We start from the raw sequence: 114,740 nt of genomic DNA on the forward strand, positions 1-114,740 counted from the left end.
CCAAGATTGTTCACAAATCACTCAGGGACTTGACTTCGAGACACTCACCCTGTCCGCCTGTAGATAGCTTTCCTCCATTTCCTACGATTCCTATGATTCCTTTATTTCCAATAGAATCTGGATTTCCTTTTGTTCCTATATTCCCAAGGATATTATCAAATCATAGGCAAATTTGGGGCCAACTTTTCTATTCCTTAACAATTTCCTATGTCTCCTATGATTCCTTCGTTCTCTACGATTCCTTGAATTCCTACAATTCCTTAGAATTAAATAGCTGTTCTGAGTCAAATGCTGATATGAGCACCCGTATCGCAGTGTCCTGTCAAATGGGTGGAAGCGGGAAGACAACAACATCGATAAATCTTGCCGGAGCACTTGGCAACTACAACAAGGATTTTGAGGTCTTACTGGTGGATACAGATCCCCAAGGAACGGCAACAGAAGGCACTGGGTTTACCGATGTATACCATTCCGAAGATGTTTCACTCTACGATGTGCTGACCGACATCGATGAACAACAGAAGGTGAACGATCTTATCCTCAGTCATGAGGAGTTTGACGTACTTCCCTCCCATGAACTGATGTTTGGAGTCGAACGTGAACTCCAATCTTCTCCAAAGACAGAAGAGCGTCTCGACGGAGTTCTCGATGCTCTCGAGAGGAGCTATGACTACGTGATTCTGGACACACCACCGCATTTGGGGCCACTGACGAACAACGCATTGGTAACTGCAGACGGATTGGTCGTACCAGCGAAACCAGTTCGCCGGAGTATCCGAGCACTCGAAACGCTGTTTGAACAAGTCGGAATTATCGAGAAACACTTCTCCAGCATTGACCGGCTTGGAATGTTGGTAAATGACATTCAGTACCCTGTAGACGGTGATACTCAAGAAATGCTAGATTGGTTCACTCGCTTTGAGGACGGTCTCGGCGTGTACCAAATCCGAAATCGTGTCGCTATCAAACGAGCCTGGAACAACGGTGTGAGCATTTTCGGCCATGAGGAAGAGTGTGATATGGAAGAGGTGTACGATGAATTTGCGACAGATATCGTTGCGGGAACTCGCCAGGAGATGATTATCGATGAGTGATGAAGAACTGGAAGAACGTGGTTCTCGACTAGAACAAGCGATGTTTGGCAGTCAAACGGAGGACCAATCAAAGGCATCGGAATCAAAGGAACCGAAGGGAGTAGAGGAAATAGAGGAAACGGAGGAAGCAAAGGAGACAGAGAGAGATGAATCGAGGTCAAAAGACGATAGTACCCTCGTCGAGGAAACCCACGATCTTCACATGTATCTCCCTGAGTCACGTTATCAAGAATTGATGAGTTTCTATAAGATCTTAGACGGAGAGTACTACCGAGAGCATGGGAAAGACCTTGAGAAGAATCGCGGATACTTCGATGCAGTGATCGCGACAGCACTAACACACGAAGACGAAATTCGTGAACGGCTTCTCGATGAGTGAGTAAGCTCACGAGTTTTGAATCATCTGCGTTCAACCACACCGCACTTCCGCAGTTTGGGTTATTAAACAGACACCGAGCACCTCAGTTTGGATGTGAGTCACCACAGCAGTTTTCCTGAGTTAGTCTTTGATACCACGAACGTCAATATTCACCCATTGGAGATTCCGATCCTCGAATGCATCTTTTACCTTCCGTGGGTTGACGTCATCACTAAATTCGTGCTCATTCCACTGGCCACCACCGACACCCTTGTTATGGTCAATCGTATTCACAAAGCCGAACATGACCAATTTGGACAGGTGGTTGAACATCCCACGCTGAGTGAGCGGCTCCTTTCCAGTCTCTGCATTGTAGGTTCGAACAACGCGCGCGTATGCAGCGTGGATCGTTCGCGTCCGAGCTGGTGTGAGGCCCGCTTCGTCAAGATGAGCGAGAGCCTTCAGAATATAGAGCTTCTCGTCATCTTGATCAACGATGGACTCTACGATATTTCCATACTCGAGATCCTTGTCGGCTTGTCGAATGTGCTTTTCCTCGATCTGTTGTGATCCATTTTCTTCAGCTATTTCCGCTGAGCGTCGAAGGAGCCGAATCGCTCTTCGTGCACTCCCTGACGCCTCCTTATACGCCAGGGCTGAACACAGGTTGATCGTCTCTTGGGTGTACGCGGTGTCGTAAAGAGCCAGATCCGCGCGAGTGCTAAGAATTTGACCCAATTCGCCAGCATCGTAGGCTGGGAACTTGATTTCTGTCTCACACAGACTATCTTTCACCTTCGGTGAGAGGTTCTTTCGGAATGTGTAATCGTTGCTAATGCCAATCACACCAACTCGAACGTTTTCAACGTAGCCGATGTCTCGAGAACGGGGGAGTTCATACAGAAGGGTGTCATCGTCTCCGATTTTATCGACTTCGTCCAAGATAACGAGGACAGTGCCGTCAAGTTTGTCGAGTTCCTCGTACATGATATCATAGACGTCCTGTGGAGCATAGCCCGTCCCCGTGATGCGGTTACCGGTATCCCGAAGACGATTCACGATTCCGACAGCAACTTGGTATGACGAGGTTTTGTGATCACCGGTGGTGAAGTTCTCACAGTTGATCCAAATGACGGTGAGCGACACTTGCTCGGATTCGGGAAGACGCTTGTTCTTCTGTTCGATGTCCTGTTCGAGATTTTGTCGGAGATACTTCGTTGCAGCTGTCTTCCCGACACCAGTATCCCCGTAGAGAAAGGCATTCTGTGGAGGACGTCCTTTATATATGGGTTTGAAAACACTCGTGTACTGCTCAAGAACATTATCTCGGCAAATGATTTGTTGTGGCGTGTAATCCTCCTCGAGTACATCTGCGTTCTGTATTAGCTCGACGTCGTCAGCGAAGATTGAATCAATATCGTCCATGTCAGTATGTAGTGATATGCCCAACGTCATTAATCTTTTCCCGAGTTTCCCGAGTTTCCTGAGTCACGGCGATTATATAACACTCACACAGCGGTTTTCCTGAGTTCGTGGTCTTCATCAGTATCGAAGCAAGGATATTCATGTTGTTTACTTATAAATGAATGTCATTTTGGTGTCTTTTAACTCAGGAAATCTGCTGTCAGACGTACCAACGTCTGTTCTTTTGGCGGGGAAAAGGTACCAGCAAATACTACTACTATACATAGTTTTATAATAGATAGTAGTAGTACCGCTAGATCAAGATGAAACGGAGGCAACCGTGTCTCGTGGTTAACTCCGGAAAAGTGGTGTGTAAGGAACAACAACTGCCGAGTCCACCCTTTCTTCGTGTGGATAACTCAGGAAAACCGCTGTGTGAGAGGGGGGGGTTAAAGACCTCCTTGATTGGAAACCAGGAATACAATGATATAAAACAGATAGCTTTCTCTGTGACTGTTTAAACGATATAATGGTATACGATTGGCGTAGACTGGAAGATGAGATTATGGTCGATAGAGAGTCTTCAGAATGCGTGGTTTCGGACGATTTAGTAAGCGGGAACTGCTTCAGATTAGCTCTCAAACGACCCATCTTATTAAATAAGCAACTGTTTCGGGGATCTCCATAGAACGCCGCCAGTGTTGCCACTGAGAGCGACTGCTGTTCTACCGGACTGAGCTGCCTTCTCCCCGATTCCCGTCGCCTTCTTTAGTAGCGTGAGCGTGTTGTCAGCCGTTACCATCGGCGAGTGTTCGTATTCGTCGGTCAGAGCAACCTGAACGAGGTGGTTGACCGCTCGCTAGATCGATGTGATGAGTAAGACGGTGTGCGTGGGATTTCGTCGCTTCTTCGATCCGCCTTTTTGAGAATCGTTTGTGCACCTTCTATCCGGGTATTCAGCATTCGAGGGTCTCAGCGACGGCCTGATAGTCGTAGGTCGTAACCTCAAACCGGTTGCCATACGGATCGTGGAAGTAGATCGAAAATGATAGATCATGATCAACGATGTCTTCTTGGCTCACTTGGTTCCCGCCATCGGTGATCAACATCTCCTCAATCCGGTCAACAAATTTCAAGAATCCCACCCCATCAACACGAAACGCAATATGCTGCTCAACATCGGCTTCCTGTAATCTAGACGACTGTCCCTCGAACACTGCTAGCATGGTTCTGCCACTATCGCTAGAGATCATCAACGGACCTCCTTCATCAGCCCATTTCTTATACTCACGACAGATCTCAAGCCCTAGAACCTGCTTATACCATTGAGCTGCTTCGTATCGGTCGGGAACGAATAGTGTGACATGATCGATCTGTTCGACCTGAAAATTACCTGTACTCATCGTTATTTCACCGCCGTGGGTTCGATCTCTATTAAGAGTTCAGGAAACGCCAACCGCTCCACCCCCAGCAGTGTACAAGCAGGCTGACATTCGACCGGCGCTAAGCGATCCATAATCACATCCCAGTGCTCAAAACAGAGATCAACATCCGTGGCGTAACAATCGAGTCGCACCACGTCCGTAAGGTCGAAGTTCGCCTCTGTCAGCACTCGTTCTATGTTGTCCAGTGCTTGAATGATTTGGGCACGCATGTCATCAGGGTGAACTCGGTTGCCTTCGGCATCAATGGACGTCTGCCCCGAACAATACAGAACTCGCTCTCCATGACTGATCTCAATTGCTTGAGAGTACCCCATTTCATCTTGCCAATCCCATGGATTGATGAGTTGTCGTTCCATATGATTACCCTCGCTCCTCAAAGAGAACGCACCCGACGGACAGACTGATCGTTCCAAGGTTGGTTTTGAACGACATCAGGTTCTCACCTCCTGACGAGGCGTCAAGGAGTGAATATGCTGTACGGTAGTTTGCCGGTAGTTCGGTCGCATCTGTGATTCCATCACACTACTAGGGTAGAACCCGAATGTATATATACGCTAGTTGACATTGATGTAAGCGGGTGACATCGATGTCCACCGAGACAGATCAGCAACGCCAGCAAACCGACGAGGAGTCAGGGCAATGCTCGCTCATTCGCCCACTGATGCAGATCGGCTCGGAGTGGCGACTGGCCGTTTTGTACGTACTCCAAGATGGAGAGACTCGGTTCACCGAATTGAAGCGCTCGACTGGAGCAAACCCGCGCACCCTCTCCCGAGTACTTGATGACCTCGGTGAGATGGGCTTTGTGGATCGTCGGTTGGAAGAAGACGCCCCAGTAGCAACATACTATAGTCTGACCCCGAAGGGGACTTCACTCAGTCCTTTGTTCGACGATATCGAGGCCTGGGCCGACGAATGGTTAGATACACAGATGGACGAAGAGTAGCTCTGAGCCTCTCGGAGCTGGAGCCAGCGATTCGTTTACCGTTCTATATTCCACATCTATCTATGAATAGATAATTTAATTGAACATTTATGGTGATTTAATCAATCACGGGAGAAAAGTTCCTATCAATCCAAGCGATTATGTTTGACCTAGTTGCCTACTGCACTATATGAATATCCGGTCGAGTCAACATCGAAGATCAACCCAACCGCTATCACAGCCACAATGTGTGAGGAGAGCAAGAATAGAGACTAAGCTGAAAGATAGTCCCTTCTTAGACACCATTCGCACTGATTGGGCTATGCATTGAGTGCTTCAGTCTAAACTTTGACCAGCGGAAAAATGAGACTACACCGGAAATAGCGAACCTAAAATGCATGATTTCAGCCAATCTGGCCCTCTGCAAGCGCTTCAAATTGGAGTTTAGACATCGATTCAGATTACTATTCTAACAATTACCTGATCCAAGGGGTGTTCGAACCAGACCTTAGCAATGGTCTGAACATCCTCTTCGAGAGCACCAAGCGAACTTCGGTCATACAGCGATGTCGTGTTGTACGCTGGCCACTCTCGGTACGAGCTCGTTGCAATCGTTCGAAAGACAGTACGTCGCGAAGTCGGCGTCGAAGCCATTGGTTGGATGCTTCTGTTTCGAGCGCAAGAGCCTATCTATACTGATCAGTTCAGGGGAATGATTTAGCATTCGGTCGCCTCAAAATACTCTTCACGGGAGATCGTATATCTGTGAACATCAGCAACGGTGTCCGACAGCGGAAGCCAATTACGGAGAAGACCTTCGTATTGGCCGCCATACCGTTCGACGTATTTGCTGATCGCCCGTCGAGACTTCTCGTTCCCATCGATATGGGCGGCAACGATGAGCTCAAGATCGAGCTGGTCGAACGCCACGGAAAAGAGTGCATCGGCCCGTTCACCGGAATATCCGCGACCCCAAAATTGCTTGTCGAGAAAAATGCCAAGATTGGCAAACCGCTTTTCCCAATCTGGATACAGCCCTGTCGTTCCGGCGATGTCCCCTGCCCCATCTTCCTCGTCCTTCGGTCGGATCACGTATTTTGCACCCTCGACATCGTCCCACAGTCGTTCAGCCTTGTCTACATAATCATATGTCTCTTTCATCGTCTCGTGGGGCGCCGAATCCCAATACTCGAACATCTCCTCCGTATCGTCTCCATCGGAGTAGAGTTCGTGAAGGACGAATACATCGACGGAATCGTGCGAAATTCGTTCAAGGTTGAGTCGGTCCGTCTCGAGGCGTTCAGGGAACATAGAGTTTCTCCTCTGTCGGAAGCAATAAATGTTGTATGTAGCAGCTTCAGCTTTGTTGCAGACTATCCCGATTGAATGATCCGATCAATAAGCACTTTCTCTGTATCGGCTATTCCTGTGAAGTCCTGTTGAAACGAAGTGACGAGACAAGCGCTACTTCCATATGCATTGTATGTCGCAGTCGCAACTTCTGCGTAGCCGGACACCCCACTCTGTCCAATGTCTTTTACAATACACCCCACTTCGTCCAGTGTCTGACGCTTGCAAGACATTGGACAAGGTGGGGTGTCACTACGACAGTTGATCTCCGAACCGTTTTTGGATTGATTCGGTTTTTCCCACAATGTCTACTGTCTCCTCAAGTGCTTCCAAAAGGAGTTCTGGACTCGTATCGAGACTGTATTCGTAATACCGACCACCTGCTTCTCCCTTGTTCCGTTCTGTACGGCTCGCGATTCCAAGCATAGCTAACTCACCAAGATGGTCACGCATTCGGCGTGGAACAAGTGGATCAACCGCAGCACGCTCGCAGACCATTTCGTATTGGGGTTGCACATCACGAGCGCGGGTTGGGGTTTTCCCCTCTTCATTCAGTATCAAGAGTGCGTAGAGAACGAGCTGACCTTGGTGAGTAAGTCCATTGACGCCTTCAACAACACGGCTTTTCTCAAGCGAATCACGTGCTTCATCGACGTGTGCTTCAGTGAGTTGTTCAGCCTGATGTTCAACACCAATATCACCAGTTTCCATCAAAAGGTCAAGGCTCTGCCGAGCGTCACCAGCATCTTTTGCACCATATGCTGCACATTTCGCGATGACAGCATCAGGAACAACACCATCATGGAACGCGATGTCTGCGCGTTGCCGAAGAATGTCACGTAATTCAGCTGCTTCGTACGCTGGAAATTGGAGTTCCTTTTCACAGAGACTCGATTGAACCTTTGAAGAGAGTCCTTCGCGGAATTTGAAATCGTTTGAGATTCCGATGATACCGACCTTTGCCTCTGTGAGGTTTCCATTTGCCCTTGCACGAGGAATTTGATAGAGAATGGAATCATCATTGATATGGTCGACCTCATCAAGAACAATGATTACTGTACTGCCAACCTTATCGAGTTCCTCCCAGAGCATTTCGTAAATTTGGCGCTTTGAGTACCCAGTCGTGACATGCTCTTCTGAGGAACGAAGTTCGTTAATCAATTGAATTGCTACTTGGTAGCTCGTGGAGAGATCTTCACAATTTGTCCGAATTGTTGTAATATCGACATCATGTTCTTCTGCGTCCGATTGAAGTTCTGAAAGGAGATATCCTGTACAGGCTGTCTTACCCACGCCTGCTTTTCCATAGAGAAAGATGTTCGATGGCTGATCGCCATTGATCACGGGCTGGAGTGCAGAAATATATTGCTGCAGTTCCTCATCACGACCTACGATTTTCTCAGGTTGATAATCCTCGCGTAGGATATCCCGGTCACGATAGATGTTTGTATCTGGCTCGAACAGCCCCATTGAACCAAGTCTCGTGAGATAGGGTAATAAAACCACCGCGTCTACTGTGTCTCGTGTGTCCGGTGTCCTAATTCTCGTAGTGCCCCCACACCCCACCATGTCCAATGTCTCGACGAAAAGCCACTCGATGTTTGAGCGGGAACATTAAACAATGGGAAAGTTTATACCTGCCCGTATCTAATTAGTCCGAACGATATACGTTGGAAGGAAATGAAAGGATGAGTCTAGTGATTCTTGGAGAATTGCAATGGTTACTCATTCTTCTCCCGTGAAGACACTGGACATGGTGGGGTGTGGGGGTGATGTTTTGGCGAGATTAGGAGCAGGATTACTGCGTCTTCAGCGGATGTTTGCATGGCTGGTTGTCTCGCCATCGGTTTTTTCGATGAGCCCAGCTGCTTGGGCGGGTTTCGTCACTTAGAGGGCGAGGCCATCGCCGGAGTGCTTGATTTTGTTAGGCTGTATGGGTTAGTATTAGATACTAACCCAAGAATATTTGCCTTGATAGATGCGCTCTCGGCTCGGCGTTGCTGATGAGAAGCGTTAGGGCCGCGAATCCTCTCACGTATATTCAGTTTCACTTCCGCTCTGGTTGGATCACTACTTTATCCGTTGGGTTCTAAGCAAAGAATGCAGTCAGCGTACCCCAACAAATGATGCGGGGTCTCGTGTCATTCCAACCCATCCTCCCCACATCAAATGCTCATTCCCCTTTACAATGAGCCAGGTAGTGTTACGAGTGCACTCTATCCGAGGGTTTACTAATCGCGTCCTCAAATTTGGTAGTACAAATGGTCTCAAATGAGACGTCGCCACTCACCCCACTTGCGCAAGAAGCGCTCGATGCACTCGCGAGGGCACTTCCGGATGAGAGAGAGCTCACCTACGAGCAAGCCTATGTCGTTCTGGCTGAGGAAGAAGATCTTGAGCGACCTGCTGCCGAGGATATCATCGAACGACTGTACAACAAGGGCCATGTTTACGAAGTGGAGGGAAAACTCCGACTCACTGATTACGGATCTGAATAGCGAGGTCTGCCTCGATAGTGAGGCCACACAAAGCGTTATTCGACCTTCTCGTCGTACTCTCCCCAGAGCGTATCTAGGTCTCTCCATGTCTCTTCAGCGATGTGGCGCAATAGCTGCGCTTTGTTTTCGAATCGCTGTAGTTGATCCTTTGTCCTCATAGCCGATAATTCGGTTTCCATGGGTCATAAGCTAGGGGATGGTATCGATCGCGAGCAGCAGTCGTAATCGAACCCGTCATGGGTGAAGGTGGCATCATTGTCCCGCCAGAGGGCTATCTTCGCCGTGTTCAAGACATTGCCCATGACCATGGTGCGCTCCTCATCGTCGACGAAGTCCAAACTGGCTACGGTCGAACGGGAACGATGTTTGCAACGGAGCAGTTTGATGTCAACCCTGATATCCTTACACAAGCGAAGGGAATCGCCAATGGTCTACCGCTTGGGGCGTTCACCGCACCGGCTGAAATAGCGGATCGCTTCGAGGCGGGCGACCACTTGTCGACGTTCGGCGGCAACCCGGTTTGCTGTGCTGCAGCATTGGCGAACATCGACGAACTCCAGAACGGTATCCTCGAGAATGCAACGGAACAGGGGAACTGGCTTGGTGACCAACTCGCGGATATTGAAGCAGAACACGATGTGGTTGGCGAAGCACGCGGCCTCGGCTTGATGCACGGCGTCGAACTAGTCACGGCGGATACGGCACCTGCGAGGAAGGCGGCAATAGCGGTCAAAAACCATGCACGTGACGAACACGGCGTGCTCCTCGGTATCGGCGGATATTACAAAAACGTCATCCGATTTCAACCGCCGCTGACGATCACACGAGCAAACCTCAAACGGGCGGTCGATGCGTTATCCGACGCTATCGAATCGATCGAAGAATAATATGGCCCATTCAAGCCATGACGTCATCGTCGTTGGTGGCGGTGTCATCGGCTGTGCCGTCGCTCGGGAACTCGCTACTGACCATGACATCCTCGTCGTTGAACGAGGACAGATCGCTACGGAGGCAACGGCACTCGCCGCAGGTGAGATAACGATGACGCCGTTGTATACCGACAATCCGTCTATCGCCGACTACGCGAACGAATTCTTCAGTAAGTACGACGGAACCGGACAGTTCGAATTCACTGAACGGCCGAGTCTCGAACTTGTTCCACCCGATCGCAAGTATGAAGCACGTAAGCGCATCGAACGACTTGCTGCAGATAGCCTCACTGTTTCGTTTCTGAAACCGGATGTTGTCGAAGCGAATTACCCCCGATTCAACCTTGAGGAGTTCGTGGGTGTCATCAAATACCAGGATACCGGATTTGTTGATCCTTACACGCTCGCAATGACGCTAAAAAACGATGCCGAGTCCCAAGGCGCAACCATTCTGACGGATACTACAGTGACAGACATTCGTATCGCTGACGAACACGTGAATGGAGTCAATACTTCCGAAGGGACGTTCGACGCGCCGCACGTCGTTGTCGCTACAGGGTGGCGAACCGAACAGTTCCTCCGTGACTACGCCCAACTCCCTATTCGGCCATACCGAACCCAATGCATAGTGCTCGATCCTATCAAAGCTGTCAGTAACGAATTCCCAATGGGATGGATTCCCGGTGAACACGTCTACTTTCGTCCCGAACGCACCGGCAGCTTGCTGGTCGGCGGCTGGTCATTTACTGAGGACAATCCGGATAGTGCAAGCGAGAAGGAAGACGAAGTATTTCGCGACCATGTCGCTAACCTTGTACCAGGGTTCCTCAGGGGATTTGAACGAGCTCGGTTTGTCAATGGGTGGGCCGGTGTCGATGGAGCCACACCGGATACTCGTCCAATAATCGACGCGCCAAGAGACGCTCCCGATGGCCTCGTAGTAGCAGCTGGCTTTCACGGTCGCGGGGTGATGACTGCTCCTGTCGCTGCGACGGTCGTACGGACTCTCATCGCTGGAGAACAGTGTCCATTCCCGCGAGACCCATTCGTTCTCAGCCGATTGAATCACGATCGCCAGACTTCGAGTTCCACAGTATCAGTGCTGGTGATTGAATTTCCCTAGGCTATTCAACGTAGAGCCAAGTGTGTAGCAGTAAATCTTAGGTTTGAACAATATCCTAATTAGAGTGTGTCATTTGTGGTGGTAGACGATGCGTTTTGAGTCGCGGTAAGGATATGCCATCTGTGTTGGTTACTTCTAGCTCTCACGTTCGTTTTGTGGAGTAAATTCGTGGTGAGCGGTCCAATACAACGAGTGGTCTGTCACTGGCGGTTTGGGTGTACTCGAGAACAGTCATGGGCGAATCAGAGTGGCTGGCCGTACAGTGGTAGTGGCTTGGTGAATGTCGTCCTGTGCAGTCGTCGTCACCGGTGGCGCTGTCAGCACCAGCTGTGGTGCTCGACTCGTCAATGGCTGGGTCTCTCTTACCGTGCGAATCGTCCGTGGTAGGTCGGTCGTCGTTATCCGAACGCAGTCGCCCGGCGAGAGGTGTTTACTAAGATATTATTGTCCACCAATTTATATAAGATCAATAGCTATAAATTAATTTTATTATACCTGAGATGGTTGATTTGCATCAAGATAGGGAACCACATCTACAATGGATTTCGTCCTGTGAGCATCGTACGCAGCTTCAGTTAGCGCCACAACAATTTGACCAAATGATCCTGGTACCGTTGGTGGATGTTCACCTCGGACTGCTTCGATAAAATCCTGCAGTTTCTTCTTAAGCAGCGTTTGGAAGTCAGTTTTACCGTCGATGCTAATTTCTTCAGTCAACTTGTCACGTTCGGAAACTGTCAATATGTTCTGCTCATAGGTTAGACGCCCTTTTGTTCCCCATATGTTGAGTCCCTCATAGGTATCTGGATCTTGCACACCATCTGCAGTGATGGTAACGCTAGCCGTTACTGGTTGACCATTACGCTTGAGTTGGAGTGCTAACGAACTATTTACATCAACACTATGTTCTTTATAGTCCATCATAGCCGCGACAGAAACAGGTGTTGTTCCTGTCGTCCAGAGGAGAGTATCGAGAAGATGGGAACCAGAGTCATACAGTTGACCACCTCCGGAGAGGGATGGGTCAGTTCGCCATGCATCAGGGAATTTTCGGATCCAGTTCTGTCCCATATAACAAGAAACTGTATGAACTTCACCAAGTCGCCCGCTATCGATTATCTCTTTGATCTTGGAATAGGCCGGATGATAATGTCGTTGATAGCCCACAACAAGCACTCTATCGTGTCGTTGAGCAGTACTAACAAGATTATGTGCGTCTTCGACATCCGTCACTAAAGGCTTTTCAAGAAAGACATGGAGGTCATTCTCCAAGCAGGCCATCGCCTGTTTGTAATGAAGCGTATGGGGAGTGACAATATTGACTGCATCTAGTTGCGAGGCGTGCTCTCTAAGCATCGTCTCATAGTTTTCATATGATGGTGCATTGAATTGTTCCTCAAACTGGGCACGGCATTGAGGGGAAATATCTGCACCAGCAATAATTTCAACTCCATCCATCGAATCGTAGGTGTCTAATTCGTACATACAGAGCTGCCCAAGCCCGATTGCAGCAAGTTTGACTATCATGCAGTTTCACCTCCCAAGTTGGTGATCGTCGGGAGTTGTGTACTGTGGCGCTTGCAGTTGAGAAGAGCTTCTCCGGTTTCCGTGGCAAATAGATGAATGCTCTCTTCTGGGAATTTGAGTGATACTTTTGAACCCTCGTTGGTCTTATATTCCCCTGAAACTGCTGCCGTCACTTCTTGTCCTCCAACCGTGAGATGAAGGAAATTTTGATCACCCATTGGTTCAACCACTTGGATGGTACCGACGAAGCTGTTGAGATCGTCTGTTTCCATGATTTCGATATCCTCTGGGCGAATACCAAGTGTGACATGGCGATGATCTGTAACTGCTTCACGGATGCGATCAGAAATGGCATAATTAACTTCGTTTCCGATCAACTCATCCTCACTTACTTCAAGAGGGAACAAATTCATCGATGGTTCACCAATGAAGTTTGCTACGAACAGGTTTTCTGGCTCGTAGTAGCATTCGAGTGGCGTTCCTATCTGCTGTAGCTGACCACCATCCAGAACAGCGATGCGATCTCCCATCGTCATTGCTTCAGTCTGATCGTGGGTGACGTACACGGTTGTCACCCCGAGTTCTGACTGCAATTGTTGGATTTCAGTGCGCATCGTTGTTCGGAGTTTGGCATCTAAATTCGAAAGCGGTTCGTCCATCAAGAACACTTTAGGTTCGCGGACGATTGCACGACCGAGTGCTACTCGTTGCTGTTGTCCACCTGATAGCTCCTTCGGTTTATCGTCCAACAGATCCTCAATGTCGAGTAGATCAGCGGTTTCTAGTACCCGTTTGGTTCGTTCCTCTTTTGAGAGTTTTGTCGTCATCTTTAACCCAAATTCAATATTTTGTTCTGCGGTCATATTCGGATACAATGCATAATTTTGGAACACCATCGCAATGTTGCGCTCTTCGGGAGTTTGGTCAGTGACATTTTCTCCATCGAAATGGATTTGACCTTTTGTCACAGGTTCGAGCCCCGCCATACATCGGAGTGTGGTTGATTTGCCACATCCAGAAGGGCCAACTAAGACGAGGAATTCTCCATCGGCGAGTTTGATATTTAGATCATCCACTGCAAGGACCCCATTATTGCTAGTATCTTGGTACTTCTTTGCCAGGTGATCAATTTCTATTGTTGACATTTTTTAGTTATCGTGTTTTCTGATTTTGTGATCGATCTTCGAGCTGTTAGTTCGCGTAAGGGTGACCGGTGTGGAATTCATCCTTTGACTGCTCCCTCCACGAGACCCTTAACGAAGTAGCGCTGTAATCCGAGGAACATGATAAGAAGTGGTAACATCGCAATAACACTTGCTGCAGAGATAACTCTCCAGTCTGTCGAGTATTGACCTTGGAAGGAAAATAGGCCGATGGAGACTGTATAGAGCTCTGACTTTCCAAGAACGGTAAATGCCATTACGAACTCTGCCCACGAAAAGACGAAGTTGAAGATGGCCACCACTGCAATACCTGGACCCATTGATGGTAGGAGGATGTAGATCAGTGTTTGTAACCTGTTGCAACCATCGACACGTGCTGCCTCATCGAGTCCGGATGGAATCGTATCGAAGTAGCTCTTTAAAAGCCATATCGAAAATGGCACTTGCAGACCGATGTACAACAGGATGAGTCCAATGTGTTTATTGAGCAGGTTCAACTCCGCCATCATATTGTAGAGTGGAATTACGATGACAACCGGTGAGATCATCTGGAACAAGAGAATCGAAAAGAGAGCGTGTTTTTTCCCTCTGAAATCGAACCGGGAAAATGCGTACGCTGCAGGCACTGCGATGAGGATGATACCAACTACCTCCAACACGGCAATTTTCAGTGAGTTAAAGATCCAGGTCACCATCGACGAATCTTGTAGCACCTGCCGATACGGCTCGAACGTGATTTGCTGCGGAATCAGCTGCACTGGGTAGGTGAGCACTTCACCAGGAAGGCGGATGCTCATCGAGATAACCCAGAAAACCGGGAACAAGAAGAAAACCATCCCGAAAGCGAACACAAGATAGGTGATTGTAGTGTAAGTCGATAGCTCTTCGACAGCCGAGCGTATCCGAGTTTCTGTACTCATTTCAGAACTCCTCCTCGTCAATGAGAAATCGCATATAGATAATCGTCATCACGACGTTTACCAGTAACATCATAACTGCTACTGCAGCAGCTTGCCCCAGATTAAATCGATTGAACCCTTCAAAATACATGAAGAGGGCAAGCACTTCGGTTGCGTGTCCAGGACCACCATTTGTGAGGCTCATTATCATGTCGAAGGTATTGAGTGTATAGATGGTGATTAGGACGAGATTGATGAACACGACCGGCTTTATTTGTGGTAGGGTGACGTACCGGAAGCGCTGTAGCGCTCTTGCCCCGTCCACTCTTGCTGCGTCGTACAAATGTTGGGGCACTTGTTGAAGACCAGCATATAGCATAATCATCGAAAATGCTGTCCCTCGCCACGTATTGGCAGCAATCGTTGAGAGGAGTGCCATCTGTGGGTCGGACAGAAATGAGACGACATGAAATCCGGATTGTACCAGAAAGTAGTTCACGATTCCATAATTCGTCTCAATGAGCATGATCTTCCAGAGAATACCAATGACAATACCTGGGATGACCCATGCAGATAACACTGCAACACGAGTCGATACACTTCCATAGAGATGCTTTTTAACGCCATAGTCAATCGCGAGGGCGAGTATCATTCCCAAAATAATCTGGAGAATGACGCTAATAGCAACAAAAATGACTGTCACCTTAGCCATCGTCCAAAAAGACGGTGACGAAATAACTTGCTGAAAAGATTCTAACCCGACGTATTGGTAGTCGGGTGCAACAAGGTTCATATTCGTAAAGCTCATCCGAATCGCTTCGAGAAGCGGGTAAAGTCGGAAGGTCAGCAGGAACAATATCGCTGGGAGAATCCACGTAATTGGCGTATTTAGAATCGGCTCTAAGCGTTCTGTAACGGCTGCTAGTACGCCATGAGCACGTTCCGGGAGCTGTTTTGTTTGTACTGACATGAATTAGACCACTCTCCAAGAGAAGTTTTCACGGCAGTTGCTATCGGATCGTCGCCATAATCCTGAATATTCTTTCAACATTGTTATGGCTATTGCTCTGTCTTAGCTGTTGTATTGCGAGCTGACGTTGCTAATCATCGTGTCCACTGCCTTTTCGGGAGAAGCTTGTCCAGTAATGACCTTCCCTGCAGCAGTCTGCCATTCCGAAGAGATCGTGAGATAGATCGGGTAGCCTGGTCGGGCACGACCATTTTCGAGCAGCTTTTTATATACTTGCATGTATGGATCTTCCGAGAAGAACTTAGTTTCCTCGTAGACCGACTTTCGAGTCGGTAAATTACCCGATGCTTTACAGTACGTCGCCATATTTTCCTTCTTTGCGTACATCCCAGCGAAATCTGCAGCGGCTTTTCGTTTTTGTTCATCCGAGGCGAACACACCCTCAGTCCATCCGCCTGTCCCCGTGGAATCCATATCTGCTTTCATCTGTGGGATTTTTGCAACCTTCCAGTTTTCCCACGTTTTTTTATCCGATTTCTGCTTCATTACCGCTATCTGCCAATTTCCTCCAAGGAACATCGCAGTTTCTTCGTTCAGTGCTGCTTGCCGGAGTAGGGCATAGTCATTGATATTCGCAATGCGCTTCGGAGTCACTCCTGAGTCGATAGTTCGTTTGAAAAATTTGAAAACATTGAGGAGTGCTTTCTTATTTTTACCATTACCCAAGACAGGTTTCCCTTGGTCATTCACAAGATCTCCTCCCTGTGCCCAGAACATGGCTAAGTTATCGAAGGTAGTGGCCTCCCATTTTCCTCCGTTGTACATGTATCCGTTCATATTCTCCTTTTCTTTGATGGTTTTGCCCACATCGATGAGTTCATCCCATGTTTCTGGTGGCTTCCCGTCATTGTGCTTGTCCATCAAGTCTTGTCGATAGTACAATGCTCGACAATCGGTGTTTTTCCAAACAGCTTTCCACTCTCCGTCCTGAACCATTACATCTTTCACAAAGGGATACCAGTCGTCAGGATCTTCAATAGCCTCGGTCACTGGCTGGAGATCTTTGTAGAAGTTAGGCACCCAAAAGGAATCTACTTGTGACATTGACGGTGCGCTTCCTCTCGCGACTACTTGGAGCAACTTTGTTTTCATTTGCTCAAGGTTTGTCTGGTACTCGATCTGCATGCCCGCATCTGAGTGATTCTTCGCCCAGGTACGGAAAAATTTTTCAACGACTTTTCCAACTTTTTTGTTTTCTGTAGCAGTGTGAGACTGATCAGGAAGCATCCAGTAGGTAAGGGAAGTTTTGGCGTCATTCGATCCAATCTGATCTTTCGCCACTAACTTCCCTGATGATTCATCGGATCCACCACCGAGACAACCGGCGAGACCGCCTAAGAATGCACTCACCCCTGTTGAGGCGCCTAGTTTTAATACAGTTCTACGGTTGAAATCAATGCTTGTGGCTTGTTTGCGCATGGCGTGAACCTAGTATCCAAATCTACATTATACTATATTAGTTTTTTCCCGAGTTAATGACTCACCTAGTGAATGGATCATTAAGCCACTCCAAGAGTTAACTAGTTCCATATTCACTGTAGTAGTAATCGATTTATTCTCCGGATTGTTATTCCTCGATACCAATGCAGCAGACAACAACCCTGCAAGCACTCCAGAATGCAGGTTTTACACAATATGAAGCGGAAGTTTATATTGAAATTTTAAAACGTGGATCAGCCCCTGCTATTGAACTTGCTAACGCGAGTAACGTGCCGAAATCTCGTGTCTACGATGTTCTCAGAGAACTTGAGTCCGACGGTCACATTGAAATTTACAAGCAAGATAACTTGCGGGCACGCGTATTAGACCCCGATGCAGTCATTACGGATCTCCGGCAACGAGCCGAGTCATTTGTAGACACAGCTGATGAACTTGATGATCTGTGGGATGCGCCCGAACTTACCGAGAACAATTTGACTGTTGTCAAACGACTTGAGACAGTGATTGAACGCGCTAAGCACTATATTCGAACTGCAGAAAACGAGGTCAGGTTAGCCGTCTTGCCGAAACAGTATCACGAACTCCGTCCTGTGCTACACGAAGCTCATGACCGGGACATTTTTATCAAACTCTCTCTTTCCCCATCGGGAGATGGTTCTCTTCCCACTGAACGCGAATTTGACTTTGAGAATACTACGTCGGAGGTGTGCTTTCGTGAATTTCTCGCTCCGTTTGTTATCATCGTAGATCATTCGAAAGTTTGTTTTGCACCACAACGTGGTAATGGAACTGAATTTGGAATCATAGCAGATAATCGATCACTTACGTATGTGTTCCATTGGTACTATCAGACAACATTATGGGATTCTTTCGAAACAGTCTATTCCGTCCATAACAACTCGATTCCGATTACATATGTAAATATCCGACAATGTGTCGCGGATATTGCACCACTTTTCCACGAGGGAGCGACAATTCAACTCTCTGCACAAGGGTTTGACACAACAACGGGGAAAAAAAGGCACATCTCCGGACGAATTACTGATATGGTTTTCTCAGGTCCTATTACTGATAATGCTTATCCGTCTCTTTGTGAAGTTTCTGGTCAGGTTTCGATATTTGTTGATGATGGTAATGACACTTACAGTATTGGTGGGTGGCTTCCACAAGTCGAGGATATTGAACTACAGCGGTTGACTATCAAATCGATTGAATTTCCTGAACAAGCTGAATAGTTGTGGAACCATCATCATATTTATTTATATATGGGGATGTAATTTTATAACATCTACTATAGAGAACGCTATATTAGATTGCGTTTATAGGAAATATTATATTGATTCACCATAACTATCATCCTGTACATCATGAGAAAAAATCGAAGCCTTACTTCACGAAGAGAGTTCATAAAGCAGAGTGTAGCTGGAACGGGCATTGCGACCTATTTTGCTTTTCCAATGGTTGCAGGTAATGTTCGTGCGGGAGGTTCAGCTGCAAAACTAGGCCGTTTGAAGTCTGTAAGTCGATCAGAGAATATTAACCGTGCTATAGCTGCATACGATGCCCTTCAGCAGTACTTTTACAAGAAAAATTCTAAACTCTTTTTGGAGGAGTATCCAAACCAAAGCGACAATCCATACAGCTATGTTTGGCCATTCACACAAGCGATGGCTGGTACCATTGATTTATTCGGGATTCGGAATGGGAGAATCGGTGCAGAGTACGCTGATGATGTGCAAGATCGTCTAGACGCATTAGAACTCTATTGGAACCCAAACAAAGATCCAAAAGGATATGATTCGTATGTCCGACCGCCATACGGAGGTGGTGGTGACATCTTTTATGACGATAACGAGTGGATCGGTCTCGAGCTAATTCAGTTATACCGAATGACGGGTGACCAACAATTTCTTGGACGAGCACGTCAAATTTTTGACTTAGTAGTCCATGGATGGGATGACGATCCCTCGCATCCCAAGCCTGGGGGCGTGTTCTGGACGCAAGCTCCATGGAGTGATGACCGCAACACCGTCTCGAACGCACCTGGAGCAGAACTTGGATTGCATCTCTATCAATTAACGGATGACAATGAGCGGAAACAGTATTATTTGAGTTGGTCTAAACGCATGTATGATTGGGTGAATGAATATTTACAAGCTCCAAATGAACTTTATTGGGATCACGTCAATATAGACGGCACAATTACAAAGTGGATTTTCACTTATAATCAGGGAACGATGATTGGTGTAAACGTTCTCCTGTACGAAATTACCGAGGAGGAATCTTACCTTACTGAAGCCGAAAAGATTGCCGATCGCGCACTAGAATACTTCGGCAAAGAAAACCGTCTTTTTGAAGAAGACATGGCATTTAGCGCGATTTTCTTCAAAAACCTACTCCTGTTACAGAAAGTTAAAAATAACCCTAAATATCTCAAGGCTATGCAGAAATATGCTAATGAAATTTGGCAAAATGCCCGGGATCCAGAGACAAACCTCATTAATCGGGACGATGGTCCGACCCATTTACTTCAACAATCTGCTTTCGTGCAGATTAATGCATCACTTGCCTGGGTCAGACCAGACTATGTTAACCTAGCATAAGCTTCATTTTCACCTTTTATTTACTTGTTGTCTCTTGAGTGCTTGATGTGAACTACCCCGCCCTGTTCGGCCTTCGGCCTGCGTTGCTTCTTGAGGACGGGGCATTAGCGCCTGAAATTCGGGTAAATTACTAAATCAACGGCTTACGGTCGAGCGATTGCCCGGCTCAGCAGAGCGACTCGATGAAGATCGGATTCGTGAGTGCTACCATATCTCCATTTTGCTTACGAACCTCGACTCGTACGAAGTCGGTGGCTTTCGCATTCGTGTTGTAGGTCGTTTTCTGTTGTTTGCCCTCTATCGGCACTATTTTCATAATGCTTTCTTGCGTGTGGAACGTCGCTTCGGCGCCAGAGGCTCCGGTCACTTCAAGCGTTATTTCGACCGGCGTTTCCAGACCAGTTTCGAGGGTCTCACCAATCGACACCTCGCCGACGTTAGATTCGGCTGTCAATGTAACCGTTACATCGTCTGATTCAGTAATATAGGCGTTGCCGTCAGCAAGTGCTGCTATGATCCCGTCAGGCCCAAGTCGGTCTGCCCGCACGACTGTCTGTGGTAGGCCTACTACGTCACCTGGGTCGTGTGCGTCGCTCCCACCGACAGCAGGGAGCGCTTGACCTTCACGAAGCATTCGATCCCAGGTTTGAACAGCAGCTTCGTCCTCCCAAGACCATGGTCCGTTCCACACCTCGATTACATCCATGAGGTCATAGTCAAACCGCCAGTCACAGCCTTTGTATGGGCAGAATGGATGGCTAGCGACAGTGATGCCGCCGACATCATGGACATCTTCAATGAATCGATCGAGGACGCCATCTTCCGGTTGATAGCGCCAGTCAATCCATTGGCCGGGATCCAAGCCGATTGCGTTGTAATGACCCGCCCGTGTCGTAACTTCCTCGCCGTCGATGATGAGTGGTCGCCTATCTGAACGGGTGTATTTTCCCCACACCAAACTCGTAGTCGTCGTACTGTGCTCGGTGGAAACGATGAAATCAAGCCCATTGTCTATCGCACCTTCGATAATGTCTTCTGGTGTATAGTCGCCATCAGAATGGACTTTGTGAAGGTGAAGGTCGCCGCGGAACCACCCGGCGGTATCGGTGAGTGGGTCGTTCGATGCAGGTGTTGGCTCGAACGTCGGCCCCGGCTCGCCTTCCCGAAAGGTGATTTCAATCGTATAGTCGATCCCCCCGCACCGACGCGATAGGGTCCGAGAATGACGTTCCAAGTGCCAGCTTTAATCTCACCGGGATAGTAGCCAGGTGTTGCCTCCGAGCGCGAGAGCATGAATTCGGTGCGCTCGCCGCCCGACCATCCACGGAACCCATCCGCATTGCCAAGCTCGTACCCGCTCGAATCAAAGATACCGATGTCAAGCAGGTTCTTCTGTGACTTGTTGTAATCATAACTGATGTGAAGTTCGGTCACATTGTCAGACACGTCGAATGGAACGTACACCCAGTTTGGAGTATCAGGTTCGATGTGTCCTTTAATCCTCTTCTTGCGCTCGTCCGGTTTCGATGCAGTTACCTCTTCGACGGTTACCGTTGCCAAGCTCAGTGCTCCGAGACCACCCATTGTTTGTAACATTGTTCGGCGCGTTTGCGAATTCTTACGTCCCATATTGCACTAAATTTCTCCATTTCCAATATAATAATATTATATAATATATCTTCGTAGATAAATATATAGATTCTATGACTATGAGTAGAGCTGATACTGAAGTTAGTATTATATACTAACATTGAGCGTACTCCGTTTCCGATTCATTGATCCTCTGCGACGAGCAGGCCAAGCTAGTTGAATGGGATGTCAACTCTGGTTTCACTGTTCATCGGTACCGAGAATTTTCTCGACCGGAACCCCCTCGATATACGCTAGCTGATGGGCAAGCTTCTGATTGTATACTCCTCCGTCGCGGCCATGGTGAACGCGAAAGTGACAGTTCGGACAGAGCGCGATCACGGTTTCGGGCGAATCTGGGCCACCGCCAGCGACTTCGTGGACATGATGGGCGTGGAGATACGGCTCGCCTGTCCGGCTGGTGAATGGAGCTGGATCACTGCAGCCTTCACAGATTCCATTAGCCCGCCGTTTCACGTACCGTCGAACTGCGTCCGATCGATCATACTCGATGGTCGTCCGCTGTCTACTCTACGAAACGGAGTCGGTTGCAGCGGGCTCGCCCGCGCGCTTACCTAATAGTTGAGCAACGCGCTTGCATTCGCTAGCGAAGTCGAGGAGGTTTACTTTTATTACATCGCAACTTTATTGGTTTACTCTACAAATATCACAGTGTATCCTGCTGCCATCTTGCTATTTAACAAAGCGGAGTAGACTTAGACCGCACTGATCGTCTTGAACGGCCCGTTCTTTAAGATCGAGTGATTATTAATCAGATTCTTTCCACTCGCCGTATTCGACATTGTCGAATTCGCCTTTTGCCTGCCGCTCGCGTGGCCAGAATGTAATTGCAACCAAAATGGTGTATAACAGGCCTACAACACTGAGTACAACGAGTCCTGGTATCTTTCCTATCGCGGCTGTTTTGAATAATGATCGGGAGGAGAAAGCCGTGAGTTTGAACAGCCAAGCGGCGAGCATGAGCACGAAAAACGGGAGATAGATCCGACGGAGTCGTCGTGCAAGTGCTTCCAAATAGGGCGTCTTGATCGTCGGATTTCGATAATCATCACTGAGCTCACGCCGCCAGGCGGGGTGCTCAACGCCTTGTGAGGGATCGAGTGTATTTGCAAAGAGGTTCTCCTGGAGCATCCGTGCTCGCGACCGATATACGTCATAGGCCTGATAGCGCCGGGCTTCGATTCCTAAGAATATAGCGATCACCACCATCCCAGTGAGGAGAATCACGTGCTTGCCTTCGGTTGAGAAGGCATAGATGAGGATCGCCGAGATAATCGTTACCGCCCAGTTGATTGTCTCATCCAGTCGCTGGCGCCATGTCGTGACTACACTCATCTCTCCGCGATAGAAGTGCGCCATGACCGATCCGAGACCCGTACTCTTCGAAACCATCTCGCGGCCGATTTCGCGTTCTTCGCGCGCCTCTGGATCAAATTCATCCCAATCCCTGTCATTGTCTTCCATGGCTACTGGAAAGTTCACCACGCATTCGTAAAATCACATTGTTTGTATCCCGTATTGTTGATGTATATTTCTCGATAAAATCGAACAGACCCATCGTTTTCTAGCTACGCAATTCACAGGCTCGCCTATAGCTTTCTCCCGGACAGTCAAATTATAACAAGTTCGTTGCGACTGATTCCGACTCGAATGGATCTACGTCGAGAACATCGTTAGTATAGGCCAGGGGATCGTTGGCCATCGAATCGTGTAAATGTCCGATACCGATAAACACTGGAGGACGGCAAGCCCGTTCAATACCTCATACGTCGTTCGATGTGGCCACCCAGTTCCTACGCAATCTCACTCGTCATGGAGGGTTCGAGTGGTTCCATGATCTCGAGTATATACGCTGCACATACACCTCTCTCGAAACTCTTCTCTTATATGGGTGTCCGAAAACCGTAACAGAAGCCTTGGGAGAGATTTGAACTCTCGACCGGCTCCTTACAAAGGAGCTGCTCTGCCAGCCTGAGCTACCAAGGCACGACTGTTATTACTTCGCCCGCGACAAAGTCCTTCTCCTTTCTCTTGCTATCGTAATTGATACCATGTCCCTCTCCCACCGGTGTATCACGCAACTAGTTACTACACAAGGATTTTGGTCAAATACAAACGACTTTCAAATAATGTTCCAGCGTCCGTTACAGCGCATTCTCTTTGAACTCACCTGTGGAATCTATACTGGCGCTCTTGCGATAGTAGGCGTTGCGCTCGTCACAAGTACCGGCTACTTCTCACACATTTCACTCGCCACAGCATGCCTTGACTTCTTGTTTGGTGTTGCGCTTGCAATAACTCGCGATGATCTCGCTGAACTGCTTGTTCGTACTCGCCTCTATCTTGTATTCTCGTTTGGACCATTCTTCGTTTATCTAATCAGTGATGTTGTCACCGTATTTAGTACCAGTTCAGATTCGACTGTGCTACAGAATTGGATCGCTGAAGATTTACTTCTCACAATTGCCGGATTCTTCCTCTATATCACAGCGATGAACCACTATGCTGTGATCCTCCGCCGTCATGAGGAGGCCCTCATAGAGTGGTTTGGGCGGCCAAATACCTCGTATATCCGTTTAATTCGACTACTATCGATCGTGGGGGGCCTCATCTTTCTTGTGAGCGGATTCATACTCCACATCTCAATAGGACCAATCCAGGGTCTGTTCCCCTCGATTGGGGGTGCTCTCCTTGGCAATGCATTAATCATAGGAAAATCCAAGCACTACACCTTGTTTGAGAGCGGACTCCTCGTAAAGCGGCGTGGTACACTTAACAACCGGTTTATTTCACGCCATCAGCTACGTTCGGTTAAATGCGATGCAGACGTTCTCACCCTTTACCGGGGACTCCCATGGCCAGTCCCATTCCGGTGTACACTAACATCAATTCCGAACGCCAAATCAGTGATCCACTCCCTTCAGAAGCACATAAATGGCGATTAAAGTTGAACCCTTCTCTGAGGGAGAATTGGATGAACAGGCAAATTTTCCTCCACTTTCGGAACTTTGTGTACCTCATATAGAGCGATACCTCGCGGTTCGGTATTCGTACCACCAACATCGAATCCTGATCCAATGGCGGAACTGGAGACCTTAGCGCGTGTTCACTACACGCCAGTAGCTCAAACCACGATATGCCGATACAACTGCCAAGACAATTAATGCATCAAGCACCACGGACACCCCTGATTCGAATGCTGTTCCAAGAGCAACCAAGCACGCAACTCCAGCGATACCAAACAACATCGGGGCGATGAATTGCTCTCCCTGCCAGAGAACGACGCTTCCACCGCTAATGGTAACTCCACCGAGGAGCAGAAATCCTGTTTAATGTGCGAGCAGGCCATATCTAATAGCTGCCACACCGCCAATGAGAATTCCCAAGAGGGTGAACCGCAAGTGAGTCTCTCGTGAAACTATACGATAATAATTCTTTACCTCGATATTAAATTGATATGGTGTTCTGATGGTCGTCTTCCACGAGAAGGCCAGAGTAAAAACGACATCAGATACATCTAATATCTAGCAAACAGAAAATTTGAGTACGAATGTCAGTGGTCCCAGACGACTGGAATGACACAGAGTCATTCAATGGAATGCTTTACGAGATTGGATGATTTGTCCTCGCAGTTCTCGTCTTCAGCATCGCTCCCTTCTTGTTCTCCTTTCACTATACAAAATCGTTCACACCCACGCTGATCATCGTCTCGATTGGAAGTGGAATCGCACTCGGAACTAGTCTGGTCTACGTCTCGCATACAAGTGATTTCGTTCGAAACAGCTGGGAGAATGACAGACTTCGATTTGGCGGATTCTCACTGTCTGTCTTCTCGGACAGCCTTTGCTCTGGTTAGACCCCTTGTGGACGATTGCTGTCGTCATTGCAACATTCATTACTGCAATCCCGATTCGAGTTTTCGTCTATCTCCGAACTCAATCGGCCACTCGATATAGCGGATGAGGTAGTAGACATGTTGGAGATATCCCATCAATTCGGTCGTCGAATCCTGGCCAACACCTACTTCCTAAAGTAGTTGGTACAGGAGGTCATTGTGAGATCAAATGAGTACTGGCCTCTCTCAATGTCCTGACTGCGGATGGACCGGTAATACCAGTGATTGCGTGATCGATGGAGCCGAACGAAAATGTCCTGTCTGCCACTACGTCTTTCAGCGTAATTCGTGAATCGGGGAATCTATTTACTCTTTCACTGGAATCCACCAGATCACCACCCGCGGACTCAACTTCCCCTGTTCTACTCTTCTACTGTTATGCAATTCCTCAAGCTGTCGATGGATTGATGGCCGCTTGATCTCAAGTGTATCCGCCACCCACTAAGCGGTCAAAGCAAGAAACTCCGACAAAAAGCAGGAAACAAAGAGGATGCCCATTACTCGATATTCGGCGCACTGACGCTTCTTTCTCCTCCTCCCGTCTTGAAATCCAACGAAGGTACTAACTGACCAATTATGAGTGCAAAAGACTATAATTTGGCTTCTATTCGTAATAGAATCGAGTTCAAGGTTCAATCACGGCTCGAAACCGAACCTCGCTTTCCATCATACGTTCATATGCTTCAGCGGCCTCCGTTAGGTCGAATACCTCCACCTCGGGCGTAATATCACGAAGTGCACTGAATTCCAACGTATCCTGTGAATCGCGGGCATGACCAGAAGCCCAGCCACGGACCGCCCCACGATTTCCAACCAATGATGTCCCAGAGACATCAATAGGGTCGCCGGGGACACCAACGACGACGACTTCACCGTCGGTTCCTAAACCAGGGATGATCGAAGAGATTGCTGTCGCACTCGGTGCTGTAGCAAGGATCACCATTGCGCCACCAAGATCAGAGAGTACTTCCGCAGCATCTTCTGCATTCGCGTCGATAAAATGATCAGCACCTAAATCGAATGCATACTCTTTTTTGTCTGTTCCGCGCGAGATTGCAACCGTCTCGAATCCTGCTTGACGAGCATACTGTACGCCAAGATGACCGAGACCACCAATACCTTGTATGGCGACTACATCACCTGGCCGAGCATCAGTGTGCCGAAGAGCGTTGTAGGTCGTGATTCCAGCACACAGCAACGGTGCAGCATCAACTGGTTCAAGTTCGCCCGGTACTCGAGCAAGTGTCTCCGCGTTAATAGTAGCATATTCAGCGTACCCACCGTCGACCGTAATACCATGGACGTCCTCATTTTCACATTGTTGGAACTCACCGCGACGGCAAGCATCACAGACGAAACAGTGACCGCCGTGCCAACCGGCACCGACACGGTCTCTTTCGGTCCACAGCTCTACAGCTGAACCAACGGAGTCTACACGCCCAACGATCTCATGCCCGGGAATTCGGGGGTATGAAAGACCTGGGTAGCCACCCTCTTTCGTGTATGAGTCGCTATGGCAGACACCACAGGCTTCGATCTCGATGCGAACCTCTGTGGCATCCGGATTGGGAACTGGTCGGTCGACAAGTTCGAATGGTGCGCCAGGTTCAGCTACCTCTATTGCGCGCATAGTGTCAGGCATAGCTATCCTAGCTATCGGGCGCACTGTCAATAAAGATAGCTTCACTGGAAAGGGATATTTTCCTCACTACTATGTGAGAAACATCTCTGTCCCAACGTTGGAAAAAGATACTACCTAATCGGTAAAATGATATCACAGCAGAATGGTTTCCGGGCTTACCAGCCGCAGCAAATGACTAGGAGCTCTCGAAGTGTACCTACAGCAAGCAGGCGGCACTAACTAATCACTCACGGACTCAATCCCCCACGTTCCAACTCTCCTCGTTCAAGCAACTTTTCAACCGTCGATGTACAGTTGTTCGCTCACCCTCAAGCGTCTCTGCCACAGAGGGGTGACCGCCGGAAACTTTGACTCACGGATCGCTACAAGAATATTATTGCCGGACCGTTACCATTGGACACGTACTCCACAATGCACATGTGGGCTTCTTTTGCTACCGCAAATTCTGAGCCTCTCGGCTAGAGTGACGCTACTCTGCTAGGTATTCGCGCTATGTATTGCTGAGTCCCAGAACATGGTAAACTGGAAAAGATAGATGTAGCGTTTGGTTGTCTATTTTCGACTGAGAGTCGCTCCCGCAACAACTCCGCCAGCAACACCGAGAGCGGTCCACATAGCGAGATCACCTGTCGCTATGCCAATGGCAGCTCCGACTCCAATTCCTACTCCTGTCCATACGCCCATGTTACCACCTCGAACTCTACTTTTTGCTGATGTTGCCATATCCATACTAAGGATAGCTATGAATATAATCATTCCTTGTTTAATAACCAAAGTAACGTTCATCACATAGGTGATAATCTGAACCACCGCAGCCCTTGAAACTGCCGAGACGGCACAGAAACGCGCACAGACCGAACAGTTCGGCTTCCGCGTCGAAGCTCGTGACCAATGGGAGCTACGACAACCCCGCTAAAGACCACTACGTCGTCCAGCGTGACGACGTGACGGGCAACACAATGGTGTGCACCTGCCCGCACCAGTGTCGAAGATTTCGCAGACAATGTCCAGACTGTAACTCTTAAAGGTAGTTTTCAAGAGCACCATGGAGTGACTAACTTACTGAAGAACACCTTTAAACGTACAAAAGTAATTTTTCCTGAACTACCTAACCGAGAAATATGCGAACTGATATTTCTATTATTATTGATGTGAACTTAGGTACCGGGCAACGGGTATTTGTTACTGCAGTCTAGTTGTGGCGTATGCCCGCCACAGTCGTCGAAGTTGAACTCAGTGGTGATGAATTCGCGCTCTCTCATACCCTATCTAGTATCGAGGGAATTGAATTCGAAATCGAACGCGTTGTCGCCCATGAAGACGATCGTGTCATGCCATTTGTGTGGGTGAGTGGAGGAGACATTGACCGCGATGAGTTCGAAGCAGTCCTTGCTGATGACCCAAGCCTCGATCGGCTCGAATTACTAGCTGATGTGGATGACGAGTGGTTGTATCAAATGGAATGGATCTCCGAGATTGAGACGCTCGTGCAAATTCTCGTTACGGAAGAGGCAACGATTCTCGCCGCGACTGGCAATAAAAACAGCTGGAATCTCCGTACCCTCTTTCCGGATCGGGATGCACTCTCTCGAACCCACGACTACTGCCAAGAGAAGGGACTCACGTTCGAAATTTTAAACATCTACCAGCTTGACGAAGGCCGCCAGGGTCGCTTTGGAATCACGGAAGATCAGCAAGAAGCACTCACACGGGCGTACGATGCTGGATATTACAGTATTCCCCGTAAGGCAACTGCCGAGGAGGTTGCTGATGAACTCGGAGTCTCTCACCAGGCTCTCTCCGAGCGCTTGCGACGTGGTCATGAGAGTCTAGTCAAAAATGCGTTGATCATCGGTCGTGGTGTTGATGAAAGAGAGAAAAAATAGCAGAGCAATCTGTTTTCATCCACAGCTAGACGGAACATACCCAATGAAGAGCGACTACGTAGGAGTAGCTACCAGGTAGGACTCTTAACGCTGGTGGAGGACGATACGTTTGCAGGCTCTGGGACGCGATGTTCGACGACGCCGCAATCATCATCTTCCCAAAGTGTCGAGGTTTGGTGACGAGCGCAACACTTGACTGCCGTTTCTCTGGAGCCCTGTACGCTATCAGCCATTACATGTCTCGTACAGTCCACGCTCTGAATTGCTCAGTCCGTGGTGCCTATGTATCGATCTTGGGGTGGGTTTGTGGAGGTGGTTGTAAGCTCTGCTCGAGGTGGTCACACCGATGAGCGACCCCACTCTTATCCGAGTTGGTCTCCTTATTGTAAGGGATGGCAGATGACAGATAGAGCCGAGACGAGCAAGCGGATAACGAAGAGCGACGCCAGCGAGAGCGGGAACTAGAGGAGGCCCGTGATCGCGCCGATGAAGCCGAACCGATGCCCAACGACCCGGTGAGCAGCTTGGTGACCTTGATGAAGCGCTCGAAACCCATGATTATCCGACCACGACGAACGAATTAGTCGAGGCCTATGGCGACTATGAGATCGAAACTCAGGGCGGGTGGAACTCCCTCGAGGAAGTGCTTGTTTCAACCGATAACCAAACGTATAAATCCGCCGATGACGTTCGAAACCGGATACAGGGACTAATACGTCGCTAATACATACGATCCAACCCGTGATTCGGCGACTGCTTTTATGGAGGATGCGAGCAAATATTAATGTTATGAAAGGAATACGAATCGGAAGCATCTTCGGGATTCCTATCCAACTCAACTGGACCTTCCTTCTCGTCCTCCCGCTGTTCGCGTGGCTCATCGGCCGGGACGTGGGGAACTTCGTGACGGTGCTCCAGAGCGTCTTCGGCGTCGAGATCGAGATTGCCACGCTCACGGGTGGTCTTTTCCCCTACGCGCTGGGAACTGCGTCGGCCGTCGGACTGTTCGCCTGCGTGCTCCTACACGAGCTCGGGCACTCTGCCGTGGCGATACAACACGGCTACGACATCGACTCAATTACGCTCTGGCTGTTAGGCGGCGTCGCCCAGTTCTCGGAGATTCCCGAAGACTGGAAGATCGAACTGCAGGTCGCCGTCGCCGGGCCCGTCGTCAGTGTCGCGCTCGGCGCCCTCAGCTACGGCGGCCTGGCGGTCGTGTCGACTGGGTCGAACGTGCTCCTCTTCCTGTTCGGCTACTTCGCGCTGATGAACGTCACTCTCGCCGCGTTCAACATGCTCCCAGGCTTCCCGATGGACGGTGGGCGAGTCCTCCGAGCACTCCTCGCGCGCTCCGAGAAGCGCAGCCACGCTCGGGCGACCCAACTCGCGGCGGAGGTCGGGAAGGGATTCGCCTTCCTGCTCGGCCTGTTCGGGCTCCTCGGATTCAACCTCTGGCTCGTCGTGCTGGCCTTCTTCATCTACATCGGCGCGTCCGGTGAGGCCCAGCAGACAGTCATGCGCGCAGCCTTCCGCGGCGTCACCGTCGACGACGTCATGACCGGTACGGAGAACCTCAAGACCGTCTCTCCCGCCGACTCCGTGGCCGACCTAATGGAGCGGATGTTCAGTGAGCGCCACACGGGCTACCCCGTCGTCGCGGACGGTCGCCTCGCCGGGATGGTCACCCTGCAGGATACTCAGCCGGTCAAGGAGGTTGAACGCGACGCCATGACGGTTGAAGACGTAATGAGCAAGGACCTTGCGAGCGTCACCCCCCGGACCGACGCACTTGACGCGCTCAAGGCCATGCAGAAACACGATGTCGGCCGGCTCCCGGTCGTCAACGTGAACGGTGAACTCGTCGGTATCATCTCTCGAACGGATCTGATGACGGCCTTCGACATCATCCAGTCCAGCGGGACTCCGGAGGCCGTAAAGTCCAGAATGTCTCGGGGTCGACCAGTGCGAAGCCAATGAGGCGGTGGTTCACGCGCTCGACTCGGCTCCCGGCGGTGAGATGTCGGTTAGCTGGACGGCCGAGATTATCAGAGTCAGATTGATAGACTCTCTGAGCAAGCGATCGCGGTAAAACACTATAACAGAAAACTGCTATCCAACTACAGGTGCAGTATCAAAACAGACAACGCTGCGAGACCGGTCTTCTATTTTTCTCGGTTTAGCTGATTTAGTACATCGTTTCGGACTTCGCCTGCGGAGTCGTATGTTTTCTTGTCGACTGAATTAAGCACTTCTTCGATGGATTGTGTGCCGCCCGACGATTCGACCTCATAGTCGCCATACGCTGCAACCAATTCATCTAGTGTCACTGGATAGTCTTGACCTTCGAGGATCTCATCAAAGTCACCAAGTTCACCGCCTTGTGCTCGTTCCTCGATTGATAGTGGATCATCACTCACAAACCGTTGTAGATTCGCAAGTCAGAATAAGGTGTTGGCTGATTCACCGGATGGTTAGCAGCGATGTACTAAATGAGTAGGTGGCGAGATGACCATCTATCGGTTCTAGTGTGGCCGTTGTAAGCAACTTTGCTTTCGTTCAGTTCGAATATACGATCGTCGGTTAGGGTTGACGTTATTGATTGGACTCTTATTCGGGATGGACGAGTATCCCAGACCATACTCGCTGCCCCATCGCTAACTTACCCACCAGCCTCATCAGGCTAGAGCTCCCACTTTTAAATATGAGTTCAGATCAGCATCACCTGCGTGATACAGACACAGAAGAACGATTCGAGTTCAAGAAAGAACAGCGAGCCGCCGTCAAGTCCGGCAAAGGGCTAACCGAAGAGGTCGTTCGCCTCATCAGCGAGGACAAGGACGAACCCGAATGGATGCTCCAGCGCCGCCTCCGTGCACTGGAACATTACCAGAACATGCCCCTGCCGACGGACTGGCCCGGCCAGCCCGATCTCACGGAACTCGATATAGAAGAGATTATACCCTATATTCGCCCGGACGTCGACAAGCGTGAAGGGGCGGACAGCTGGGACGACCTGCCGGACGACATCAAGGACACGTTCGAGAAGCTGGGGATTCCGGAAGCGGAGCGCAAGGCGCTTTCCGGCGTCGGTGCCCAGTACGAGTCCGAGGTCGTCTACCAGAACATGCAGGAGCAGTGGGAGGAAAAGGGCGTTGTCTTCTGCAACATGGATGAAGCCGTCCAAGAGCATGAGAACCTTGTCAAGGAGTACTTCATGACGAAGTGCGTGCCGCCGAGCGACAACAAGTTCGCGGCGCTCCACGGTGCGGTCTGGTCGGGCGGCTCGTTCGTTTACGTCCCCGAGGACGTGACGGTGCAGATGCCCGTTCAGGCGTACTTCCGCATGAACTCCGAGGGGATGGGGCAGTTCGAGCACACGCTCATCATTGCCGAGGAAGGCTCCGAAGTCCATTATATCGAGGGCTGTTCCGCACCGAAGTACGGCAGCCACAACCTCCACTCCGGCGGCGTCGAAGTGTTTGTGGACGAAGACGCTCACGTCCAGTATTCGACCGTGCAGAACTGGTCGAAGAACACCTTCAACCTGAACACCAAGCGCGCCATCGTCGAAGCCGGTGGCCGAATGGAGTGGGTGTCTGGTAGCATGGGATCGAAGGCAACGATGCTCTACCCGTGTTCAATCCTGAAGGGTCGCGGCGCGAGCGCCAACCAGATTTCAATCGCATTCGCTGGCGAAGGACAGAACATCGACACCGGCGCGAAAGTGTACCACAACGCGCCCCGCACCAACTCCACCATCGAGTCGAAATCCATCAGCAAGGACGGCGGTCGCACGAACTACCGCGGCCTCGTCCACATCAGCGACGGCGCGGTGGATTCGTCCACGTCGGTCGAATGTGACGCGCTGATGTTCGACAACGAATCCACGTCGGACACCATGCCGTACATGGAAATCAACGAAGATCGCGTGGACGTCGCCCACGAGGCAACGGTCGGTAAAATCGGCGACGAGGACGTGTTCTACCTCCAGAGCCGCGGATTGGACGACGACGACGCGAAACAGATGATCGTGAGCGGGTTCATCGAACCCATCACGGAGGAACTCCCAATCGAGTACGCGGTCGAACTCAACCGCCTCATCGAACTCGAAATGGAAGGCAGTCTTGGCTGATCTGTTGATATAAAGATTAGAGCGGATCGTTGTATTGGTCGGCCGGATCCTGTTGCTCATCGACAGCTTGCGTAAACAGATTTTCATCCAACTCCGCTTCGGATTCATCACCAGTTTCCTGGGCCGATAACCCCAATGTGAGAAGCTCTTCGATCGCTTGTTCTCGATTCAGAAAATCACCTTGTTCGACAAGGCGATCAATATCACTCTCGATACGGTCAGGCAAGGCTACCTCAAACGTGGCCATGGACATAATCATGTTCTAGAGACAGATTAACTCTCGGGCTCCTTTCTCGATGCGTAGTAGTGTTATTCCTCGATGCTTGCTGTTTCCTATTCTTTCCTAGGGACACCCCCTGAACTCCATGAATACAAAACAATCTGCACCCCATGACGCTGACGAGACGGCACAGAAACGCGCACAGGCCGAACAGTTTTTCTTCGAAATGCCCCCGGACTCGTCGACGTCACCAACGAGAGCCACGACAAGCCCGCAGCCCACCAATACACAGTCTCCATCGACGACATAACCAACGAACTGATGGCCTGCACGTGCCCGCACCACGTCCACCGCAACGCTGTCTGCAAACACATGGCCGCCGTCGAAAACGCAGCCGAAGAGGGAACACTCGACGCATTCCCCTCGGACGACGAGCGTCTCAGTGGCCCGTACACCGGCTACGACAAATACGGCACCGTCGATCACACCTACTGGACGTGTGAAAACTGTGATGCGGAAGCCACCCGGAAGGGCGCACTCACCGACTGCTGCTAATCCCGTCTTACTTTTTTCAGTTCTGTCACGCCAAACAACGCTGTCAGATGTTACCCAGCGAACGCTGACCGAGTGCGCGGCTGGTTCGACCGCGACAACACACCGACGACTGAACGGAACCTGCTCGACCGTGCTCAAGAGCATGCGGCGGACGTCGCCGCTGAGCATTTCCCAGATTTGCCGGTTGAGGCGATTGCGTGGGAGGTGTCCCACCGACGACAGAGATCGGCAGGTGCGACGAAATACGACCCTGCGACCGGCGAGATAGCGATCTCGCTCGCGTGGGACGCTTTCGAGTAACACGGCTGGGAGCAATTCAATCAGTAATCTACTCGCTTCTTCGAACGACAACAGTATCTCCAGCGACGGAAATGCAGCACCCGTTAAAGCTGAACGTCACCGAATTCTCCTTGTGGTCGGTTCGTCTACTCGATTCACTGAAAAGGCCGTCAAGGTGAACAGGATCCATCACAGAGTAGAGTGGATCGAGGTCGATCACTGGCGTGTTCGTAAGGGCAGCAGTTGCCCGAACGACGGCTTCACTCGGTGATTCTCCCTCCCCGATTTCATAAGTGAGTTCGGTGGCTTGGCTGGCAGTCTCGTTATCGTCTGATGAATCATTTGTCATTGTTACGAATGGATCTCACTTTGGAAATCGGGACTCTGGTAGTCGAGGTGATTGAGTCGTGGTCCAAGTAATTCTCGAACGAGGACGACTAGTGGGTTGTCTTCGCCGTCTCCAACTATTGTCCTCTCCTCTGGGTAACTGCTATCGGAGTTCGGCTCATCCAAAATGGCGAGCATGACCTTTCGGCGGTCGACAAGAACCAGGCGACCGACTGTCGGGTACCCTGATGGCGCTCTCAACCATGCACGCTGGGGTTCCCAAAGCGTGACCTCGGGCAGACGTTTGCGACAGAGATCGCAGACCTCGGGATTCTGTGACCCCTGATACAGCTCTACACCTCGGTTGATAGCGTCTTCCGCGTGGCTAAGACACTTCTCTTCGAGCAAATCAGTGCTGACGTACATGCAGAACAGTTCTTCCTCCGCCTCGTCGGCAAGTTGTCTGCCGTACTCGATCGCTGCCTGATGGCCTTCAAGAACCCCGATCGTGTTCTCGGTAGATTGGGAATCGGTTGGAAACTTCGCCAGCAACTGGTCAAAAACGTCCTCGTCGAGCCAGTCGATCTCAGGTACTACATCGGTCCGAGACGAAACGATGTTCTCCTCTAGATCGTAGTCAACCACCTCGTATTCTGCGAGTCTTGGGAGAGAGTTATGATGCAACGAGAGTCGTTCCTGTTTGAGCTGACGTTCGTACTCGTCAGCGCTGATCATCGTCTCATCTCGTTTGACTAGCTGTTCGGCCAGCTCGGTCACATGGAGCGGCCTATTGGCATCTTCAAGCACAGCCAGTATCTCCCGATAGTGGGGATCGGATAGAATAGCCGTCCTATTTCGACGCACATTGCTAGTCATATTATTCCAACACTATCGCTCAACACCGATAAGTTGTCTGGCCCGTAACAGACTGTAGTAAGACCGGCAAGCTAATGGCCTGTGCATGTCCGCACCACGTCCACCGTAACGCTTACTGCAAACACATGGCCGCCGTCGAAAACGCGACCGAGAACGGAACACTCGACGCTTTCCCGTCCGAGGACTACGAAGACGATGCCGAACCAGAAGACTGCGACCGTGAGGACCTTGGTGGCTTCCCGTGTTAGGAATGCATAAAAACGGATCGGCGAGAGATTCCAGAGTAACTCCTCTCTTAGCCCCTCTTCTCTATAGCCCGTCAACAAACGCTTCCGTAAATCGCTGATCAGTGTCCACTCCTGAAGTGTATCCACACTGTGATCGTTAAGAGTGACAACTGTATCGCGCCAGAGACACCGCCGGCTTTTCCGTCTGGGCGCGTACGTATTGCAGATGGGAATGTTATGACAAGTACCGTGCCGATTCACTCACCAGAACGAGTGAGACGGCCGAATTTGATGGGAGGAAACGAAGGATCAAGAACGAGTGATAGACCGATTCTCACATGAAGACGGTATGTGGTTGACTGTCAGATTCTACCCGAGGATGTATTCGAGGACGGGGTAGCGCTCGACGAGCGCCTGGCCGCCGATCTCGTACTGTTCGATGTACGCGTCGAGGCCGAGGATGCGGCCGGCACCGAACGCGGCAACGGCCAGGAATACGAGCATGTACGCGAAGTCGCCATTGATTACACCGTGGGCAATATCCCAGTTCCCGAAGTAGAACATGAGCATCATGAGCGCGCCGAAGAACGCCGCGAGGCGGACGACCGCGCCGACGAGCAGTCCAAGACCGATGAACAGTTCGCCCCACGGGACAGCGACGTTCGCGAATTCGACGAACCACGGGGTCGAGCCCATCCAGGCGAATAGGCCGGCGATCGGGTTGCCGTTGGTCGCGGCGACGTTCGCCAGGTAGCCACCGGCCGAGAACGGTTCGGCGGCGACGATTTTCGTGAATCCCGAGTATGCGAACGCCCAACCCATCATGAGCCGAAGCGCGAGGACGAACCAGGCAGAGAGGCTGTGCGCACGGGTGCCGACCGTGTAGCCGCCGATGGTACTTTCGAAGGTGTTGCGAGTGTCTGGAGAGATGGTGGATGCAGTCATGGTATCGGAAGAAAAACTTCCTACTTTCTAAAACAACGGCAAATTATATATGTGTATTTAGATAGGCTGTGTCATGAATTTGTATTGGTTATAAAAATTATTTATTTTTGCTATCGACTCATTTTTGTCTCGGTGAATGGCGACGAGAGCGGGCCACCAGAGGACTGTGACTGCGATGATCTCAGTGACTTTCCGTACTGGCCGTGCGTGAGAACGGGCCGGAAGGAACTGCCGAACTAAACTCTGCCCTCTCTCACTGAGTTGATTTTCAACCGGCAGTATTTAGACATTAGCCAAGAAGTAAGCGTCTAGAAGGATTTCACACACCTAATGACCTACGAAAATTTAGATTCAGAATTAATCAATATCTTACTGAATGACGGTCGAACGAGTCTCCGGGGCATTGCCGAAGAATTGGATGTCTCGGTAACAACAGTTTCTAACCACCTCAAAGACTTACAGGAAACAGGTATCATTACTGGCTACACCCCGACGCTTGATTATGATTCGTTAGGCTACGATGTTACCGCTGTTATTCAACTGAAAGTGGAAGGAACGGCACTGTCGGACGTCACTGCTCGTCTGCAAGATCAACCACAGATGATCAGCGTTTACGAAGTTACCGGCGACCATGACATCATTGCGGTCGGCAAATATACAGATACCGATGAGATGAATCAACAGATCAAAACGCTCCTTAGTGATGCAGACATTAATGAAAGCAATACTAGCGTGGTTCTGAACACAGCTAGCGAACACGAACAGTTCGAAATTGGAGAAGAGAGCTAAGATTGTAAAGCCACTCAAGGAGAGGTCACTCAAGCAGATGGACATTGTTGTCTATGTCCATTGTGAACACGCGCTCGTTGGCAATCTTGTATGTCGTTGATCCCAATCCCCGCGAGCACAATGAGCTCGATCCCACCCACGGCGGCAACCGTCTTGCCAGCAGTCGCAACAAGCCAGTCGTGGCCGAACAGCGCGAACGTTGCGATCGACGATACCCCGAAACACCGACGGACCTGCTCGACCGAGCAGAGCAACACGCAACGAACGTCGCCGCCGAGCACTTCCCTGACTTGCCAGTCGAAACGATCGACTGGGAAGTTTCACACCGAGCCCAACGACAGGCAGGCGTCACGAAATACGACCCTGCAACAGAGGAGATCACGATTACGCTGACCTGGACGGCCTACGAACACCACGGATGGGCAATTCAGTTCCACCGTCCGGCACGAACTCATTCACGCCTGGCAGTACCACGAGTTCGGCGACGCTGACCACGGAGCAACGTTCACCCGTTGGATGGACCGCCTCGACACCTCGCAACACTGTGAGCGATTCACTGCACCCAAGTGGTAGCTGGTGTGCGAGGACTGGGGCGGTCGGATTGCCCGGTATCGACGCTCGAAGACCGTCCGCAACCCCGAGCAGTACAGCTGTAGTGAGTGCGGTGGGTCGTTCCGCGTCGAGAAAGGCGACGGTCACTGATCAGGCTTGGTTTCGAGTGACTCTGATGCACCTACGTCGTGAAATCAATCCCCAGCCGTCTACGTGGTTGGCTCGGAGACGAGAATGGTTTGATCGGGTTGCACTGTGACCTGGTAGTCGGCGTACTGAAACTCAACCCGTTGTCTTCCATGTTCATAGAGCGCTTCGAGTGCATCGGGTTCGATCACCTCATACAATGGCGTGTCCGGTCTGTCTCCGTCCACCCGTTCAATTGCACTGACGATAGCCGTCGCAATCGATATTGACTGTGCTGGTGATGTGCGTATCAATGGAGATGACTGGGAATCTGATGGCCCATTCATTGCTTCTGAGGATGGATGACAACTCAATAATCCTTCGGGCAGTATCCGGCATGGATTGCCGATATAGCCGCTCTCTCCACCATTTATTCGGCCCGCTGGGTGGCGAATTTATTGCGGATGATACAATTTAGAACGATTGGCATAGTTTTGCGTAGACCCCCACGTCCAAAACGGTACTCTCTTTTAGATTCATAAATTAATGCAATTAATGGTTGGTGCCAGCTTGTTCCGTGAGCATACACAAATCGTCCTTTCCAAGGAGGAAGTGGGCGACAATCGTGACTTCCTCGAACACAACTTCATGATCACAATTGCCGAGGAGAACGATGCAGTCCGTCTCATCGGGAGTCCCTGTGAAATCCCGAAGGTACGCACCTGGCTCATTTCCCAGGGATTCAAGGTAGTATAAACCAAGTTTGACGATCCACCGACGTCTCTATCTATCGCCACTTACCCCGTTTACGTAGTTCTCGGGCTAAAGAGTAGATACGAGAAGATTTTCGCGGACCACTGTTCTTTGAGTGAGTTGTTACTACTGTTCCTCTTCTACTGGACACTCAAAACGACTCGAACACCCTCTTCTCCCCCGATTACCGCACCCGTCACGCCTACCAGCAACCCACTAGCCCATCACCTCTTTACAAACTCCTCTACTAAGTGGACAGTCAGCCAGACAGAAACAGGGTGCCCACCCTGACGTCAAACACCCCGTTTTTCAAGTGAATTTCAGCAGTGTAGACAGTCGACTTTTGCCAGCCTGACAGTCCACTACTAGCACACCATAGTTCCGGAGTAATTCATTTGTCCGCTACCGGGAGACGCTCTTTCCTTCCACAATCACACTCGCTCTCACAGACAGTCCTACTAGTTCACTACCAAAGACAATCCTGCTGCTGATCCACGGAAGATAGTCCGTTGGCCTCAACCAGTCCACTTTACAATTCGTCGCAGCACACTGGACAGTCGCTCGGCATTTACCGGATTTGACTATCACCTGCTAGTGCAGAACGCAACGAACTATTACGTCGGTCGTGGCTGCGCGCACAGCGACGCGAGCACGGAGCGGAGGGTGGGGCGGCGGGGCTTGGGTCGGTTCGGCACACAATAAAAAGAATTCTACACTACCCGACTATTCCCACCAGCGACCGCGCTCAAGACTGTGAATACCGCTCCAGCCTGTCACCGCTACCGAAACACGCCCCTCGTACCAGTTCTTCGCGACTGACCGCAACTGCACCCTCTCACCCTCTCGAACCATCGTCTTCTGCGACGCTCGCCACACGGTGAATTTGATGCGACCACTGTCGTCTTCGATCAACCCGACTTGTTGGATCTTCGGACTCCCAGGAGTCCACAGCTGGGTCACTGTTCCTTCGATGCTCACTTCCTTCCGATTCACATCTTGCACATCCGCGATCGGAATGACTTGCCCGGGGGCTGTCCGCAATTCCTCGTACACCCCGACGACTGCACCCATCACACTTGTCCCATCCACGACGCGTTCAGCTAGCCGCCGACTGATCGCTGCCCGCGACCATCCTTCAAGCTTCTCTTCTAACCGCATCGCCTGCTTGTTCACTGCCGCCAACTTCTCCTGAGCCAACTCCTCACGAGGATCTCTTCTCTCCGGGTCACACCACGGATCCACACTTGCCGCTCGCTCCTGGAACGCACAGCGCCGCTTTCGACTTACTGCTTTCGATGCTCGCCGACATTGTACTTCCCGTTTCGAATCCTGTGATCGATCCCATCGCTCACGCGTTCGTGTGATTTCTGTCTCTCGGGCTACCAACCGTTCTTCTGCCGCCAACGTCAGTCCACGTCCAACCCCAGCGGGATGATTCGTATCGACTTTCCCTTGGATCGTCTGCTCAACCGATGGCCGCAGCTCAGGTTTCTCTTCAACCCCCTCGAATTCCTCCTTGTCACATTCAATCGCCTGTTCTTCAACCGAAACTATTTGACCGATCGTGTGTTTACTACTCATTGGGATTCTTTCCTAAAGGCGCGCCTCCTACCGCGTCTTTTTCGACACTCACTCCTACATGAGTCACATCTCTCCACTGCACAACTTATCCGTCTCCTCCGCGCGCTCGCTTGCGCCTTCGCGAGCGTCCCCCTGGGCGCGAAGCGAGCGCGCGTTTTCGAAGGGACACGACCAGCACCGCGCGTCGACCCGCCCGGAGCAAGCGTCCAGCACACAAGCCGGTTTCGTGTCCGTCGACCAGCGGGAGACGCAACCGAAAGTGCGCTTGGTGCTGGCGTCGAAACCAGATGCCCGGAACGGCCGGAGGCCGCATGCCCGGACTGGTCGGTCGCGAGCGATGCGGAGGGCGGCATGCGGCGAGCGGGGCGGGCCAGAGAGAACCACCAGTCAAACAGTGAGAACCAAATCTTGATTAGCCACATCGGGTGGGACTGCAAGGGGCCGTGCGCTCGACGAGCGAGTCGACGTAAGCACCGCAACGGAGTGAGGAGCACAGCGAGACGCAGCCGTCGAGCGCGCGGGGGCTTTCGAAGTGATACTGGACCGGGCAGCAACTGTTGGCCCACCAGAAAACGTATGCCATGGCTGTGTCGACACGTAGTATGGCTCCACTGACGCGTCGCTCCCTCTTCCGACAGATGGCGATTGGGGGTGGAATAGTGAGTGTGAGCGGATGCATCGCTCCGACTCTCCCAGGACTTTCGAACGGGAAGGCTGTTCCAACGCCGTTTACGAACGACGCATACAAAGCGAGCTACGTCTCAGACAGTCGCTGGGTAGTTGAAGGCCATGACGGGGGACGAACCAGATCTGCTGCGTCGGCACTCCCACACGGAGATGTTGGCGTTGCGTGGCTTCGCCGTCCAGGCACGGACCCTCACGGAGCGACGCCACCAATTGTCGGTCCGAATCGTGTCTATATCGGCTATACTGAATCATCAAACGACGCTAACAACCCAGACGCCTATCTTGCTGGGTTCGATGCGAAAACTGGCGACCAGCAACTCGAAAAACATCTCGACACGGGTCAAACTGTGGGGCTCGCAGTGGCTGGTGACAAACTGCTTGCTGTAACCCGAAGCCCAGACTACGACCAGGCAACCCTGACGGCTCTCACCCGGAATGGTGCGATCCAGTGGACCGACACGCTTCCAGACGTGACTGGCTCGCCAGCAATTGTGGACGGAACGTGTTACGTGGCGACGCGAGACGAGGATAACGCGGTGTACGCCTATTCGCTCGATGGCACCCAACAGTGGCGAACATCCATCGATGGGGAGTGCTACACGGCGACCTGTGCGGATCGCGACGGTGTCTATGTCGGGTTATCGGACGGCCGTATTGCGGCACTTGATGCGACCACTGGGGAACGACGGTGGAGCGAGCAGATCGTGACACCAGTTGAGTGCTGTCCGGACATTCAGGGCACACCCACGGTAGCTGACGGCCGCCTCTACGTTCCGGGCATCGCCGAGGAACTCGTCGCAGCCGATACCGCCGATGGAACCGTTCTGTGGCGGACGACCGTCGTCGACGAGAACTACGGCAACGCGATTCCCTCGCCAGCAGTCACGGCGGACACTGCGTACGTAAATACGTATCACGGAGGGCTCGTTGCAATCGATATCTCGGACGGATCGATTCGCTGGCGATCAGCCGAGAATGGGTACAATCAATCCCCCGCTGTCGGTGACGGTGGTGTGGTCGTTCCGCGGAATGACGCTGTTGTTGCCTACGAGACGAGTGACAGCCATGCGTGGACGATTGAGATCACAGTCCCCGACATCGGGATGGCGGCCTACAGCATGGACACAGAAGTCGCGTTGGCACACGGGATGTGCTACGTCGGGGTCGCTGATGGTCGGCTCTACGCAATTGGTACCAGCGAATAATACAGAACGCGAGTGAAACGAGCGGAAGCACAGAAGACTCACTCCGTTCGTCTTCCGGAGCGAGCGCCAACGAGACTGCGTCTCGCGTGGTCGCGGGATGCCGAACGGCCGAGGGCTTTCTGTGAATCTCAGTCATCGGTTTGCCTGCAGTGTCGTCGATCGCGTCTGAACCTTCGATGGAAGTCACGCTCTGGGATTTTGCTTTGAGTCGTATCCGTATCGTCTGGTGATTAGCTGCCGTATTTGCATATTTTGTCTGTTGGCGGCGGTCTTAACGCCTATTCGTCCCACAGCGTCGTGATCCGCTGTTCGATCTCGTCAAGGATGAGCGTTAGGACATCGCGATGATCGGTTGGCCACGACACATCCTCGCCAAGCGTTGGAGCGGTGGGGGGTGGATGGAAATGATCTCGTGTATTGTGCGGATTCCGATGGCGATCCCAGCGACACTCCCAGGCGCTGTCAGCGTGCACTTCTCGATAGTGGATTTTGAAGTCGTCATTTGTATACCACCGGACAGCGAGCGTCGCTTTATCTACCAACATTGGATAATACGGCTGGGCGAATGTAACGCGAAGTTCGAGATGGCCATTCGCATCAGTGATGACTGCCTGTTCGACTTGCTGTGTGGCGCTGAGTCTCGTCTGTAGAAACTCAAGGATTGGTCGATCGATGGGTGCAGGACTGCTCCCATCGCCAGTTGGCGGTACCATTGCTATCCAGAAGCTTGTTCGTGGTCAGTGGCACCAGCACGTTGCTGTCGGGCTCGTTCATAGCGTGTTCTCTCTTGGCGAGCAGTCATCCAATCGGCGAGATCACTGTACACGTCATCGATTGACGTGTCGACACTCGTCTCGACAACAGCGAGTGCATCAACGTCTGCTGGGGACGCAACGTCATACTCGTCTTCGTAACTTTTGATCGTTGTCGTCAACGTACGCACGCGCTGTTGAAGCTCCTCAAGCGAATGGCGTGCCGCAAGCTGATTGATGCGTCGCCACTCGAAATAGGCGTCATTGCGTTCGTAGGTGACTGGATGCCCATCGTGTTGGGTGACGATCCCGAGATCCGCGAACCAGTTGAGATATTTCCGGGCAGTCTTTGGGTCACAGTCGATTTGGTCTGCAATTGCACTCGCCGTTACTGGCTCGCGCGTCTGGAGGACGGTCCCATAGATTTGCTGTTCGACGTCGTCGCCGCTGAACGCGTCCTCGAAGGGAGGTGGTCCGTCGGTGGGTGAATCGGCCATATTGGCTATTAGAGTTTGTAGGATATAGTTCTTACCTCGAGGAACTATTTCCTTACTGATCGAGGGGGCAATTCTCCACGGGTATGCCATAGCGGGTTTCCGAACACTAACTCGTGGTGGTAAGAGATCGGTCACTTCGCATGCCACTCAATCCTTCTTCACGCCTCAGTCGTTTCTCCTCTCGAGACGTACTATTTGCATTTTACTCATGGTGCATATTCTGATAGAAGACGATAAGCGATCACGATTTCATGCTGCTCAGGAGACGGGTGTCTTTCGATTCAATCGATCGTAGCATCCGTTGATCGACTACCAGTAAAATACACATCCTCTTTCTCAATATATGTATTCTGAAGATTCATTTGAGGGAACCCATTGGTCACAATCACGCTAGTACTAGCCGCTGTTTGACTACTCATTGTTCTTCTGTGCTGTCGCATCGCCACGCCGTTTTTCAGCGCCCAGAGTGCTCGGCTCACTCACAATCATCTAGCGGACAGTTCCACGATTTACTGTGCTTTCTCGTTCCGCTTGCTTTCCCCCGGTTGCGCTTGTCCCGTTCGTTCTTCGTACCCCCCTATTACTTTGGACGTTTTTGGAGGTGCGCAAAGCAATATGACGGCGTTAGATTTGCATATAATAACGTAGGGCTTCTCTCAGGCCGTTATTTGTTATATGCAACTGATTTTGACACTTCTCAGAGATATATGCACCGCATTAAGCCTTCTAGTCGTCGAATTCTGTATTTAACGCTAAATGGTCTACTCTTGTTACTCATGCTATATGAAACGGGTTAGATTTGCTATATGAAAATAGAGGCCGGAAAACGGCTCAGACGGCTAAATTCTTTGCACAGAATAGCTAATTCGTATTTGCAAAACCGGTAGTACAAGCACTCCGAAATAGAAGTCAAGCAGTAGGTATTCAATGTGATACAACAGTGGAAAGCGACCCCCAACGGGAGCCTATCGCGATGGCTACTCTGACCGACTATCGAGTTGCTCTTACATTTCGTTAGGGAACGGAAGACTGCCATAGATCGAGTATGGACACTGGTCGCGTCCGATGCAATAGCGCTGCATATCATCGTTCGAACAATTCATCTGGAGGGGGATCTCACCACCAATATCGTTCTCAAGTTCGTATCGAATTTGGTACTCCGTCGTTTCCTCATCATACCAGGCCCACCGGGAGAACAGGTCTTTCATATCTTTGATAAACTCTCCTGTGCTAGCGTTTCGATACTGGGGCAACCACCATGCCATCCGCACGAGATTGAACAGGTCTTTCCGGACGGGTTTTTTCTCCTGCAGCCGCTCATCCATCGCCGCCAGACAGGGGAGTTCGAAGAGATCCTCAAGATCGTCGACGTGGATGGGTTGTACGCCATCGCTATACTGAGTGAGCGTATATCGGTTCAAGCGATCGTCTTCGACCGTGACGCTTGGATGATCCCGGTTCGTGGAGAGAATTGTACCGAGACTGCGTGGCGTCGAAATGGCGTCACATACGTGCTGCTCCCACGATTGTGTAGGTTCGTATGCCTCAAGAGCGGCATAGAGTTCGCGTGCGGTATGTGTTTGGCCGATGCAGGCGACATCGTCGTCCGCCGCCTGAACAGCGTTAATGATCGTCCGGAGTCGCTGTTTCTGGCGGCTCCAGTTCTTCCAGATACGATGAGTTTGTCCGGCGGCAAAAAACCGGTTGATCCGGTCTGTGATTGCTGACTCGTTTGCAGTCAGCCAGCTGCGTTGCTCTGTGGTAAGTGCTTCTTCCTGGGCAGTGAGTAGTCGTCCAAACGCATCCTCGGCATACGACCGATACTTCTGCATAAAATCCGAGACAGGGACATACAGATTGTTGTCTGCGACGTACGCTTGGATCTCGCCCTGCTGGTCACCATCACGATCTGTCCGCGCCAAGCACTTCCGCGAGGCAGCGACGAGTGGAATTTCGAGATAATATCCATCACCGAATTCGGATCGTGTCGTAATATCGGTACAGACTCGACCAGGATGGGGCCCGTCCTCGCCATTCTTTTTCGCATAGAGGATTTCTGCGATCTCCTGGTGGAGCGACCAATCCTCGTATTCACAAACGAGTGAGGCAATGTTGTTCACATAGAGTTCACGCAGATCACCGAGCAGAGCGAGACGCTGAGGCGGCGTATCATCGAGTTTGGGATGATCCATGATACAGATCGCACCAAGAGTCACGAGAACGGCGAGCATCCCTGGGTCGTCAACATACGGTCGCTCTGCGGCCTTCCGACGCGTGCTTGGCGTGAAGGCGTCGCACGTGAACCGCTCTATGTCTGCAAGCAATTTCTCTGTTTCTTGTGTCCCCTCGACCATCCAGTGCTGATAGCCACGCTCGAATAGCTGTGTGAGCTGAAACTGATCTTCATCGCGAGGCAGTGCTGCTACGCGATAGGCGGTATAGTCGTCGTTTAGCGGTATCTTTCGGGTCATGTGGAAAAGAAACTGGGAATGGCCTCCGTCCGAAAGTCGAAATCCGGGCTCTCGATCGGTTGGACGATACGGGAGACATCGACGTGGAGTGAGTATGGCAGGCGCATTACACGGCGTCGGTCGGCCGTAACGACAGGATCGATCGGGATCTCATACTCTTCAAGCAGGAGATCGTTGATCACTTCGCGACTCTGTTCGTCATAGCGGTGTTTGTGGTCGGTATCGAGCAGGTAGACGTGACACCCTTGTCCCGAGTACACAACCATCGTTTCTGTAGCCGCGAAGTCATCTTCGAAAATCTCCTGGACAGCAAACCCATACTCCAGGGCTTGCTCGATATCCGCGAACGCATACGGATAGCCCTCGGGGGCACTGTCAACAATATTTGTCTCTCGAAGTTGGTCAGAATCGACTGAGTCCGTGGATTCGGCGGTCAGTTCTGCGCCGGATGCTGCTCGCTGTGCTGCGATGTCTTTCGCATCGATATCGACTGCAAGCACCCACGAACGTTCCCAATGATCGAGCGCATAATACACGGCGTCGGGTCGTGGTTCCGGATGTTCGAGGAGATCCGGATCGGCGAGCGCATAGTTACTCCCTTGGAGCGGGTCGTGCCGAGCTGGATATTGAATGAACTCGATCAGCTCGTCTACTGAATCGAACTGCTCTGCGAGTTGATCGCCAGACTTGTTGGTCTGGCATGTCTCCCAACGGATAAACGTCCGATCGGGCGCGCCCTGCTTCCGAACGGGGTACGCCTCATGGAACGCGATAGCGTACTCCTTCGGGCCCACTTCGGTAATGAATGACGGCAGCGCATCGATATGGGCTGGAAAACTCTCCGTATAGTAAGTGTGAAGGTCGTCACGAGATGCTGCTCGCCAGGGTGGAGTCATGGGTTCTCGGGGACCTTCACCTCGGCTTTCAGACTTCGAAACGTGTGAAGAGCTGCCATCCCTGGATCGTCGTACCCGCCGATCGCTGCTCGTAACGAGCTAATCGTCCGTTTCTGGGTTGCACTCAGCGAGATGTCAAGATTCCCAGCATCAGTGAGCGTCTCGATTGCCTTGAGGAGGAACTCTTTGTCTTCACACGCCCAGACAGCTGCTGCGTCGACGGTCGCGAGCTTCTCGTAATCAGCCAGCAATGCTTCGGGATTGTTGCTCGGAGTTTCGACCTCGCCTACCCAGATGAGTTCGTCCGCAGCAGTGAACCCAGCAACGTCAAACACGGTATCTTCTGCAGGCTGGTAATAGACCTCTGTTCGCGCAACGTCTTCCTGTTGGGTGAGCCACGCTTTAAGGAAGACAACACCAGCCTTATGGGGCGTTTTCTCACCGAGATCGCCGACTCCAGGATTGACGTCCAGTGAGCGATCGAGGAACGTTCGACCGGCAGGGAGCACTGTATAGTATGTCTGCCAGAATGACCGATGTTCTTCGATGAAGTCCTTCTCTTTGAGTGTCTCGATATCGAGAGTAGAAAACGGTTCTTCAAGTGCACTCATGCTCTCTAAGAGTGAATACCCCTCGACCTGGTGGTTCATCGCGTCGAGCACGAGCCCGAGGAACGCTGCTTCATCACGCGTTACGCCTTCTGCCCGAAGCGTCTCGTCTGGAATATCGGTTGTTGCGTCGCTAAAATGCCCCGATGCTTTCGATCCTGAAACGAGAATGCGTTCGGATTCATGGGGCTGTCCCGATTCATCAGCAGTTGTTGTGGCGGACTCGGTAGCAGACGAATCAAGCGATGCAAACTCTTGGAGGGAGATTTCGATGCCATAGTCTTCGGCATGGACAGCGATTTTCCGGAGTCGATCGAGAAGATTACTGGTAGAATCAGTCGTTTTGTGCGCCCGACGAGCAGCAACGAAGACCTCGTCTTTGAATGCGAACTGACAGCAGGCGCTTGCTCGTCGCTTCTCCGCGTCTGTATACTCGGTACCACAGAGAGCACAGACGTAGCCGTCGACATCTGTATCGTAGTGGACGTGCTCGGAGAGTGCAGCATCACTTGATCGTTCGGTCTCGTCGTCCGTATCCCTCGGCTGTTCGCCTGCGTCTGTGGTTCCCGTCTCTCCTTCGCTACTATGTCCATTCTGGGTACCCGTTTCTGTCTGCTCGGACAATGTGGAGCTCGGTGGGTCTTCGGGTGGTGACTGCTCCGTCGTCGGAGCGCCGAACATGGAAGCACCTCCGAAATCCTGTTCGTCACTCGGTCGGTCGCTGGCTGGTGTGTCTCCCATACCCGTTGGGACCTCGCCGTCTGGAGCTGTGCCTGTGTCGTCACTCACACTGCCTGCACCGAAGAAGGGTGTCTCGGCTGGAGTACCACCGTCGGCAGCTTCAGCGTCGGCTGTGTGCTCTTGAGACCCGTCTGTGCCTGCAGTGTCCTCATCACCCATCTCCACAAGTGTGTCCCGTGCATCAACATGCCCGATTCTGCTCGGACGATCGGGGATGCTGCATTCGGTCTGGGTTCGGCGTCTGACCTGCGGACGGGCCATTTCCTCAAAGAGGTGGCGCGCATCACCGGCAAGTGGCTCATCACTTTCCGGATGGCCCTCTGGAATTGGTAATGGTGCGAGTGAGAATGTCGTGGGATCTGTTTCGCCAAAGCCGGGACTTGGAAGTTGCACGATCCACTCGCCAGACGGCAACCGTTGTATCCGCTTGCTGAGGTCTTGTTTAGACAAATTCTCATGGGCCATCGATTTCGCGAGAGTATCGTCAACCTCGATGTTCCCGATGATTTTCGTCTTCACGTTGTTCAAAATCTCTTTATACGGTCGATTCGACCGACTGTGATCGTTCACTTGATCGGGGTATTGCATGATCAGACCAAGGCTCACACCGAAGCCCCTGCCTTGAGGCAAGAATTCCTCATAGACGAGTTCTGATGTTGCGACCGCTGCCGCTTCTTCAATGATGACGTTCGCAATCTTCTCGTCACTCGCCATTGGTTCTTCCTCGCCTGTCCTGCTCTCATCGGACCATCCCTGCGCCGCATCCCAGAGGTTACTCAACAGAACCATCGTCAACGCGTTGCGCGAGTCAGTACGCAAGTCACCGATGTCGAACAGAATCACTGCATCTTCATCGAGGAAGTGCCGAAAGTCGAAGACGTTCTCAGTGTATTCGTTGGCTTCGTCGTCCCACTCAGGAACGTGATTGAAGATCTGATAAAGGTGTTCGAGTTCGACCAGTTTGTTCAATCGATTCGCAGCCCCACCCATTGACTGCTGGAACTGCGCCTCGTCCAGCTGACACTGTTGGAGTAACGCCCGCTCGATGTGGGCATTCTCCGTACAAATTTCCGGGATGATGCGTTCATGGCGCATCTGATACACGGCCTCAATGAGCGTATCGAGACTAAACGCATCTTGTCCGTACTCCTTGTCAAACAGCGCTTTGATCAAGAATGTCAAGATCTCGTTCGCAACAAATGCTCGATCGTGCGTTTCTTTCCCGAGAATGAGCCGCATGACTTCGTGAAAGTGCTCGACGGTATCCTGGATTGCATCTTCACGGCGGCGGCCCATCGCAAGCTTAGGACGGATATCGAAAAACGAGAAGGCTAGGAGCATATCCGGCGCATCAAAGTGATAGACGTTATCCAGCGTGCCGAATTTTGCGTAATGGGCTTTCAGATAATTTTCAACCATCCCATCGCCTTTCGACTCAAGTAACACCGTTGGCCCCCCGACGTGCTCGCTCAGTGTCAGCATATCATTCAAGACGCTTTTCGACTTCCCGGAGCCAGTCGAGGCGGCACGAAGATAGTGAGTGATGAGTTTCGATATGTGAACGTAAACCGCGTCATCAAGAGGTTGGTTTCGATCTTTGAGCGGCAGACCAATCGCCATTCCGGGTGCTGATAATCGGTCTAGCATCTCCGGTGCTGGGAGTGACAACGGCTGGCGGAGCCGCTCTTTGCCGCGAGTACCACGAGCACCTTCTGTGGTCAATGCATGGGCACTCGGCACAGCCACGAAATTAGCAAGTTCGTCTGCATTCAAAATGAGCTGCGGGCGCTTCCGTCCTTGGCGTGAAATTTTGAGCGACCGATCGAGCAGTCGTTTGAGCTCTTTCTTTGCAGGGTCACGAATATTGGTCAGCCCTTTCGTAAGACGCTTCCCGTCCAGTTCATAGTACGCTCCATCGAGATGATTGAACGCGTTCGCAAGCGCGTCGACCTCACTCTCTACCGTTCCGATCGTCGTCTCGGTAGCGTCAGAGGGTGGAACCCCCGCTGCGCGCATGTTTACTAGAAACGTCTGGGACGGGTTTTTCTGGTCGATGAGTGCTTGCCGGGAGGCAGCTCCTCCACTTGTGGCGTTTGGTGATTGGCCGATATTCTCCCCGATCTGTGGTGCATCTCGGCCACGCCGCCGATCGCGAATCTCTTCCTCGTCATAGCCCCGAAGCATATCTCTGAAATTGGTCTTCGTGGTCTGGACAAATCCATCACGTTTCGTCTGAATATTCTCCTTGCGAGTGTTGGCCGCTTTCTCCCAGTCCGCATACCGAGTGAAGAGCACTTGCAAAACGGTGGGGGCACTCGCGTTCGCAAGCCGCTCAACCGCCGTTGCAAGCGGGGATTTTGCCGATGCACTGTCGCCATTATGTGTCGCGTGGAGCTGTGAATACTGTGTGATCGGTGTCATCCAATCGTCAGTGCGCGTTGCCACGCCCTGCCACCGAGTCGCGATTGGCGACCGGTTCAATAGTTCCGATCGCGCATCATCAACGGATTGGGACTCGACAGTATCTTCGTCGCTATCCGTGTTGATGTTCTCCGCGGACGTCCCGAGCAGTTCCTCGGGAAGCGTGAGTTCTTCCTCCGATAGATTGTAACTCGCCGGATATGCAGTAGTTAACTCCGAACGGACTGTCGACAAGAGCGATTCATCAGTGGCACCGAGATAGAAGCGCACCGGCGTTTGATTCCCTTGGGTAAGTGCGAGGAATTCGAACGTCGGGGCATTTTTCCGCGGATCGTATTTGACCTTCCAGCCGGACTTCAGTTTGCGCAGGCCGGCGAGACGAGAGATGATATCGGAGGGTGTGACACGTTCGTGGGCTGGTTCGATTCGAATGTAGCGACGGGTGGTTGTCATGGGTGGTGAAGTGATTCCTGTAATTTTGCGCGTTAGCTGGTGGGTGGTGTGGATTCGTGAGCCTGTTCAAGCAGTGATTGAGGAATATCGTACTCCTCGGCGCGTCCGTCCGCAAGCAGGTAGGAGACATCGCTCGTGTCGAGCGCATTCTGCTCGACCAAGTACTCCCACGGGTCGATATCTTCATCGAGCACGTGGACAGCAAACTCATCCACGTGCAGTTGAATGCGCTTTTTCCAGTCATTGACGAGCAGCAAACTCTCCGAGTGGGTTCCGTCTTCACCGGTCTGCGCGGAGGCAATGAATCGCTGTTCGTTGTGGGTAAGATCGTGGGCAGCGATCATCTCCTCGCTCACCGATTCGTGCCGGAAAATCTGCTTGATGTTGCAGAGGTTGTAGATTTCGCGGGCTTTCTCCAGTGCGTCCGCGGACTGTTCGGTGGACTCGACAAGGAATTCATCCACCGTCTGGGAGATCAAGGTCAGGCCAGTGTTGAAGTGGCGACTATGTCGAATGAATAGGTCGATCAGATCTGTCGTGGCGGCTCGGCGCAAGAGATAATGAGCTTCGTCAATCGTCACCTGCGTCCGCCGATCGCTGCTTTGAGCTCGCTGGTAGATCCAGTCGAACATGACGTGCATAAACAACGGGGCTTGTCCCGTATCGGAGAACATCGACATATCGATGGTCACGAGCCGATTGTCGAGTTCGACGTTCGTCCGGCCGTTCAGATTCGCGTTCTCACCACCCTCTTGGAAGGCTTCGAGTCCGAGCAACAATTGGTAGGCAAGCCGCTCGTCCGTCTCTCGGAACCGATCAGCGATATCCTGCACTTTCGAGGCAACTCGTCGCTTGTCGGCATCAGGATGATAGTCGAGGAACTCAGTGGGATCATCGCCATCGGTGATGTGTTCGAGGATATCGATGATATCGCCGATAATCGGGCTCGTGTTTTCGTGCGTGGCTGGGTCTTCGGTGATTCCGTACTGGTAATAGGACAGCAAGACGGCACGCCGCAGAATCCCCTCTTGCTCATTTGAAAGGGCTTGGCCGTCACCTGCAGCAAAATGCAGTTGGAATAACTCCATGACCGACCGGTACTTCTTGAGAAACGGATCTTTGACGACGTCGTCTATTCCACGACGAATCTCGAGCGGATTGATCGTGTTTTCGCCACCAAAGCGGATCACTTGCCCACCGAGATCCTCTGTAAAGTCGACGAAATCAGCCAGTGGATCCAGGACGAGGAGCTCAATTTCTGGATCCATCATCATGCGATGAAACATTTCGTATTTCTCGGCGAACGTCTTCCCAGAGCCCATCTCACCAGCAATCACTTTCGAATACGAGGAGAACCGGTAGCGATCGAGGAGAACGGGGGTATGCGTCCCGTCGAATCCGTAGTAGATGCCCTTGTTATCCGCCAACGCTGGCTCAATGAAAGGGAACATCGTTGCGACAGCTGTCTCCTGCATGAGTTGGGTGGCTTTGATCGGGTCACTCCCAAGTGGCGCCAGAGCGTCCTGTGACTCGACCTGCCGTTTCTCGAGTGGGACGGCTTCTGTATTCGCCTTAGCAACGATCTCGAGCGCTCGTTCGGTCGCCTCGTTCAATTCTTGCTTCGAATCGGCAATGATCTCGAAATAGATGGCGAAGCTGAACAGCTTCGTCTCGCCCCGGATGATATCCCAGATGAGATCCGAGACGGCCTCGTGATCGGATTCGAGTTCGTGCGTATCACTCTGATTCTTTTCGTCTTTCCGATAGAGACGAGCCCGAAGTTGTGTAAGGCGATTGCGGAGCTTCCGCAGAATCTCGTGTGAATCCCGCGGCCGGATATGCTGTGTGACTCGAATATTGTCGTGCGTTGTATAGAGGTCATCAAGCCAGCCGAATAGAACGCGCTCTGGATAGCCGTGGATCGTCATCGTGCGGACGTACTGGCCTCCACGCACCATGTACCCCGACTCTAAGAGCCCTGATTCCTCGGAGATCTCGTGTGGAGCGATGATATCCCGGTCGGCGAGCGAGCGTTCTGTCCCGTCTTGGAGAACGCCGAGACGAATCTCACCGTCCTCGGCCGCTTCGAATTCGAGGAGATGTTTCGCTTGGGCCTGGATGTTTTCCTTGGACAACTCATCCCCATTCGCTTCGAGAATGGCGGTCGCCCGGTCGAAAACCTCATCATCGATTTCATCGAGTCCAGGCTCACTCTCCAACCCTGGAATGAGTGACCAGAGACGGGAGCCCATCGTTAGATCTCCCCCTTAGAGAATGTCGCGTGATCAAAGCGGTCGAACTCCGGTTTCACGTGATTGTAGTAGTGGTACAGGATTTCCATCGTCTCCTGACGAGTGCTGACTAATTCAGTCGCGACGTCCGTTCGCCCAAGCTTGTCGATGACGCGCCGCTGGCGATTATGTACTTCGCGAATACAGAGCTCGGTTTCTGCCTTTTCGTGCGTCTCCACCCACGGAAGCCTTTTGAGAATGTTTGCGCCAGCAGAGCCGATAAGCGGAAGCGTGCTCAGCTGGTTGAGCACACTTCCAGTATCCAGGTTTGTCGTGACCTGCGACGCGTTGACGCGAATAACGATGTAGTAGTCGCGTGTTTTGATCCCTGAGCCGTCGATGTTGTCCTGGGCCCACTGGATGTAGTAGCGACGTCCGTACTGGAGGATTGGGGACTGACCGCGTGCAGCAACGCTCGTGCCACCGCGAATGAACTTGTTGTATTGTTCACCGAGGTCGAACTCCCGGGGATAACAGGGAATGGCGATCGACCAGTCGAGCGCCATGAGGAAGGAAATGTAGTCGCTCATGACCTGCCGACGCTGCTCATGATTGAGTGTCAGCCAGTTTCGTGGCTGAACTTTCACAAGTCCGATATAGTCCTCATCGTCGACTGCAATGCCGTCATCACGAACGTAGTCAAAGCCAAGCTGGGCTTGCGTCGTCGTTTGCTTGTTGAGTTTGTCTTCGAGGTGGAACTGGAGCACGTGCTTCATCACGAGCCGTTGGGAGGTCCGTGTCAATTGCTTCGAGGGCGGCATCCATCGCCCGGAGAACGTCCAAATCTGATTCAGGCCGTTCCTCATCGGTTCCGACCTCCTGACCGGCTATCCCCAATGCTGTCCGTACTGTGGGGCAATCAGCGGATGGCTGTGTCGTGGCTGATCCATCGGTTGCAGTCGTGGAATCAGATTCAGCAGTCTCGGTTTCGGCTTCGTCTCGACTGGTAGACTGTCCGGGAGTAGCTGTCGAGGTACCGGTGGCAGGCGGTGGTGAATCCATGGTGAATTACTGATGAGAGTCGTAGTCGTCTTCCGCTTCGATTGTCTCGATGTCGAGGCCAGCGTGGCGGACACCAACCACATCTTGAGTTTTCGCTGTTTCTGTGGCGGGTCGAGTCCGACGATTTCGGTACGTGGTGGTTCCGAGGTAATAGTGTACACAGGCTCGTGCGTAGCTCAGCGGGCTTTGTGCAGCAGGCGTGATGAGGAGAATCACCACTCCGAGGGCAAGCGCAATTCCGGTGGTAATGAGAAAGAGATCGCCCGAGGCGCCGAGACTCTGGGCAATACCGAGGCCGAGAAACGGGATGACGAGTGCTTCACCAATATCGCGGGCAGTCAGACCAAAAATGAGCTTTGTGTTGATGATCTGGCCGGCGATTGGGAACGTTTCCATTTGATATTATCTTATGCCGTGACTAGTTAATAATTACCTCATGTATCGATTTTGTTTTAATTCTCACTAACACTAAGGTATTATGCAAATCAGGATATGGGGCCCAGAAGCCACGGCATACTAACGAGATAAACCCGACACGATCGATGTTCTTTCGAGTAGTCGTTGACCCCGTTCGGCAGCAATCTAGATCAGTATATTCTTCTATGGGTCAAATATATACTCTTCGGGTACGAAGGATCGCATATGTCCAATCCCGGTCATCCAGATGATACAGATGCTATTGAGAAGGAGCGACAGCGATGGGATCAGGGGTCCTCGACACGTGATCGTGTCTACGACACAGCCATCCAATTGTACGAACCAGCAACCGTTGACGACGTTGCGAGCCGCGCTCACTGTTCAGAGGGAGCTGCGCGAGAACACTTAGAATGGTTGAGTGCCCGTGGAATTGTCGAACCAATTGATGGGCGGCCGAAACAATACCAGAGAAATCATGCCTACTTTGAATGGGTTCGTGCGAACGAACTGCGCCGTGAACACACCGATGCTGAACTCGAGACTAAGCTTTCGGCCCTAGTTGCAGAAGAGCAAGCGTATCGTGAGCAGTACGGTGTTGCTGACCCAGGACAGATTGACGCACTAGCGGAAGCAGACTATGATTCGCTTGAGACGGTCTGGGAAGACATCGGTGACTGGAAAACGATTCGTCGTGAGCTTCGGATCATTGAACGGGCACGAAAGGATCGAAACACACTCAGCGGTGCTGGAATCGTTGGGTAGTCTGGATGGACGAAACTGACACTGGTCCCCTTGATGAGGATGTTTTGCGAGCAATTCGGGGACGGTTACTGCAGGACGACCGGTTCACACATGTGACGTTTGAACCGTCTTCAAATCGAGTTCGGAACCTTGGCGCAGAGTATGATCGATCCCTCTTTCCCGATCACATTCAGAGTGCTCGACTCGACATCCGGTGGTATATTGGCGGAGATTTTTCCGTCCATTATTGTGAAGAGTGGCAAGATGGAACACAATGGGAGTGCCGATGGGACCGACATCCAAAGCCTGTCGGACGAACGCACTTTCACCCCTCACCGAATGCAGGACAGGCGACAGCAGCAGACTTTCCGAGCGACTATCGCGATGTCCTTTCAATTGTGCTTGCATATGTCGCTGAGCGGATCGAAACCCTCTGGAGTTAGCACCAAAAACGCTCTAGCACTGGCAGAGCATGTGACAACCTTACAAACCTACTGCCTCCTGTTGCACTAAGCAGAACTAAGAGGGTCTGGCAAGCGTATCGGAATTATATAATTCCTATTATGAATTAATAAGTAATTAATGTAGAACTGCTGCTTCCTACTGGAACATCAGTGGAAGAGGGATATTTGAGCACAGTTGTAGTTGTTCTCAGATTTTCTACGAACTGAATATAAGATGACGTTCAAAAACTCCACCTAGTCCACTATAGCTTTCTCTCGCGTTTTTCCCACATAGATTTGAAAGTCCCCCACCGGATATTGAAGAATCTCAGCCCGATTGGCCTTTTCAACGACCTGTACCACAAACTCTGGTAAAGCCTGCTGATCGTTCACTGCAACACAAAGAAGAATTGGCGCTGTGACTCGTTCTATGGTACCCTCCTTGTATCGTGGGAGGTTGAATGCAACGCGTGGGGCGAATTCGTTGCGCCACGTCGATCCGTTGGCAGCGAGGCGTTCCATGATCGGCCTCGTGTCGGGTTCAGGTATTACTGCGAAGCCCCCTGGGTCACCGATGACGGGGACCAGATACGGTGACAGACCAAGCTGGCCTCTTACTGCATCATACACGGCCGCGAGGAGCATTAAATCAGGATCCCGACAGGGGCTCGCTCGGATCCCATTCCCCGGAATGCATCCAGCATTGGAACTTGGGTTATGACTGCAGCAATCTCCGGATCATCGGCAGCAACCGCAATGACGTGACCGCCAGCGAGAGATGTTCCTCAGACGACAACACGGCCCGGATCAACCATCCCGAGACTTCGAGCCCGACGAATCGCCGCGTGATAGTCTTCGCGCTGTCGTTCGACATTGACTACTTGACGAGGGTCCCCATTGCTCTCCCCGAAATGCCGATAGTCGAATGCTAAGACTGCGAATCCATTCGCAGCAAAGCGCTCCGCGAACGCAGGGAGTCCCAAGTCTTTCGTGCCACTGAAGCCGTGTCCCATAACGATACACGGAAGTCGTCCGTCAATCTGAAGCGGCAAGTACAGATCAGCAGAATACCGTATTCCACCGGATTCGAACGATGTTACCGTTTTAGTGGTGTTCTGGGTCATCTCTGGATGTAGTACGATCCAATGAGCGAAAATAGTTCGCTACAGAGAGGTTTTCAGGAAAATCGCGTCCAAGTCTGTCTTAGATCTGTTCCGACCAGACGTGTCGGAATTTCCCGCTCCTGGGATCTCGTTGCGGTGACTCAGTCGCTCTCTCGAGAGTAATGTCAGTAATCCCTTGGTCTTCTAAGAATGCCTTGAGATCAGCACTCACCTGTCCCCATACGATCGTTTCGTCATGGTCGGACGCGACTTCCAGACGAACGCGAAGGGTGGAAGGCGCCGTTCGTATGAGTTGTGTCCGACGCACCCCGGGCACCTCTTCGACCACGCTCGAAAGCGCAAGCGGGAAGACCGGACGGTCTCGTCCATCTGTTGTCTCGAAATGGAAGACATCACCCTGCCGCCCTTCGACGTCGATGACGGGAAATGCACTTCCACACGGACAGTGCTCGTCGTACATCGTGATGCTGTCGCCTAGGTCATACCGGATAATCGGCTGAACGCGATTCCCGAGGTTCGTAATCAACACAGTTTCCGAGGGCTCACCGGGTTCGACCGGTCGATAATCCTCGTCGACAGGTTCGAGGACGACCCAGTCGGCATTGGAGTGGGGTTTCTGTGGCCACACTCGATTGCGATGGGGTCGAATTCGGTCGCAGCGTACGCCTCACGCACCTCGCAGTCGAAGGCCCGCTCGATGTCGCGCTTCTGTGTCGCAGAAACAGGTTCTGACGCTGGAGAGACGAATGCCGAATTGATGTCGAGGCAACCAACTGCTGGTGGGTCGTGCTTCGTAGCGCCCGCTGTCACCCCGGCGAGAGGAAACACGAGAACAGTAACTCTTCCGTGTCAGGCCCAGCGACACAGCACCTCTCAGTTCGTGAAGGGGACTGCTGTTTACTGCCGAAAATAGGAACGGTGGACAAGATTTGAATACGTGTCGCGTGTACTACTATCTCCTTCTACCCGATGGCACCAACAGAAGCAGTCGTATTTGTTTTCTTCGCCGCCCTCCTGACGGATTTAGCTGCTGGACTTGGTGCTGTACCGTTTTTCTTCGTGGAGGATGTCAGCGATCGGGCGTACGTGACGTTATGGGGCTTCGCTGCCGGAATCATGCTGTCGGCGTCCATCTTTGGTCTTCTCCCTGAGGCGGTAGATCAAGGGCAACTCGTTGAGGTTGCCAGTGGTGTAGTCGTCGGCGCGCTGCTCGTATTCGGGGCGAGCCGTCTTCTTGGCGAATACAAGTTTCATCCTCAAACTATCTCAGAGGCAGATTTCCGTCGGTTGGTGCTCATCGTCGGAACGCTCACCGTCCACAGTTTTCCCGAGGGGGTTGCGGTCGGCGTCTCGTTCGCCGATTTGAATCTTGGGATGGGCGAATCGATTCTTGGGTTCAGTGTTCCTATTCTCGCTATTTTTGTCACAACGGCGATTGCTCTTCAGAACATTCCTGAAGGACTGGCGGTTGCGATTCCGCTCAAGACCCAGGGCATTTCGAATTGGAAACTCGTCGCGTGGGCAGTGTTTTCGAGTGTGCCGCAGCCGCTCGCGGCGATCGTTGCGTTCTATTTCGTTCAAATTGCTCGTCGCACGCTCTCATTTGGGCTCGCGTTTGCCGCTGGAGCAATGCTGTTTCTCGTTGCATATGAACTACTGCCCGAAGCACGGACTCGTGGTCAAAATCTCCCAGGACAGGGACACCGAGAAATTGTAGTTGGATTCACAATCGGAATCACACTTATGTCGCCCCTCCTCATCGTTGGATGATTCAACCTGTTACGTAGGTCGTTTCGAGTCCAGATGACTCTTCGATAGTCGGCCAATACGGCTATTTTTGTCGGGATTGTGAACCGTCTGTAACCACTGAATCAGGTAGCCAAGTTCGACAGCAACCAGCGCTTACGAGCCTTGACTATGTCGGGATTGTTCTCGTGATTCTCACCGGCGCGATTCATATCTATGAAGATATTGAAGATATTAATGAAGGTATCATTGGAATACTCTTCATCTTGGCTGGACTCGGCTTCTTTGGTGCACTTGTACTGCTCTATCTCGGCGTAAATCAACCACTGCTGTACGGTGATGGGATCATTTACACAGGCATTCAGTTCATTGCGTATTTCGTCCTCCGATGGCCCGATATCATTGATCCCCTCGGACTCTTCGACAAAGCAGTCCAAGCACTGCTCATCCTCATCCTCGTGATTCTCTATCTGCAGAAACGGTCGTAACTCACCGTTCTGGAAAGCTACCTACGCGAGATTCGAGCCAGTAGTTCACCCCCCGATTGATTAGATTGGTCGTTGACGAAGTGTTCTATGGCGTTCGACAACTCAGTGGATCGCTATCAAGCGAATCGCCAAGCCGAGATCGACAGTAGTACCATCTATCGAGCCATTGCGGAGGCAGAATCACGGGCAGAATTAGCAGAGGTATATCGTCGCTTAGCAACCACTGAAGAAGAGCATGCACACTTCTGGGAGACACAACTGCAAGAAGCAGGTGTCCAACCAGGCGATCGCCATCCGAGTTGGCGAGCACGAACATTAAGTTGGCTTGCACAACGATTTGGGCCAGCAGTCGTCCTTCCAATCGTCACGGCGAGTGAACGAACTGATAGCCGTGACTATGCGACACAACCGGAAGCGAAAGATACGGATCTTCCACGCCATGAGCAATCACATGCACGGCTCCTTGACGAGATCGAGATGACCACGAGTGGAGGGCTCGAAGGAGGCGTGCTGGCACAATTGGAAGGCCGTCACCGCTCTGCAAGTGGCAATGCACTCCGTGCAGCAGTGCTTGGCGCAAACGACGGTCTGGTCTCGAATCTCAGTCTCGTCATGGGTGTTGCTGGTGCTGCCCTCTCTGCGTCTTCGATCCTCATTACTGGCCTAGCAGGACTTCTTGCTGGTGCTGGCTCGATGGCCATGGGCGAATGGCTCTCCGTCCAGAGTTCACGAGAATTATACCAGCGCCAAATCACGATTGAGGCTGAGGAGCTGGCGGCAGTGCCAGAAGAGGAAGAACAGGAACTGGCACTCATCTATCAGGCGAAAGGCCTCCCGCAAGAACAAGCTGAACAACTCGCAGCACAGCTCGTCGCCAATCAGGAGGAGGCACTTGATACACTGGCGCGTGAAGAGCTCGGCATTAATCCCGAGGAGCTTGGTGGATCAGCGTGGGAAGCTGCAGGCGCTTCCTTCATTCTCTTTGCATTCGGAGCAATTGTCCCTGTCCTCCCGTTCTTTTTCCTCACAGGGATACCTGCGGTTGGTGGAAGTCTCGTCCTCAGCGCAGGAGCACTATTTCTCATTGGAGCGGGAATTACGCTCCTTACTGGCCGAAGTCTTTTGTACTCCGGCTTCCGACAGGTGATCATTGGACTTGCTGCGGCTGGGTTAACCTATTGGGTTGGAAGTTTGATTGGCGTGGCGATTGCTGGGTAAGAGTACAACTCTGCACCGACTATGATTCGTGCGGGGAAGAGATACCACCGACGCTATGTGATCTATTCTGCCCCTCGTAACCTGCTACCGTAACAAGATTTCCCGGTTCTGACGAGAATACTAAGAGCGACACTCCGCACACTGTCTTCCTCGTGTTCGCAACCGTCATGGTGACCGACGCCATGGTGTACGCTTAATCATGTCGAACCTTCTCGATGATCGCACTGCGATCGTAACTGGTGGGTCGAGTGGTATCGGGCGAGGGATTGCACGCACGTTCGCAGAGCACGGCGCAAATGTTGTCGTTGCAGACGTCCGGGAATCACCTCGGGAGGGCGGAACACCAACGCACAAATTACTCACGAACGAAACGGATGTCGATGCAGCATTCGTCGAGTGCGACGTAACAGACATCGATACCCTCGAAACGACAGTCAGGAAGGCCGACGAGCTTGGTGGGGTGGACGTCCTCGTGAACAACGCTGGCATTTTCAGGATGGAAGAGTTCTTCGACGTGACGCCCGAGGAGTACGATGAGTTGATGAACATCAACGTCAAGGGCATGTTCTTCGGAGCGCAGGTTGCTGGCGAACAAATGGTCGAACGAGGCGGCGGCACCATCATCAATATATCTAGTGTTGCTGGCTTCATCGGCAATGGAGGGTACACCACGTACTGCGTATCGAAGGGAGCCGTTCGCCTATTGACGTACGCACTCGCTCACCGACTCGGTCCGGACGGCATCCGCGTCAATGCGATCCACCCAGGCGGTGTCGAAACGGCGATGATGGAAGATGCGGATCTCGGACCCGATGCATTAGAGCAGTTCGTTCAGGCGATTCCAACGCGGCGTATCGGACAACCGTCTGATATCGCGGGAGCAGCGGTTTTCCTGGCGAGCGATCTCGCGTCGTACGTGAACGGTGAATCACTCATTGTCGACGGTGGATACACGAATACGGGCTGAAATCAGCACTAGATATTCGTATCGACCCGACTCGAGATGTGATGGCGGGAGTATAGCTTCACTGTCGTTCGATGCTACTAGTCGAAAGGAATTACCGGGGAAACCAGCGTACAAAACCACTCAATGAGCTACGGGGTGACGATGTTGACGTCGTTGGTGGGAAGTGCGGATCTCGGCGAACTCGTCACGCTTGACGTCCCGATACTGCCGGGCTTTACAGCGACAGCGTACGGCCAGTATCTGACGACGATGGGACTCACCGGATCCATCTCCCGGCAATTGGACGAAGCACATGGCTGTAGTTGAAAACACAACCGACAACGGGATGCTCGATACCTTCCCCACAGTGGTCGACGAAGACGAAATTGGTGAGATTATGTAGCAGAAATCGGCTTCATGCTGAATAGAGAGCGCGTATCAGTCACAGGAGGAGACGAGGGGTGTTCGATATTGAAAAGGAACTTAACGATGTCAGCCATCTATCGGAATATGACTACTGAGAACCGCTCGGGATTGTTGTTCAGCCTTCGACGGGCGGTTTTCACGTTTGGCCTCGCATTTTTCGTCATTCTCTCTGATATGCTGGTTATCCATCTAGGCGGAGTCACGACCTTGCATGGGCTTATCGAGCAGACTATTATCCTCGGCTTGGGCCTCTACTTCGCTTACACTGGTATTGCGATATTTGGAACCGAAATTCGGTTTTGAGTGTGCAGTTCACACTACGATTATTACACGGATCGATTCGGGGGTACCGGGTGTATGCACTTCCGCTTAGAAACGAAGGCGGAAGTAACCCACACACCACTACTTCCAGTGTGATCTCCCGATTTAGTCCCTCTATCCCTCATTATCAGCACTTTCCAATTCTATAAATCACATGATGCGATATAAAATGTTATCTCCTGAAGTCACACAGTTTCGGAGAATGACCAGTATTGGCGATTTCAGGGAAATAATGAATCAAATCTGCCAATACAGTGGGTTCAGAGTCAATTAGCGGACAAAATCTCACAGGCGCGAGATATTAGTAGGAAATTCTCTCTCCTCAAATAGCGTTGCCACTCACAAAGGGTGACCGAGTGGGTGTAGAGAGCTAGTCAGGCGAAATCAGTGTTGAACAAGCTCAACACACTCACCAGCTGTGAGAACTAACGAAACTGTTGAAAAGCAAAAGAGAAAAGAACCGCGACAGCAGTGTTCGGCTACTCTAGAAGGTGGTACTCCAGTTCATACCCTTCGTCGATTGCCGACTCGATTTCCGGAGTGGGTCGAGCCACGTCCCGATGCCACAACGCTGGGCCAGTGTCCGTTTGAGTGTAAAGGATGTTCTGTCGCCACGATTCGTGCGTCTCCGGGAAATCGGAACGGAAGTGCGCCCCACGAGACTCCTCCCGCTTCAGCGCACCGCGGAGAACCCCCTCTGTGACGGTGAGCATGAACGAAAGGTCGACAGCGAGTTCGAAGTCGTCGCTCGTAAGACCGCCTTCGATACGGAGCGAAGTCGTTCGGTCCCGGATTTCACGGATCGTCTCAAATCCGCTCCAGAGCGTTTCCGCATCACGAATAATTCCAGCGTGTTCGTCCATAACGCCACGGAGGTCGGCGATGAGGGCAGAAGGGGAAACATCACCGTCAGTGTCAGTGCACGCTACGAGTGAGTGCATTACTCGCTCGGCGTGCGCCCGAACCTTGTTCGGCATTGTCGGCATCTCAGCATCGAGGTCTACAATGTGTTCTCCGACGACTTTACCCATGACGACGGTTTCGGCGAGAGAGTTTCCACCGAGCCGATTCGCACCGTGAACCCCGGCTGTCGTTTCCCCGACAGCGTAGAGTCGGTCAACGGCCGTTCGGCCGGTCGTCCAGTCGATATCGACGCCGCCCATCGAATAATGTGCGGTCGGAGCCACCTCGATGGGCTGTTTGCTGATATCGACGCCGAGACGCTGGAACCGTTCGTACATCCGGGGAAGGCGTTCGCGGATGAACGCCGCGTCTCGGTGGCTGATATCGAGGTACACGCCGCCGTTGTCCGTACCTCGCCCCTCGCTGATTTCGGTTGCGATGGCGCGAGCCACAACGTCGCGGGCATCTAATTCGAGCTGGTTCGGTGAGTAACGTTCCATGAATCGCTCGCCGTCACTGTTGTACAGCCGACCACCCTCACCGCGGACGGCTTCTGTAACGAGTCGACCGTCCCATTCGTCGCTGTACCTATCACCGACCATCCCCGTGGGATGAAACTGCACAAACTCCAAATCGAGGAGGTTCGCACCGGCCCGGTACGCGAGTGCAGGACCGTCGGCCGTGTTCTCGTCGTCGCGCGACGAGTGACGACCGTAGAGCGCCGAGTACCCGCCTGCCGCGAGAACCACGTGAGCCGCCTCGAAGAGAATAAATTTCGCAGTCTCCAAATTGACCGCAACGGCGCCGTACACCCGGTTGTCATCGGCGAGCAACTCGGTCACAAGGACGTTTTCGCGGTAGGGAATGTTTAGCGACTTTGCTCGTTTGATGAGGGTGTCGAGGAGTGCTTCTCCGGTTCGGTCACCGACGAACGCGGTTCGTCGAAACGATTGCGCGCCGAAGTACCGCTGGTTGATGCGGCCATCGTCGGTTCGGTCGAATGGAGTTCCCCATCGAGCGAGTTCGTGCAGGCGGTCGGGCATCGCCTTCGTGACCGTCTCCACGGCCATGGGGTCGTTAACGAAGTGGCCTTCCTTCAGCGTATCCGCGGCATGTATCCGCCAATCGTCGTCGGAGTCGAGATTGCCAAGGGCGGCGTTGATTCCACCGGCAGCCCACGTCGTATGTGCGTCGCCGTGGTCGCGCTTACCGATGACGAGCGTTTCCATACCGTTCTCAGTCAGCTCAATGGCAGTTCGTGCACCGGCCGCACCGGCGCCGATAACTAACACCGGAACCGAGACGTACTCGTAATCGATACTCCGAGAGGCCTGTGAACGATTCACCTCATCGGCTGCGCTGGACGGATTCCGGTTGAATAGTGGATTCGGTTGGTTGTGGGACATCGGCATATCAACGAAGAAGTCGGAACGCTATGAGGCAGGTACCTCACAGTAACGGGTGTCTCGCAATGCAGATGAAGCCGAAGAGCTGCTTCGGAGGGAGGGCGAAAATTGGCGTTTGTGAGGACTAGGATTGCCGGTCAGTGGAATTCGATTCCGGTCAATAGTTCCCGTTCGGCTTTGCGAAGATGTTCGAGAAACGTTGTTCGAGAGATTCCGAACTCGTCTGCGAGGTCTTGTGCGGTGACATTCCTCGGATAGTCGTAGTAGCCGCGAGTCCGGGCGAGTTGAAACGCTTCTCGTTGCCGAGGAGATAACCCATCGCTCGGCAAATCTTGCATCCCGCTCGGCGTGTGAGAAGTCGTGAATCGTTCGATAGTGATATCAGCATCGTAGGCATCCTCGATGTCTTCGAGTGCTTGATACACCCTGTCTCGGTCAGAGATGGTGAGGAGCGTTCGGCGTTCCCGGCCATTCTCGTGCTGTGACGGTCCGTAGTGCATGAAACCGCGAGAGGTGAAAGCGGCTCGCGTACCCGGCGCGGGATCAAACTCGACCAAGATATCCTGTGTGATAGAACCGAACGTTCTCGAATCGGGAGCGGCCGTCGGTGACAGGATAATCACTGCTTCGGTGAGGTCGGTGTCGTCCACGGCGTCGATGAGTTCCGCGACGGCGTCTCGGGAGTCACCGTATACTCGGTACAGCCTGAAGCGGTCAGCGATGTCGGCTTCACGAATCGTCATCTCGTACCCCAATAGACCAGCATCGACCTTCTGTGTCACGTGGAGTGTCCAACAGTCCGGGTGCCACATATCTACGGTGAGATAGATGAGTTCGGTATCCGTCGAGGGCATAGTTTCACGTTCGGCTGGAAGCGGCTAACCATTGTCGTTATTAAATTATTTTCTGATATTTATGATAGGCAATCAACAACCGAGTGACCGAACCAAGAGGTTTCGTCCAGCGAACATTCACCGCGCTACGCAAGTTTTCTTGTGGTTGAAACACCAAAAGTACACTCGGTTACGAGGTGCGTCACTGTGAGCGACTGAACAGGGCTCACGCAATAAATTGCATGAAACGAGTATGGGCAGGATGCAATCCCAGAGAGCCGTCTCCTAGCGTCTCGATCTAAAGTTCAAGATCGGTAAGTTCATCACTGAAGTCCGTGCGTTCACGGGATGCTTGCGAAGTTTGAGGGCAGCGACAAATGCGTCGGTCAATCGGCGGCTATGCCGTTCCATTGGGTCGTTTTACCAAGGAATTATCAGCAACGATGATGGCTTTTTCTGTACACTACTCACAGATTCGATTTTCAGAACACTCACTAGTAACCTCAGGACAGTTGTGCATCGATTTTAGAGGGCAGGTAGTTCGTCAATCTTGAGTATGGGAATGTGATCACTACAACTTACTACATCTCGGTAAAGACCATATATCAAATGTACTGATTAGTGAAAGACAGTAAGGTGATAGGTATGAACATATGTAGGCACCATATTCAATATAGAACAACAATCGGTAATTTTAATAATCAAAGGTGGATTTACACAGTGTGGTAGATGATGCCAGACAGCACTAGCAAGCAGAGTGGAGTTTTTGGATCTGTTAAAAAACAAGTCAATTCAGATTTTTCATCAACAGTAACATGGGTACTAATTCCAATTGGAATTGGGCTCAATGCTATGGGTGATTTCATTGCGAATACACTGAAGTTACCACTGTTTCTCGATAATATCGGAACTGTCCTCCTGGCTATTCTCGTTGGTCCCTGGGCAGCAGCTCTTACAGGTGGACTAAGTAATCTTATCAGCGGGATGATTGGGAACCCCGTTCAAATGGCGTTTGTGCTTACACCAATTGCAATGGGTTTAGTTGCCGGCTACCTCGCACGATACGGATGGTTCGAAAACACAAAAAAGGTGATTGTCCCAGGCATTCTTCTAGGCCTTACCTCTGTAATCTTTTCAGTACCAGTTGTAGTCATGGTATTTGGAGGAGTCACGGGTGCAGGGATGAGTCTCATAACTAGTCTCTTTGTGGCATCTGGCCTAAATATCGTGATGAGTGCTCTCATTTCACAATTAATTGTTGACCTCATCGACAAAACGATCATGGCATATGCGGCATATTTCATCGCCCAGTCCGTTCCCAAGCGATACCTTCCGAAGCAGGGCCAGGAGGTCATGTCGTAAGATCACCGATCTTCGTATATATTTCGACTCACACCAATTCGAACGAAAATACCAATTTACAAAACCAAAATCATTGCTTTTTATCATGGTACCTAGACATAATATTGAGAATATACATTTCTAAGCATTGTTATGAGCAAGTCAATTGTGAATTATCTCTATTGGTAGTCCCGTGATCGATTTAGCGCCTGTAGAACCAACAGCAGATATAGCTATTTGGAGGCGCTAAGCTCCCATCCCTAAGGATCGAACATAGTTGGCCATGAGCGAATAAGGTGGGGCGGTTCACTTGTAGTGGTCGTCTTCATTCGCTATACATAATTCGGCATGTTTCCACGCCGTTCCGCCATATTGATATTCATCTCAATGACTGTCGCAGTATTAACTACTTTTTCAGGAATTATAGTTCGGAACTGCTCATCTTTCATCCGGCTAATAGGGCCGGATACACTTACGGCCCCAAGAATAGTTCCTCTACTGTCGCAAATTGGAGCACCAACCGCGCGCATCCGTTCAACCTCCTCCTCATCGTTGAATGCAAAACCGCGGTCACGAATCCTTTCTAACGTTTCAAAAAGCTCGTCACGGTTGGTGATAGTATGTTTCGTTCGTTCTGGAAGGCCATAATAATCGATGATTTCTTCTATTCTATAGTCAGGTAGATGCGCTAAAATAACTTTCCCCGTTGCGGTATAATGTAAACAATCTGGTTTTTGGAGTTTTGCGCGCTGATACTTGCTTCCAACGGCGTTCTCTCCTTGCACTTTGTGAAGTTTTTGACTAAGTCCATGTTGTTCGGTCGAGAGGTGAGCATATTCCCCTGTTTCTTCAGCTAACCGATCAACTTCGGTCTTCGCGTTTTCGTAGAGTATATTATTATTCCGTAAATACTCACCGATGACCAAAAATTTAAAACTCAACATATACTCTCCATCTTGATTTGTAACATATTGGTGCTCTTGGAGGGTCATAAGGTGGTTGTGTACTGTCGCTTTTGAAACGTCAAGAGCCTCTGCAAGTTCCGTTACTGTTCCTCCATCGAAGCTCTCAAGCGCCTCAATGATTTGTATAGTCGTTTCGACCGCACCAACCGGATTTTTAGCTCGTTTCATTAGCATCTATTGTCTATCGCACACTAAAATAATTTGTTCACTATTGGTGAACAGGTCTTATACCGTTATACCCGTTTCCCGACCATTTATTAGAATCGAAGAACATTGCTATCTGTCGAGTGATAGCGGTATCGAAAAATGAATTGATATCGAATGCGTTTGAGTAGGTTATTTTTGATTCGAAACGAGGCGTGACGCATATTCATTAACAGCATCAACGAGTTCCGCCGGTGTATCGACGATTTCATCGAGAACCCCAAATACCATTGCGTTGTAGGGTTCGTCTATCGCAAAAACACGACGATCTGTTTTGAGCCCAATAACGGGGATATCGTGTTCATAAGCGATTGCAGCTTCAATAACTGTTCCTTCGGACGGGACACGTCCATCTAGTGTTGCGGTTACAATGTCGGCCTCAAGAACACCTTGGCGATCGATTTCGAATATTTCCTGAAGTACGTCCTCAGTTGTGACATCTTCTTGATCCATGACCTCTAGTTCGCCAATGTCGCCTACATCGCGTTGGGGAAGAAATACGTCGTATCCTTCTGCTTCCAATGCGCTGCATGTCCGTTCATTGAACTCACGCTCAGCTTGATTGAACAGAGGGCCTGCAAAGTAGATTTGCATCGTTATTGATAATGAGTATCATACTCATAAATGTTTGCATTGGATTATCGTATCATCTATGCATAGAGATGTTATTAATGTGTTATAGATTATTCATATTTTCTGACGATGGAAACAAGTTCCTCAGGTGTTTCGACTTTCTCATTAAACAGACCATAAATCATTGCGTTATATTCTTCACGGAATCCAAAGGTTCGCCGATCAGTCTTGAGTGCAATCACAGGAATATCATGGTCATAAGCGAACGCCATCTCGACACAGACTCCTTCTGATGGAACACGCCCATCAAGTGTCGCTGTAACGATGTCCGCATCAAGGACGTTCCGCCGATCTAATTCGAATATTTCTTGCATCGCATCCTCAGCGCCCTTTTCTTTGGAGAGGATGTCGCTTTCTAAGCCGTCACGTTGCGGTAAAAAGACATCATGTCCATCCTCCTCTAACATTTTACAGACACGTTCGTTGAAGTCTAATTCAGCCTGTGTAAACAGGGGCGCTGCGAAGTATACGCTTAGAGACATCAACTATAAAATTCGAGAGCTAGATAATAAATATTCGGGAAAGAGGCAATATAGATGATTACAATATCCGTTACTCACAGCCAAAGAGTAGGAATATCCACTTGCATAGCTAGTACGGCGTTAATCGTGTGTTTGTTCATTAACTCCTTTGAGCAAACCCTTCAAATAGCCTACCGTGAATGTTCTGCCACTTATGCTTCCAAACTCCCACTCAGTATCACCTTCCAGTGCAGGGACGTGATCTGGAGTCATCACACCGGAAAATCCGATTTCTTTAAGTGTTTTTGCTACTTCGTACTCGTTGAAGTTGCTTGAATTATCGTCAATAAATGTCTCGTGGAACGATGGGACAGTACCGACGACGTCACGGAAGTGGACATAAATAATATTGTCTCCACCAAAGTGGCGAAGTACTTCTACAACATCCTCTCCCATTTCAGACCAGCAGCCAAGACAGAACTTGAGACCATGGTTCTCACTGGGAACGAGATCAAGGGCGCGTTTAAAGTTCTCGAAATTCCGGAATAAAAGCGGAACACCACCGAGGCGTTCAACTGGTGGGTCACTAGGATGAACACCGAGGGTAACACCGGCCGATTCCGCCACCGGAATCACCTCTTGGAGGTACTCCTCGTATGCATCCCAAATTTCTGCCTCATCGTATTCACGGTCATACAGAAGAGTTTCACTATCAATATCGTCTATGGAGAATGCTGATGCTTCAGCCCCACCACGTACTTCCACCGTCCGAGATGTGCGAACAGCCCCGTCTGGCGGATGACCGCTGTATCCAAGCACCGGAACGCCTGCTTTACCCATGTTTCGGATAGTCGTCTTGATCGCTTCGGTTTTTTCCTCTCGATCACCGTCACCAAGGAGGATCTCGTAGAGTGGTATCGGCATCTTTTCAAATGCAAAAAGGCGAAGACCATGTGATTGGATTTTCTCTTGGATTTCACGAATTTCGTCCACAGTCCACGCCCGACCCATCGGCATCGATGATTCGAAACCGGGATGTCGATGAGGTGTGAGCAGCACGTCCTCAACACCAAGTTGTTTCATTAGGCGTAATACTTCATCAGTTAGCGGTTGATAGGAACCCATTGCGACCCGCATTTGAAGCTCATCAAATTCTTCTATTGTCTCAGCTGCGCTTGCAGTATTCTGCTCAGACATCAATTACACAGTTGTGAAGATGCTATTTAATTATTGCTACCCCCTTAACGAGCATACGCTGTTTTTTGGATTCACTGACGAACCAAATCGTCGAAGCACTTCTGTGACCATTTGAGCGATTGTTGAACAAGCTCTGGCGTCCCAAAAACTGTCCATTGAGAATAATAATTTATTTATGATGATAATGATATGCAGTAAACTGGCCACCTCTTTGTAACCGATAAATACTCGATCAATAGCCAAAATTAGTTATACTAAACAGAGGCTAGAAAAACTAAGCGACAACAAACCCGGCCGAGAAGTATGACAGTAGTATATTTCAATAGATATTGTTGTAGTGCTTCATCGTGTCGTTCAGCAAATCCCGTCATAGTGGAAATTAAGCACCTTTATAACTAGATTCATTATTACTAAACAACTTCCTGCTTCGTTTCCATAGGCACTCAGAATAACCAATTCCGCCTTTTTATCCTAATATTAGATTAATACAAAGTACCTTAGCCACTATCAATCAATGTAACGAAATGAACAGATAGAGTATTTAGCGATGCTAAACGTTTTAATCAATATTCCATTACAGTACTAACGTTGTAATTCAACCAGTGATAATGATAGTTCTGGCTTGAAGGTCCTAATATATCCAGTTGTAGAAACTAGTAGAGCTAGACAGCAGTCGAAATTCTTGGGCGCTACGTCTGATGCGGATCTACATTTACAATACGTATAATTGTCATTTTACATATAAAGCGATTGTATTGGGGGGACTCCTCGACCTTCTGAGCCGAGCGGCAAACATGATTGTAGTGAACTTCAACTATCGATAGCCCCATCATTTGGGACTCGTTGGGTTGCAGTTCTGTTGACTGACAAAGCGACGTCACCGCGAAAATTATCACACGCTCGATTTGATGACATTCAGCTCAGCTCATGTGCCGCATCACCGGTGGTGTCTCACGTTTGGTCTCCGGAGTCAAGTCTATTATCCCTCCGACAAGTTTTATTACAACTCTGGATATGTAACGCACCCTCAACTCACAGCGTGTTCCTCCCGCAAATCAGCGAGCTTTGTATTTCGATCGTCAACGCTCCAGCGGAGGCTATGAAAGAATACAGCTCTCGGTGGGAGATCGAGAGCGAGGATGGGTGAGGAGCAATATCGCACTTGTGTGACAAAGTTATTTGTCTCCAAGGCTGGAAAGACGAGTATAGATTTTGTCGACATTAACGTCTGTAAGAGCCTCCAGACCGAACTGCACGTGGAGAAGGTAGAAATTGTGGTAGTCGGGAATAGCAGTGTATAGACTGAAAAGTGGGAACGACCCATTTTGCCCGTTACAACTCTATTTTTGTAATAACAATAGCTGGCACAAGATTATCTGGCGACATTGAATCTAAGGATTACAAAGCCCACTTATGATGGTTGATCCGTGAAATAGAGCCCAGTGCCTGTTTGCAGGTAAAAGTGGACTTCTGATATTAATACCTTGATTGTCGTTCGAACATCGTGTCGGTAGCTTACTCACTAAAGGTGGTAATGACCCAGCAACCGATTAGGTGCACCGCTGGAATTATAGAATCGGTTCTACAAGGTTCATCCTGTTACCCAAATATCCCGGATCAGTCATACAACGTTATTACCATTTATCTGTCGATTTAGAAGATCCATTTCAACGATACTAAAATTCAACAATTGAATTTTTTGGTAGCATCTCTTTATGTTCAATGGTATGGCTGTTTTCGATAGATTTGGTTTATCTCTTCGCCTACAATCCAACTCAAATCGGTATCACTCCCCCTCGCAAGTATTATAAATGCATGGTATTTCCGACGATGCTGAAGGGAGCTTCAAGAGAGAGGAGTGTGTTATCAAATGGCAATTATTAAGTTGAGGGGCACTCATAACAGAGATAACAACAACAGAGGGAAAGCAACAATGAATTACGAAGTCAAAGCCGGAACGAAGCTTTTCAGCATCGTTGGAATGGTTCAGAAATTGGATGATCCAACACTGACCGAAATCGCAACCGAACTCGAATTACCAACGAGCACGACTCATAATTATCTGCAGACTTTGAAAGAGAACGGATATGTCGTAGACAACGATGGCCATTACAAATTGAGTCTCAAGTTTCTCGACCATGGCGTTCATGCGAAGCGGAAGTTAGAGATCTTCCGATACCTCCCACCCGTACTCCAGCAGCTCGCAAAAGATACGAACGAAGCAGCGTGGTTTATGGTCGAAGAGCGGGGACACGTTGTAGGTATAGAAAAAGCATTGGGTGATCGAGCAGTCCAGACAACCGGTCGTATAGGGCGTCACACACGTTTACATTATCACGCACCTGGGAAGGCTATCCTTTCCGCACTCCCGACGGAACGAGTCGAGGAGATCATCGAACACCATGGACTAACACAACCTACAGAGAACACGATTACCGAGTTCGACGAACTCCTCACTGAACTCGAAGAAATCGAAGAACGCGGGGTCGCGTTTGATATCGGGGAGGCTGTACCAGGAATACGGAGTATCGCTGCTCCCGTTATTTGTACTGGTGAGGTTCACGGCGCCGTTGCACTCGTCGGGCCGAAAAACCGGTTAAAGGGAGAGCGCTTCTCCGAGGAACTCCCGGACCTCGTCTCTGGCGCTGCCAATGAACTCGAACTCCGGTTGCAATACGACACAATTTGAACTCGGGCTTCCTTTCTTATCCACTCGCTCACGATTGATACCATTCGTCCCTTACGTGTGTACCAATCATCGTAGAAATTCCATCAGATTTTCTAGCTCTACCAGTGAATCGGCTGAATTCTTCGTAGTCAGCCCCAAGTCGGTTCATATCTTGAATGCAGAAATCTCAGTAAGGTCTCAACCGAATATCAGCCTGTGGATATCATGAGTACCCTCGGAGGCACTGACTACGCGTACTCCGAAAGCACCGAGATTAATCCTGGTGAAGGACTAACATTCATGACAGCGACCAATAAAACAGTGATACAAAGGCTCATGACTTCAGCCGTGAGAGGAAGTCCGGCTCGGACGATGGGGAATGCGTACATAGTTGTCTGATGTTCTTCGGGGAAAACACTAAATGGACCATAGCAGAATGCTATGTTGATAATGCAGGTAGGTATTGGACTCCCCAACACATTGACAGATTCGGACGCCGATTTGACGTTAGAGTGGGCCCGACGAGCGGAGGCGGGGCCATTCACGAGCTTAGGTGTCTTTGATCGGGTAACATACGACAGTCTCGACCCGATGGGCGTGCTCGCAGTATGCGCTGGTGCGACCGAGGACATTCGACTAGCGACATCAATTGTCGCTGGACCACTTCGGAGTACGGCGATGCTCGCAAAGAAGGCAGCGACACTCGATGTCCTCTCGGATGGGCGCCTAACCCTTGGCCTTGCACTCGGTGCGCGAAAGGATGATTATGAGGCCGTTGGTGCCGACTATCGAGGTCGCGGTGGTCGATTCACAAAACAACTCGACCAACTCCGAGAGTACTGGGAAGGAGACGAAATCGGCCCATCACCAGTTCAGGAGGGTGGTCCAGAACTGCTCATCGGCGGATCGAGTGACCCAACGTTCAAGCGCGTCGGACGTTACGGCGACGGATACATCCACGGCGGCGGGCCGCCGCGGGCGTTTGCCAAGGACGCTGAGAAGGCACGGAGCGCTTGGAACGAGACGGGGCGTCCCGAAAATCCGACTCTTTGGGGGCACGGCTACTTCGCTCTCGGCGACGACGAGACAATCGAGCGAGGACGGGAGTACCTTCTCGACTACTACGAGTTCACAGGGCCGTTCGCTGAACGCATCGCCGAAGGGCTGTTAACCACCCCACAAGAGGTCGTTCAGTTTGTCCGTGGGTACGAGGAAGAAGGCTGTGACGAACTTATCTTGTTCCCGACGGTTGCGGAAAGTGAGCAATACGAGCGACTCGAAGAGATAATCGAGAATGAATGGTCGAATGCATGGCTCTAAGTGAAATGAGGTAATAATATGGATATCAATGTCATCGGTGGTGGCCCGGGAGGACTGTATTCGAGTATTCTGTTAAAAAAGGCCAATCCTGACTGGGATATCACCGTCTACGAACGCGATCCCGCTGACAATACGTACGGCTGGGGTATCGTCTTCTCCGGAAGTACGCTCAGCGCATTACGCGAGGCCGATTACAAGACTCACCAAGAGATAACCGATCGGTTCGCGCGTTGGGATCCTATCGACATCCACTATCAAAGGGAACACATCCGATGTGGTGGCCATAGATTTGCGGGGCTGATGCGATCGGATCTGAAGGATATACTCCGTGAGCGCGCCAATGAACTTGGTGTCGAGATGCACTGGAATCACAACGTTGAAGCCCCTGAACAGTATGCTGATGAAACAGATCTCCTCATCGGCGCGGACGGCCTCAAGAGTGTCACCCGCGATGCGTGGGAAGACCAATTCAAACCGAGAGTCAGAATGGGTAATGCCAAGTTCGCCTGGTTCGGTACGGAAAAACCGTTCGACGTCTTCACGTTCATCTTCCGAGAAAATGAACATGGGTTCTGGCGCGTTCACGCCTATCCTGGCCGAAAGAGCACGTTTATCGTCGAGTGTACGGAAGCAACATGGGCGAATGCGGGTCTCGACGAGAAAGATGAAGCGGAAGCCCACGCCTATTTTGAGGAGTTGTTTGCTGACCACTTAGAAAGTTACAGCCTCGAGTCAAAGTTGTATACTTGGCGAAACTTCCCTATTGTGAAGAATCGGACATGGTCTCATGAGAACGTCGTCCTCATTGGCGATGCTGCCCACACAGCACACTTTTCAATCGGCGCAGGAACAAAGATGGCGATGGAGGACGCAATCGCCCTCTATGAAGGATTCGAGGAGCATGATGGCGACGTACAAGGCGCGATGAACTGGTACGAGAAGGAGCGCCGCCCTAGGATCGATGCGATTCAGAAGGCATCGAAACAGAGTCGCCTCTATTTCGAGAACACCGAGCGCTATACTGACCTCGACCCAGAACAATTCGCGTTCAATCTTCTGACTCGAAGTGGAAAAATCTCTTACGACGAACTGAAAATCCGCGATAGCCAGTACACCGATGACTACGATCGGTGGTACGCAGAACACGCAGATGGAAGCGATGAGCGTCAGGCAGTGGCAGCGCCACCGATGTTCCAACCACTCACATTCAGAGACGTGTCGCTTCCCAATCGCGCTGTGTTTGCGCCGAGTCCAAGCTCTGTCGGATCAACCGGCCAGCCCACAAATGAGCAGCTCGAACGCCTGGCTGACCTCGGCACAAACGGTGCAGGACTGGTCATCACCGAGCCCGTCGCTGTCTCAGAGAACGGTCGAATCAGTCCTGGGACGCCTGGACTCTATGCCGACGACCACTGCGACGCCTGGACCGACCCCGTCAACCGTATTCATCAATCTGCATCGACGGTAGTTGGAATCGAACTGTTCCATGCTGGCCAGCGGGGAGCAAAACAACCACGGTCGCACGGTCTCGATCGACCGTTGCCTGAGTCGGAGGCATGGGAGCTCCTATCAGCATCTGCAACGCCGTACACTCCACGGAGCCAGACGCCAAAGCCGATGAGCGAAGACGATCTCGACCGTGTTCGGGAAAAGTTCGTCGCAGCAGCCAATCGCGCTGACGCAGCTGGGTTCGACCTGTTGCAGCTGAATATGGCTCACGGATACTTGTTGTCGAGTTTCCTTTCGCCGCTCACTAATGAGCGAGACGACGAATACGGTGGCAGCCCTGAAAACCGCCTTCGATACCCACTTGAGGTGTTCGATGCTGTGCGAGCAGTGTGGCCCGACGAGAAACCGATAGCGGTGAAAATGCCAGCGACGGACTATCGTCCGAAGGGGTTCAACCTTGGAGATGCGTTCGAAGTTGGCAGTAAGCTCGAAGAGCATGGTTGCGATCTGTTGACGATTGTTGCCGGTCAAACCACGTCGAATGACCGGCCCAGGTTCGACACAAATGTCCTTGCACGCTACAGCGAGCAAATTAAAAACAAACTCAACGTCCCGACGATGTCGACCAACTACATCACCTCCACTGACGGCGTCAATACGCAGGTCGGCAGCGCTACCAGCGACCTCTGTCAGTGGTATCCAGACGACGTTGACGTAAATTCACTCGAATCGAATTGACATCCTCCAGCCCTAACGGGCGTGATTTTAGACAGACACAGGAAGTCTCCACCTACTGCGCTCGAGCCTTTCCGGCCATTACTTCTTGAAGTAGGGTAGTCCACCCTCAAATTCCCATGATCGACGACAGACTACCGGCCAATCAGAACGCACTCTACATTGAGTGAGACAATGACCAAAACAAGACGGCTACTTGGAACCTCGTCTCGATGAGCCTACGGATTCTGCCTCTGTTCGCGGTGGCTGTCACCCCCTCGTGAACTCGATGGCGACACCCTGCCCATAACCAACACATTCGGTCGCAAGGCCACGGTCGACGCCACGGCGTTGCATCTCGTGGACGAGCGTCACGGGGAGGCGGGCACCAGACGCTCCGAGTGGGTGGCCGATGGCGATGGCGCCACCGTTTACGTTGAACGCGTCATCGTCAACACCTAACTCGCGCTGGCAATATAGTGTCTTAGTTTGACACAGCCCCACTGGAGGTCGTCAACGTGGTCACCGGTCAAGCCGGTTTTGGCGAGCATCTCATCGATAAGCGGAATCGAGAGCTCTTCACTGCGAACGTCGGCGTAGACGCCATCTTGCTTTCCTGGGGTGTTCGGTACGCCCGTACGATGACCGGTTCCATTTCTCGATTTGTGACGTTATCTCCTGAGACTGAAGGCGAGTACGTTCGATCAATACAGACCGATCGAATGGCCGCTGGTCAGGCGTCGATATGAGCAAGTTGATAAATAAAGTGGCCCAAGACACTCGACTTCTTCTCCCTACAAAGAACTACTCGGCCTAGACGCCACCCTTAACGTCGAGTGCGCGTTTGATGCCTTCCTCGATACGTGGCGGGTTAGGAAGGTAGTAATCCTCCATCGCCAGCATCGGAATCGGCGTGTCGAACCCAGTGATACGCTGGATGGGACTTTCCAGATGCATTAGGGCGTCTTCATTGATGCTTGCGATGAGTTCGCCCGCGAACCCTCCGGATTTCGGCCCTTCGTGGACGACCGTTGCCTTTCCTGTCTTCTTAATCGAATCGATGATAGTATCGCGGTCGAGCGGTGACAGCGTGCGAATGTCTATGACTTCGATAGAAACGTTACGCTCCTCTTCGACGTTCATGGCTGCTTCAATGGTATCGTTCATCGTTGAGCCCCAAGAGATGACAGAGATGTCCTCTCCTTCCTTGCGCACTTTCGCCTTGCCCAGCGGAACAGTATACTTTTCCTCGGGTACTTGTTCACGGAACGTGCGGTACAACCGCTTGGGTTCGAGGAAGAGGACGGGATCGGGATTCTCGATGGCACTCTGGAGCAGCCCTTTCGTATCGTACGGCGTACTCGGGATAACCACCTGGAGGCCTGGCACGTGCGAGTAGGCGGCCTCGAGACTCTCGGAGTGATGTTCGAGCGCCCGGACGCCGCCACCATACGGTGTTCGGATGACCATGGGTGCGCTGTGTTGCCCTCGCGTACGCCATCGGATGCGACTGGCGTTCGAAACCAGTTGATTGAACGTCGGCGGGATAAATCCAGAGAACTGTATCTCAACAACTGGCCGGTAGCCTTGCATTGCGAGCCCGACAGCGGTTCCGGCGATGGCAATCTCCGTAATCGGCGTATCAAGGACACGTTCGTTTCCGAATTCCTCTTTGAGGCCTTGCGTCGAGCGGAATACACCCCCGCTCTCAGCGACGTCCTCCCCGTATACGATGACTCGATCATCGTTGGCCATGGCTGTGTGGAGCGAGTCATTGATGGCTTCAACAAGTGTAAGGTTCATTTCATCACCTCTTGGGCCGCTCCTCAATATAGTTGTAAGCATCTGGACGCTCATCGAGGAACGCTTCGAACCTCTCCTGTTGTCGTTTCAGTTCTGGGGGCATCTCGTCATACAGGTGGCGGAAGATCTCTTCGACGCCACCGGGATCGTAAGCGTCGGCGGCTGCCTTCGCTTCGTCGAATTTCTCGTTCATCTCGTCGCGGATGGCCTCCTCGTCGATAGCGTCCCAAATGCCTTCTCCCTTGAGGAACTCTCGATAGCGGCTGAGCGGTTCGCGTTGCTCCCACCAAGCAACCTCCTCGTCGTCGCGATAGAGCGTCGGATCGTCGTTAGTGGTGTGCGCATCCAGTCTATACGTCACCGACTCAACGATGGTGGGATTACCTTCCTTGACGTGCTCACGGGCAGACGTGACGGCATCGTATATGGCGAGAACGTCGTTGCCGTCGACACGGATGCCGTCGAGGCCCCAAGCAACGCCTTTCTGTGCGATCGTCTTGGCACCCGTCTGTTGCTCGAAAGAGGCTGAAATAGAATAGCCGTTGTTCTGGCAGTAGAATAGCACCGGCGCGTCGACCACGCTGGCGAAGTTGATTCCGGCCTGGTACTCTCCGGTACTGGGGTGACCATCACCATGGTACACTGTAGCGATGGCGTCCTCGCCTGAAAGACGCAATCCCCATGCGTAACCGACACTGATCGGGATATGTGTCCCAATGGCAATAGCTGGAGGAAAAGTTCGGTTCTCCTTTTGCATGTTCGCATCTTCGACGCCCCGCCAGTAGAGCAGAAGGTCTCGCAAGGGCATTCCTTGTATGAGCATGGCTGTCGCCTCTCGACCATACGGGAACAACCAGTCTTTCTCCTCAAGCGCGTATGCACAGCCAACGATGCTGGCTTCTTGGCCACGACCGGAGGCGTAGGTACCCATTTCACCGCGGCGCTGCAGTTTGACCATTCGAACATCGACTATTTGCTGGAGAATCATCCAGCGAAACAGGTCGATGAGTTTCTCTTCCGAGATATCTGGTACTTGTTCAGGATCATAATTACCGTCTTCGTCAACGATCTGATAGCGTGGCGGCATCTCCTTAGGTTCGCTAATCGTACACTCGGCGATTGAGGAATTCGCCGGTCCCAACTGAGATGGTTGGTCATTGTATTTGTTCACAACTGTCACCCATTGTTATGAGTAGTATTCCATAGTACCCTCTTGATAGTTGGGGTCGTCGAACTATCGTTATCCGTGTTCTGTACAGTAGTTCGTGGCCTTGTTCGCGCTGACTGGTTATTGCTCCGACCGATTTACATTGGATCAGTGACGCAATCCGCGACACCAGACATGGAAAATTCACGGCAGAAACTTTTTATCCTGACGACGGGATTAGATTCTATAGTATGACTGTTCATCTCTACCAAGCCCGATCAAGTCAACCAGACTGCTCGGTCGCCAACTTTCTCCGGATGAGTCCTACGATGAATCAGTATCCATCCGTGAGCGTCCACGTCGGGAATCTAGGCTGAGGTAAGGAGAACTGGCACACCTATGCAAACACAAGAAAATCAACCGAATCAAGCATGGTGGACGAAAGCGACCCTCAAACAACTGTACGTACGCTCTAACGCGCTTCAGTCGATCAGTAAGCTGATTCCAATTGCCGTCCTTCTGCTTTTTTGGGAGGTGTTATCCGGGACGGCCGTACCCGCAGCGGTACTGCCGCCGTTCTCGGAGGTGAGTCCTGAAATCATTACGCTCGGAACCTCGGGGGACATCTATGACCACCTGTATGATACGCTATTCCGCGGGCTTGCCGGATTATTTGTTGCCATCGCCATCGCAGTGCCGCTAGGGATGGCGATGGGACGTAGTGAGTGGGTTGCGCGCAACCTCAACCCAATAATCAGTCTTACATATCCCCTGCCGAAGTCACCACTTATTCCACTGGTCGTCTTCTGGCTTGGGATGGGTCACCTCTCGCGAATCACACTGGCCGTTATTGGAGGGTTGCTGCCGATACTCATTAGCTCGTATAATGGTGCGGAAAACATCCAAGAGGAACTATTGTGGGTTTCCCAGTCGTTCGGATTGAGCAGCATTGAAGAAACGTACAAGGTAATGATTCCCGCCGCCCTTCCGACGGTGCTGACGGGCGTCCGAATCGGCATGATATTCTCGTTCATTATCGTCATTTCCTCGGAGATGATCATGGCGAACTCCGGTCTCGGAGTGATGGTCGTCCAGTTTGGGCAGTACGGCCAGTACCCAAAAGTATTCGCGACAGTATTCTGGATCGCCCTCCTCGTTGCTGGTTTAGATCGGCTGTATCTCCTGATATCTAGTTATCTCCTGCGCTGGAGCGACCAGGAGGTGAGCGGTCTATGACGGACGGTGCCACTAGCGATACCAAAAGTCGGTGGGCGTTGGGCCATCTCGATAATCTCTGGCTGTACATCCGCCCGATTATCGCGCTGTTCGTCCTTTGGCAAGTCATTAGCCTTTTTGGGCTTATCCCAGAGCAGGCACTTCCCGCTCCACTGTCCGTCTGGGACTCCATGGTCGAACTCGTAAATTCCGGCAGTCTCTTATCCATCGTCAAGATAACTATTGTCCGTGTCTTGCTCGCGTTCAGTATCGCAGTCTTCGTCGGATTCAGTATTGGCATGCTTATGTCCCAGAGTAGGATCGTTGAATGGTTCTTTGACCCGATAATCTCGGTGGCGTTTCCGATTCCGAAGGTCACGCTCGTGCCGATCTACGTCCTCTGGTTCGGTTTCGGAACTGTCTCAACTGTCGCGCTCGCAGCCACATCAGCGCTGTTCCCGGTCGCGATTAGTACATACGACGGAACAAAAAGCGTCGACCGAGAGATCATCTGGTCAGCGCAGTCGATGGGGTTGTCACGCTTGGAGACGAGTCTCAAAGTGATCGTACCAGCAGCACTGCCGGACATCCTCAACGGCGTCCAAATCTCGCTGTTCCTCTCGTTCGTCGTCGTGGTTGTCGCCGAGATGGTGACATCAGGGAGCGGGCTTGGACGCGTGCTCGTTGAATCAGTCCGCTTTTTCGACACCCCGCAAGCAGTTGCAGCGGTTATCATCATCGCCTTTTTTGGCTTGCTATTCGACAAACTATTTCGACTCGTTCGTGCCCGGTTCCTCTGGTGGGCCGAGTAACTGCCACGAGCGAAGTTTTTTAGCGTAGGATTGTATACCTGGTATCAGACCTCACACCATGTCCACGGTTGCTCTTGAAGATTTGACACACGTTTATGATTCCGGTGCAGAGTCGGTGAAAGCGCTCGACGATGTATCACTCACCATCGATTCAGGCGAGTTCGTCTCGGTGGTTGGCCCAAGTGGATGTGGGAAAAGCACACTCCTGTACGTCGTTGGCGGATTCATCGACCCAACACACGGGAGAATCTTGGTCGACGGAACCTCCATTACAGGCCCAGGAACCGACAGAGGTGTTATCTTCCAAGAGTATGCCCTCTACCCCTGGAAGTCGGTCATGGAGAACGTTAAGTTCGGGTTGAAGCATGTTGGGACGGATTCTACAGAGGAAGTAGAAGCGACGGCACAGAAGTACATTAGTCGGGTCGGGCTAGATGGACATGAGGACAAGTATCCAAAGGAACTGTCAGGTGGGATGAAGCAGCGTGTGGCCATTGCTCGCACGCTCGCCTACGACCCGAAGATTCTCCTGATGGACGAACCGTTCGGTGCTCTCGACGATCAAACTCGGGAAATCCTCCAACGAGATTTACTGGACATCTGTAACGAGACACAAAAAACCATCCTCTTCATTACTCATGACATCGAGGAGGCTGCGTTCCTCTCTGACCGTATCGTCGTGATGAGCACTCAGCCAGGCACTAGTAAGGAGCAGTTCGAAGTCAACATTGATCAGTCGGTAGGGCACGATGCTGTCTATCAGTCCCCAGAGTTCCTCGACGTCACTAAGAAGGTGCGTCGATCCGTGCACGAAGAGTTGGTCATCGAAGGCAACGGCTAGGATCAGCTGAGCCATCAGCACACTGATCGTTAAATCACAACAGCAACCAATTCTGTCAGCGGGAAATTGTCTATGTCTATCATATCATATATAATGATAAAAACTTATGTTACCTTGTTCTTCAATACGGGTAAGAATGGCGGACAATGACTATCGCGCTCGGAGTAGGCGTTCATTCCTGAAAGTAGCAAGTGTGGCGGGGATATCGGGAATCGCTGGTTGTCTCAACAATGGATCATCCGGAAGCGGTAATGGGACGCCGACAATCCGCTATGCAGGCATCTCGGGTGCAGAATTGAACGATCTCATGGCAATGTTCCATCAGTCGGATCACATACCCGGCAACGTGATGGAACATGTCGGTGATAAATACGAGTTCAAGTTCGTCGACGTCCAGAGTACGCCGGTCGTCGTGAATACACTCGGTAGTGATGAAGCCGATGCTGGCCTATTGGCATACTCGTCGCTGGCAAATGCCATCCAAGGAAATACTATCGAGTCCGGTGTTAGCATCTTAGCGCCACTCACCTACGACGGCCCTCGATATGCCGACACGTTCAATTCAACGGTTGACTCTGACATCACTGAAGTCGGTGACATCGCAAATGGGGCGTTCGGCGTCAACGGCGTCGGATCGGCAATCGATATTGCCGCCCGCGTTATACTGACACGAAACGGTGTTGACCTCAACACTGTAGAGTTTCGTGAGTTATCGTTTGGCGCGATGCCGACGACGTTATCAGAAGGACGCGTTGACGTTGGATCGTTTATTCAGCCATTCTACGAGATGAACAAGAACGACTTGCAGACGGTATTCGACACCACGGATGCCTTCGATTCGTTCCTGAAGATATTCATGACGGTTCGGAACGATTTTCTTGAATCAAACAGCAACGCTATCGAGTATTGGCTAGAGGACTTCTGGACAGGAATGCAGTGGTGGAAAGACGATGGCAACAGTGAGAAGCGACTGGACATCGCAGAGGAGGTCGTTGACTTACCCCGCGACATCCTCAAACAACTCGTTCAGACGGATATGGGATATTATCATGGCGAAGATGGTCTTGATATCGACGCGGAGTGGCTCCAACGCCCGGTCGACGGAATGCACGAAATCGGGTTCCTTGACTCCAAAATCGACGTGTCGAAGCATATCGACACATCCTACCTCCCAGACGAGGCAGCAACGAAACCATCGATCAATTAGCTGAACGCAGGCGCTAGACCCTACCCTCAACAAGTGGACGGAGTCGTAAGTAGTAGGTAGCTCACGTGTGTAGCAGTGCCTTCGAGGAACGTTATCCCGAAGTTCCTCTGCTGTCTTGATTGTTTATGAGGCAAGATTCGAAAGGAATACCACACAACGGTGACAAGACTGCACTCCCAGAGCGGTTTTGAGATCCAAACGCGCTATCAGTAGAGTTATTCTACCGAGAAGCATTTTCTTTGACAAATACTATTTGAGATGGACATACATGAAACAAAACCTTAGATGGGTGATGCTCAGAAAGATCCGTGGAACGCGGTTCTGGCGGATTTTGATGAACAATATGAAACTTTTCTCAGGATATATTATGGATGACAATGAAAGAAGGGATATGCTCCGTGAGAACAGCATCCAAGAGGAAAATGTTCCAGCTGAAAAATTCCCACCGATAGAAACACAAGCAGATCTCTTCTATGCACTTCCTGAACTCCATTACCCGTCTTCTCTTAATGCAGCCGTCGAACTCGTCGACCGGCACGTTGAGGCCGGACGCGGAGAGAACGTTGCAATCTACTTTGAAGACAAGTCGATAACATACCGGGATCTACAAATGCGGGTCAACCGACTCGGAAACGCGCTTCAGAGGCTCGGCGTCGAACCCGGCGAGCGAGTTTTCGTCCGCTTCCCAAATCGGCCAGAATATGCGGTTTCAATCCTTGCGGTGCAGAAGATCGGTGCCATTCCCGTCCCGTCGATGAAACTCCTGCAGGCGAAAGAATGCACCTATGTTATTGAGGATTCGGGTGCCACGGTCGCCCTTGTTGATGACAGGCTATTAGAACCGGTCGAAGCCGCGAACGAGACATTTAACTCGCTCCAGACGATCATCGTTGCCGACCGCGAGGGAAGCACACACGACTATCACGATTACGACGACTTCTGTTCAGCAGCGTCGTCGCAATTAGATGCAGCTCCAACTTGTCGCGACGATCTCTCGATGCTCGCGTATACGAGTGGGACGACAGGCCGACCCAAGGGTACGATTCATACACATCGACAGATGCTCGCGATCATAGATGGCTATGCTCGATACTGTCTCGAACCGACTGCAGACGACATCTTCACCGGCAATCCGCCCATCGCGTTCACGTTTGGATACGGTGTCCTCGTCGCATTCCCACTTCGGTTCGGTGCAAGCACTGTCATCATCGAGAACGCAGAACCGTTAGATCTCATTGAGATCATCGACGACTACGGTGTCACGGTTCTTGGATCGATACCGACCGCCTACAATCAGATGCTTAACGAGCATGCAGACGAGATCGAAGCGGCCGACCTCTCGTCGCTCCGTCTCGGTATTAGCGCGGGTGAACCCCTGTCACCGTCGACGTTCGAACGTGTGAAATCCTCGTTCGGTATCGAACTGCTTGACGGTCTTGGGTCGACCGAGATGCTCCATATCTTCGTTAGCCACCGCATTGGTGACGATATCGATCCATCGGTGACGGGCTACCCTGTTCCGGGCTATGAGTGTATGGTCATTGACCCGGATACGGGTGAAGAACTCGATTACGGCGAGGCCGGCCTGCTCGCCGTCCGTGGCTCAACAGGTGTCACGTACTGGGGACGGCCCGAGAAACAAGAGATGGCTGTTCGAGATGGGTGGAGTCTTCCAGGTGATGTCTTTGTTCGAACAGAGAATGACCAGCTCGAATATAAGTCACGACGCGACGACCTCATCATTTCCAGCGGCTATAACATTCCTGGCCCGGAAGTCGAATCGGTTCTTCAAGAGCGAGATGAGGTCTACGAGACTGCCGTCGTCGGGAGTCCTGACGATGAACGTGGGACAGTCGTCAAAGCGTTCGTCGTCCTCGCTGATGGGTGCGAACCGAGCAACGAACTCACGTCGCTGTTACAGGATCACGTCAAGAGTCAGATTGCCCCATACAAGTATCCGCGTTGTATTGAATTCGTTTCCGAACTTCCGAAAACGGAGACGGGAAAAATACGGCGTAATCTCCTTCGAGAACGCGAGCTCGAAGCGCAGTAATAGCTACAGCGCTATCTCCATCAGCGATACAGACCGATAGCGCATTTCGCTGTCTTCAGGCAGAGAAGGAGACCAGCGCTAGAGGATAGCATTCATCGATATGTATAGAGAGTTGGTGCTATCATTGTCAATCAGTTATCTGGCGTTTTCATTCATAGTAGGAGTCCACCACGGGCTTTTGCTCGACAGGCAGAACGCTCCCGAGCGGCGTGAGCGGTATCCGAACGAACGGGCACTCCTGAACTTTGGGGTGATGGGTACTACGCGCCGAGGGTGACGACGCAGCAGAGAAGGGTTGAGGTACCTGCTGAACTACTACGAGTTTACTTGGGCCGTTCAGCGAACGGATCGCCGAGAGCCTGCTTACGACGCCACAAGAGGTTACACAGTTCGTCCGAGGTTACGAAAACAACGGATGTGACGAACTCCTCCTGTTCCCGAGCGTCGCTGACGCCGAACAGTTCGATTTGCTGGTTGCTACCCTCGGAACAAAGTAGGATGGAGTGACGGCGCGTGAACGTGAGTGGGGATTCACCCCCTCTACCGAGTCGTCTGTAGCGTAGAACGGGAGTCCACGCGAAAGCCTCGGGGCGTGACCCCGAGGCAGTTTACCGTGAGGACAGCTCTTAAGATGGCTGCGCCAGTGGTTCACATACATGGAGCGTCAGATTATCTCACCGCCGGGGTTAGCTGAACCTCGCGGATTCAACCATGGTGTCCTTGTCGAGGGCGGAAAAACACTGTATCTTGCTGGACAGGATGCAACTGGGCCGGATGGTGATATCGTCGCCCCTGGTGATCTCGTCACACAATTTGAACAGGTGCTCGAAAACCTTGCGACGGTCGTCGAAGAGACCGGCGGCACCAGTAACGATATAGTGAAGCTCAATATCTTCGTCGCTGACCGTAAGATGTATCGTTCGAACCTCGAACCACTAGGAGAAGTATTTGGTCACTACTTCGAGGATTATCCAGCGCTTGCACTCTTCGAAGTGAACGGCTTCTTCAAGGAGGAGACGCTGGTCGAGTTAGAAGGTTTCGCCGTCATCGGCGAGGAGGAACAGACCAATGCTCAGTGAATTTGCCGTCACCCCTGAACACGAAGCGCATCGTGAGATGGTCCGCGAGTTCTGCGAAAAAGAGATACTTCCGCATATCGAGACGTACGAAGAACGCGGAGAGTTCCCGGCTGAACTCATCCAACGGGTTGGCGAAGCAGGGTTGACGGGCGTTCCGTTTTCGACCGAGGTAGATGGTGGCGGTCTCGATTACCGCTCATTCGTCGTCACAGTCGAGGAACTCTCGCGAGCATGGAAACTCGTTGCAGGTGCTGTCAACATTGCTTGTGGACTAGTGGGCTATCCAATCGCAGAATTCGGCACAGACGAACAGTGTAAAGAATGGCTCGCACCGATCTGTCGAGGCGAATCCATCCCGGCGCTGTCGATGACCGAGCCTGATGCAGGGAGTGACGCCGCCGCGATGGAGACGACCGCCCGACGAGAGGGTGACGAGTGGGTGATCGATGGCCACAAAGTTTGGACAACCAACGGAGAAGCCGCAGACTTCCTCCTCGTCGTTACACGCACAGGTAATGAGGATCACACGGGATTGAGCCTGATTGGCATTCCCAACCCCGGAGACCACGACGGAATAGAGTTCGTCCGAAACATCCCCTGTATGGAAGGAGATACTGCTATCGAGAGTGAAATTCAATTCGACAATGTCCGTGTTCCTGCCAAGAACCTCGTTGGCGAAGAGGGGCGAGGATTTCGCTACGTCATGGAAGGCCTCGATATCGGTCGAATCGGAACTGCCGCCCAGGGTGTTGGACTGGCACAGGGATCGCTCGAAGCAGCGAAATCGTTTGCTGACGAACGAGAGCAGTTCGGCCAACCCATTCGCGAATTCCAGGGGATTGGCTTCAAACTCGCAGATATGGCGACACGAACGCAAGCGGCACGGTTATTGACTATGTATGCTGCTGGGAAACGCGACTACGGCGAGCGTGTCACGCAGGATGCGGCGATGGCCAAGATCTTTGCCACGGACACAGCAATGGATATCTCAACAGAGGCAGTACAAGTACTGGGATCGCGGGGGTATTCAGAAGATTACCCTGTTGAGCGCTATATGCGCGAGGCGAAGGGTACGCAGATCTATGATGGAACGAACGAGGTGAACCGACTTGTGATAAGTAAGCGACTATATGAATAGTTCGACAGTACGGTACTTCGAAGGCCTCGAGGTCGGCGAGACGTTCAACCTCGGGGCAGAGACGGTCACCGCAGAGGAAATCCGCTCATTCGGTGAGCGATACGACCCGCAACCGATTCACACCGACCCAAAGGTAGCCACCGAATCGATGTTCGGCGAGCTCATCGCTAGCGGTTGGCACACGGCAGCAATCAGTATGCGACGGTTCGTGGATGGTATCATCGAAAATGCGGGTATCGCCATTCTCGCGGGCGTCGAGGTCGAGAACCTCCAATGGCGGCGCCCTGTCAAACCTGGCGACGTCCTCAATGCCAAAGCGGAAATCGTTGGCCTCGAGGAGTGGAACGAGGAGCACGGCATCGTTCAGTTCGACCTCGCGATGCAAACAGACGAAGACGATCTCGTATTGCAGATGATCAAGCGGGTTTTGGTCGACCGCCGTTGACATCATCTCTATCTCAGCGGGTGCGTCTTTGTGCTTCTCACGTTTGTCCAGCCAATCGCTCACACGACGACACCAAGTTAAATATCTAGGCCATCTCATCTCGAAGCGATGACGGATATGACACTGGATTTCTCGGATCAAGTAGTCGTCGTGACTGGCGGAACTCGTGGAATCGGGCGTGCGATCACCGAGGCGTTCGCAGCAACAGGCGCCAATGTCGTGCCGACCTCTAGGACTGACGCCGATGTCACCGAGGCCGTCGAAGCCGTCCAAGAGCAAGGTGGTGAGTCACTCGCCATCCCAACCGACGTGAGCGACAAGAAAGCGGTCAAGAATCTCTTCGTACAGGTTCAAGACAAATTCGGACGCATCGACACTGTGGTCAATAACGCAGGAATCAATCCCATGGGTGCACTTGGGCGCCCTGAGGCGATCGATGTTGACGAGTTCGATCGGACGATTAACGTTAATCTTCGCGGTGCGTTCGCCTGTGCTCGAGGAGCAGGTAGTGCGCTCCAGGCGTCTGGTGGCTCTCTCATCAACATCGCTAGTGTCGGCGGGGTTGTTGGGATTCCACGTCAGCATCCCTATGTGGCAACGAAGCATGGGCTCGTCGGCCTGACCAAGAGTCTCGCGCTCGACTGGGCACCGGATGTGCGCGTTAACGCTGTTGCTCCAGGGTATGTTACCACCGACTTGACGGACGGTATCCGCGAGAACGAAGACCTCTATCAGCACTTACTTGACCAGACACCGATGGATCGCTTTGCCGATCCTGACGAAATCGCTGCACCAGTCGTGTTTCTTGCCAGCGAAATGGCCTCCTATATAACCGGAGAGTGTTTGGTCGTAGACGGTGGCTGGATCACCGAGTGAACAATCTCACTTTACTCGGCTAGACTGCCTCGTTGCAGATCAGATTCCCTGTTTCGATGACGCACTTTGCAGAACAAATTCGGTTTCTGTAAGGAACACGGTCTCCGAAAGCACCGATTCGAAGTAGTTCTCGAAAGTAAATTTCGAAGTCATCTACAAGTTCCCTTCAGCGCAAGGCTTACTCTGCTATGACAATTCTGTAGGGGTACTTTTTTCGAGGGTGGAGAATACAATTATAGTATGGTTGATGTCAACGCTCAGTTTAGAGTCATAGATGGCGTTGCTCGAATCGAGATTCAACGCGAAGAAAAATTGAACGCAGTCGATATGGAGACAAAACTAGCGATCACCGACCAACTCCGTATATACCGCGATCAAGATGACGTTCGAGTAGTGCTCTTCGAGAGTTCAGGCAACGCCTTCTGTGCCGGTGGCGACCTCCAGGAGGTGATAGATCGCGAGTACGCTCTCGAACCGTTTACAGAGACATGGGAAGAACTGTTCACCGAAATGCGGACGATGCCACAGCCAACGGTTGCGAAAATCGATGGGCATACGTACGGTGGTGGGTTCGACCTCCTCTTGCACACCGACATTCCTATTGCTGCGAAAGACGCTCAGATCGGCCAACCGGAGTCATCACTTGGCATCGTCAACCATTTTTCGCCGCCGGAACTAGTAGAGCGAGTTGGCCTTCCAACGACGATGGATATACTCATGACAGGTGAACCGATCACTGGCAACCGCGCTGACGAGATCGGGCTCGTGGCGAGAAGCGTCCCAGCTGCGAACTTGGATTCGACAGTCGAGTCGGTACTCGATGCTCTCACTGCCAAAAGCCCTCGAGTGCTCAATAAACTCAAACAAGGCATCTACGCGAGTAGGGATATGTCCCCAACAGCGGCAAAAGCACACATAGAGGCAATCTCGTTAGAAGCGGCACGAACCGATCCTGATTATCAGGAAGGCGTCAACGCACAACTCGAACAACGAGACCCTAAATGGCCAAAGTAGCTTGATCTTTCCTTCGCACGCATCGCTTGCAGATGTCGATCAATTGAGAAATGAGAACTTCGAATCGATGCCTTACTCTTCTTGAGAGAGGATTTGAGCCAGCGACAGTGTCCTGTGCTCGATCAAATAGTACATTTATTGTACCATATGTTTATTATTTATCGTGTGGTGTGTGAGACCATGGCTGATAATAGCCAGCAGCACGAGTTTGGATCGTACGGAGGCCGATACGTCCCTGATGAACTTGCAGACGTTCTTCAGCAGTTAGCTGACGCCTACGATAGCGTAAAAGATGACGCAGACTTCCAGGCCGAGCTCCAACAGCTCCAACAAGATTTCGCCGGGCGACCGACGCCGCTGTATCGTGCCGATCGATTGTCGGACGAATACGGAGCAACGATTTATCTCAAACGTGAGGACCTTCTTCACGGTGGTGCACACAAGCTCAACAACTGCCTTGGACAAGGACTCATGGCCAAGCACGCTGGGAAGGAGCGGCTCATTGCCGAAACCGGGGCCGGGCAACACGGCACGGCTACGTCAATTGTAGGTGCGCTCATGGGACTTGAGACGGTGATTTACCAGGGAAGTAAAGATCTCGAGCGTCAGAGAATGAATGCCTTCCGTATGGAGCTGATGGGTGCGGAAGTCAGCGAAGTGACGCAGGGCGGAGAGGGACTTGCCGATGCCGTCGATGTCGCGCTCAAGGATTTGATCGAGAACATCGATAATACGCACTATCTCGTCGGCTCCGTGGTCGGCCCAGATCCGTTTCCACGGATGGTGCGTGACTTCCAGTCTGTCATCGGTAATGAAGCCCGTGAGCAAATCCTCGAAAAAGAAGGGCGGCTTCCCGACGCTGCGGTCGCGTGTGTCGGCGGTGGTTCTAATGCGATGGGGCTATTCCACACCTTCCGTGATGACGATGTCGAGTTTTACGGCGCAGAAGGTGGTGGCGAGGGCTCTGATTCGGATCGCCATGCCGCACCGCTTGCTTCCGGGAAGGAAGACGTTATTCACGGAATGCGAACACGCGTTCTCGATGACGATGTAGAGGTTTATTCCATTGCTGCTGGACTCGACTATCCAGGTGTCGGCCCCGAGCATGCAATGTTCCGCGAAGTTGGCCGCTGTGAGTATCAGGCTATCGTCGACGAAGAGGCGCTTGAGGCGTTCCAAGACTTGTGCCGACTAGAAGGTATTATTCCGGCACTCGAATCGAGTCATGGTGTCGCGCTCGCAAAGAAGCTCGCCGCGGATCGCCACGAAGATGACGTCATCATCGTGAACCTGAGCGGACGTGGTGACAAGGACGTCGACAAAATCGCGAACGAATACCTCAGTATGGACTAAGTCAAAGTGATTTTCCGAACGGATGGAGACCGCAAAACCAGTTTTTTGACCATGATACGAGGAACTGACCCTCGCCTTATCGTTTGCGAAGTTGCGTGAACAACTGCTCCTCGCGGTCAGCTATCGCGTTTGCCTGCGTGCTCGCGTCATCAAGCAGTCGTTCCTGTTCTGTCCCATCTGATTCGCTCGCGTCCTTGAGCGTCGTGCTTAGCTGCGTCCAGTCATCTGCGATGTCATGGAGTCGGTTTGCAACGTCCGCCGGTAGGTCGACATCCTCGGCGACCTCATTGAGGAATTCGGCATACAGCCGGCGGAACGCACCCCCGCCAGTTCCGCGCCGCTCGATGTTCTGATAAGCGAATCGGGCACACCAACTCGTGTCTTCCAGCTCCGTCCAATTCGGAAGGTCGGTTGCAAACCGTCGTATCGCAGCGATACCGCCCGTGTCCCAGTCGCCGTCGCCCGGAGCAAGCATCATCGTCACCGTGTGCTCCACAGCCGTTTCGGCCGCCGTCGTGCGGTCGGTTTCGACTGACGGGATCTGAACCACGAGCCATCGATTATCGAGCGGGCCGAACCCATACTCGGAGTTCCACGCGTTCCGAAGGTGCGAGATGGGCAACCGCTGGATAGATTCGAACTCGCTGTCGGACAGGAGAACCTCGTCGCCGTCGATTCCGACACAGAGGAGGATGTGGGGGCCAAAATGCGTGTTCGTGTCGAAGTAATCGAGATAGTAGAGGTCAACGAACAGCATCACCGGAACGCCTTCCTCGATGTGTTCTCGAACGGCGTCCCACGCCGTTTTCCACTCCTGTCCGCTGCGCTCCAGGTATTCGATTCCAAGCGTCTCGAAGAAGCCGGCTTCCAACCCACCGTTTCGACCCATGATGACGCGACTTGCGGGACCGCGTTCATAGTAGCTGAATCCGAGGCCAGAGCCAAATCCGAAACAGAGGGACTCGTTCAACTCCCAACCATAGAAATCGGCGAGGTTTCGAAGCGACGCCGACCCACAATGAGCCCCCGGTGAGTGTACATATGAGGAGAGTTCCATACAGGTTCAAGCGAGTGCTCTGGATAAAGTAATATCGACTATAGGAATCTTCGATTCTGACACTTGTGGCCAATGGTCATTGGTTCGGGCAGTTACGTTACGCCGCCGTCGCGGCCCTCGAACTGTTCGTACTCGCGCTCGTCGATGAGTTCGCGCACGTGCTCCACGGCATTCCACACATCCTCAAACCCGACGTAGAGCGGGGACGGACACAGCCGAACAACGTTCGGGGGACGGAAGTCGCCGACGACGCCGCGCTCTTTGAGCGCCTCTGTAAGACGGTAGGCTTCTTCGTGCTCCACAGCGACATGGCCACCCCGCTCGTCGGGCTTACGCGGCGTGCCAACTGAGCACTCCGGCAGTCGCTCGTCCACAAGATACATGAGGTAATCCGTCAACGCGACCGACTGTTCGCGTAGTTGTTCGATACCGACATCGTCCACGATGTTCAACACGCCGAGAAGTGGAGCGGCGCTCAGGACGGGAATTGTACCAGTTTGCCACGCGCCTGCGGAATGGGCTGGTGTATAGGTCGTTCGCATCTCGAACTGCGTCTCCTTCTCGTGGCCCCACCATCCCGCGAGCGCAGGGGTTTCGCCGTGGTAGTCACGATGGACATACAACCCCGCGATAGCGCCCGGCCCGGCGTTCAGATACTTGTAGTGACACCAGACGGCGAAATCCACCTCGTTTTCGGCCAATGAGTGTGGAATCGCACCGACGGAGTGAGCGAGGTCGAACCCTGCATATGCGTCGTGGTCGTGTGCGATATCGGTGATAGATTCGATGTTGAGGAGTTGCCCCGAGCGGTAGAGGACGGAGGGCATGAAGACAATACCAACGTCGTCGTAGATGTCAAGCGCCGCCGCGATATCCTCCTCACGAACGGTTCGTCCGTCTTGGGATTCAACGACGATGAGGTAGTCGTTGGGGTCGAGACCTCGAATACGTAACTGCGAGCGGATGGCGTAGTGGTCGGTCGGAAAGTCCAGGTCGTTCACGACGACCTTTTGCCCCCGCCCTTCCCGTCCACAGCGGTCGAGGAACGTCCCGACGAGCGTGTGGATATTGATGGTGGTGGAGTTCGCCACGACCACCTCGTCCTCGCGAGCGCCCACCATTGGTGCGAGGCGCTCGCCAAGTCGTTCTCCGTAATGAAACCACGCAGGGTCGGCCTCGGTCCAGCCGCGAATCCCGAGTTCGCGCCACTCATCGAGGACGTGGTGGATGTTGTCCTCGGCGTCCGTTGAAAGCGGACCAAGGGAGTTACCATCGAGGTAAAGGTCATCGGGGAGATAAAACCGGTCACGAAGGGTCACGTTAGCCGCGTCATCACGTCGTTGAGCATGTTCGCGCCCAAGTTCAAAATCGTCGTCCATGCATCGTATCACACTCCTATCGAGGTGTATTTTTCGGAGAATGACCACCCCGGAACAGCCAAGAAGAAGTGGCGGAACTCACTATTCATGTCGATGCGTGCAGACGAACTCGATCCTGAACTTGCCGCAACCATCGAAGGTATCGAAACGATAGGCGTTCCATCGTGGAGCGAACTATCCGTCGAAAGCGGCCGCAGTATCGAAGACGAACTGTTCACGACAGGTGGCGGTCCCGAAATGGATTTCGTCCGCAACCTGGCGTTCGACGGTCCTGCGGGTGACATTCCGATTCGCGTGTTTCGCCCTGCTGTTGACAAACCCCTCCCGACGCTGGTCTACTATCACGGAGGTGGGTGGGTGCTGGGAACGCTCGACTCCGTCGAGAACATCTGTCGCGAACTCGCCGCGCGGGCCGAGTGCATCGTCGTTTCGGTGGACTACCGACTTGCTCCTGAGCACCAATTCCCTGCCGCAGTCGACGATGCCTACGCCGCCCTCGAATGGACCGCCGAAAACGACGACGTGTTCGGCGGTGATGGACGTATCGCGGTCGGCGGCACTAGTGCTGGTGCCAACCTCGCCGCAGTCACTGCTCTCCGCGTCAACGAAAGAGGCGGCCCCGACCTCACCCGGCAGGTACTCCTATATCCCATTACCGATCATTCACTCGACACCGATTCGTATCAGGCGAATGCAGACGGGCCATTATTGACTCGCGCGGACATGGCATGGTTCTGGGATCACTATCTTCGAAGCCCAGTAGACGGCTACAATCCGTTCGCCTCACCGTTACGAATGGACGATCTGTCGGGCGTCGCCCCGGCGACGGTCGTCACCGCCGGATTCGATCCGCTGTGCGACGACGGTGCGGCGTACGCGGATAAACTCCAGAATCACGGTGTCGGCGTCGACTATCTCCACTTCCCGTCGATGGCGCACGGATTCCTTAGTTTGACGGACGATGTCTCCACCGCCAACGAAGCAATGGATGCGGTTGCAGCAAGCATTTGGTGACTCCTCCACCTATTTGATCTCTGGTAGTTTCGCAGCGTCGAATGTCGTCACAGACTGCGGAGTTGTGTAGGGTAGTGTACTGATTCGAGCTCCGTTCCCCACAATTGTAGTAAAAACAAACTTTATGATTTAAGAACCTGAACGCCGTAGAGAATTCAAACATGGCCGAACGCGTTGCTACGGTCGACCACGAACGGTTCGATATCGATCCGGAACGGGGGTTCATTCCGGGAACCGACCCACTTGCGTCGTTCGGGACGAACGCCCACCTGTTTTTACAGGAACTCGATAAACTGAGTCACAACATCCCCGATCTTCTCGAAACCGGCCGATTCAGGCCGAGCGTTCGCCAGCTTGAGACGCCGGATCCTGTGCTGTTCGACGAATTGACCAATCGGGAACTCGCCCGCGTTTACACCATCACCGGTTTTCTCGCGAACGCATACGTCCACAAAATCGACAGTCCCACAAAGAAAACTATCCCCGCCGGTGTTGCAGTTCCCCTCTACGAGTCGACGAAGCGACTCGGAACAACGCCGGTTCTTTCCTACGACGCGTATGTCCTCTATAACTGGATCCGTGACGATTCGAACCAGGAACTATTGCCGCAGAACGTACGGTCTATGACGAACTTCTTCGCACCGGAAGACGAGCGATGGTTCATTGCGATTCACGTCGCCATCGAAAACAGGGCGGGACCGGCGATAGCGGCTATCGGCGATGCACAGCAGGGCGTCTACGAGAACGACGCTGACCGAGTCGGAGACGCCCTCAGAACGATCGAACGTTCGATTCAGGATATCACGACCATTCTGAACCGAATGCCCGAGCGCAACAACCCGGAGATGTACGGCACCGGGTTTCGACCGTATCTCAAGCCGCTCACCAACATCAAGTACGAAGGCGTCGGGGCACTTACAGGCCGCCAATCGTTCAGAGGTGCATCGGGCGCACAATCGAGTATTTTACCGGCATTGGACGCCGCGCTAGGAATCGATCATGGAACCAATCCACTCGTCGGCCATCTCCGCGAACTCCGAAAAGACATGCCCGCCGCACATCAGGAGTTCGTCGAAGCCGTCGAAACAGAACCGAGTATTCGAGATTACGTCGAAAACAGCAGCGACGAACTTCGCGATACCTACAACGACTGCATCGACCAGTTAGTCACCTTCCGCGACGACCACATTGACATCGTCGCGAAGTACATCTCCGGACCGCTCGACAAAAGCAAAGGCACAGGTGGAACGCCGTTCAGCCGCTATCTCGAGACGTTCACCGACGATACAGAAGAGAGCAGGCTATCGTCACCTTCGCAGTGAGTCGATCGCAGTTCCGCCGACAGAATTCCTCTTTTACTACGTTTCGAGAAATATCATTGGAACGGATTTGATTGCGTCTCAAATCATGCAATATCAGAGAATGTTCAGGCGATTTCGTCCATGAGGATGCCCGCGACTTCTCGTTCGCAGAGCCGTTCGGTGCCGTTTTCTCCAACGCAGCACTGCACTGGATTCCCGAACAGGATACAGTCCTCGATTCGATCACGAATGTACTCCAACCCAATGGACGGTTCGTCGCCGAATTCGGCGGGGTAGGAAATGTCGCTGCCATTGTCGAGACAGTCCAAGATGTCGCGGCAGAGCGAGGGTATGACGTCGAAAACCCGTGGTATTTCCCAACTGTTGGCGAATACACTACGAAACTCGAAGCACACGGTTTCGAGGTCCGCTATGCGACCCTCTTTGACCGTCCGACAGAACTCGACGGGGGTCCGGATGGACTCGCATCTTGGCTCGGAATGTTTGACGATAGTCCCCTGTTCGCGATCCCGGACGAAGAACAAGGGATCGTCTCGACTGTCGAGGGTCGTCTCCGGAATCGGCGGTTCAGGGATGGGGTATGGATCGCGGACTATCGGCGGCTCCGCATCGTCGCCGTGTACATGGCCGATTGATTTGCCGTATGCATTGAGAACACCGGTCTCAACTTTTGCGACCTTCATATCCCTACTTCCGTGGGTGAATTTCTGAAAATGGTCGTTCAGCACTTAGTCTCGTGCCTCAGCTTGCTGTTTACTGTGGTGAGAACGTCTTTATTGCCATGTAGCTCTCAGGTTCGAGGATGCGCAGATTTTCGCTGATCGAAGTCACTGGCGTGCCGGCGACGACCGCCCAGGTATCACTGACGAGACTAAATTGAGAAATAGTCGGGTAACCTTATGAATATGCTCCTCCTCGACACCGTGTGCTCAAGTGCGGTACTTGCAATTTGTTCGTGACGGAGGCGTATGTGCATGTCTTCTCACCCTCACATCTCGAAACTGTGCGAGTGAATCCCCATTGTGAGAGTCTAGTTCGGAACAGAACCGAAGTACGCCCTCACACGCTCCAAGAGGCCGTAATTCGGATTGTCTGATTAATCACTGGGAACAGTATTATCCCCGTTCGTCCATTATAACGTATTCACTCACCATGTCAGCACAACAATCCACGTCCGGAGTCGAACCGCGCAAGAAGACCACTCTTTTCTGTCCCAGCTGTGGTCACGAGAGCAACGTCATCGGCGATTGGAACGAGTATACGGAGAACAATCGACAAATATACGACTGCCCTGTCTGTGACACAACTATCACGAAACGCTTCCGAGATGCCTCGCTAACGGTCCCGAATGACTAATCCAGTGAATCCCCACGCATCAATATGTCGCAATACGAGTCTTCATTCGATATCGACTTGAAAGCTGACTTGTACGTTACTCAGAGGCTTAGTAGTAAAAGAGACAGAGATTCTCCCCGACTTGCGAAGACAACGCTCGCACGTTCGCAATTGGGTTAGTACCAGTCCCTATCCCCGTCTGACGCATAACATCCACGAGATACCGATACCACTCTGGAAGAAATTTGCGAAAAAACTAATTGAACCGGCCGTCACCGTGCGGTGACAATCGGAGTCTTAAGCGCGAACGACATTGGTCGCGCGCGGGCCCTTGGGGGCCTGTTCGATGTCGAATTCGATTTCCGTCCCTTCTGTCAGATCCTCACCACCGACGTCCTCCATGTGGAAGAATATGTCGTCGTCAGAGTCCTCAGTCGCGATGAAACCGTAGCCGCCTGTGTCGTTGAAGAAATCAACCTTACCGTTTGCCATTACAAACAAACATAGGATCCAGCGTCGGATATCAGTTCCGAGGGTCACGATACCACGACGCTGCATTCCAAAACAAAGCTAATGTCGACTAAGTAACTGCTCAATACACAGATCAGGTACTTGTTTTTCATTCTTGGATCTGTAGCAAACAAGCAGCGACTATGTCAGTTTGTCAGTTAAAGATCAGGAAAGTACACCGCAAAACAAAGTGGCACGAAACAGTACCGACGTTCACGAGTCGGACAGTTAGGGGAATTCAAGCCTCAGTCAGGCGGGTCAAGACCGTAGTACTACTTGGCGACGGTCAGGAACTGGTTCGCGTCCACCCGCAGCTCATAAGATTATTCTCGCCGTCGAGAGCGAGCTTCACGAGCAAATCCGCCAGCCGCCAGACTTGTCTTTGTTGTGAGAGACAGTCGCTGCGACCCCCAAGCGCCGTATCGTCGCCAGCACCTAGAACGAGGGTCGTGTCGGTACGCCGGTCATTCATAAAAGTAGCAAGCTGTCAACGTGTTCTGGATTATCGTAGATCCCTTCGAGGTCAGAGTAACCAAATATAGTAAGCGAACCTTCTGAATCAGCTATGCAACTTGAGTCGGTATTTGGTGTTGCCATGCTACTTCAGTTCTCAATTGAGTAGAGCATCACTTAGTATTCTATGCATTGAGAGCCGCAGTCTCATCTTCCACGCAGAGTAAGTTGATGACACTGCAACACTACAACAGCAAGAACTTATCTAACTGCTCAGTATAGGTGAGGTGCCTTAACCGAGAACAGTGCATCTATCAATTCCTGAGCTAATCATCGGGATAATTATATTAACACAAGGAGAATGACAATTGATGAGCAAGACAAATACACCCCAGAGTCAATTGGCGATAGTGATCACCGGCGGAGTGATACTCACTGTAGCAGTAGCTGGTGCTCTCTATTTCCTTGTTCAATTAGAAATGCCAATACTATTGGCAGTCGTGATTGGCCTCATAGTTGCGGCACTTGCAATAGGACGCTTTTATCTCGTCACCAAGCATCAATTATTCTGAGTACCGCTCCTAGAAATTGTTTGATCATAAAATCGTGGTCTTAGCAGTAAAAGCCTACAGTACATAGACTCATCTAATTTACTATTAAAACAACAATCCAAGCTACGAGACCGTATGCATTGAGTGCGCCAGTCTCAAGTGTTACGTGACGGGTGAAGCTGGGGCTATAGCAGGCACAGAGGTGTTTTTATGCGGGATATCGGGCGAATCATTGATATGAACAGCTTCAAAATTCGCTTTGATTATCAATTCAGACTGTTGAACTAGTGACAAGGTGTGAAGAAGGACTACCTGTCGAACTTGCAATATCGTGAACACATAGCGATATCTTCGGTCATGGATCATCTCTTCAAGAAACTTATAAGACTCCGACGATCAGTATGCTGGAGAACTTCTGTTATAGTAAAAGGGGAGCTACCACCGCAGTAAGCACTGCTTACTCTTGTTGAACAGCTATGAGCGAAGGATTACCCTAATAGTAGAATATTAAATAGAAACCAATACAAACAATTGAAAATTAGGAATATAGCCATTACGAAGTTGCTTTACTAGTAAGAAGCGGTTTCTCTCAATAACGGAGCCAAAATTGCAATTTATTTCTCCTCAACATCGATTAGCAAAAGATAAGCCAATTGCCTTCCAAGCAACGATCGCAATGGCACAAAGTAATGAGTCGTTAACGGCATATCTTGCAGAGAATCCCCGAATGGCTGGTGTGCTGTTCACCATCTGCCTGCTGCTGACGCAGGCAGGAAATGCGGCTGCGGCTCACGGCGGAACAGTATCATAAAATCAGAAATTCGTTAGTTCTATTTCCGTAGACCAAACGAGAGAATTCTCAAGGATCACGGGAAACGGTTCTAAACGCAGAAAGCGAGCTAATGCGTCAGAAGAAAGAGTTAACGGAGGCAATTCACCACCACTTATGAAATATGAATTATTATCATCAATATATGGCCAATAAAGGGAACCCATTCCTTGAGTGGATGTTGGATACGTCGTAAGCACGATTTCATATTCGTCTTTTTCTAGAGGAGTAACTTCACACACTAATGGAGTTCCACTTTCGCTTTGAGTAATTTCGACACTTCCATCACCAACAGTGAGATAGTCATTTCCGACGATTCGGTGGTTGCGAGCGATCGAAAGGGCTGATCGAAGAGAAAACCCCCTATTAAGAAGGCGAGCAACAACTTGTCCAACCGAAGTTGCACTTATATTTCCAACTGAATTGTATGTAACTATTCCTCCAATACTGCCAAGTTCAATAAGTTGCTTTCCTTGATCATATGATCGACAGCCATTCAAAAGGAATGTATCGACTGCAGTTTCATCGAGTGTACTCGCATCGAGTCCACCATCTCGACAAATGAATTCATTGTCCTTTATGTGTCCAATGTAATGAAAAAAATCCGTTTTACTCGTGAGTATCGTTTTCAATCCCTCTACAGTAGTATTTCTATAAACGTCAATATCAAACTCAAGTTCATCACGTTCACCATATAAATCGTCTCCATCATCATATTCGGAACTCATCGCGTCATCATTACAGACAACTGTAATGTTGATTGCATCTGTTGATGAGGGTCTATCGAAACGGTTCTCAAATCCGCTCTTAAGTACCTTGTTCGCTCCAATTGGTTTTCCTGAACCAAGCCATATTTGCTCAAGTGCATCTGTCTGATCTGGTGCGACGTATGAATAATAACCCGAATTGACTGACCCTCTTTGATTCGTTTTTACCCCACGAAGAAATCCCTCGATCGATTCAGGAGTAGCTGACTTTTTTTGGTGCTTCGATTTCTTATCGGTGACCTGGATGAGTGAAAAGTTGTTAACAAGATATGGGAGGCACTCAATATTTTCCTTGTTATCAGTCACATTCGCCGCTAACGACCATGTTGGCACCTGGTTCCGGATGATATCGAATGAGATATCCAAATAAGCGGGAAGTTGCTCTGCGAGTGATTTGTCATAGAGCTCTTCAAATCGTAAGTCGGTCTTGTCTTCAATTATTTTTCGTTCATATAAGTTAACTTTATAATAGCCTTCTGTCCGAGTAATGCAATCAAGGAAAAACAGTTGCTTGAGTACCCGTTTGACTTCCCGTTCGAATCCTCTCGCTGGATGGTTGAGGGCATATGTAAATCCATCGTCCGTAACAAGTTGAGGTTCATTACCTGGAACAACAGTCGCCCCAAGATAGTAGGCGAGTGTGCTGACTGGATAAATCTTCTCGATTGTTGGTGGAACCTCGATACGTACTCCCGTTTCTGGCGGTGAAATCGTATCTGGGATCTGTAATTCCTCGCCGAGCTCTATCCGAGGAGGGTGACCACGAAATGAGGGTAGCGACCGCTCACAACTTGTCGTTTTCAGTGCTGAACCGAACGTCGAAAGAGTGGCCATAATATCGCGGGGTGAAGTAGTCGTCGTTACTGTTGCTCCAGGGCGCTTGTGGTATGAACGTGCCCCGATCTGAATACGAGTCGCTGAGCCAAAGTCAAACTCCATTCGTTCTGCTGATGAAGCAATTGTAAATTCTCCACATATTCTCAAATACACTTTAATAGGTGCACACAGTTCAATAATGTATTCACGCTCTGGGAGTTGTTCGTACGCATAATCTTCTGCTTCGACAAGGATCTCCCCATTCAAATCACGGACATAGGTAATCACAACAAAAGGCAAAACGAGTTCATCTGTCACAATTTCCGCCGCGTTATCAACAGGAAAATAAAACTGGTCATTATCAGTCGAGACAGGCTGAACGTCCGTTGATGTTCGAATAGGATATTGACGGCGTTGAATTGGATCAATAATTGTGACACCAGGCTCATCATCAGATGGACAAAATACTGGCTTCATCTACCTCTCCTCAATGAATTTATAAAGATAGTATTCGAAAGGCTTCTCTTCTTCATTATAGAGACACTTATATCCGGACACAAACAAATATTTTGGTCACACAGTATTATAGTGGGAACCACTGTGTCGTATGGTCGGTATCCTGCAGATGCCATCGTTGTTCAGGTCCATTTTCACTAAACCTAAGTTCAATAACAACATCGAATTTTGATCGGACTGCTTGGACATGGGAAGAATCATACGAATCCTGAAAGAGATAATGCCCTAGCCCTCTAACATTTTCAACTGCTTCAGTGACTAATGAAATAAATTGTCCAACAGTCTCAACGCCTTCTTCTTCAATAAGTAGTTGAAGAGAATCAAAGCAAAATCGGAGTTCAGCAGGGTCAAATCCGTTCCGTTGTTGCTGCAGCTCAAACAGCAGCTCACGAATTGCAGTCCGAAATTCCTTGAGACTACCTGAAACAGATGAAACTGGCATCTGATTCGACTGGTTAGTTTGCGCGGTCGCAGCCGACCGAGCCACTGACTTGTGCGTCAAGATATGGGCGTGATCTGGGGTTGTCTCAGCAATTGAGAGTCGGGTTTGTGTGACTTCCGTGTCTTTCCCGTACTGGGCAGACAAAACCGTTCGGCTAAATGCTTGATCACCGAGAAGTTGAACACTCATTTCGTCAAAAACTTCTTCTGGAACATCACCGGCGAGTAAGATGTTGCCACCAGTCCGTTTCAACCGGCCAAGTTCAGATTCAACGATGATTTGGCCGTCTCCCTGAACAGTGATATAGTGGCCAGCAAATGCGAACGATGCTTTGCCATTTATTCGGGGTGTCCCATCCATTTGTGGGCGGAATAGATCCTCTAATGCATCTGGATCAATAGAATCATAGATCGATTCTGGAATATCTTTCGAATTAACTCCAGTTGCGTCAACCATTGTCTGAATGAGAGTTGTGCTCAATGATTGATTGCTTTTCCAATCGCACTGTATTTTAAGCGGTGTTTCCACTCCACAGATGAACGGAACGGTGGTCTCCTGATCCTCCACACTCATAGTACTCTGATCTACTAGAGGTCAAATAACAAAAATCCATGTGATAGTCGGGAGACAACACGATCAATGGTGGTATTTAGCTATTAGCTAAACTTCACTCGTTGCGTATAATACGCCCATTCTAACACTTTCTATTGTTATGGAACATTCTAATATTTTAGTACTCAACTGTTAAGTAGTCATGAATTTGTTTTATGTGTTAAATATCTGTATATTTTATTGATGATCATAAACTTAAGGATTAATATACAATCGCAATTTATTCTATGATATTCGAATATTAAAGCAAAGAGAGAATCTCATAAACCTGCTATTTCTGATGAGACTAGTTGATCTCGATGTGATGCCACTGATTCGCTTCATAATTCGTTGCAACCCTCTTTGCGGCCTCGCGAACGCGGCTCACGCGCTCGTCAGTCGGAGGATGGCTTGCGAACGCTCGTTCGATCGGTGTTCGTTCCGTCTTCCGATCACGAGTCGGAAACACCCTCGAGAACAGTCCCCATCCAAGTTCGCTCTCGCGCTGGATCTTCTCAAGTGCACGAGCAAACGCCAATGGATTGTCGAGAACTGCCACTGCTCGCTGGTCAGCGGCGAATTCTCGGTGGCGAGAGTAGGCTTGAAGCGCCAGCGTCGGAGCGATAAGCAACCCCATTACGAGCCGAGCTAGACCACGTCGCAAGCCGTTCCCAACACTATTGGGGCCTCGAATCGGTCGACCCATGACCAGCGAAAACCCCCAGCAACCCAATGAGATAACCACCACAAACGGGAGAACCACCACGAGCACAAGGGTCGTTATCATTCGTAGGAGACTCATGGTCAGTGTCTGTAAAAGACTATCATAGTTTTCAAGGTGAGCGAGTTCGTGAGCAAGAACCCCCTCAAGTTCCGCAGGAGTTAATAAGCGAACAAGTGAGTGGTCGATCACGAGTGTTTGACTCCCGAGTGCGAATGCGTTGGGCTGGCCAAGGCGCGTAATATAAACATCGGGTCGATCGATACTCATCCTGTGAGTCAACCGATCGATACTCATGTGAATTCTCGGCGCTTGAGCTTCCGAGAGAGGTGCTGTATTGAGACGCGTTAGGAGACGCTTTGTACTCATCCGATAACTCAAGTAGCCAAAACCGAGCGCAATTCCACTCGTAAAAAGAAGCACAAATAGAAGATCAGTACTGGTGAGGAGGGTAGCAATAGCTTGAGAACTGAGGAGGACGCCAATGCCAGCAAGAGCGAGCAACCACGCTCCAATCAGAATCGCGAGTCCGCGCGGCCGACGAGATGAAACGGACATAGCATTCGTAGGAGCTACACACGAAAAACGGTTACCGCACACCTCTCACATGCAGACACGGTTCGCTGTCACAGAGAACTATCTCTCTTCCTCAACCCCAAGTTCCCTCTCAAACTGTGTGAAGAACCCCTCCATGAAACGCCATCGGGACTCCCCAAGCTGACGTGCAGGGGACGTATACAACAGATCCAGACTCTCCTTTGCCCACTCCCGAAGGAGCGTAACATCTGGCAGATCCAATGGACACGCTGTACATGTAAGGATACGTCGTCCAACGGCACGGTCTTACCATCATTCTGGGTGTATACCTTCCGGAGCCCATCTCGACAGTGGTGTTCACGCTCGCATCACAGGGACTCAATCAGTGGTGCATGAAGGAGATCCTCAAGTACTACAGAGAACTTGATTCACAGAGCGGTCGGACCGTGTAGAAACGAATGAAGTAAATCCTTCCTCCATATTCGGTAGTGTTCAGAATACTGTCTATAGTATTGGAAGTAGCGACTCTTGATACACGAACGGTGAGGAAAGCCGTTCCATTCCTCCGTAGGATCGACATCACCTTCACGTTTGGAGAAGGGTAAAAGACACGGGACGCTCTTGTTGGACCATGGATCCAATCTTCTTCGAATCCCGCGACGAGTTCCGCGACTGGCTAGAAGCGCACCACGACACGGCGGAGGAACTGTGGGTCGGGTACTACAAGGTCGACGCCGAGCACTCAGGCATCGGATACGGTGAATCGGTCCAGGAAGCGCTTTGTTTCGGATGGATCGACGGCCAGATCAAGGGCATCGACGGCGAGACGTACACGCGTCGATTCACACCCAGGAGGCCCGACAGCAAGTGGTCGAAAGCAAACAAGGAGCGCGTCGAAGCGATGATTGAGGCGGGGAAGATGACCCCGACCGGGATGGAACTCGTCGAGGCGGCCAAGGAGTCAGGCGAGTGGGACAAGGCGTACCGGTTGGCCGAAGATCACGAGATTCCGGCCGAACTCGAAGCGGCACTGCGGGAGAACGAGACCGCGTAGGCGAACTTCCAGAACTTCTCGAACACGGATCGGCACGCGTTCATCGCGCTCGTCGAGGAGACCAAGACGGAAAAGACTAGGCGAAAGCGCATCGAACGGACGGTCGAACTCGCGGAGCAAGACTTGCGAGCATACAACGAGGACAACAAGCGGCGGCTGTGACGGGTTCCAACGAGAGCAATACCTCTACCAGTTGCATGCTACTGAATAAAGATAGAGAGATATCGAATCTTCGAAAGCGGCTGGGTCGCTTCGCGTCGGTACTGATTGAACAAGTTCGCCAGGTTGTGAAGTCGAGTATGCAAATCTCTTATACCCGGTATGCGGTTACAGCAGATGGTCGAGTTCCCCACGTAGGAAAGAACGTCAACCAGACGATGTTTCGGACCAAAGAGATTAGTGGTCGTATGAGAGGGGCGTTTGCGTGGATATTGAATCGGTATAGACAACTTGAGGATATGGCGTCACACCGCGCTGTGGCTAGATGGCCTAAAATTCAATTAATTTAACCATAGTACTGGTGGTGTGGTGTCTCTGGTTATTCGCTACGAGAGGAGTGACCGAAACCGATGAGTTCGCAGCTCACATCCTCCTTCCGCTTGGTGCCGCCGTTTGTTTCCTGTTGATAGATGAAGAAACGAGTTATCTGTCGCAAATAATTCGACGCTGATAAATTCTGGTTTCTCAGTCACTCAGTAGATGGAAACGCTATTCGCAATCTGCGTTGGTTCAGGGAGTTATAACTACTTTCCCGGTCGCCTCACCGGAGTCCAACAACCTGAGGGCCTCACTGGCATCTTCAAGGGGAAGCCGACGGTCGACGTGAACTGTCAGACTACCGTCTGCAAGTAACTTGAACACCCGTTCGAGATCCTCGCCGAACCGATTCGGCCAGCGCTGAACGTAGTAGAAAGTCGCCCGCCGGTCGTTCGGCAAAACGCTCCACAGCGCGATGCGACCAAAGAGCGGGACGAACGGCTTCAATCGATGTTCGGTCGCGTCGAGGGCAGCGGCTACTCCGTACGAGACGAGCGTCCCGCCGGGTCCTAGCATCTGCCATGAATCGATAACGGCCGGACCACCGAGATGGTCGAACACGGCGTCGACACCATCCGGAGCGAGTTTGGCGACCCTGGCGGGAACGTCCTCAGTACGGTAATCGATCGGCGTCGCCCCCATGGCACGGACGGTGTCGTGTTTCGCGGCCGACGCAGTTCCGAGCACCCGGACGTCACGCAACCGAGCGAGTTGTGTGAGTACCGTTCCGACCCCACCTGACGCACCGTGGACGAGGACAGTTTGTCCGGGCCGAACCTTCGCGATGCGGTGGAGCATCTGCCACGCCGTCACACCATTTGTGACAAGGGCGACGGCTTCCGCCGGATCAACGTCTGTAGGTACCGAGACGACGTCGTCGGCCGAGAGAACGATGCGGTCAGTCCATCCACCGGTCTCAGTGAGTGCAGCAACTCGCTGGCCGACCGAGAGATGATCGATTCCTGCCCTACGTCGGTGATGATACCGACGATGTCGTAGCCGGGAACGAACGGAAAAGAAGGCTGATTGAAGTAACGTCCGCGTAGCATCTGTACCTCGGCAAACGAGACGCCCGCTGCCTCGACGCGGACGAATACCTGGTCTTGCTTCGGGCGTGTGGTCTCCCGCTCTCGTAACTGAAGGACGTCTGATCCGCCCTTCCGAGGCATGACGGCTTCAGCCACCGTGACCGTTTCCTCGGACCGCGTGTGGTCAATTGCAGCTCTCGACAAGCCGAGCGACTGTTTGATCGAGTCGATTCGAGGTCGTTTGAGTGAGTTTGCAGTCATCACTCTTCGATAGGCGTCCCTTGAGCCTGACTCTGAGTATGAATATTTTAACACCTTTATGTACATAGCGGTATTTCAATAGACTGAGGAACGTGTATGGTCGAAGTCCGTCTGGAGATCAAGGCACCCACAAGCGAGTGGTACGTCCAACTCTCTACCGAGCATCCGGCCGACGTACTGAATCTACTGACGCTCTACGATGAGGGCTCACGACTACTCGGCGTATTCGAAGTAGAGACAACCGATCTCGACGCCCTACAGAGAACGCTAGACGAGATTTCGTCTATTATCGACTATGAGGTTATTCATACCGACGAAGGCTTTGCCGTCATTAAGTACAGGGTGACTGAGTCACTCGTCTATTCGGCCACGGTGACGTCGGGAACACTTCCGCCAGCCTCGGTCAGGGTTCAGAACGGTGTAATGTCCGTCGAAATAAAGATGCCACACACCCAATTGTCGGACATAGTTGCTGCTATCGAAGCGGTTGGAGGATCGTGTGAACTCCTTTCAGTCTCTGGAACAGGGGGTGCCGCAGGCCTCCTAACCGATGGTCAACACCAGTTTGTAACCGAAGCGGTGAGATACGGTTACTACGACACACCACGACGACGTACGCTGTCCGAGCTAGCCGTCATGCTTGATGTCTCACCCGCGGCCGCGAGTACGATGGCCCATCGGGCCGAAGAGCGGATTGTCAAAGAGTTCGTTCAACGAGCCAACGGATCGCTGCCCAGCGAGTGACCTTCGAATTATTCGAACGACACGTGGCTCTCGCTTCGGTCCGATTCCAAAATCCTACGATAGAGTTGGGGTGATTGCCGCGAATGAATGGTTCAGAATTCGAACGGAGATCTGGCAGAGAGCAACGATCTATTTCCATTTGGAACGTAATCGGTATGCGCTGCTCTCCACGGATTTGAGGACCCCGAAGCACGTTGTGTACAGCTAGTGCTGGTCCTGTCGAGAATCTATAGGCTGATTACTCCCCCGTTCTGCCCCCGATTTGGCTGTGTTAGCATGTTAACATGTTTGCTTACTCGGCTGTGCCGCGAACATGAGGATGCACCATGAAAGCAGAATGGAGCATGAACTGGAAGGCAATTGGAACTGGACTCGTCATCGGCGCCATTGTGGCGTTTGTTGGTGAGGGAAGCGCGTTTGGAGAGATGATATTCCCCGAAAATGCTGCGTACGTACTCGCCGGATTGTTCGGTGGCGTGGTAGCTGGCTACCTCCGCGGCGATTCAACGCGGGCGGGTGTGTATGCTGGTGGAACCGTGGGTATCATCGGCAGTGTTGTGACGCTACTCACGACAAGTGTCGTTTACGCGGGGGGTCGGAGTCTGGGCCATCCCAATCGCGGGGCTAGTATTTGTCATCCCTGGAATTGTTGGTGGTTCAATTGGAGGGATTGCGAGCCGCAGCCGGCCAGCTCGTGATTCGGCGAAGGGAGCCGCATAGTCAGCGACACATTATTCGATGGAGTTGTAGAGTGGAATATCTTGATCTAGAAAACGGGAATTATTTTATAGAAATATTTTAATTATAATTACTATATCGTGTCTTGAATTCAGTCATATGTATTAAGTGCGCCAATCTCAACTTCTGTTGGCGTGGAAAATGAGACTACAGCCAGTATAGAAGCTTCAAAGTCAAAATTGTGACTGATCTACCGATCTGCAATCGCTTCACATTGGGATTCCAAATCCAATACTAGTTATTATTCTGCCTTATAAATTATTATATAATTATTCTAAAGCTGTCGCTTATCCACAGCGTTGACTACGTTGCTTCACGGCTTTAGCCGATTCTTGTCTACTTTAGCAGGCTCAGAACCGTGTTTGCCGTCACAAGTGTTGACCTCTTTTATTCACTTTTTATGCAAATTTACACCGATAAAAGCAACCAGTCAAAGAAGAGTGTCACTCCTCACCCTTCATTGTTTAGCAGCCATAACTGCAAACATGTTTACGGCTAGGACTAAGTAATTCATTCTCTTCTTAAGATATGAGAGCCATAATACCCATGACCAATTTACCCCCGGACAACCCGCAGCGTGATGTTACAACCATTCAGCCAGACGATCCGGATCTACCACACATATCCATCGTTGGTGACACGTACACAATACTCCTTTCAGGAGAGGACACGGCCGGCAAAATGTGTCTCATCGATATGTATGTCCCACCCGGTGGTGGACCCGGTCCTCATCGCCAAGACTTCGAAGAAACCTTTGTCATTACCAAAGGGGAAATCGACTTGACGGTTCGAGGCGAGCCAATCAGAGCTGAAGCTGGTGAAACCATTCATATTCCAGCTAATGCGCCGCACATGTTCACGAACACTACTGACCGGTCAGCCCGAATGTTGTGTATATGCGAACCGGCTGGACAAGAGGAATTCTTTCTCTCCGCTGGTGTTCCAGTTGAGGGAAGAACGTCAACCGCCGAGCTCGACGAGGAAGCCATAGAAGAACAACTAAACAGAATCGAAGCACTTGCCCCGGAGTACAATACAGAATTGCTGGGGACTCCAGAGTAGTCGAGTCCAGTTTTCGAGTCGAAAATATTGACTCACAACTCTTGAGCCAGCTACTGCAGACCAATCTCGCTGCGGGTGCCTTCCTCTTGCTCATCTATGGCAGTGGCGACTCCGAACAACTGGCGGTTTTTCGGGAAACTATGAACAGAACTTGGTTCATTGGCCCCATCCTTGCTCGCGAAGGGATTGTTCAAGTCAAGTGAGGGAAACCCCCATAGTCGCGTTCGACCGATTCAATATTGTTATTGAGATCGTGGGTATTGTGCCATTCAAACATCCTGACTAAGTCTTCGCCCACGATCTCGCCGGCTGAATTGATTAATCCTTTACGAGCCACTTCGACCGGCACATATTCCGGTGTGACAGTTGCCCCTGTGACAGCGGTGAAGACCTCGGCTGCGCTCTCAAGTGTATGTTCATCACCACCGAGTTCGATGACTTCATTCAAAAATTCTGCTGGTCTCGCAAACACAGTCGCGGCGAACATACCGACATCTTCGAGGTGAAGCATCTGTCGTGAAGCCCCCTTGGTCATTGGCATCGAAAGAGTTCCGTTCAGAATTGCACCACGCTGAGATTCAAAATTCTGCATAAAGAACCGTAGTCGAATGATCGTCGTGGGGAGGTCGAGTTCACGAATACGTCCTTCTATTTCCGACTTGGATTCGATATGTTGAATTCCAGTGTCGCGATCGGCTCCAGCGACGGAACTAAATAGGAAGTGGTCAACTCCTCCGTCGGCAGCGACTTCTGCCATGTTTATTCCTTGTTTGACTTCCCCCTCGAAATCACCTTCTCCGAATGTCGTTACACAGTACACTGCCTCAACTCCTTCAACAAGAGGAGTTAAGCTCTCTTTGGTCAATAAATCTCCTTGAGCTACACTTGCACCTTGGTCGCTAAGAAATTGTGCGCGATCACTCTCGGGACTTCGTGTCAATGCGTGAACGTCAAATTCCCCGTATTCACCTGACAGTAGATGGTTAACGACTGTGCCGCCTTGGCGGCCTGTTGCGCCGGCAACTAAGACACTGCGATCAGTCATCGTGACTTCCCAGTCGTTCTATGGAATCGTTGAATGTCGAGCACGAGTCGGTGGTGGTCTCCTGTGTCGTCATTAGATATATTGCGATGGCTTGCTGCTTGGCCGTTATCGTGAACATGTCCAGGGTGAGCTAATTCGAAGAAAATGGACTGTGAAATATTCACTAAGTGAATGGTGTAACGATCAGACGATCTCTTTACCTCCGTAGATTCTACAACATCGGCTTCGACAATTCGCCACTCTGAGCTCTCCCATCGGACCGATATCTCAAGAACGACCGCTCCATAGTATGGGTTTCAAATCGGCGGCTTGCCGAGAAACTGCTTGATGATTCGTCGCTCAGCACGGTGGAGAATGCCGCTTGCAGCTCCCTTGCTAACATCGTGCAATTCGGCAAGTTCGGTAAGTGTACACTCGCGCGGACTATCGTAGTACCCGCGTTCGACCGCTTCGGTGATGAACTCCTGTTGGCGATCGGTCAACAGGTCAACTGAGTCGGTTGACTGCTGGATAATTCCAACATCGTAAGTGACCTCAGCGAGGTCAAAAGCATCCTTGAGTCGTGACAGTTGTTTGTTGGAGGTCGTCAGATCGGCAATTGCCCATCCGTTTCTGATCGGGAGCGGGAACTGAATGAGATTCCCTGAACTGAGAATAGCTTCGTGTGGCGCTGGAACGTAAGAAATTTCGTACTGAATGACGGTTCGTTGGTCATCAGTGTGGAGCACTTCGTATTCGGGAAGCAGGTCGTCATCGTCAAGTGACCGGACAAGTGGCGGAGACATCGGCGTCTCGATCGAAAGAATCACCAGCAGTCCGTCCTCGGTCGGGAAATTGGACATAATCCGCAATTCAAGATCCGAATGGGTTGTCGAGAGTGTGCCGAGTTCGCCGGGGACTTTGAATCTGATTTGTGCTCTAGGCATATTCTCTGTTTGACGCGCGCGGGCATGCTCGTGACGGAGAACATCCATTGGTGGCAGACTGTCGGGCTACAAACAGTGGATCGCTGCGTCGATTCGATCTCTTCACATCATTTACTACGGGCAATAATGTGTTGGCGGTTGTCGTAAACATGTTTAGGTCCGCTCTAGAGTTCCGAACCATCTTAAAAAAAACTCTACTCGTGAAACGACCGATATCGGTCCATCACGGACTGAAATCATAACTCCCCACCAAACTCGACACTCGGTTCTAACTAATGCTAGTCCGTTTTAGTAGCGTTAGGACCGTGTTTGCTGTCACGATCGGCGCGTGCTCGTACTCACCGGGTACTGCGACCTGGACGAGGAGGTCAACTGCGCACCAAATCGAGTACAATAGGCAGACGAACGCGAAGTAGAATCACAGCATGGACGATTTCGACGTCGTCGCAGCCATGAACCGCTTGATGGACTTGTAGCCGCTCTTGATTTCCCACCGGTGGGCGTACTTGGAGAGAAATTCATTGCCTTGATTCGACATGCACACGGACTACTCCCAGTGATCGTCGTGGTCAGCGTTTTCCTTCTGACGGTGAGCCCCGTTTTGTGCCACTCGTTATCCTCGAGGTGGAGCTTCCGATCAATTTCATATCTATCTTGATCACACTGGAGGAGTCGCTTTGCCTGGGCTTTCTCACTGGTCTACATTCGTTTGGGTACGACATAGTCCGCGCTGGCGATAGCGTCGAGAATATGCTGGCTGTCGAACTCGCGGTACGATGTCATTCAACTACTAATTACTAACAGAGACATTAGTTAGTAGGTCACCCAGCTCATCAATCTCTTCGATTGTATTGTACAAGTGGGGGCTGATTCGGAGGTTCCCTTCTCGTAGTGCCGTATGAAATCCAATTTGGGAAAGCTTCACGTGGGTCTCTTGAACAAGTTCCTCCGTCGGATGGTGGAGAACAACGATGTTGGCGCGGCGTTCCGGCTCATTCGGAGTAAGGACACCAAATGGACTCGATTTAACCCCCTTGATGAGCCGATTCACGAGCCGTTCGCCGTGATTTGCGATACTGTCGATTCCTATATCGTTGAGGTACTCGATAGAGGCAGTCCACGGCATGAAATTATTGAAATTAGCTGTTCCGAATACGTCTAAGCCAGAAGTTCCGAGGTCCGTCCGCAGTGGCAGATTCTGCATCTCATCAAGCGGTCTTCCTGCTTGCATGGGTAGCCAATAGGCCTGGACTGGAGAAAGCGATTTAATGACTTCCGGCGCAAGCCATGTAAAGCCAGTCCCATATGGCCCACAAAGCCATTTGTACCCACAACTGGCCAGAACATCGATGGGAGTGTTCGTAACATCAATTGGTCGAGCACCCACGCCTTGCGAGCCGTTCAGCACGAAAATTACATCATTATCGTTACAAACTTCCCCAATACCATTAATATTGAGTCGGCGACCCGTAAATGAGTCAACTCACGTTGTACAGAACACGCGAGTCTGAGCGGTTATTGCATCGGAAATCTGCTGGGGAAGTTCGATGGCAGCATCCTGGTCGATAAACTGGAGGCGGACACCTTGCTCTTCAAGAAGTCGCCAAGGGAGGATTGTAGCAGGGAAGTCACCCTCAACGAGCAGTACTTCGTCGCCCACATTCCAATTAAGGCCTCGTATCAGCAGGTGAAGACCATATGAGAAGCTATTTCCAAGAACTATTTCGTCTGGCGAGGCATTGACCAGCGTTCCTAACATGCGCTTGAGGCGGTTCGGAACATCCCAGAATGCTTGGTTCGAGAGTCGATGAGGAGCCTGTTTCAAAGCAGTGGCTTCCTTGATTGCATTGACGGCTGGTTTCGGTAATGGGCCTTGATGTGCACAGTTTAGCCATACCTGCCCATCAAATGATCCAAAATCTGCTCGCCAGTTGGTCATGAGATTACTACTCTCAATTACTACTACGTAGTTTTGCAAGAATATCAAAATATCGACATAGTTGATGACATGAGCATGGGATTCTACTTGTTTTTGTCTCCCGCTGAAACGGGGTCACACGATGATTTTCCAACCCTATATATTGCACGTTTTTCGTACTCTCAGTGTAGACATGTCATCAACAACGTATTCCGAGCCGCAGTACGACATCCACTGGGATTCGTATCTCTCAGTCGAGGAGGATGCTCCTCCCTTCCGCATTGGTCTGCGGTATATACGAACGGCGAGCGACGACCCGAGTATTCACGACCTCATCGGAGACCTCTACCTCGATGATGTCCCCGACAATCGAGCGACGTGGCATCGCAACTACACGCACCTCGCCCCGTGGCTAAAAGCACATATTCTCCGCGAGGCGATGGAATGGAAGGAAACACGGCTTGCCCGCTATTTCGAACAGAACCCGCGTTACCGCTCATCGACTGGCATTCACCGCGTCGAAATGGATTCTAGCCGATGCTGATCTGCTTCAGCAGTGTGAGCACCGAGTTACCCGTCACAATAAGCACCCGTTCGTACATCTACCCATGTCTGAAAATTGTATTTCTCGCTTATTTGATCGTGCATTGAGTGCGCCTGTCTCAACTACTGTAGCGGGTTGGAAGTTGAGACTACATAGGCTGTGACATCCTCGCCCGCCGTTTACGGCCGGATTCTCTCGCTGATGAGAGATGGTTCTTTGATAGAGTAGTATTCTACTCCTAGTTTGTGTGGGTTCAACACATATGCATTGAGCGTACCAGTCGCAACTTTTGGTCTGTGGAATCCATAAAGCAGCATTCCGTGTATATCTGACTGTACTCAATCATCCATACAGCACAAGAGCCGAAATCCGACGACATTCTCGACCATGATCAGAGTACGATCGGAAAACAACTGAAACCGATGTATGACCAGGACTTGGTCACTCGATATCCGCGCACGGTCACTAATGGTGGTGTCAAGTATCTGCTTGTTGCTCAACCACTCGCAGAAACCATCGATTGGTTACAGAAGGAGATGTCGGCATGGATTTAAACGGTTGTGAGTCAATTGAGGGAACTTCAAACAGATTAGTGACGAGAAGCAAGCAATCCGTCTATTCTCATTTTCAGAAGCAGATTGTATCAGGACAATCGAGTGACTGGAACTTATAACAGACATGTAGATTTGTTTCCTTTGAATCCTAGATTTCCTATGTTTCCTACAAACCCTCTATTTCCTGCTTTTCCTTGAATAGCCAACGCACGATCTACAAACTTCTCGGAGTCTCCTTCTGTTTCTCCTATCTTTCCTATGTCTCCTACACAGCTCGTTCTCCGTCTTCCCATAA

Annotated in this window: 105 protein-coding genes, 1 tRNA gene and 9 pseudogenes; 58 read left to right on the forward strand and 57 right to left on the reverse strand. The window is 51.4% G+C overall.

Features of this window, described 5'->3' with window-relative positions:
• Positions 1 to 242: 242 nt before the first annotated feature.
• Positions 243 to 1,094 carry a ParA family protein gene (locus LIX15_RS29180; protein ID WP_227778589.1) on the forward strand — a complete coding sequence of 284 codons (852 nt, stop codon included), beginning with the start codon at positions 243 to 245 and terminating at the stop codon, positions 1,092 to 1,094.
• Complete coding sequence (locus tag LIX15_RS29185; protein ID WP_227778590.1) at positions 1,087 to 1,473, forward strand: DUF8160 family protein; 387 nt, start codon at positions 1,087 to 1,089, stop codon at positions 1,471 to 1,473. Before LIX15_RS29180 ends, LIX15_RS29185 begins: the two co-directional genes overlap by 8 nt.
• Positions 1,474 to 1,593: 120 nt before the next feature.
• On the opposite strand, the gene LIX15_RS29190 is transcribed toward LIX15_RS29185, so the two are convergent.
• The 3 genes from LIX15_RS29190 to LIX15_RS29200 form a co-directional block, all read right to left on the reverse strand.
• Positions 1,594 to 2,877, reverse strand: a complete 1,284-nt coding sequence (locus LIX15_RS29190; protein WP_227778591.1) for a Cdc6/Cdc18 family protein — start codon at positions 2,875 to 2,877, stop codon at positions 1,594 to 1,596.
• 935 nt (positions 2,878 to 3,812) lie between these two features.
• The gene (locus LIX15_RS29195; RefSeq protein WP_227778592.1) at positions 3,813 to 4,259 is read right to left on the reverse strand and encodes a VOC family protein; all 447 of its coding nucleotides are present in this window, start codon (positions 4,257 to 4,259) and stop codon (positions 3,813 to 3,815) included.
• A 2-nt stretch (positions 4,260 to 4,261) separates the two neighbouring features.
• The gene (locus LIX15_RS29200; protein ID WP_227778593.1) at positions 4,262 to 4,657 is read right to left on the reverse strand and encodes a RidA family protein; all 396 of its coding nucleotides are present in this window, start codon (positions 4,655 to 4,657) and stop codon (positions 4,262 to 4,264) included.
• 230 nt (positions 4,658 to 4,887) lie between these two features.
• On the opposite strand from LIX15_RS29200, the gene LIX15_RS29205 reads away from it, so the two are divergent.
• Positions 4,888 to 5,247 (forward strand): winged helix-turn-helix transcriptional regulator, encoded by a 360-nt coding sequence (locus LIX15_RS29205; RefSeq protein WP_227778594.1) that lies wholly within the window; start codon positions 4,888 to 4,890, stop codon positions 5,245 to 5,247.
• 696 nt (positions 5,248 to 5,943) lie between these two features.
• Here LIX15_RS29205 and LIX15_RS29210 read toward each other — a convergent pair.
• Positions 5,944 to 6,537: a GNAT family N-acetyltransferase gene (locus LIX15_RS29210; RefSeq protein WP_227778595.1), complete on the reverse strand. Its 594-nt coding sequence runs from the start codon at positions 6,535 to 6,537 to the stop codon at positions 5,944 to 5,946.
• A gap of 291 nt (positions 6,538 to 6,828) precedes the next feature.
• Positions 6,829 to 8,046 carry an orc1/cdc6 family replication initiation protein gene (locus LIX15_RS29215; protein WP_227778596.1) on the reverse strand — a complete coding sequence of 406 codons (1,218 nt, stop codon included), beginning with the start codon at positions 8,044 to 8,046 and terminating at the stop codon, positions 6,829 to 6,831.
• A 791-nt stretch (positions 8,047 to 8,837) separates the two neighbouring features.
• Between LIX15_RS29215 and LIX15_RS29220 the strand changes: the two genes are divergently transcribed.
• Entirely contained in the window at positions 8,838 to 9,074 is a 237-nt protein-coding gene (locus LIX15_RS29220) for a hypothetical protein (RefSeq protein ID WP_227778597.1), read from the forward strand.
• 35 nt (positions 9,075 to 9,109) lie between these two features.
• On the opposite strand, the gene LIX15_RS33065 is transcribed toward LIX15_RS29220, so the two are convergent.
• The gene (locus LIX15_RS33065) at positions 9,110 to 9,232 is read right to left on the reverse strand and encodes a hypothetical protein (protein ID WP_265338467.1); all 123 of its coding nucleotides are present in this window, start codon (positions 9,230 to 9,232) and stop codon (positions 9,110 to 9,112) included.
• Positions 9,233 to 9,286: 54 nt separating this feature from the next.
• On the opposite strand from LIX15_RS33065, the pseudogene LIX15_RS29225 reads away from it, so the two are divergent.
• Both LIX15_RS29225 and LIX15_RS29230 read left to right on the forward strand, forming a co-directional pair.
• Positions 9,287 to 9,961, forward strand: a pseudogene (locus LIX15_RS29225) (aspartate aminotransferase family protein); the annotation flags it as partial.
• A gap of 1 nt (position 9,962) precedes the next feature.
• Complete coding sequence (locus LIX15_RS29230; RefSeq protein ID WP_227778598.1) at positions 9,963 to 11,126, forward strand: NAD(P)/FAD-dependent oxidoreductase; 1,164 nt, start codon at positions 9,963 to 9,965, stop codon at positions 11,124 to 11,126.
• Between the two features lie 489 nt (positions 11,127 to 11,615).
• Here LIX15_RS29230 and LIX15_RS29235 read toward each other — a convergent pair whose 3' ends face one another.
• The 5 genes from LIX15_RS29235 to LIX15_RS29255 form a co-directional block, all read right to left on the reverse strand.
• A complete protein-coding gene (locus LIX15_RS29235; protein WP_227778599.1) occupies positions 11,616 to 12,653 on the reverse strand; it encodes a Gfo/Idh/MocA family protein in 1,038 nt (345 codons plus the stop codon).
• Positions 12,650 to 13,798, reverse strand: coding sequence for an ABC transporter ATP-binding protein (locus LIX15_RS29240; RefSeq protein WP_227778600.1), 1,149 nt, complete (start codon positions 13,796 to 13,798; stop codon positions 12,650 to 12,652). The genes LIX15_RS29235 and LIX15_RS29240 overlap by 4 nt, the downstream gene beginning before the upstream one ends.
• Before the next feature lie 77 nt (positions 13,799 to 13,875).
• A complete protein-coding gene (locus LIX15_RS29245) occupies positions 13,876 to 14,736 on the reverse strand; it encodes a carbohydrate ABC transporter permease (RefSeq protein WP_227778601.1) in 861 nt (286 codons plus the stop codon).
• Between the two features lies 1 nt (position 14,737).
• Positions 14,738 to 15,685 carry a carbohydrate ABC transporter permease gene (locus tag LIX15_RS29250; RefSeq protein ID WP_227778602.1) on the reverse strand — a complete coding sequence of 316 codons (948 nt, stop codon included), beginning with the start codon at positions 15,683 to 15,685 and terminating at the stop codon, positions 14,738 to 14,740.
• A 102-nt stretch (positions 15,686 to 15,787) separates the two neighbouring features.
• Positions 15,788 to 17,164 carry an extracellular solute-binding protein gene (locus tag LIX15_RS29255; RefSeq protein WP_227778603.1) on the reverse strand — a complete coding sequence of 459 codons (1,377 nt, stop codon included), beginning with the start codon at positions 17,162 to 17,164 and terminating at the stop codon, positions 15,788 to 15,790.
• Positions 17,165 to 17,328: 164 nt separating this feature from the next.
• Between LIX15_RS29255 and LIX15_RS29260 the strand changes: the two genes are divergently transcribed.
• Positions 17,329 to 18,420, forward strand: coding sequence for a TrmB family transcriptional regulator (locus LIX15_RS29260; RefSeq protein ID WP_227778604.1), 1,092 nt, complete (start codon positions 17,329 to 17,331; stop codon positions 18,418 to 18,420).
• A 132-nt stretch (positions 18,421 to 18,552) separates the two neighbouring features.
• On the forward strand, positions 18,553 to 19,788 hold the full coding sequence (locus LIX15_RS29265; RefSeq protein ID WP_227778605.1) for a glycoside hydrolase family 76 protein: 1,236 nt from the start codon (positions 18,553 to 18,555) through the stop codon (positions 19,786 to 19,788).
• A gap of 166 nt (positions 19,789 to 19,954) precedes the next feature.
• Here the strand turns inward: LIX15_RS29265 and LIX15_RS29270 are convergent, their stop codons facing one another.
• From LIX15_RS29270 to LIX15_RS29285, 4 genes are all read right to left on the reverse strand, one after another.
• A complete protein-coding gene (locus LIX15_RS29270; RefSeq protein ID WP_227778606.1) occupies positions 19,955 to 21,022 on the reverse strand; it encodes a CehA/McbA family metallohydrolase in 1,068 nt (355 codons plus the stop codon).
• Between the two features lie 596 nt (positions 21,023 to 21,618).
• The gene (locus LIX15_RS29275; RefSeq protein WP_227778607.1) at positions 21,619 to 21,894 is read right to left on the reverse strand and encodes an HNH endonuclease; all 276 of its coding nucleotides are present in this window, start codon (positions 21,892 to 21,894) and stop codon (positions 21,619 to 21,621) included.
• A 291-nt stretch (positions 21,895 to 22,185) separates the two neighbouring features.
• On the reverse strand, positions 22,186 to 22,902 hold the full coding sequence (locus LIX15_RS29280; protein WP_227778608.1) for a DUF2270 domain-containing protein: 717 nt from the start codon (positions 22,900 to 22,902) through the stop codon (positions 22,186 to 22,188).
• 448 nt (positions 22,903 to 23,350) lie between these two features.
• Positions 23,351 to 23,424, reverse strand: a tRNA-Thr gene (locus tag LIX15_RS29285).
• Positions 23,425 to 23,567: 143 nt separating this feature from the next.
• On the opposite strand from LIX15_RS29285, the gene LIX15_RS29290 reads away from it, so the two are divergent.
• Positions 23,568 to 24,383, forward strand: a complete 816-nt coding sequence (locus LIX15_RS29290; protein ID WP_227778609.1) for a hypothetical protein — start codon at positions 23,568 to 23,570, stop codon at positions 24,381 to 24,383.
• A gap of 1,575 nt (positions 24,384 to 25,958) precedes the next feature.
• Here the strand turns inward: LIX15_RS29290 and LIX15_RS29295 are convergent.
• Positions 25,959 to 26,963, reverse strand: a complete 1,005-nt coding sequence (locus tag LIX15_RS29295) for an alcohol dehydrogenase (RefSeq protein ID WP_227778610.1) — start codon at positions 26,961 to 26,963, stop codon at positions 25,959 to 25,961.
• Positions 26,964 to 28,180: 1,217 nt separating this feature from the next.
• On the opposite strand from LIX15_RS29295, the gene LIX15_RS29300 reads away from it, so the two are divergent.
• The 3 genes and pseudogenes from LIX15_RS29300 to LIX15_RS29310 all read left to right on the forward strand — a co-directional run bounded on the left by LIX15_RS29300 (position 28,181) and on the right by LIX15_RS29310 (position 30,838).
• Positions 28,181 to 28,861, forward strand: a complete 681-nt coding sequence (locus tag LIX15_RS29300) for a bacterio-opsin activator domain-containing protein (RefSeq protein ID WP_227778611.1) — start codon at positions 28,181 to 28,183, stop codon at positions 28,859 to 28,861.
• A 392-nt stretch (positions 28,862 to 29,253) separates the two neighbouring features.
• Positions 29,254 to 29,585, forward strand: a pseudogene (locus LIX15_RS29305) (DUF5789 family protein).
• 65 nt (positions 29,586 to 29,650) lie between these two features.
• Positions 29,651 to 30,838, forward strand: a complete 1,188-nt coding sequence (locus LIX15_RS29310) for a CBS domain-containing protein (protein WP_227778612.1) — start codon at positions 29,651 to 29,653, stop codon at positions 30,836 to 30,838.
• Between the two features lie 185 nt (positions 30,839 to 31,023).
• On the opposite strand, the gene LIX15_RS29315 is transcribed toward LIX15_RS29310, so the two are convergent.
• Positions 31,024 to 31,278, reverse strand: coding sequence for a DUF5789 family protein (locus LIX15_RS29315; RefSeq protein WP_227778613.1), 255 nt, complete (start codon positions 31,276 to 31,278; stop codon positions 31,024 to 31,026).
• A 284-nt stretch (positions 31,279 to 31,562) separates the two neighbouring features.
• Between LIX15_RS29315 and sufB the strand changes: the two genes are divergently transcribed.
• Positions 31,563 to 32,993, forward strand: coding sequence for a Fe-S cluster assembly protein SufB (gene sufB / locus LIX15_RS29320; protein ID WP_227778614.1), 1,431 nt, complete (start codon positions 31,563 to 31,565; stop codon positions 32,991 to 32,993).
• Between the two features lie 16 nt (positions 32,994 to 33,009).
• On the opposite strand, the gene LIX15_RS29325 is transcribed toward sufB, so the two are convergent.
• A complete protein-coding gene (locus LIX15_RS29325; protein ID WP_227778615.1) occupies positions 33,010 to 33,240 on the reverse strand; it encodes a ribbon-helix-helix domain-containing protein in 231 nt (76 codons plus the stop codon).
• Positions 33,241 to 33,534: 294 nt separating this feature from the next.
• On the opposite strand from LIX15_RS29325, the gene LIX15_RS29330 reads away from it, so the two are divergent.
• On the forward strand, positions 33,535 to 33,768 hold the full coding sequence (locus tag LIX15_RS29330) for a DUF8118 domain-containing protein (protein ID WP_227778616.1): 234 nt from the start codon (positions 33,535 to 33,537) through the stop codon (positions 33,766 to 33,768).
• Between the two features lie 72 nt (positions 33,769 to 33,840).
• Positions 33,841 to 34,068, forward strand: a complete 228-nt coding sequence (locus LIX15_RS29335) for a hypothetical protein (RefSeq protein ID WP_227778617.1) — start codon at positions 33,841 to 33,843, stop codon at positions 34,066 to 34,068.
• A 28-nt stretch (positions 34,069 to 34,096) separates the two neighbouring features.
• Here LIX15_RS29335 and LIX15_RS29340 read toward each other — a convergent pair whose 3' ends face one another.
• Entirely contained in the window at positions 34,097 to 34,396 is a 300-nt protein-coding gene (locus LIX15_RS29340; protein ID WP_227778618.1) for a HalOD1 output domain-containing protein, read from the reverse strand.
• Positions 34,397 to 34,398: 2 nt separating this feature from the next.
• On the reverse strand, positions 34,399 to 35,250 hold the full coding sequence (locus LIX15_RS29345) for a DUF7344 domain-containing protein (protein ID WP_425556821.1): 852 nt from the start codon (positions 35,248 to 35,250) through the stop codon (positions 34,399 to 34,401).
• A gap of 74 nt (positions 35,251 to 35,324) precedes the next feature.
• Here LIX15_RS29345 and LIX15_RS29350 point away from each other — a divergent pair, with 74 nt between their 5' ends.
• Positions 35,325 to 35,498: a hypothetical protein gene (locus tag LIX15_RS29350; RefSeq protein WP_227778620.1), complete on the forward strand. Its 174-nt coding sequence runs from the start codon at positions 35,325 to 35,327 to the stop codon at positions 35,496 to 35,498.
• A 348-nt stretch (positions 35,499 to 35,846) separates the two neighbouring features.
• Here LIX15_RS29350 and LIX15_RS29355 read toward each other — a convergent pair whose 3' ends face one another.
• A complete protein-coding gene (locus LIX15_RS29355) occupies positions 35,847 to 36,422 on the reverse strand; it encodes a DoxX family protein (RefSeq protein WP_227778621.1) in 576 nt (191 codons plus the stop codon).
• A gap of 330 nt (positions 36,423 to 36,752) precedes the next feature.
• On the opposite strand from LIX15_RS29355, the gene lrp reads away from it, so the two are divergent.
• From lrp to LIX15_RS33070, 4 genes are read left to right on the forward strand one after another with little or no spacing between them, the layout of a single operon-like run.
• A complete protein-coding gene (gene lrp, locus LIX15_RS29360; RefSeq protein WP_227778622.1) occupies positions 36,753 to 37,211 on the forward strand; it encodes an HTH-type transcriptional regulator Lrp in 459 nt (152 codons plus the stop codon).
• A gap of 53 nt (positions 37,212 to 37,264) precedes the next feature.
• Positions 37,265 to 37,702, forward strand: a complete 438-nt coding sequence (locus LIX15_RS29365; protein WP_227778623.1) for a hypothetical protein — start codon at positions 37,265 to 37,267, stop codon at positions 37,700 to 37,702.
• Complete coding sequence (locus LIX15_RS29370) at positions 37,665 to 37,784, forward strand: hypothetical protein (RefSeq protein WP_227778641.1); 120 nt, start codon at positions 37,665 to 37,667, stop codon at positions 37,782 to 37,784. The genes LIX15_RS29365 and LIX15_RS29370 overlap by 38 nt, the downstream gene beginning before the upstream one ends.
• Before the next feature lie 3 nt (positions 37,785 to 37,787).
• The gene (locus LIX15_RS33070) at positions 37,788 to 37,913 is read left to right on the forward strand and encodes a hypothetical protein (protein ID WP_265338468.1); all 126 of its coding nucleotides are present in this window, start codon (positions 37,788 to 37,790) and stop codon (positions 37,911 to 37,913) included.
• A 59-nt stretch (positions 37,914 to 37,972) separates the two neighbouring features.
• On the opposite strand, the gene LIX15_RS29375 is transcribed toward LIX15_RS33070, so the two are convergent.
• Positions 37,973 to 38,236 (reverse strand): HalOD1 output domain-containing protein, encoded by a 264-nt coding sequence (locus LIX15_RS29375; RefSeq protein ID WP_227778624.1) that lies wholly within the window; start codon positions 38,234 to 38,236, stop codon positions 37,973 to 37,975.
• 208 nt (positions 38,237 to 38,444) lie between these two features.
• Here LIX15_RS29375 and LIX15_RS29380 point away from each other — a divergent pair, with 208 nt between their 5' ends.
• Positions 38,445 to 38,645, forward strand: a complete 201-nt coding sequence (locus LIX15_RS29380; RefSeq protein WP_227778625.1) for a VNG_1110C family protein — start codon at positions 38,445 to 38,447, stop codon at positions 38,643 to 38,645.
• A 720-nt stretch (positions 38,646 to 39,365) separates the two neighbouring features.
• Here LIX15_RS29380 and LIX15_RS29385 read toward each other — a convergent pair.
• Positions 39,366 to 40,223 carry a DNA-binding protein gene (locus LIX15_RS29385; protein ID WP_227778626.1) on the reverse strand — a complete coding sequence of 286 codons (858 nt, stop codon included), beginning with the start codon at positions 40,221 to 40,223 and terminating at the stop codon, positions 39,366 to 39,368.
• 63 nt (positions 40,224 to 40,286) lie between these two features.
• Complete coding sequence (locus tag LIX15_RS29390; protein ID WP_227778627.1) at positions 40,287 to 40,436, reverse strand: hypothetical protein; 150 nt, start codon at positions 40,434 to 40,436, stop codon at positions 40,287 to 40,289.
• Positions 40,437 to 40,825: 389 nt separating this feature from the next.
• Here LIX15_RS29390 and LIX15_RS29395 point away from each other — a divergent pair, with 389 nt between their 5' ends.
• Positions 40,826 to 42,115: an outer membrane protein assembly factor BamB family protein gene (locus tag LIX15_RS29395; protein WP_227778628.1), complete on the forward strand. Its 1,290-nt coding sequence runs from the start codon at positions 40,826 to 40,828 to the stop codon at positions 42,113 to 42,115.
• 278 nt (positions 42,116 to 42,393) lie between these two features.
• Here the strand turns inward: LIX15_RS29395 and LIX15_RS29400 are convergent, their stop codons facing one another.
• The 8 genes from LIX15_RS29400 to LIX15_RS29435 all read right to left on the reverse strand — a co-directional run bounded on the left by LIX15_RS29400 (position 42,394) and on the right by LIX15_RS29435 (position 54,643).
• Positions 42,394 to 42,828: a toxin-antitoxin system TumE family protein gene (locus LIX15_RS29400; protein ID WP_227778629.1), complete on the reverse strand. Its 435-nt coding sequence runs from the start codon at positions 42,826 to 42,828 to the stop codon at positions 42,394 to 42,396.
• A 2-nt stretch (positions 42,829 to 42,830) separates the two neighbouring features.
• Positions 42,831 to 43,364 (reverse strand): DUF7342 family protein, encoded by a 534-nt coding sequence (locus LIX15_RS29405; protein WP_227778630.1) that lies wholly within the window; start codon positions 43,362 to 43,364, stop codon positions 42,831 to 42,833.
• A 1,004-nt stretch (positions 43,365 to 44,368) separates the two neighbouring features.
• Complete coding sequence (locus LIX15_RS29410; protein ID WP_227778631.1) at positions 44,369 to 45,835, reverse strand: primase-associated protein; 1,467 nt, start codon at positions 45,833 to 45,835, stop codon at positions 44,369 to 44,371.
• A complete protein-coding gene (locus LIX15_RS29415) occupies positions 45,832 to 46,731 on the reverse strand; it encodes a bifunctional DNA primase/polymerase (protein WP_227778632.1) in 900 nt (299 codons plus the stop codon). The genes LIX15_RS29410 and LIX15_RS29415 overlap by 4 nt, the downstream gene beginning before the upstream one ends.
• A complete protein-coding gene (locus LIX15_RS29420; RefSeq protein ID WP_227778633.1) occupies positions 46,728 to 50,954 on the reverse strand; it encodes a hypothetical protein in 4,227 nt (1,408 codons plus the stop codon). The genes LIX15_RS29415 and LIX15_RS29420 overlap by 4 nt, the downstream gene beginning before the upstream one ends.
• 32 nt (positions 50,955 to 50,986) lie before the next feature.
• A complete protein-coding gene (locus LIX15_RS29425) occupies positions 50,987 to 53,206 on the reverse strand; it encodes a VirB4 family type IV secretion system protein (protein WP_227778634.1) in 2,220 nt (739 codons plus the stop codon).
• 2 nt (positions 53,207 to 53,208) lie between these two features.
• Positions 53,209 to 54,051, reverse strand: a complete 843-nt coding sequence (locus LIX15_RS29430) for a TraC-like domain-containing protein (protein ID WP_227778635.1) — start codon at positions 54,049 to 54,051, stop codon at positions 53,209 to 53,211.
• Between the two features lie 202 nt (positions 54,052 to 54,253).
• Positions 54,254 to 54,643, reverse strand: a complete 390-nt coding sequence (locus tag LIX15_RS29435; RefSeq protein ID WP_227778636.1) for a PrgI-related protein — start codon at positions 54,641 to 54,643, stop codon at positions 54,254 to 54,256.
• A 246-nt stretch (positions 54,644 to 54,889) separates the two neighbouring features.
• Between LIX15_RS29435 and LIX15_RS29440 the strand changes: the two genes are divergently transcribed.
• Together LIX15_RS29440 and LIX15_RS34085 are read left to right on the forward strand one after the other, a co-directional pair.
• Positions 54,890 to 55,426, forward strand: a complete 537-nt coding sequence (locus tag LIX15_RS29440; RefSeq protein ID WP_227778637.1) for a DUF7342 family protein — start codon at positions 54,890 to 54,892, stop codon at positions 55,424 to 55,426.
• 5 nt (positions 55,427 to 55,431) lie between these two features.
• Positions 55,432 to 55,848, forward strand: coding sequence for a toxin-antitoxin system TumE family protein (locus tag LIX15_RS34085; protein ID WP_486327137.1), 417 nt, complete (start codon positions 55,432 to 55,434; stop codon positions 55,846 to 55,848).
• Between the two features lie 255 nt (positions 55,849 to 56,103).
• Here the strand turns inward: LIX15_RS34085 and LIX15_RS29445 are convergent, their stop codons facing one another.
• The 3 genes from LIX15_RS29445 to LIX15_RS29455 form a co-directional block, all read right to left on the reverse strand.
• Positions 56,104 to 56,493 (reverse strand): hypothetical protein, encoded by a 390-nt coding sequence (locus tag LIX15_RS29445; protein ID WP_227778638.1) that lies wholly within the window; start codon positions 56,491 to 56,493, stop codon positions 56,104 to 56,106.
• Between the two features lie 140 nt (positions 56,494 to 56,633).
• Positions 56,634 to 56,972 carry an alpha/beta hydrolase gene (locus LIX15_RS29450; protein ID WP_227778639.1) on the reverse strand — a complete coding sequence of 113 codons (339 nt, stop codon included), beginning with the start codon at positions 56,970 to 56,972 and terminating at the stop codon, positions 56,634 to 56,636.
• A gap of 79 nt (positions 56,973 to 57,051) precedes the next feature.
• Entirely contained in the window at positions 57,052 to 57,600 is a 549-nt protein-coding gene (locus LIX15_RS29455; RefSeq protein ID WP_227778640.1) for a phenylacetate--CoA ligase family protein, read from the reverse strand.
• A 341-nt stretch (positions 57,601 to 57,941) separates the two neighbouring features.
• Here LIX15_RS29455 and LIX15_RS29460 point away from each other — a divergent pair, with 341 nt between their 5' ends.
• From LIX15_RS29460 to LIX15_RS29485, 6 genes are all read left to right on the forward strand, one after another.
• Positions 57,942 to 58,742: a ZIP family metal transporter gene (locus LIX15_RS29460; protein ID WP_227778545.1), complete on the forward strand. Its 801-nt coding sequence runs from the start codon at positions 57,942 to 57,944 to the stop codon at positions 58,740 to 58,742.
• A 44-nt stretch (positions 58,743 to 58,786) separates the two neighbouring features.
• Positions 58,787 to 59,206, forward strand: a complete 420-nt coding sequence (locus LIX15_RS29465; protein ID WP_425556823.1) for a DUF7475 family protein — start codon at positions 58,787 to 58,789, stop codon at positions 59,204 to 59,206.
• An 87-nt stretch (positions 59,207 to 59,293) separates the two neighbouring features.
• Complete coding sequence (locus LIX15_RS29470; protein ID WP_227778547.1) at positions 59,294 to 60,424, forward strand: VIT1/CCC1 transporter family protein; 1,131 nt, start codon at positions 59,294 to 59,296, stop codon at positions 60,422 to 60,424.
• A 199-nt stretch (positions 60,425 to 60,623) separates the two neighbouring features.
• Positions 60,624 to 61,391 (forward strand): SDR family oxidoreductase, encoded by a 768-nt coding sequence (locus LIX15_RS29475; protein ID WP_227778548.1) that lies wholly within the window; start codon positions 60,624 to 60,626, stop codon positions 61,389 to 61,391.
• Positions 61,392 to 61,514: 123 nt separating this feature from the next.
• Positions 61,515 to 61,697, forward strand: coding sequence for a hypothetical protein (locus LIX15_RS29480; RefSeq protein ID WP_227778549.1), 183 nt, complete (start codon positions 61,515 to 61,517; stop codon positions 61,695 to 61,697).
• Positions 61,698 to 61,880: 183 nt separating this feature from the next.
• Positions 61,881 to 62,099 carry a hypothetical protein gene (locus tag LIX15_RS29485; RefSeq protein ID WP_227778550.1) on the forward strand — a complete coding sequence of 73 codons (219 nt, stop codon included), beginning with the start codon at positions 61,881 to 61,883 and terminating at the stop codon, positions 62,097 to 62,099.
• A gap of 497 nt (positions 62,100 to 62,596) precedes the next feature.
• On the opposite strand, the gene LIX15_RS29490 is transcribed toward LIX15_RS29485, so the two are convergent.
• Both LIX15_RS29490 and LIX15_RS29495 read right to left on the reverse strand, forming a co-directional pair.
• Positions 62,597 to 64,426, reverse strand: coding sequence for an L-aspartate oxidase (locus LIX15_RS29490; RefSeq protein ID WP_227778551.1), 1,830 nt, complete (start codon positions 64,424 to 64,426; stop codon positions 62,597 to 62,599).
• Between the two features lie 137 nt (positions 64,427 to 64,563).
• Positions 64,564 to 65,280, reverse strand: a complete 717-nt coding sequence (locus LIX15_RS29495; RefSeq protein ID WP_227778552.1) for a helix-turn-helix domain-containing protein — start codon at positions 65,278 to 65,280, stop codon at positions 64,564 to 64,566.
• A 708-nt stretch (positions 65,281 to 65,988) separates the two neighbouring features.
• Between LIX15_RS29495 and LIX15_RS29500 the strand changes: the two genes are divergently transcribed.
• Positions 65,989 to 66,621, forward strand: a complete 633-nt coding sequence (locus LIX15_RS29500; RefSeq protein ID WP_227778553.1) for an ECF transporter S component — start codon at positions 65,989 to 65,991, stop codon at positions 66,619 to 66,621.
• A gap of 311 nt (positions 66,622 to 66,932) precedes the next feature.
• Here LIX15_RS29500 and LIX15_RS29505 read toward each other — a convergent pair whose 3' ends face one another.
• The 4 genes from LIX15_RS29505 to LIX15_RS29520 all read right to left on the reverse strand — a co-directional run bounded on the left by LIX15_RS29505 (position 66,933) and on the right by LIX15_RS29520 (position 70,060).
• Complete coding sequence (locus LIX15_RS29505) at positions 66,933 to 67,733, reverse strand: IclR family transcriptional regulator (RefSeq protein ID WP_227778554.1); 801 nt, start codon at positions 67,731 to 67,733, stop codon at positions 66,933 to 66,935.
• A gap of 168 nt (positions 67,734 to 67,901) precedes the next feature.
• On the reverse strand, positions 67,902 to 68,363 hold the full coding sequence (locus LIX15_RS29510) for a nucleoside 2-deoxyribosyltransferase (RefSeq protein WP_227778555.1): 462 nt from the start codon (positions 68,361 to 68,363) through the stop codon (positions 67,902 to 67,904).
• Positions 68,364 to 68,452: 89 nt separating this feature from the next.
• A complete protein-coding gene (locus LIX15_RS29515; protein ID WP_227778556.1) occupies positions 68,453 to 68,884 on the reverse strand; it encodes a nucleoside 2-deoxyribosyltransferase in 432 nt (143 codons plus the stop codon).
• 120 nt (positions 68,885 to 69,004) lie between these two features.
• Positions 69,005 to 70,060: a mannonate dehydratase gene (locus LIX15_RS29520; protein WP_227778557.1), complete on the reverse strand. Its 1,056-nt coding sequence runs from the start codon at positions 70,058 to 70,060 to the stop codon at positions 69,005 to 69,007.
• Between the two features lie 1,933 nt (positions 70,061 to 71,993).
• On the opposite strand from LIX15_RS29520, the gene LIX15_RS29525 reads away from it, so the two are divergent.
• The 3 genes from LIX15_RS29525 to LIX15_RS29535 all read left to right on the forward strand — a co-directional run bounded on the left by LIX15_RS29525 (position 71,994) and on the right by LIX15_RS29535 (position 76,235).
• Positions 71,994 to 72,749, forward strand: a complete 756-nt coding sequence (locus LIX15_RS29525) for an IclR family transcriptional regulator (protein ID WP_227778558.1) — start codon at positions 71,994 to 71,996, stop codon at positions 72,747 to 72,749.
• A 459-nt stretch (positions 72,750 to 73,208) separates the two neighbouring features.
• The gene (locus LIX15_RS29530) at positions 73,209 to 74,048 is read left to right on the forward strand and encodes an LLM class flavin-dependent oxidoreductase (RefSeq protein ID WP_227778559.1); all 840 of its coding nucleotides are present in this window, start codon (positions 73,209 to 73,211) and stop codon (positions 74,046 to 74,048) included.
• Between the two features lie 18 nt (positions 74,049 to 74,066).
• Positions 74,067 to 76,235, forward strand: a complete 2,169-nt coding sequence (locus LIX15_RS29535; RefSeq protein WP_227778560.1) for an oxidoreductase — start codon at positions 74,067 to 74,069, stop codon at positions 76,233 to 76,235.
• A 246-nt stretch (positions 76,236 to 76,481) separates the two neighbouring features.
• Here LIX15_RS29535 and LIX15_RS29540 read toward each other — a convergent pair.
• Positions 76,482 to 76,700, reverse strand: a pseudogene (locus LIX15_RS29540) (acetyl-CoA C-acyltransferase); the annotation flags it as partial.
• 29 nt (positions 76,701 to 76,729) lie between these two features.
• Between LIX15_RS29540 and LIX15_RS29545 the strand changes: the two are divergent.
• Positions 76,730 to 76,960: a hypothetical protein gene (locus tag LIX15_RS29545; protein ID WP_227778561.1), complete on the forward strand. Its 231-nt coding sequence runs from the start codon at positions 76,730 to 76,732 to the stop codon at positions 76,958 to 76,960.
• A 64-nt stretch (positions 76,961 to 77,024) separates the two neighbouring features.
• Here LIX15_RS29545 and LIX15_RS29550 read toward each other — a convergent pair whose 3' ends face one another.
• Positions 77,025 to 78,014 (reverse strand): alpha-ketoacid dehydrogenase subunit beta, encoded by a 990-nt coding sequence (locus tag LIX15_RS29550; protein WP_227778562.1) that lies wholly within the window; start codon positions 78,012 to 78,014, stop codon positions 77,025 to 77,027.
• A gap of 4 nt (positions 78,015 to 78,018) precedes the next feature.
• A complete protein-coding gene (locus LIX15_RS29555) occupies positions 78,019 to 79,185 on the reverse strand; it encodes a thiamine pyrophosphate-dependent enzyme (RefSeq protein ID WP_227778563.1) in 1,167 nt (388 codons plus the stop codon).
• Positions 79,186 to 79,560: 375 nt separating this feature from the next.
• On the opposite strand from LIX15_RS29555, the gene LIX15_RS29560 reads away from it, so the two are divergent.
• The 11 genes from LIX15_RS29560 to trpB all read left to right on the forward strand — a co-directional run bounded on the left by LIX15_RS29560 (position 79,561) and on the right by trpB (position 91,194).
• A complete protein-coding gene (locus tag LIX15_RS29560) occupies positions 79,561 to 80,397 on the forward strand; it encodes an ABC transporter permease (protein ID WP_227778564.1) in 837 nt (278 codons plus the stop codon).
• Positions 80,394 to 81,188, forward strand: a complete 795-nt coding sequence (locus LIX15_RS29565) for an ABC transporter permease (protein ID WP_227778565.1) — start codon at positions 80,394 to 80,396, stop codon at positions 81,186 to 81,188. The genes LIX15_RS29560 and LIX15_RS29565 overlap by 4 nt, the downstream gene beginning before the upstream one ends.
• Positions 81,189 to 81,246: 58 nt before the next feature.
• A complete protein-coding gene (locus LIX15_RS29570) occupies positions 81,247 to 82,029 on the forward strand; it encodes an ABC transporter ATP-binding protein (RefSeq protein ID WP_227778566.1) in 783 nt (260 codons plus the stop codon).
• Positions 82,030 to 82,165: 136 nt separating this feature from the next.
• Entirely contained in the window at positions 82,166 to 83,236 is a 1,071-nt protein-coding gene (locus tag LIX15_RS29575; protein ID WP_227778567.1) for an ABC transporter substrate-binding protein, read from the forward strand.
• Between the two features lie 367 nt (positions 83,237 to 83,603).
• Positions 83,604 to 85,289 carry an acetate--CoA ligase gene (locus LIX15_RS29580; RefSeq protein WP_227778568.1) on the forward strand — a complete coding sequence of 562 codons (1,686 nt, stop codon included), beginning with the start codon at positions 83,604 to 83,606 and terminating at the stop codon, positions 85,287 to 85,289.
• A gap of 656 nt (positions 85,290 to 85,945) precedes the next feature.
• Positions 85,946 to 86,368 carry a RidA family protein gene (locus LIX15_RS29585; protein ID WP_227778569.1) on the forward strand — a complete coding sequence of 141 codons (423 nt, stop codon included), beginning with the start codon at positions 85,946 to 85,948 and terminating at the stop codon, positions 86,366 to 86,368.
• On the forward strand, positions 86,358 to 87,506 hold the full coding sequence (locus LIX15_RS29590) for an acyl-CoA dehydrogenase family protein (RefSeq protein WP_227778570.1): 1,149 nt from the start codon (positions 86,358 to 86,360) through the stop codon (positions 87,504 to 87,506). The genes LIX15_RS29585 and LIX15_RS29590 overlap by 11 nt, the downstream gene beginning before the upstream one ends.
• A complete protein-coding gene (locus LIX15_RS29595; RefSeq protein WP_227778571.1) occupies positions 87,499 to 87,951 on the forward strand; it encodes a MaoC/PaaZ C-terminal domain-containing protein in 453 nt (150 codons plus the stop codon). The genes LIX15_RS29590 and LIX15_RS29595 overlap by 8 nt, the downstream gene beginning before the upstream one ends.
• Positions 87,952 to 88,059: 108 nt before the next feature.
• A complete protein-coding gene (locus LIX15_RS29600) occupies positions 88,060 to 88,827 on the forward strand; it encodes an SDR family NAD(P)-dependent oxidoreductase (protein WP_227778572.1) in 768 nt (255 codons plus the stop codon).
• Positions 88,828 to 89,067: 240 nt separating this feature from the next.
• Positions 89,068 to 89,841: an enoyl-CoA hydratase/isomerase family protein gene (locus LIX15_RS29605; protein WP_227778573.1), complete on the forward strand. Its 774-nt coding sequence runs from the start codon at positions 89,068 to 89,070 to the stop codon at positions 89,839 to 89,841.
• Positions 89,842 to 90,021: 180 nt separating this feature from the next.
• Positions 90,022 to 91,194, forward strand: a complete 1,173-nt coding sequence (gene trpB / locus LIX15_RS29610) for a tryptophan synthase subunit beta (protein ID WP_227778574.1) — start codon at positions 90,022 to 90,024, stop codon at positions 91,192 to 91,194.
• A 76-nt stretch (positions 91,195 to 91,270) separates the two neighbouring features.
• On the opposite strand, the gene LIX15_RS29615 is transcribed toward trpB, so the two are convergent.
• Both LIX15_RS29615 and kynU read right to left on the reverse strand, forming a co-directional pair.
• On the reverse strand, positions 91,271 to 92,251 hold the full coding sequence (locus tag LIX15_RS29615; protein ID WP_227778575.1) for a BtrH N-terminal domain-containing protein: 981 nt from the start codon (positions 92,249 to 92,251) through the stop codon (positions 91,271 to 91,273).
• Positions 92,252 to 92,343: 92 nt separating this feature from the next.
• Positions 92,344 to 93,630: a kynureninase gene (gene kynU / locus LIX15_RS29620; protein ID WP_227778576.1), complete on the reverse strand. Its 1,287-nt coding sequence runs from the start codon at positions 93,628 to 93,630 to the stop codon at positions 92,344 to 92,346.
• Positions 93,631 to 93,723: 93 nt separating this feature from the next.
• On the opposite strand from kynU, the gene lipP1 reads away from it, so the two are divergent.
• The 4 genes and pseudogenes from lipP1 (at position 93,724) to LIX15_RS34090 (ending at position 97,322) form a co-directional block, all read left to right on the forward strand.
• A complete protein-coding gene (gene lipP1 / locus LIX15_RS29625; protein WP_227778642.1) occupies positions 93,724 to 94,644 on the forward strand; it encodes a LipP1 family hormone-sensitive lipase in 921 nt (306 codons plus the stop codon).
• Positions 94,645 to 94,805: 161 nt separating this feature from the next.
• On the forward strand, positions 94,806 to 95,966 hold the full coding sequence (locus tag LIX15_RS29630; RefSeq protein WP_227778577.1) for a PrnB family protein: 1,161 nt from the start codon (positions 94,806 to 94,808) through the stop codon (positions 95,964 to 95,966).
• A 110-nt stretch (positions 95,967 to 96,076) separates the two neighbouring features.
• Positions 96,077 to 96,601, forward strand: a pseudogene (locus tag LIX15_RS29635) (class I SAM-dependent methyltransferase); the annotation flags it as partial.
• Between the two features lie 517 nt (positions 96,602 to 97,118).
• Complete coding sequence (locus tag LIX15_RS34090; protein ID WP_486327136.1) at positions 97,119 to 97,322, forward strand: DUF8106 domain-containing protein; 204 nt, start codon at positions 97,119 to 97,121, stop codon at positions 97,320 to 97,322.
• Positions 97,323 to 97,598: 276 nt separating this feature from the next.
• On the opposite strand, the gene LIX15_RS29640 is transcribed toward LIX15_RS34090, so the two are convergent.
• Positions 97,599 to 97,793, reverse strand: coding sequence for a cold-shock protein (locus tag LIX15_RS29640; RefSeq protein WP_227778578.1), 195 nt, complete (start codon positions 97,791 to 97,793; stop codon positions 97,599 to 97,601).
• Positions 97,794 to 98,097: 304 nt separating this feature from the next.
• Positions 98,098 to 98,283, reverse strand: coding sequence for a hypothetical protein (locus LIX15_RS29645; RefSeq protein WP_227778645.1), 186 nt, complete (start codon positions 98,281 to 98,283; stop codon positions 98,098 to 98,100).
• Positions 98,284 to 98,635: 352 nt separating this feature from the next.
• Here LIX15_RS29645 and LIX15_RS29650 point away from each other — a divergent pair, with 352 nt between their 5' ends.
• On the forward strand, positions 98,636 to 98,836 hold the full coding sequence (locus LIX15_RS29650; protein ID WP_227778579.1) for a hypothetical protein: 201 nt from the start codon (positions 98,636 to 98,638) through the stop codon (positions 98,834 to 98,836).
• 655 nt (positions 98,837 to 99,491) lie between these two features.
• Positions 99,492 to 99,626, forward strand: a complete 135-nt coding sequence (locus tag LIX15_RS33900) for a DUF7503 family protein (RefSeq protein WP_425556819.1) — start codon at positions 99,492 to 99,494, stop codon at positions 99,624 to 99,626.
• Positions 99,627 to 99,628: 2 nt separating this feature from the next.
• Here the strand turns inward: LIX15_RS33900 and LIX15_RS29655 are convergent, their stop codons facing one another.
• The 4 genes and pseudogenes from LIX15_RS29655 to LIX15_RS29670 all read right to left on the reverse strand — a co-directional run.
• The gene (locus tag LIX15_RS29655; protein WP_227778580.1) at positions 99,629 to 101,704 is read right to left on the reverse strand and encodes a hypothetical protein; all 2,076 of its coding nucleotides are present in this window, start codon (positions 101,702 to 101,704) and stop codon (positions 99,629 to 99,631) included.
• A gap of 106 nt (positions 101,705 to 101,810) precedes the next feature.
• Positions 101,811 to 102,758: a DUF7504 family protein gene (locus LIX15_RS29660; RefSeq protein WP_227778581.1), complete on the reverse strand. Its 948-nt coding sequence runs from the start codon at positions 102,756 to 102,758 to the stop codon at positions 101,811 to 101,813.
• Positions 102,759 to 103,083: 325 nt separating this feature from the next.
• Positions 103,084 to 104,055 (reverse strand): M48 family metalloprotease, encoded by a 972-nt coding sequence (locus tag LIX15_RS29665; RefSeq protein WP_368410723.1) that lies wholly within the window; start codon positions 104,053 to 104,055, stop codon positions 103,084 to 103,086.
• Positions 104,056 to 104,133: 78 nt separating this feature from the next.
• A pseudogene (locus LIX15_RS29670) lies at positions 104,134 to 104,292 on the reverse strand (HD domain-containing protein); the annotation flags it as partial.
• Between the two features lie 373 nt (positions 104,293 to 104,665).
• On the opposite strand from LIX15_RS29670, the gene LIX15_RS29675 reads away from it, so the two are divergent.
• Together LIX15_RS29675 and LIX15_RS29680 are read left to right on the forward strand one after the other, a co-directional pair.
• Complete coding sequence (locus tag LIX15_RS29675) at positions 104,666 to 105,088, forward strand: YdeI/OmpD-associated family protein (protein WP_227778582.1); 423 nt, start codon at positions 104,666 to 104,668, stop codon at positions 105,086 to 105,088.
• 12 nt (positions 105,089 to 105,100) lie between these two features.
• A pseudogene (locus LIX15_RS29680) lies at positions 105,101 to 105,250 on the forward strand (YdeI/OmpD-associated family protein); the annotation flags it as partial.
• A gap of 567 nt (positions 105,251 to 105,817) precedes the next feature.
• Here LIX15_RS29680 and LIX15_RS33905 read toward each other — a convergent pair.
• A pseudogene (locus tag LIX15_RS33905) lies at positions 105,818 to 106,794 on the reverse strand (medium chain dehydrogenase/reductase family protein).
• Between the two features lie 216 nt (positions 106,795 to 107,010).
• Here LIX15_RS33905 and LIX15_RS29690 point away from each other — a divergent pair.
• From LIX15_RS29690 to LIX15_RS29700, 3 genes are all read left to right on the forward strand, one after another.
• Complete coding sequence (locus LIX15_RS29690) at positions 107,011 to 107,658, forward strand: helix-turn-helix domain-containing protein (RefSeq protein ID WP_227778583.1); 648 nt, start codon at positions 107,011 to 107,013, stop codon at positions 107,656 to 107,658.
• Between the two features lie 326 nt (positions 107,659 to 107,984).
• A complete protein-coding gene (locus LIX15_RS29695; RefSeq protein WP_227778584.1) occupies positions 107,985 to 108,356 on the forward strand; it encodes a DUF5518 domain-containing protein in 372 nt (123 codons plus the stop codon).
• Between the two features lie 586 nt (positions 108,357 to 108,942).
• Positions 108,943 to 109,458, forward strand: a complete 516-nt coding sequence (locus tag LIX15_RS29700) for a cupin domain-containing protein (protein ID WP_227778585.1) — start codon at positions 108,943 to 108,945, stop codon at positions 109,456 to 109,458.
• A gap of 190 nt (positions 109,459 to 109,648) precedes the next feature.
• Here the strand turns inward: LIX15_RS29700 and LIX15_RS29705 are convergent, their stop codons facing one another.
• From LIX15_RS29705 to LIX15_RS29720, 4 genes and pseudogenes are all read right to left on the reverse strand, one after another.
• Positions 109,649 to 110,503 (reverse strand): NmrA/HSCARG family protein, encoded by an 855-nt coding sequence (locus LIX15_RS29705; protein ID WP_227778586.1) that lies wholly within the window; start codon positions 110,501 to 110,503, stop codon positions 109,649 to 109,651.
• Between the two features lie 296 nt (positions 110,504 to 110,799).
• Positions 110,800 to 111,429 (reverse strand): helix-turn-helix domain-containing protein, encoded by a 630-nt coding sequence (locus tag LIX15_RS29710; protein WP_227778587.1) that lies wholly within the window; start codon positions 111,427 to 111,429, stop codon positions 110,800 to 110,802.
• A gap of 268 nt (positions 111,430 to 111,697) precedes the next feature.
• Positions 111,698 to 112,200 (reverse strand): annotated as a pseudogene (locus tag LIX15_RS29715) (transposase); the annotation flags it as partial.
• A gap of 19 nt (positions 112,201 to 112,219) precedes the next feature.
• Positions 112,220 to 113,368, reverse strand: a pseudogene (locus tag LIX15_RS29720) (aminotransferase class V-fold PLP-dependent enzyme).
• Positions 113,369 to 113,540: 172 nt separating this feature from the next.
• On the opposite strand from LIX15_RS29720, the gene LIX15_RS29725 reads away from it, so the two are divergent.
• On the forward strand, positions 113,541 to 113,891 hold the full coding sequence (locus LIX15_RS29725) for a hypothetical protein (protein ID WP_227778588.1): 351 nt from the start codon (positions 113,541 to 113,543) through the stop codon (positions 113,889 to 113,891).
• Positions 113,892 to 114,740: the final 849 nt, after the last annotated feature.

Source organism: Haladaptatus pallidirubidus, from assembly GCF_020700235.1.
Classification (GTDB): Archaea; Halobacteriota; Halobacteria; order Halobacteriales; family Haladaptataceae; genus Haladaptatus; species Haladaptatus pallidirubidus.

Coding starts and splice junctions, on each gene's coding strand:
- LIX15_RS29210 (WP_227778595.1), bottom strand. CDS start 6,537: ATGTTCCCTGAACGCCTCGAGACGGACCGACTCAACCTTGAACGAATT.
- LIX15_RS29515 (WP_227778556.1), bottom strand. CDS start 68,884: ATGTCTCTAAGCGTATACTTCGCAGCGCCCCTGTTTACACAGGCTGAA.
- LIX15_RS29440 (WP_227778637.1), top strand. CDS start 54,890: ATGTCCAATCCCGGTCATCCAGATGATACAGATGCTATTGAGAAGGAG.
- LIX15_RS29480 (WP_227778549.1), top strand. CDS start 61,515: ATGAGCTACGGGGTGACGATGTTGACGTCGTTGGTGGGAAGTGCGGAT.
- LIX15_RS29435 (WP_227778636.1), bottom strand. CDS start 54,643: ATGGAAACGTTCCCAATCGCCGGCCAGATCATCAACACAAAGCTCATT.
- LIX15_RS29500 (WP_227778553.1), top strand. CDS start 65,989: ATGATGCCAGACAGCACTAGCAAGCAGAGTGGAGTTTTTGGATCTGTT.
- trpB (WP_227778574.1), top strand. CDS start 90,022: ATGGCTGATAATAGCCAGCAGCACGAGTTTGGATCGTACGGAGGCCGA.
- LIX15_RS29265 (WP_227778605.1), top strand. CDS start 18,553: ATGAGAAAAAATCGAAGCCTTACTTCACGAAGAGAGTTCATAAAGCAG.
- LIX15_RS29460 (WP_227778545.1), top strand. CDS start 57,942: ATGGCACCAACAGAAGCAGTCGTATTTGTTTTCTTCGCCGCCCTCCTG.
- LIX15_RS29615 (WP_227778575.1), bottom strand. CDS start 92,251: ATGGAACTCTCCTCATATGTACACTCACCGGGGGCTCATTGTGGGTCG.
- LIX15_RS29660 (WP_227778581.1), bottom strand. CDS start 102,758: ATGAGTGTGGAGGATCAGGAGACCACCGTTCCGTTCATCTGTGGAGTG.
- LIX15_RS29345 (WP_425556821.1), bottom strand. CDS start 35,250: ATGACTAGCAATGTGCGTCGAAATAGGACGGCTATTCTATCCGATCCC.
- LIX15_RS29420 (WP_227778633.1), bottom strand. CDS start 50,954: ATGACAACCACCCGTCGCTACATTCGAATCGAACCAGCCCACGAACGT.
- LIX15_RS29655 (WP_227778580.1), bottom strand. CDS start 101,704: ATGAAGCCAGTATTTTGTCCATCTGATGATGAGCCTGGTGTCACAATT.
- LIX15_RS29290 (WP_227778609.1), top strand. CDS start 23,568: ATGTTCCAGCGTCCGTTACAGCGCATTCTCTTTGAACTCACCTGTGGA.
- LIX15_RS29585 (WP_227778569.1), top strand. CDS start 85,946: ATGGAGCGTCAGATTATCTCACCGCCGGGGTTAGCTGAACCTCGCGGA.
- LIX15_RS29475 (WP_227778548.1), top strand. CDS start 60,624: ATGTCGAACCTTCTCGATGATCGCACTGCGATCGTAACTGGTGGGTCG.
- LIX15_RS29310 (WP_227778612.1), top strand. CDS start 29,651: ATGAAAGGAATACGAATCGGAAGCATCTTCGGGATTCCTATCCAACTC.
- LIX15_RS29190 (WP_227778591.1), bottom strand. CDS start 2,877: ATGGACGATATTGATTCAATCTTCGCTGACGACGTCGAGCTAATACAG.
- LIX15_RS29400 (WP_227778629.1), bottom strand. CDS start 42,828: ATGGTACCGCCAACTGGCGATGGGAGCAGTCCTGCACCCATCGATCGA.
- kynU (WP_227778576.1), bottom strand. CDS start 93,630: ATGGACGACGATTTTGAACTTGGGCGCGAACATGCTCAACGACGTGAT.
- LIX15_RS29595 (WP_227778571.1), top strand. CDS start 87,499: ATGAATAGTTCGACAGTACGGTACTTCGAAGGCCTCGAGGTCGGCGAG.
- LIX15_RS29580 (WP_227778568.1), top strand. CDS start 83,604: ATGGATGACAATGAAAGAAGGGATATGCTCCGTGAGAACAGCATCCAA.
- LIX15_RS29295 (WP_227778610.1), bottom strand. CDS start 26,963: ATGCGCGCAATAGAGGTAGCTGAACCTGGCGCACCATTCGAACTTGTC.
- LIX15_RS29675 (WP_227778582.1), top strand. CDS start 104,666: ATGGATCCAATCTTCTTCGAATCCCGCGACGAGTTCCGCGACTGGCTA.
- LIX15_RS29340 (WP_227778618.1), bottom strand. CDS start 34,396: ATGACAAATGATTCATCAGACGATAACGAGACTGCCAGCCAAGCCACC.
- LIX15_RS29220 (WP_227778597.1), top strand. CDS start 8,838: ATGGTCTCAAATGAGACGTCGCCACTCACCCCACTTGCGCAAGAAGCG.
- LIX15_RS29375 (WP_227778624.1), bottom strand. CDS start 38,236: ATGAATGGGCCATCAGATTCCCAGTCATCTCCATTGATACGCACATCA.
- LIX15_RS29350 (WP_227778620.1), top strand. CDS start 35,325: ATGGCCTGTGCATGTCCGCACCACGTCCACCGTAACGCTTACTGCAAA.
- LIX15_RS29510 (WP_227778555.1), bottom strand. CDS start 68,363: ATGCAAATCTACTTTGCAGGCCCTCTGTTCAATCAAGCTGAGCGTGAG.
- LIX15_RS29630 (WP_227778577.1), top strand. CDS start 94,806: ATGGCCGAACGCGTTGCTACGGTCGACCACGAACGGTTCGATATCGAT.
- LIX15_RS29230 (WP_227778598.1), top strand. CDS start 9,963: ATGGCCCATTCAAGCCATGACGTCATCGTCGTTGGTGGCGGTGTCATC.
- LIX15_RS29195 (WP_227778592.1), bottom strand. CDS start 4,259: ATGAGTACAGGTAATTTTCAGGTCGAACAGATCGATCATGTCACACTA.
- LIX15_RS29470 (WP_227778547.1), top strand. CDS start 59,294: ATGGCGTTCGACAACTCAGTGGATCGCTATCAAGCGAATCGCCAAGCC.
- LIX15_RS29490 (WP_227778551.1), bottom strand. CDS start 64,426: ATGTCCCACAACCAACCGAATCCACTATTCAACCGGAATCCGTCCAGC.
- LIX15_RS29690 (WP_227778583.1), top strand. CDS start 107,011: ATGGTCGAAGTCCGTCTGGAGATCAAGGCACCCACAAGCGAGTGGTAC.
- LIX15_RS29355 (WP_227778621.1), bottom strand. CDS start 36,422: ATGACTGCATCCACCATCTCTCCAGACACTCGCAACACCTTCGAAAGT.
- LIX15_RS29430 (WP_227778635.1), bottom strand. CDS start 54,051: ATGAGGAACGGCCTGAATCAGATTTGGACGTTCTCCGGGCGATGGATG.
- LIX15_RS29645 (WP_227778645.1), bottom strand. CDS start 98,283: ATGAATGACCGGCGTACCGACACGACCCTCGTTCTAGGTGCTGGCGAC.
- LIX15_RS29565 (WP_227778565.1), top strand. CDS start 80,394: ATGACGGACGGTGCCACTAGCGATACCAAAAGTCGGTGGGCGTTGGGC.
- LIX15_RS34090 (WP_486327136.1), top strand. CDS start 97,119: ATGTCAGCACAACAATCCACGTCCGGAGTCGAACCGCGCAAGAAGACC.
- LIX15_RS29560 (WP_227778564.1), top strand. CDS start 79,561: ATGCAAACACAAGAAAATCAACCGAATCAAGCATGGTGGACGAAAGCG.
- LIX15_RS29410 (WP_227778631.1), bottom strand. CDS start 45,835: ATGACCCGAAAGATACCGCTAAACGACGACTATACCGCCTATCGCGTA.
- LIX15_RS29710 (WP_227778587.1), bottom strand. CDS start 111,429: ATGCCTAGAGCACAAATCAGATTCAAAGTCCCCGGCGAACTCGGCACA.
- LIX15_RS29280 (WP_227778608.1), bottom strand. CDS start 22,902: ATGGAAGACAATGACAGGGATTGGGATGAATTTGATCCAGAGGCGCGC.
- LIX15_RS33065 (WP_265338467.1), bottom strand. CDS start 9,232: ATGAGGACAAAGGATCAACTACAGCGATTCGAAAACAAAGCGCAGCTA.
- LIX15_RS29415 (WP_227778632.1), bottom strand. CDS start 46,731: ATGACTCCACCCTGGCGAGCAGCATCTCGTGACGACCTTCACACTTAC.
- LIX15_RS29425 (WP_227778634.1), bottom strand. CDS start 53,206: ATGGGCTCCCGTCTCTGGTCACTCATTCCAGGGTTGGAGAGTGAGCCT.
- LIX15_RS33900 (WP_425556819.1), top strand. CDS start 99,492: ATGGCACAAAGTAATGAGTCGTTAACGGCATATCTTGCAGAGAATCCC.
- LIX15_RS29245 (WP_227778601.1), bottom strand. CDS start 14,736: ATGAGTACAGAAACTCGGATACGCTCGGCTGTCGAAGAGCTATCGACT.
- LIX15_RS29185 (WP_227778590.1), top strand. CDS start 1,087: ATGAGTGATGAAGAACTGGAAGAACGTGGTTCTCGACTAGAACAAGCG.
- LIX15_RS29665 (WP_368410723.1), bottom strand. CDS start 104,055: ATGTCCGTTTCATCTCGTCGGCCGCGCGGACTCGCGATTCTGATTGGA.
- LIX15_RS29205 (WP_227778594.1), top strand. CDS start 4,888: ATGTCCACCGAGACAGATCAGCAACGCCAGCAAACCGACGAGGAGTCA.
- lrp (WP_227778622.1), top strand. CDS start 36,753: ATGACCTACGAAAATTTAGATTCAGAATTAATCAATATCTTACTGAAT.
- LIX15_RS29405 (WP_227778630.1), bottom strand. CDS start 43,364: ATGGCCGATTCACCCACCGACGGACCACCTCCCTTCGAGGACGCGTTC.
- LIX15_RS29650 (WP_227778579.1), top strand. CDS start 98,636: ATGAGCAAGACAAATACACCCCAGAGTCAATTGGCGATAGTGATCACC.
- LIX15_RS29705 (WP_227778586.1), bottom strand. CDS start 110,503: ATGACTGATCGCAGTGTCTTAGTTGCCGGCGCAACAGGCCGCCAAGGC.
- LIX15_RS29450 (WP_227778639.1), bottom strand. CDS start 56,972: ATGACCCAGAACACCACTAAAACGGTAACATCGTTCGAATCCGGTGGA.
- LIX15_RS29695 (WP_227778584.1), top strand. CDS start 107,985: ATGAAAGCAGAATGGAGCATGAACTGGAAGGCAATTGGAACTGGACTC.
- LIX15_RS29605 (WP_227778573.1), top strand. CDS start 89,068: ATGGTTGATGTCAACGCTCAGTTTAGAGTCATAGATGGCGTTGCTCGA.
- LIX15_RS29380 (WP_227778625.1), top strand. CDS start 38,445: ATGGTTGGTGCCAGCTTGTTCCGTGAGCATACACAAATCGTCCTTTCC.
- LIX15_RS29325 (WP_227778615.1), bottom strand. CDS start 33,240: ATGGCCACGTTTGAGGTAGCCTTGCCTGACCGTATCGAGAGTGATATT.
- LIX15_RS29640 (WP_227778578.1), bottom strand. CDS start 97,793: ATGGCAAACGGTAAGGTTGATTTCTTCAACGACACAGGCGGCTACGGT.
- sufB (WP_227778614.1), top strand. CDS start 31,563: ATGAGTTCAGATCAGCATCACCTGCGTGATACAGACACAGAAGAACGA.
- LIX15_RS29300 (WP_227778611.1), top strand. CDS start 28,181: ATGCCCGCCACAGTCGTCGAAGTTGAACTCAGTGGTGATGAATTCGCG.
- LIX15_RS29365 (WP_227778623.1), top strand. CDS start 37,265: ATGTCCATTGTGAACACGCGCTCGTTGGCAATCTTGTATGTCGTTGAT.
- LIX15_RS29250 (WP_227778602.1), bottom strand. CDS start 15,685: ATGTCAGTACAAACAAAACAGCTCCCGGAACGTGCTCATGGCGTACTA.
- LIX15_RS29575 (WP_227778567.1), top strand. CDS start 82,166: ATGGCGGACAATGACTATCGCGCTCGGAGTAGGCGTTCATTCCTGAAA.
- LIX15_RS29600 (WP_227778572.1), top strand. CDS start 88,060: ATGACGGATATGACACTGGATTTCTCGGATCAAGTAGTCGTCGTGACT.
- LIX15_RS29505 (WP_227778554.1), bottom strand. CDS start 67,733: ATGAAACGAGCTAAAAATCCGGTTGGTGCGGTCGAAACGACTATACAA.
- LIX15_RS29200 (WP_227778593.1), bottom strand. CDS start 4,657: ATGGAACGACAACTCATCAATCCATGGGATTGGCAAGATGAAATGGGG.
- LIX15_RS29570 (WP_227778566.1), top strand. CDS start 81,247: ATGTCCACGGTTGCTCTTGAAGATTTGACACACGTTTATGATTCCGGT.
- LIX15_RS29535 (WP_227778560.1), top strand. CDS start 74,067: ATGGATATCAATGTCATCGGTGGTGGCCCGGGAGGACTGTATTCGAGT.
- LIX15_RS29495 (WP_227778552.1), bottom strand. CDS start 65,280: ATGCCCTCGACGGATACCGAACTCATCTATCTCACCGTAGATATGTGG.
- LIX15_RS29385 (WP_227778626.1), bottom strand. CDS start 40,223: ATGAGTAGTAAACACACGATCGGTCAAATAGTTTCGGTTGAAGAACAG.
- LIX15_RS34085 (WP_486327137.1), top strand. CDS start 55,432: ATGGACGAAACTGACACTGGTCCCCTTGATGAGGATGTTTTGCGAGCA.
- LIX15_RS29260 (WP_227778604.1), top strand. CDS start 17,329: ATGCAGCAGACAACAACCCTGCAAGCACTCCAGAATGCAGGTTTTACA.
- LIX15_RS29445 (WP_227778638.1), bottom strand. CDS start 56,493: ATGCTCCTCGCGGCCGTGTATGATGCAGTAAGAGGCCAGCTTGGTCTG.
- LIX15_RS29330 (WP_227778616.1), top strand. CDS start 33,535: ATGGCCTGCACGTGCCCGCACCACGTCCACCGCAACGCTGTCTGCAAA.
- LIX15_RS29485 (WP_227778550.1), top strand. CDS start 61,881: ATGACTACTGAGAACCGCTCGGGATTGTTGTTCAGCCTTCGACGGGCG.
- LIX15_RS29215 (WP_227778596.1), bottom strand. CDS start 8,046: ATGGGGCTGTTCGAGCCAGATACAAACATCTATCGTGACCGGGATATC.
- LIX15_RS29725 (WP_227778588.1), top strand. CDS start 113,541: ATGTCATCAACAACGTATTCCGAGCCGCAGTACGACATCCACTGGGAT.
- lipP1 (WP_227778642.1), top strand. CDS start 93,724: ATGCGTGCAGACGAACTCGATCCTGAACTTGCCGCAACCATCGAAGGT.
- LIX15_RS29395 (WP_227778628.1), top strand. CDS start 40,826: ATGGCTCCACTGACGCGTCGCTCCCTCTTCCGACAGATGGCGATTGGG.
- LIX15_RS29520 (WP_227778557.1), bottom strand. CDS start 70,060: ATGTCTGAGCAGAATACTGCAAGCGCAGCTGAGACAATAGAAGAATTT.
- LIX15_RS29525 (WP_227778558.1), top strand. CDS start 71,994: ATGAATTACGAAGTCAAAGCCGGAACGAAGCTTTTCAGCATCGTTGGA.
- LIX15_RS29590 (WP_227778570.1), top strand. CDS start 86,358: ATGCTCAGTGAATTTGCCGTCACCCCTGAACACGAAGCGCATCGTGAG.
- LIX15_RS29700 (WP_227778585.1), top strand. CDS start 108,943: ATGACCAATTTACCCCCGGACAACCCGCAGCGTGATGTTACAACCATT.
- LIX15_RS29255 (WP_227778603.1), bottom strand. CDS start 17,164: ATGCGCAAACAAGCCACAAGCATTGATTTCAACCGTAGAACTGTATTA.
- LIX15_RS29235 (WP_227778599.1), bottom strand. CDS start 12,653: ATGATAGTCAAACTTGCTGCAATCGGGCTTGGGCAGCTCTGTATGTAC.
- LIX15_RS29240 (WP_227778600.1), bottom strand. CDS start 13,798: ATGTCAACAATAGAAATTGATCACCTGGCAAAGAAGTACCAAGATACT.
- LIX15_RS29550 (WP_227778562.1), bottom strand. CDS start 78,014: ATGAACCTTACACTTGTTGAAGCCATCAATGACTCGCTCCACACAGCC.